Origin of the sequence: Chitinophaga horti (genome assembly GCF_022867795.2) — a bacterium.
Classification (GTDB): domain Bacteria; phylum Bacteroidota; class Bacteroidia; order Chitinophagales; family Chitinophagaceae; genus Chitinophaga; species Chitinophaga horti.
Map to the genome: position 1 here is coordinate 2,652,091 of NZ_CP107006.1, position 115,343 is coordinate 2,767,433.

Genomic DNA, 115,343 nt, shown 5'->3' on the forward strand with positions numbered 1-115,343 from the left:
TAAAGACAGTACCGTACAATCTTTCGTTGAGAAGTTCCGTGAATTGGGCCGTAAAGAAGCCATTAAGAGCATGGAAACGGTGAAAGCCAACCGCGCCTCGCGGCAGCAGCGGGCTTTGCTCAATGATGTGCGGCAGACTGCTCTGGCGGCCAAACTTTATCTACAGAAAGGTATTGACACACCGGCCATCAGCCGGGCGCTGGATCGTATTCATCAGAACATGCTCACAGCGCGTGAAGGCGTGCTGCAAAATCCCGCACCCGTGCAAACGCTGCGCGACCTGAACGTTACGTCGATCGTGCTGCAGGAACTCTTGCAACGCATCAGTCACGAGCGCAGGCAGCTGGACGGCTATACGAACCAGCTGATGAAATACCGGGAACACATTGACTCCGTTACCAGCACCCCGGCACTGCTCGAATTTCCTGCGGATTCCGCCAACATGATGAAATACCTCACGCGCCTGGTCATCACAGCGAAAGATGTGGATCCCGTGGACAGCATGCTGAAGCAATCTATCGTGAGTGTGCAGGACCTGCAAACCCGCATCGACCTGCTGTCGTACGAAGTGAATGCAAACCTGGAGCAGGTGGAGAACATGCGTAAATCCCTTTCTGCCGCAACGTTCCGGCAAGAGCTGCCCATCGTGCAAACCCGCAGTTTTGCCGACATCGCCTTGCTCTCCTGGAAGAAGGACATACTCGCGTTTTCCCATTACCTCGGCTATTACTACTGGCGGCTGTTGTTGCTGGTATTATTAACGATGGCCTCGTGGCGTTTCATCTGGGCGTTGAAATCCCGGTTGCTCGACCGGCAGGCCCATGATGTGTTGCAAAACCTTGTGGTGCAACAACCCCTCTTGTCTGCCATTATTATCGTAGTAAGTCTCGGGCAGTTTCTTTTTCCAAATGCACCTTTCCTGCTCAACCTTGTGTTTTGGGGCGTTCCGGCTGTTGCCTTGATATTTGTTTTCGGCAGACATGTTGCGCCGTTCTGGCTGCGGTTCTGGATCGTGAGTGTAGCGCTGTTTTTCCTCGCCTCGCTCGACAACCTGCTACTGCAACCTTCGACTACTGAACGGTGGTACATGCTTTCGCTGGCTGCGGTGGGGTGGATATGGGGCATGTTACACCTGCTTAGCGCGCGCAAATCGGAGCTGCGGGAAAAACGCATCCTTTACTTCATCGCCTTTATGATATCGATGGAAACCTTATCCATCGCGTTTAACCTGGCTGGTCGTTACAACCTCGCCAAAATCAGCATGACCTGCGGCTACTTCGGCATTGTGATCGCTATACTATTCCTATGGACCGCCACCCTCATCAACCAGGGACTGAAGATTGCTTCAGGCATTTATAAGCAGCCCGACAAACACCTGTTCTTCATCAACTTCGATCGCGTGGGCGGCTCGGCCCCGCTGCTCCTGTATATCATATTGATTGCCGGCTGGTTCGTACTGATCGCACGTAACTTTTATGTGTACAACCGTGTCACCGAGCCGCTGATGGCCTTCATTACAGCGCCGCGCACCCTGGGCGAATACACCTTTTCTATACGTGGTATGCTGATCTTTGTAGCCATATTGCTTAGCGCCATGTTCCTTTCGCGACTCGTGTCGTTCTTTTCCGCGGAAGATCATTCCGCCGCACCTGCTGCAGGCAAAAAGTTATCACTGGGCAGCTGGTTACTGCTGATACGCATCGGCATTATCAGCGGCGGCCTGTTCCTCGCCGTAGCTGCTGCCGGCATACCGCTCGATCGCATTACCATCGTATTGGGCGCATTGAGTGTGGGCATTGGCTTAGGTTTGCAGGGACTTGTCAGCAACCTGGTTAGCGGGCTTATTCTCGCCTTTGAGAAACCCGTGAACGTAGGCGACCAGATCGAAGTGAACGGTACCCTTGGTACGATGAAGTCCATCGGCTTCCGCAGCAGTACCATTGCCCTGGTGAATGGCTCCGTGAGCGTGATCCCTAACAGCGACATCCTGAATCACTCTCTCGTGAACTGGACGCTCGGAAAAAGACAAGTGCGTGGGAATTTCGTGGTGGCGTGGCTTATGGCAGTGACCTCAGCCAGGTACACGCCTTGCTGAGCGGGCTGCTGGCTAAAAACCAATTATTACTGAAGGACCCGCCCCCATTCGTGGTGGCGAAAGCGTTCAGCGAAAGCTCGGTAGATTTTGAACTTTTCTTTTGGGTGCATACCGTAAGAGAGACCTACACAGCTAAGAGTGCCCTTATCATGGAGGTGACGGCAGCATTTAATGAAGCCGGCATCAGGATCCCATTCCCGCAACGGGATGTGCATTTTTTTAATGAAGATACTGAAGGCCGGACAGCGTAGTCCGGCCTTTTTTTTCAGTAGCCCCTCCCATTTATAAGTAACCCATCACGTAGCCCGGAAAAAATAAATTTGCGCAACCGAATGGCTTCTCATATATTTGCAACCAATCAGCTGCACAACAAAAACAATGAGAAGAGACATATTCCAGGCAGTCGCCGACCCAACAAGACGGGCGATCATTTGTTTACTGGCGGTACAGGCGATGACGCCGAACGGTATTGCCGAACACTTTAACACGACGCGGCAGTCGGTATCGAAGCACCTTCGTATTCTCACCGAATGCGAGGTATTGAAGCAGGAACACCAGGGCCGCGAGATTTATTACCATCTTGAACTGGAGAAAATGAAAGAGATCGACCACTGGCTGGAGCAATTCCGCCAACTCTGGCAAACCCGGTTTGACCAACTTGACGATGTATTATCGACCCTCAAAAAGCATAAAAAATGAACAAAGCTATCTTCTACGACTTCAAAGTTGACAAGGAAAAAAACAAGATTTATGTAGACAGGTCATTCAACGCCCCACTCGACCTCGTTTGGGCCGCCTGGACCGAAGCCGAAATTCTCGACCAGTGGTGGGCCCCCAAACCTTACCGCGCCGAAACGAAGTCGATGGACTTCCGCCCCGGTGGCCAATGGCTCTACGCGATGATCAGCCCCGAAGGCGAAAAACACTGGTCGTTCTTCAAGTACGACACCATCAACCCGGAAAAAGATTACGCCGGCAGCGAAGGCTTCTGCGACGAAAACGGCACGCCTACTTCCAGCATGCCTAACAGCCAGTGGAGCAATCGTTTTACCGCACAAGGCGACGATAGCACCCTCGTAAATATCGAGCTGCAATTCAAATCTCTCGCAGACCTGGAGGCGCTTGTGAAGATGGGCTTCAAAGAAGGTTTTGCGATGGGTATGGAGAACCTGGACCAGTATATCGCTGCCCAGTTCTACCTGCGCCGCGACAAGAAGCCCAACAACCAGGCACGCACATCTTTCTATGTAAACTTTCCCGGCAACACCGAAGAAGCTTTCAACTTCTACAAATCTGTATTCAACACGGATTTTGTAAACGGCCTTCAACGTTTCGACCAGGCTCCTTCCGACCCCAACCAGCCGCCAATGTCCGACGCGTTGAAGCGAATGATATTACACGTCGAACTCCACATCACCGGAGGACACTCCCTCATGGGCACCGACGCTCCCAAAGAGATGGGTTTTACCGTAACAACCGGCAACAACATGCACATCAACCTCGAACCCTCCTCGAGGGAAGAAGCCGACCGTTTGTTCGCCGGCCTGTCCGCAGGCGGCACCGTTTCCATGCCGCTCCAGGAAATGTTCTGGGGTGCGTATTTCGGGAGTTTTACGGATAAGTATGGGATTAACTGGATGGTGAATTACCAGCAGAAGTAGGTTTCCGGCGCGGAGACTGCACACGAAGGTTGCTTCGCTTTGCTCTTAATGACGTCGTTTGGGATGCGGAGAGGTGGGACGTTTTTCCCATCTTCGTCATTGCGAGCAAAGCGAAGCAAACCTCCGATTCGGTCTTCGCTAAGGTTACCATGATGCAACCTCATCGTACAAATCCATCCATCCGGGATTACGTTGTTCGATCAGTTTCGTCTTGCTTGCGCGGCTTCCACCTTTGATGCGCTTTTCTTCTGTGATGGCTTCTTCGATGAAAACAAACACCTCGTAATACACAAGGATATTCAAGTGATATCTTGCTGTAAAGCTTTTAGCATGCAAGTGCGATCTGTGCTCATTTACACGCGTCAGCAAATCTGACGTAACGCCGGTGTATAATACAGTACGAGACTTATTCGTCATGATGTAAACAAAACCTCCTTTCTCCATATTTGAATTTACAGAGCGTCAGTTTCGCAATGTTGTTCATTCTATAAAATGGTTGTTCATTTTTACAGAATGAGGAGCCTGAAGCGGAGGCTTGCTTCGCGTTGCCCGCAATGACGAAATGAGGGGCGCCCAATCAATGATTCACCAGCTTCAACGCCCCTTCACTATACCTCGCTCCCGTATCCGGGTAGCGCTTCACCAATGCATTGATCTGTTCCAGGTCAGCAGCAGATAAGTGCACGTCGATCGCGCCGGCATTCTCTTCCAAATACTTACGCTTCTTCGTTCCCGGTATCGGGATAATATCTTCGCCTTGCGCCAGTACCCAGGCGAGCGCCAGTTGGGCCGGGCTGCAGTTTTTAGCAGCGGCAATATCTGCAAAGCCTTTTACAAGTTGATTATTGTTATCCTGGAACTCCTGCTGATAGCGGGGCAAGGTCCGGCGGAAGTCGTTGTCGGCTAAGCTTTCCACATTCAGCGTATTCGTAACCAATCCGCGGGCGAGCGGGGAATACGGCACCAGGCTGATGCCGAGTTCGCGTACGGTTTGCAGGATGTCTTGCTCCACGTCGCGGGTAATCACCGAGTATTCACTTTGTAAAGCAGCAATGGGATGTACGGCATGCGCTTTACGGATAGAGGCAGCAGAGGCCTCACTCAGGCCAAGATAACGCACTTTGCCTTCTTTTACGAGATCGGCCATGGCGCCGACCATATCTTCTACCGGTACGTTCGGATCGATGCGATGTGCGTAATAGAGATCGATCGTATCGATCTTCAGGCGGCGCAAACTTCTTTCCACGGCGGTTTTCATCCAGGCGGGTGAGCCGTCGAAGTAGCTGCCGTTCGCGTTGCTTGGGGCTACGTTTTCTTCTTTATAACGGAAGCCGAATTTTGTTGCGATAAATATCTTATCCCGCTTTGGTACCAGCACTTTAGAGATCAGTTCTTCGTTGGCGCCGTTCGCATACATATCGGCAGTATCCCAGAAGTTGATGCCCAGGTCCAGCGCCTTTTCCAGCGTGGCGATGCTTTCTTTATCGTCGGCAGGGCCATAAGCGAAACTCATACCCATACAGCCTAAGCCGATGGCAGATACCAGTTCGTTCGAATTTCCCAGTTTCCTTTGTTTCATCTTTTAATGATTTTATGGATACAAAAGTAAGACCGGCAGCCGTTGCAGCTTTATAACAATCAAACGGATACTTATACAAATCAAACAGCCATTTCCCGCAGCTGTTGCGGGGCCATCCCGGTATGTTTCTTAAAGAAGATCGAGAAGTAGGAAGGGTATTCGAAACCTAAACTGTAAGCAATGTCGGAGATATTCCAGTCCGTATGCTGCAACAGCGCGCTGGCTTCCGCAGTAATGCGGGCAGCGATGTGTGCACCCGTTGTTTTGCCCGTCACCTCTTTCACCGAACGATTGAGGTGGTTTACATGTACAGACAAGGCACCGGCAAAGTCGGCCGGTGTTTTTAAGGCCAGCACGCGCTCCGGTGCATCGATAGGAAACTGCCTTTCCAGCAATTCGAGGAACAATGCCGATACGCGCTGCGATGCGTTACTGTACGTATGATAGTTATCGGCCGGATTCGCCCTCATGGCTTCATGGATCAGCAGGTGAAGATAACTGCGCAGTACATCATGTTTATGCACGTAACCGGAGCCTATTTCTGTCATCATTTTCCGGAAGATGGCAGATATCTCCTGCAACTGCGTTTCATCGGGAAAGAACACCGGGCTGCCGCCTGTCCGGAACAACGGCGAGTCCTGCAAACTCCCCATCCGCTCGTTATGCTGCACAAACGCCTCCGTAAATAAGCAGTACCAGCCTGACTGCACCTCTGACTCCGCCTCCCAGGCATAAGGCACCACAGGATTGGAGAACAGCATGGCTGGCCGGTCGATGTACACCCACTTATCGGCATAATACAACTTACCCGTACCGATCACCAGCGACACCTTGTAGTAATCACGGCGACTGTACGGCGTTACGCTCGCGCAGGACTCGCGGGTAAATACATTGATGTGGCCCAATGCTTTGTTACGGGCATCCGAGCCCGGGACAATGTGACCCGGGTTGCGGGTATAAAACTGACTGAGGGGTTCTGTGGGTTGCATGGGGCAAAGTTATAGTTTTCAAACAATATTTACATGGCCAAGCACGACACCGCCGAGGAAGCCACGACTGTACGACGATGCCCCTATTTCAAAAACCCGACTCTCAATCCAAGTGTAAAGTTCCCCGACAGGTAATTACTCAACCCTTCTGTTTGCGACGAGTAACTGGCCTGTATACCGATCCGGTTGATTACATTATACCCCGCCCCTACCGTGTAATTCTTCGAAGTATGGTACATGCCGAATACATTGGCCGCGTTGTTCAGGAAAACCAGGTTCGCGCCCATGTCAATCACGTTATCGAAATCACGCACGCCACGGAAACAGACTTTGGGTTCCACCGCGGTGAACTGCGTGCCGATAGCAATGCGATAGCTACCTGCCAGGAAGAAGGTGCTGCTGTTAGCCAGTCCTTTGTTCTCATCCCTGAAATACCCGACCATATTCGGCAAGGCCGCCTGCAGTGTGATGCCATAACCGGTATACGCCACACCGAAGTCGCCGTCGAAGTAGTTATCTCGGCGGTTATAGCGACCAATAGAAGGATCCAACACTTCGCCGTCGAGGTTTTTAACATCCAGGCGCTCGTTGCGTAAGCCGACCGACAACCCGAAATGCAGGTGCTGCGTATTGGCGGCACTCAGCGGGAGGTGATACGCGTACGTGAGCGCCACGCGGGTGTTGGAAAGCAGGCCGGCTTTGTCATTGTACACGTTCAGGCCCACGCCTACTCTTTTCGTGGTGGCATATTCTGCGGTGAAAGCCATGGTAACGGGAACACCTGGTTGGTGTTCCCATTGCCGACGGTAGGCCGCGCTAAGGTGCAGTCCTGAATCGATACCTGCCATGGCCGGATTACCGAGGTACTGATTCTGGAAGTATTGTGTGGCAAGGGGATCTACCTGCGAACTGGTGTTACCCCATTGCTGCGCTTTTGCCTGTTGTATTCCTGCCATCAGCAGGAGTATATAAAATATCTTCTTCATCTGATTATTATTTATCCCTGATGACAGTAATGAAACCTTTTACTTTCGGTAATCCCGGACCGAAGTCGAGGATGTAGTAGTACGTACCTTCCTGCAGCGGATTGCCGTTCACCGTGGCTGCCCACTCGTTGAGGTAACCGCGTTTCTGGTAGATGATACGGCCGCTGCGATCAAATATCTTCAGCTCGTTATTCGGATACGTGTCGATGTTACGGATCACGAAACGGTCGTTGATACCATCGCCATTCGGTGTGAGGATGTTCACCCCGTCTACTTTATAATCGGTGAGTACTTCGATGTTGACTGACTGCGAAGCGATACAACCGTCGGCGTTTGTAGCCGTTACACGGTACGTGGTATTCTCCGTCGGCCTGATCACCAGCACCGCGCTGTTCTGACCACTTACAATACCAGCCGCAGGGTCCCATGCATACGTAACACCACCTGTTGCGGTAAGTTCTACAATATCGCCTTTCGACACCTGCAGGCCCTTGTTGCTCGTAATCACCGGTGCCGCAATACTGCTGGCCGTAATCACGAACTTACGCTGCACCTGGTCTACCCCACCGTTCGCCGTACCACCATTGTCTTTCACCGTGATAGTTACCGTGCTTGGGCCACCCAGTCCGGCATTGATGCGGAAGCGTAACGTGTTGTTCACGATGCCGAAGGAAGCGAACAGTCCCGGGTTATCATTCGTCGCCGTTACCGTCAGCGTCTGACCCGTTTCAGGACCGGCCGTAAGACCTGGCAGGTTGATCGTTGTTTCGTTAGCAGATACACATACCAGCTGATCTGCGATCACACCGAGCGTAGGCGATTCGTTTACATCTCCTACATTGATCACGAACGCTTTCTCGAGGAACTCACCACTTTGCGCCGTGGAGCGGATACGGATGTTGTAAGTCGATTTCGCTTCTGCGTTAAATGTTTCCGCTGCGGAGAGCTGGTTACCGGTAATCCGGAAGCTGGCATTATCTGCGCCGCCGGTACCTGCTACAAGCGTATACGTAAAGTTGTTACCAACCTCTGTGGATATGGACGCCAGTGAACCAATCGGCGCATTCAGCGCGTTGTTTTCGAGTATGGCGTTATTCGTGAGTATGATATCCAGCGGAGGTTCCGGCCTGTCGACGATATTGATCAACACCGTACGTAATTCGCTCAGGTTCGTGCCATCACTTACCTGGATGAACAGGTTGATGCTCGAAGCCGCCTCGAAGTTCAGGTCGCCTGCGTCGTTCACCGTGAGCACACCCGTTGCCGGGTTGATCGTGAAGGCAGGGTTAGTATCGCCATCCGTATTCCCGTTAGTGACGATCGTGAAGTCACGCAAGGTACCCGTGCTACCAGGATCTGTAGCAGCAATGGTAGCCACTACGGTGCCTGCAGCCGTGTTTTCATCTACGTTGTAAATCTGCCCGGCAGTGATGACCGGCACTACTGCATCCACAAATACGGCGGATGTGTTGCCCACTGCATTCAGAGTAAGCACCGCATTGTTACCTGCCGCATCGCGGATGGTGGCGCCGTTGAGAGTTACCGCTGCTGCCGGTGTGATGCCATCTGTATCCAGGTCGCCTGCCACTACCGTGTAGCTGAACACCAGTGTTGGCGTATTGAGTCCGGCAGTGAGGGTGAACGATTTGTTTACGGCACCCATTGCAACATCCAGCGTTGGCATTGCTCCGCCGATGATCACCGGTTCGGAGAACACTACGGAGAAGTTCAGCACCTCGCCTGCTTTCCAGGTTTTGGCGGCTGGTACATCTACACGGGTGATTACCGGGTTGATCGCATCAACTTTTACATTCGTGAGCGGACCTACATTATTCAGCGTTAATACCAGGTTATTGCCCGGTGCATCCTGTACGGTGGCACCATTGAGCTGTAAGCCCGTAACGCCGATACCATCCATATCCTCATCGCCTACCGCCACTGTGTAAGTGAACGTAAGCGTATTGGCAGGACCGCCTGCAACATGTGCCGCCTGTTTCACCGCGCCGCCGATGTTCAGCGACAGCGACGGCGTTCCACCAGCCGTATTGACGATTATATTTTCAGAGATATTCACCGTGAAGGAAAGTACTTGTCCGGCTACATAAGTCGCCGAAGCCGGTACATTTACGCTGGTGATCGTCGGTACTACGCCATCAATCACGAGGGCTTTGTTTGCGCCGAGTGAATGGGTGGCTCCCGGTGCCGGTAAAGTTAGATTCGCATCGAGCCCGGCTGCGTTTTTGATCGTGCCGCCGTTGAAGGTGAGCGCGTTCGCATCTACATAATCCAGGTCGGTGCTAAGATCACCCGCCTGTACCGTGTAGCTGAACATCAGCGTTTGCGTACCGCTACCGGAAGAATATACCGCCATGCGATCCGTGGCACCCGTTTCGACACCCAACATCGGTGTGCCGGTTACCATCACTGGCATGTTGAAGCTGATCGTTACAGGGATCACATCGCCCAGTTTATAACTGCCGTCGGCGGCAGGCGACGTAATGTCGAGAATAAGCGGGTCCGTAGGTCGTACGGTGATCGGGATGATGATCGTATCTGTTAACGCACCGCCTGTACCCGTTGCGCCCTGGTCGCTGACTACGACGCGGATTTGTGCCGGTCCGAAATAGTGCGTACCGGGCGTATACGTAAGGCCGTCCAGTGCATTCGTTACATCCGTCAGCGTACCGGTAAATATCATTTCCGCATCGCCCGTGCCTGAACCCGTGGTGATCGTCAGCCCGGTAGTGGCCGGTAATGCCATCACACCGTTAGTGGCCAGTAATTCAACCCGCAAAGCACTTGTGCCTAGGTCGACATCCGTAATGCCGATCGTGTTACTATTACCGGTAGCGAACGTCAGTACCGTATTCATATCGAACGACTGCGCACCAGGCGTCGCGATGGCCGGCGTATCGTTGACAGCAGTAACGATGATGTCGAAATTAGCGGTGGCGAACAGGTTGCCGCCTGTGCCGCTGTTACCGTTATCATCGATGCGCACCACTGCCCCTATTGGTGTAGTGGTGCTGTTGGCATCCGTCACGAACGTTACACTGCCTGCGGCGATGAACGCGTTGATGTCGGTCTGGCTACCATCCAGCGTAATACCACCCGCAACGCCGGCTACCGTCACACCATTGCCACTGGTAGCAGCATACGTGCCGGAAGCAGCGGTGAGTGTTACTTTCACCGTGGCTGTGCCGGCGTCGGTATCCGCAAATGATAAACCGGTTAAAGGAGTAGTCACATCCTCGCTTACGGCAAAAGTGGCTGGTGCCGTCGGGATCGTTGGCGCGTCATTCACCGCAGTGAACTGCAGCGTTACCGTCACCGGTGTCGCGTTAAGTGTACCGCCGGAGCCAGTTGCGCCATTGTCCGTCGCATTCAGGGTAAGGATGATATCGCCGTTCACATTCAGAGGCGAAGTATAAGTCACATTATTTGCAGTAATGAAAGCATTGATCGCCGTTTGTGTGCCGTTCAATGTAAGCGTGCCTGTGCCGCTGCCCGTCACCGTAACACCCCCGCCGTTGCTGGCATTCAGGGTGCCGGAAGGAACAATCCAGGTCATCGTTACAACACTTGGGTCTGCGTCAACGTCTGCCAGGGAGATGCCTGGTAGGGACAACACCGCGTCTTCCGTTCCCGTGATCGTAGCTGGTGCTGTAATGACCGGTGCATCGTTTACGGCACTGATGTTCAGTACAACCGTGGCCGTCGCTTCTTCGCTGGTAGGCGAAGCACCGCCCGGGTCTGTACCGGTTAAGCCATTATCGTTGATCGTCACCGTCATCGTTACATTACCGTTTGCCTGTGCGGCAGGTGCGTACTGTAAGAAGTTGCCGGTGATCCAACTATTGATGTCGTTGATACTGCCTGTCAGCGTGAGCGTACCTGTACCACTGCCAGCGACTGTTACCCCACCGGCGGAAGTGCCGGTGAACGAGCCGCCTGGCACACTGAACGTTACGGATACGGTGCCTGCAGCTGCATCCCCGTCAGAGAACGAGATACCGGAAATGCCAAGCGGCGTATCTTCTGTAACCAGAATGTTTGCCGGTGCTGCAACAGTAGGTGCATCATTGATCGCCGTAATCGTTACGTCGATGTTCGCGGAGGCAGACAGTGCGCCACCGCTGCCCGTGTTGCCGCCGTCATCCACTGTAACATTGAGCTGCTGACTGCCATTGGCATTTACGGCTGCGTTGTAAGTTATATTGCTGCCCGCAGACAAATAAGCATTCAGTGCGCCCAGTGTGCCGGTGAGCGTAACTGTTCCCGTATTGTTATTGCTGACGGTGACGCCGCCGGAAGTAGCCGCCGTGAAAGTGCCTGCGGAAGCAGTATACGTTACGGTGATCGCTGCCGCAGCAGCATCCTCATCGCCCAGCACCACACCTGTTACAGCCAGCGTACCGTCTTCAGACATCGTCCGTGTATTGACAGTAATATTGATCGTCGGAGCGTCGTTCACGGCGGAAGGTCGCAGGGTAATTGCATCCGTATCCGTTTCTGCAGCACCGCCGGTGTTACCTTCATCACTCGTGAGTACGTTCATCGTTACGTCCGCATCTGTGGTGGCTGTAAAGGTGACATTACCCGCTGCAATGAAAGCATTCAGGTTGGTGCCCGAACCGGTGAGCGTCAGCGCCGTCGCCGTACCGCCAACCGTTACGCCGCTGCCGCTGGTAGCTGCGAGTGTGCCGGAGGTTACAGATAACGTGATCCTGATCGCCGCGTTGCCTGCATCTACGTCTGATACACTGATGCCAGTGAGCTGACTGGCCTGGTCTTCTACCACGTTGATAAGCGCAGGCACAGTGTTTACGGGTGCATCATTTACAGCGGTGATCGTGTAAGCAATAGCGGTTGTGGCGGTTTTCGCACCACCCGTACCGGTATTACCCAGATCGTCGAGCGTGACATTGATCGTTACGGCCTGCACATCATTTGATGCCGGCGTGAAAACCAGTCCACCCGCGTTGATTTTCGTAGTAAGGTCGGCAATCGTACCCGTAGCCACGATCGTGGCGGTACCGTTGCCTGTATAAGTTACGCCGCCACCAGCCGTGCCGGTAATCGTGCCGCCTGTAGCAGCCAGGGTCAGACTTACGGTGCTGCCTCCCGCATCCGGGTCAGACAGTGTTAAGTCGCCTATTGGTGTAGCGGCATCTTCGTTGATCGTTCTTGCCGGCGTGCTGGTTGACAGCTGTGGTGCATCGTTGTTTGGAATGACAGTCAAGCTTACCAGCACTATTGCACTGGATCCCCCATCGCCGTCATTCAGTTGTAAGGAAATAGAACGTGCGGTAGCAGCAGGCGTATCGCCCGTATGACTGAAGCCGATACTGCGTATCAGGGCCGCGACGGTAGCGGGTGTAGCATTGGCGTTCAGGCTCACCACCAGGGCAGCGCCATTGGTGCCACCGGTGAAGGTACCGATAGCAGTGCCGTTAAATCTTACGATATTGCCGGTGACTGTGATCGTTGCTCCCGGCACGATGGACATTACATCGCCCAGCTGTCCGTTTGCAAAAAGATTGAGTGTAAGGTTACCGCCGTTGAAACTTGGAGAGTCTCCATCTGTAACGGTCGCATTATCGCCGTCATCTATCAGCGAGGGTGTAGGCTGATCTTCGCCGTAGCTCACCGCATCGCCGCCCAGGTTGCCTATTACCGGGTTTGCCGGTGGCGCTGTCTGGAAGTTGAAAGTCGTTGCGTTCGTGATCGCAGGAAGTATCTGCAGATCTACGTCATGGAAAATGCCATCATCGTATCGGATGTAATAGTTCGTTCCTTTCGAAAGCGTCACCGATGGATCGATCGTCCAGGTGGTACCGGAGCCGGTTACCTGGGCGCTGTTGACACTGATTGTTTCGATCAGTGTTCCGTCGCCGCGATAGATATAGATGTTGCCGGATTTTTTCGTAACAGTTTCGTTGATGACTAGCTGGATATTGGTGTTCGTGGCAACGTTGGTGGCGTTGTCAGCGGGCGTGGTGCTGGAAAGAACAGGAGGAACGCCGAGTTGGCGTAACACCGCCAATCCACCACTGTTTTCCCGGTCCAGCAGGTCTACATCGAAATCGTTATCATAATCCATTACGAACAAACCAGCCGGCGATACCTGCAGGCCTGTAAGTGTCAAATCCGTGCTATTAAACGGTGTTGCGGGATCATACACATTGGGATAGTCGGTAAAGTTACCGGCTCCATTGTTTTTCAAATAGCCGATATCCTGCCCGGCAACGTTATTAGTTTGATACAAGGCGTCCTGGTCGCCATCGCGGTCGAAATCGCCGAATACCATGCGGCCGGGAAAGGCCATGGTCATTGTAAATGGATTAGTCGCCAGCGCAAAAGTACCACCGTTGTTACGCCAGACGCCGACTGTTCCCCCTTCCCTATCGATAATATCTACATCTCCATCACCATCATAGTCCAATACAAAAATACCATTGGCTGCTACCTGATGGGCACCGGTCGCAAAGTCAACTGAAGCAAAAGGAGTCGCAGGCGCATTAGCATTTGGAATATCGGTGAAAGAACCGCCACCGTTATTAACGACGTACCCAAAACCGGCGCCGCCCGTGTTACCACTCTGGTACAACACGTCCTGGTCACCATCATTGTCGAAGTCGCCAAATATCATGCGCCCGGGAAAAGTCATCGTCATGGTGAAAGGATTCGTTGGCGCGTACACGAAACCGCCCGGATCATTACGCCAGACGCCCAGGTAACCGCCCTCCCGGTCCACAATATCAACATCTCCATCGCCATCGTAATCGACTACAAAAAGTCCGTTCACGGCGAGCTGCTGTGCATTCACTCCGCCGTTGCTAAAATCAAATGAAGTAAACGGCGTACCGACCGAATTGGCGTTGGGAAAGTCAGTGAAGCTACCAGCTCCGTTGTTACGCACGTAACCGAACCCCACGCCAGCCGAATTTCCCGACTGATAGAGAATATCCTGGTCGCCATCCCTGTCAAAATCACCAATCAACATCCTCGAAGGGAATGTCATCGTCATCGTAAGCGGGTTCGTCGCATAATCAAACGTATTCTGCGCTGCCACCGGCTTCACGGCCAGCAGTAACAGTAATACCAGCAGGCCGCCACCGGCGGCCTTTCTGGGTAAACGCGTATGTAAAGCAGTCATGTAAAATTCTTTCATAAACGAGCAATCAGTATTTCATAAAATATCATACACAGAGATAGGGGTTTTGCCAGCCGGACAAAGACTGGGCGGCTCCTGCGGCGAGATCGGCATCCGTCCAGCAAACGCCGTCATCTGCGCCGATCAGCTGGTTGGCAGAGCGAAGCACATATACCGGTGAGGTTGCCTGCAACGGCTGTGTACCTAACCGCACTTCCCCGCGTGGCCCTTGCACGCACACCTGCGACAATTGCTCCGATAATCGGGCAGCCTGCCGGACGGTACCACACTGGTTAATCGCTTCTGCGAGCGCCAGCCCGGTTTCATATCCCAGTACTGCAAATGGCGGTGGCAGTTCTTCGAAACGTGATTTATAAGTAGCCACAAAATCTTTGTTCTCTTCGGTCTCCAGCCCCGGATACCAGGTCGTCGCGTGATACATGCCCGCCGTCAAATAAGGATCGTATTGCAGGTTCAGATACGGATTCACAGACACATCCATCTCCAGATGCATGCCCTGCTGGCGGAAACGACGAAGGAATTGTGCCCCCTCGCGGCCGGTCAGCAGTACATGCACATGTCGCGGACGTTGTGCCTGCAAGTGGTCGATCAACGGGCTCGTATCCGTTTCCTGCTGTTGCAGTTGCAAGATGTTCAGATGTACCGCATCTGCCCCCGCCGCTGCTGCACCGGACTTGTAGGACACATGCATATCGTATCCTCCCTCGTAAACAGAGAGGTTCAATGAGGGCGTACCGCCAAACATGGTTTGCGTCCACTTTCCTATCACCCACTGGCTTTTCCAGAGATGCATACTGTTATAAAACAGGTTGGGATGACTAAACCCTTCATCAGGTATACGTGCACCGAGATTGCAGGCAATCAGCGGCACCTTGTGTTTATCGATCTCCGGTAAACAGGCTTTGATCACGTTGTTGTTGAGGATGCCGGTAATCGCATGTACGCGATCGAACAATGCCAGCTTTTGCATGGCATGTTGCACTTTACTTACATCCCCCATATGGATAAACTCCTGCAACCATTCCACCTCATAGAAACATTCGCCCATGCCGAGTTCTATGCCGTCCATGAAATCTTCGCGCAGATTGGGGAATACGCCGGAATAAGGGATCAGCATCCCTATCTTAAACTTTCGCATGATGAATACATGAAAAGAGGCAGAAGCAGACCTGCGCCTGCTTCCACCGGGTAAGCCGAATTAATCTCTTGAAGGGAAAATGCCTTCCAGTGCGATGATGAAAGTCACACCCAAGTAAGGCTGCATGATCGACAAAGGCTGGCTACCGCCCGCTATTGTCGTATTGCCGGTAGCAGCGCCGCCGGTGTTTAACACGGTGTTTGGTGCCTGGCTGTTATAACCAAACACTTCGTTGCCGCTGCTGTCTGCCAGTCCGGCCAGCGTGTTTGCTGAAGCCGAAGGCGTGCCAGTTGTACCACCTGCGTTTGAGGCAGACACCTGGAACGTGAGGCTCACTGCATGCGTGTGCATCGGCATCTGGGCAGACGTAAGTGTAGTATTTGGCGTACCGCCTACTTCACCCAATGATACATTTGGTAATCCAGGCCCCTGGCCCCAACCAATCGGCGCGCGACCACGCAGATCGGGCAGTGCGAAAGTGGTTTGACCGTTACCACCATACGTGGTACCTAACAGGGAGAACAATGCCGTGTTTTGGGCAATTGATAAGATTTGGCCGTTGCAAAGCGCCCAGCCACGGGGTGCAAAGTTTGATCCGAAAATACAGATCAGCGCAAGAAATGGTTCCATTACTTGTGGATTGGTTGAGGGTTAAGAATAAAAACTACAATGCGAATGTTTGCTGCTTAGACGATATAAATTATAGGGTCCGGTTTAAATAAAAAACTGCTAAATGAAAGAAAAGGCCCCTGGCTGATAATCGTCCCGAAGATAGGGAATAATTTGAATTAACAATCGACGACCGCTTACAAAATGCGTAGATGCGCATCCGTAGCGGAGAAGAATTTTGAAAAGCCAGCTGATGTTATAACATCGAAATAAAGAAGTGAAGGCGGGCAACATGTCCCGCCTCCACTATATGTAAAGCTTACACTAACGCCGTGTGAGTGAACCTCAAGTTTTTAAACCAATATGTCAAAGAGCTTAAGCGGACCGGCTATCCCGGTTTGCTTGTGTACACACAGTCTTTCAAGCATCCTTTCGACGGTATCAGGCTGTGTAATGGTGACGCGATCTTCTGCCTATTGCGCGATACTTTCACGTCTTGCTGTACATCGATCCACCACCTCCCGTAACGCATCTTCCGATGGCAATACCAGGCTGTAGCTGGAGGCGAATAAATGTTTGCTTTCTTCCAGCACACTGTATCGCACAATGGTCTGGTCTTTTTCCTTACAGAGGATGATACCCAGTGTGGGCTGATCATCCGGTTGCCGCTTCAGGCTTTCGAACATACGGACGTACATGTCCATCTGCCCGATATCCTGGTGTGTGAGTTCCGTGATTTTCAAGTCGATGAGCACGAAACATTTGAGGATGTAGTGGTAAAAAACGAGATCGATAAAGAAGTTTTTCGTTTCTGTTTTAACCCGGTACTGGCGGGCGACGAAGGAGAACCCGGCACCCAGCTCCAGCAGGAAGGCCTGTATGTTGCGGATCAGGCCTGTTTCCAATTCTTCTTCCGAACTATTCCAGTACGTAAACAGCAACACCGCATTCATGACCACCGTCACCTTATGTTTCACCGCCATCAACATCTTCCGGACCTCATCTACAAATGTCTTTCTCAGCATACCTTTCCTATTTTGGGATAAACCAGGAAGGCACGCCCTGCTCCTGCATGGTGGGCCAGTTAGACCAATGTGTATTAGGAGGTAATGTAGGTGAGTAGCGTGTTACATCTCCCGAAACGATTACCTCGGCAATCATCGGCCAGGTTTCGTAATTAGCAGGACTGAACAACTCATCCTCCTCTGCATTGACCATCCGGTTCAGTTGCTCACGCAGACCTTCTTTACTGCAGCAGCCCGTCGGCAGGTATTCAGACAAGTCCTGGACCACATCCATCAATTCCGTATCTGACCAACACAGCACATAATCGTTGAGATAGTCGCGATGATGCCATTCATCGAGCACCAGCACCTTCTCCAGGTCGTCGGGCAGATATAAGTATAAGTCGAGGTTCGTGGCCCGGAAATGTTTGCGCCGTGTTGCCACGAGATAGCGGGCCGCTTCCACCGTAGCGATATTATCCGCGCTGGCCAGTTCGATGCCCACTTCCGCATACTTTTCCTTGCGATGCGTAAGATACAATACACGGTCTCTCACCATCCAGGACTGCGCATCCGGGCGAAGCTCGGAGCCTTTTGTCGTTTCGTCCAGTGAATCAGTTACCACCGCAATTCCATAGCCATTGATATCGTCGGGCAGCGGTTTCACACAGTTGCCGTAGTAGTAAAGGTCGAGCCAGATCTGATTCACAACCGGCTCGAAACACAGCTTCTCTAACACGATCGCCCACCGGCCATCGGGACGCCGGAATACATTGAGCCGGCAATCCAGTAGTTCGGCAATATCATCGCCCAGGATAAAGAAACGGGAATTACATCCGAAATTATCGTGCTTCAATTGTTGGAGCACATCGTTAGTACATAACATGGTTTTTAGGATTTAAAGGTTAAAATAAAAGGGCCGGGAAACATAGCCCCGGCCCGGGGGTTTAAGTAAAGGTTACGCCATCACGGTTTCAGATTTGGTTTCGTTACCCGGCAAATCTTTTGCCGTAACAACAATCACCGAACCTTGCAGATCCTCATTCTGCTGCGTGGCTGTATACTGCCACTGACCGGTATCCGGATCGAAAGCAGCCTGCCCTTCTTCCAGCAAATTGCCGCCGGACGTTAAGATCTGCACGGCCACGCTATCGACCTTTACATTGTCGGTAGCCACTACTAACACCTTACTGCCTACCGTGCCGTTATAATCCTCCAGGATCACGGTATCAATTTTAGGCGCGTGGAAGTAGTCGGCCACCGCCGTTGCAAAGACGCCACCTTTACCAACTCTTAAAGTACTGTACAGGTCCTTCAGAGAAAGGTTTTTCATGACCTGTTTTGCATAAGCCGTTGCGGCCTTAAAGCGTTCCGTCACCGACTTCTGTTTGTCTGTTGGTGGTACCTTGCTGGCAGACGGAAACCTGCCGATTACCTGTACGCCGTTGATGATACGCATTACTAATTGGTTTCCAAAAGCGCCACTTACACCTGAGGTAATGGCATTGAATTCTGTTCGTTTCATAAATGTTTGTTTTTAAAAGTGAATAATAAAATAACAGTGCAAAGATGGGGGTGAAAAATGTTTTTCATGATAGTCGCAAGTGAACATTGAGGTAGGGTCAATTTGACAAAATCGATCTTAAATACAATAGAGTGGCCGATTACAGCGCCGCAGACATTTCTTCTGCAAAAACACAAAAACAACGCGCCAAAATCAATAACCAGAAAGAAACACAGGCATTTTTGCTAATAACCTGCTAAATATTTTTTTGCTGATTAAATTCAAAATTCTACATTCGCTCAACATTTTTTTAACCTGATACCGAATAGTGAGGATGCATAACAACCTAATCTAGAACCATGCAATTCGCACCTACTCCCCATGAGCACATGGACACCCAAATTATACCGTGTCCGCACCTGTTTCCCGACATGATTACCAATGCTCCTGTCACCCTTATGACGGGGCCATTTGGCCGGATCTTACAGCAGATAGAGGACGGGCAGGAATATCGTTTAACGAAACATTGTTTCGGACTTACGATACCCAAACTCATGCAAGTATCCGTGTCCGAACCTACCCTGGTATTATCTTATACACTGGAAGGCAGCATGGTTATGAAACACAGCCTGCTCGGCGACCTGCCGCATTATCGGGGCACCAGCTATCTCTACTACCTCCCTCCTGGCCTGCACGAAGTGAACGTTCCTGCAGGGGCCTGCACTACCCTCAAACTTCACGTAAGCCTCTCCCTGTTAGAAACAGCCTGTTACAAGCGCGATGAGCTACAAACATTGTTGAAGCGCGTAAAAGACGGCTGTCCTGAGGGCTGGGTGATGCCCATGGTAAATACCGGCATGAAAGGCAGAACGATGACCCGGCAAGTGACCAGGTTGCAGGACACCGGAGGGCTTCGTAAAATAGCCATAGACAACAAAGTGAGGGAATTTTTGCTCCATTACATGAAGCAAAAACCTATCAGCCCCAAAAAGCAGAAAAGAAGAGAGGCACACGTTTGCGAATCGCATGTGGAGAAATTACGGCACGCCCGGCAAAGAACCCCGGAAATGCAGCAGTTGTTTGGCAGCATGGCCTCCGTGGCACGTGTACTGAACATGACTAAAACACAATTGAAAAACGCCTGTAAAAAAATGGGCATGCGGTTTCCCTCCCTGCAGAAACGCTGGAAAATAGAACATGCCTGCGAGCTGTTGCTCGATGGCCAAATAAAGATCGACGCAGTTGCCACTGAGTCGGGGTACAAGGAACCACCCCAGTTTTACGAAGCTTTCGAGCAAGAAATTGGCTGTACGCCAGACACGTACAGGAAGAACAAACTGAAACCCTAACCGGTGTTAGCCATGTTGCAAATGGATCTTACATTTTGCCTACCGGCGATACGTATGCTCGTGCTACGATGTTCAGGCGTACCAGTTGCTGGTGTTGTTAATTCATACCGGCACTCATTGCCCGGCAGGTCGACTGCCACCACCTCTACACGGCCACCCTGGGCGATTGTAACGGGACGGTATATCCAGCGATCGTCGTCTCCCCGGCCTGCAAGACCGGATTCTAACAACGCACCATTGGCATCGTATACCATAATCTTTACCGCATGCACCTGAAAATTATCCGTAGCATGTACCATGACCGTACCATCGGCTATATGCACATCATGAATTTCGGGAGCGACGAGAAAGTCTGCGATTGCGAGGTTATGAATGTTACGCCCGTCCCGGACGGAGGGCTTATAGTGGGCTGTCAAGTCGTTCGACGCCCGAACTTTGGCCGAAAAATTTATGGCCTTACTAAAATCCGCCCGTGTACGCTCCTGGCCGGGCGTTCCTTTGCCAGGTCGTTTGGGTGGTGCTTTAGCGATAATTTCTTTGCCGTGGCGGAAGTACTTGACTACCTGTTTGCCGAACATCCCCGTGGCACCTGACGAGATGGCGTTATATGAACTTTGTATCATGTTTTTTAACGAAGGTCGGAATTACATTGGCTTTTTAGCTAGGCGCAAGTTGACATTGAAGTAGGGTCAACTTGACATCTTTGGGGGGATCGAGGGTTGGGTGACGGTTGGGTGAGGGTTGGGTAGGCTAGTCATTCAGTTGCCGGGGTTCGTGAAATCCATATATAAGCAGCTAAACCGAACCATGAATAAGATTTCAACCTTACACAATCAACTTCTCCCATAGAGCTTCACATTCGATGCATGAAGTTCTATTGAATCTCCGTTTTCGAACTCCAAATAATAGTAACCCCTACCGTCATCAGTAAACTCCAACAATTCACCGTCTTGCTCAAAACGCCCTCGATAAAAACTATTGAGCGAACTTGAATCGGGGGTCTTTTCCAAAAAAACATTCAACTTATTTACCCGTGCACCCAGAGGTTTTAATAAGTGTTGCTCATCCTGTTTAAACAGGTAATTACGACTGTAAGGAGTTTTCTTATAAGGCTTATCGTTAAGTAAAATGAGTTGTTGGGCGATAGCAGCATTCAATGCTGTTAGACTGGTGAAGTCCTGGTTACGCAGTGGCGCAAAAATGTTGTTGTATACAATATTGACCGCCCGTTCCACCATTGCTTTGTCACGAGGGCTATACGGTCTGGTTGCGCTGAAGGTGGTACAGTAATGCTCGCCGAGCTGAGCGCAAACGTCTGTAAATACGGCTTCATAACGATCAGGACGGATTACAGCTGTCTTCAGGTTGTCGCATAAAATCGTGGCCGGAGCGCCACCGTAGAACTTTAGCATGCCATTGATACAATGAGTAAAGTCGACAGTCCGCTGTGAGTGTACGGCCTGACAAAAGATAACGCCACTGAAGGGAAGAATGGCGACAAAGACCTCACACTCAATACACTCACCAGTGGAGGAGTCTATGTAATGGCTTTTTGCCCGCAAAGTCAATCATGATTGTATCTGCCGGACTGTATTGCAGGTGCATGGATAAGTCCCGGTTTTTAAGATATTGAGCGAAGTGATAGCAATAATGACTATAAACATAGCCGTCCGGGTGCTGATCTATGTATTCCTGCCAAAGTAACGCGCGGGTAACCCCTGTTTTGCTTATTTCATTTTGCGCATACTGAAAATGTGAGGTCAGCTGCGCTAATCGTTGCTCATCATGTGCAAGCAAGTCATTATTATAGGCAGTATCGGCTAATTCCTTGTCGGTTAAGGCATGAACCGATTCCGTCTTTTCTGCTATCAATTCGAGATATTTACGAACCGTATTGCGGCTGATGCCGATACGACGTGCTATCTCACGGATACCGATACCATCTTCCTTTAGTTGGACGATCTGTTTTAATTGTTCCATCGCTATAGGTTTTTGCGCCATGCTCCGTTTTTGGAAGCAAATGACTGCAAAAACTCTTATCACCGGTACCTGCAGGTGGGTCAACATGCCAGAATGCCAGTCGGCTCCAATTCTGAAAGGGTGGGTCAACATCCCAGAATCCCGGTGTCTCAGTTTTGACAACGGGTGGGTCAACATCCCAGAATGCGACAAAAAGATGTTCCAGGTTGGCTCCAAACGGGTGGGTCAACATCCCAGAATGGTGGGGCAACATAAAACAGAATGGTGGGTCAGCATGGAACAGAAATTACAGTAATCGCGTACGCTGTTCAGGCGGTTATTGGTGACAAAGCCATCCTGGCGGTTGTATTTGTACTCCAGGTTATCCATGAGGGAACTGCCGGCACCCCGGCGTAGGTACCTGAGGATATTGCATAGCGAGGCTGCGCGTGGTAAAGCAGGGGGTTACCGGGGGCAATACGGTCAGGTTACTCTTCTCGCCTACTTCTGCTATGCGGCTAAGGGAATCGTATTTCGTATAGCAGAAGCGGTTAGCCGGGCTGCCCTGCATGTACTAGATGCTCGATGCATTTATCGCTAAGGCTAATAACTAAGTGACATATCACAATGACAAAACCCGGCTCAATGTGGCCGGGTTTTGTCATTGAAAGATTGGAATAAGGAAATATAAATCATAATGCCCGTCCTATAATACGTTCTAATTCTTCTTGCACTGCTGGGAGCAATTTGATATCTCCTCGCTCAACCGCCTTGACAAGTGAATCCAAGGTAAGTACTGTCTCAGAATGAGGAACAATATACTCTCTAAACGTTTTTTCAATACCTGCACGGCGGGAGGTATCATCTAACGCTGTTTCCAAATCAAAATATTTGTCATACTCGCTTGGAATGCGCTGGAATATGTCACCTATATCTTTGACTAACTCCTTTGACTTTTTATAGCTATTTCCAAAAGCACCTTGAATATAAACCTTCATCATCACATTGTATTTAATGCTGTAATTTGATCGCTGAGGCTCTAAACGAAAATGCATTCTACACTCTCCTTAAACCACCCATTAAACACATGTTCCAAATCATTGGCCTTTGCAATTTCCTTAAAAAGGACTTTAAACTCTTTACTTTCCATATTTAACTAATAAAGATCCGAAAAACTAAACGGCTTGAGTCCAATACAATATCGAACTCAAGCCGCCTAATCTTCAACCCGTCCAAACTTTTGGGGTCACTTCATGATGGCCAGGCTTCGGTACTCCTGTGACGATTTAAAATTCGGGAACTAATAAAACAGAATTGCAATTTGGACATTTACACATTTCAAAGTCGTTACACTTTACTTGCCAAGCCTCATCGCAATATGAGCACTGTACCCAATTCTCTTGAACCTTAAGCGCAAATGATTCAATACCTGGCAACTTAAATTCCAAAAACATAAGGTATTTATATTTATCAAAAACCTCAACTTCATACAGGCCTCCATCCACTAGCTTCTCATAAAACAACACATCGTCTGCCTTTTCTTTAAATGTGATTAAGGGGTACACATCGCCGTTTCCCGCTATTCCTCTTCCCAATACAAAATACCTGGACAACCGGCTATCTTGCACTTCAAACAAAAAAGAAGGAAAGGACTTGGTATATAAATCATGCGTAGTCAATATTTCGTACCACACTCTTCCTTGAAAAAAAAATACTCCATACACTAAGTAATACTGATTAATATATAACTCATCACTAAGTGGAGTTTTATTGTATTTCTGCCAACCATCTACTAAGACAGAATCATTAGCTATACATTTAACTACCATTTTATTAATTTTTAAACAGAAAATCCTGGCGGGATTTGTCTTGGTGCTAGTTTGCGGGATCGCATTAATCGTGAGAGTTTTGAGACTGGCGGAGAAGCGTAAATAGTGCTTAGTTAAGTCCAAATTTTCCTGCGTCACGCGATCTTTACAATAGCGCTTGTTGAATGTAATCAACGAGAACGTCTTTATCAAATTCAATAATGGCTGATGCCACTTTGTAATCCTCATCCGATAACTTCAATCTGGGAATATCTGATGGCGAGATATGATGTCCTGTAATAGCCGTCGTAAAGCCATAGCTCACGAGAACGTAGCCGCTGGTGAGTCTTTCAACTCTAAAGCAGCCGAGGTACTGATCTGAGAAATCTACCGGGAGATACACCACATCGCCCGTGCCAAGCTCTAAAACGAATTCGTGCCAACGGGCTATCAACTTTTCCAGAACCAACGTTACCTTAAGATCACCTGACATCCCGGGCATAAAAGCGTGGTCAATGGCGAGATAATATGAATCGACTGTCTCGACTAAACGTAGTTCATCAAAAACAATCAGTATATCTCTGTGGCTATCATCAGCCTGGACATTTGTAATTCTAATCATAAATTTATCCTGGAACCCGGCCGACAGTAATATATGCCAGCCTTAACTTCGCGCTCAGAACCATTCAAATATCTGTAAAAATTTTCAGCAATAGCGCTTCCAAAAAGAATAAAGCCGCTAATACTATACTTGCAAGTTTAGACCATTTAACAAATTTCAGCCTTTGAAGAAGTTCCTGGTTGTCAGAGTTTTTAAGAATCAAGTCCTCAATAAAAGACTCCCTAAACGCCCAGTTTAAATCATACTTGCTCCAATAGTCAAATGCTGCTATTTTCTCTGAGACATCAATCCATCTGTAGTAGATAGACTTCTTATTAAAAATAAAAATGCTCAGTGACAAGATTAAAAGAGATCCGGTGATCAGTAGTAGAGCAATCCCAATTGATTCCATTTCACCAGGTTTTAAAACGCCTATCAGGTTGGCTGATTCGCAAAATAGCCCCAAGATTAAGTACATAATGACTGTGCACGAAGTGTTTACAGTAAGTAGTTTATATTTCAATCCTGTTTGCTAGATAATAGCTTCTGGATAAATAGCTGTCTATTACGGTGATGGTGGGCCAGTCAAAACGGAACATGCTGGGCCAATGATTACGGAGTCAATGGGCCACTTTCCTATGCAATTTAGGGTATTGATTTAAGATTATGAACTGAGTTTTTTTTCTTTCTGAGTGACTCCCCTTGTAATGTTAGTCTGTGAGAGGCGTACACTAACCTGTCCAAAATAGCGTCAGCCATCGTACTTTCTCCTATAAGGTTATGCCACTGCTCCACGGGTATCTGCGTGGCAATGATAGTTGCCGCCTTGTCGTAACGTTCCTCGATGATATCCAGGAGTGTGGTACGCGCTGCCTGATCTCTGGCGCGTCTGCCCGGACGGCAAATCCGTAATAAGGCAAACTAATCGAAGGGCCTCATTAATGCCCCTGCGTTTACAGTAATCCATAAGCACGCTATAGAAGACGGACTCAGGCCAGTTCTTCACTCTCCTTGAAACGACTTTAAAGCTCGTTCACAGTACCATATCCGAGTGAAATACGTTTCGGGCACGGTACTGTTACCGACTGTTATTAAAGTACTTGATTTAACTACGCCGTTATCGCTTCTTTTTGCCCAGCCGCACTATAAGCTTGTCGATTTCTTTATTAACATCTGAATTATAGTTATTCCTTTGACCTTCCAAAAACAAAGCATCCTCCTTGCTACCAACTTTCTTATACAATTCAATAACCGCGAAAGGATATTTAGGAAAAATTTTCTCCAGAAAACTCTTAAGTTCCGCAGAATCTTTGAACCCACCCTTTTCAATCAGGCCATAAACTAGACCTTGCCTTTCGAAGGTGGGTGGCTCCTTCAACAATTGATTTTTCAACCATTCACCTATATCATATGTCTTAGCCATAGCTAACACATAAGCAACCCCCCACATAACCGACATATTGTATGTATTTTCTTCAAAAAAGTCGATTATTATAGTCGGATCAAATGGTTCATCGGCAGAGATTAATGACCGTAACAAATGATCTCCACTGCCTAGATGCTCTTGATACACATTTTTGAATGATCGTAAAATGGCTCTAACCACATCGTGCGGAAGGCTTTTCTGCTTATAGATATCATCAATTCCATCGTAGCTGAACCCCATGGTGCTCAACTCACTGATTAACTGTCCTTCACTTTTAGTAATAAACATCATTTCGCATTAGTTTGTCTTTTTTGGAATGGTCTTTATAATTACGTTACCTTTCGTTGCTTCTTCTTTCAAGGTTTTGGATACCTTGTATCCTTCTCGTAACCAAAGAACAAATTCGCGCCCTGTATTTTTTGCATGTTGAATGCCATCTTTTAACTGTCTACTCAAATGTTGGTACAAAACGTCTTTTGTTTCTTGCAGTTGCCTCGAGTTAGATCCGTCCGCTATTCGTGGCTTACCCGTAACTGGTCCGTCGTATCTCTCTTTCGCCGCATTTGCATCCATACTTGTTGCTCTTTCGGCTTCAGCACCTTGTTTTACTGGGGCTGCCCCACCCTTCGATAGTTCCGCAAATGCGACCAGATTAATTCCCAGATCTAATGTGGCGATTGTTGTAACACCGGTACCATGCAAAGAGATTACACCACCCACTGCAGCTGTAGGAGCTCCAGCGACCGCTCCAACGCCGGATAGTGATGCTGCGCCGCCAGCTGCCATCGTTGCCTTACCACCGGTAATTTCAGAAGCTCCCTGCACTATTGCAAGCGCGTCACCTAAAGCTCGGCCAGCCCTATAGATCGTCCTGTCGTAATCATTATCATACCGTCTACCGGCCTATTACTAGCAAACTGATAAGGTGTTAGCTCCGCATAACTCTCAGCCAACGGATCCACACTCAAAAACCTCCCCACCCTCGCATCATACACCCTCATCCCATAATCCTGCTGCCCTCCATCACCTTTCCCAACCTCAAATAATCCTGCATACTCACCACATCTTGCCGCTTATCTGAAAGCGTCGCCAACACATTCCCTAAATGGTTCGATAGCTAATACGCTTATTCCCTAAGAAATCCCGAGCTGCATTGTTCCCCTCGTCCGCACGTTGTGACGCTCCTATGCCTCAAAATCTCACTTTGCGTATTTGTTCATAATTTTTGTAAGCAAGAAGCTGAACAAGGTTGGTGCGAGAATCACTAAGTACATTAGCCAAAGGATGTTTATTAGCGGATCAAGATCAGATATGACCGTTCCAAAGTTTGTGAATATGTATATTCCATAAGTTAATGCCAGTGTTAGCAAAAGGCTGCCTGGTATAGTGACCAACTTGCGGTTTCCCTTAAAAGTGGAAACTTTGTTTACCACGAAAATAATGATGGGTATCCATATGAGTACTGGAAGGAAATACATAAGTTAAAGATTTTAATTTTCACCTTCGCCTTCGCCTGGTTCAAGATCAGGAGCTGGTTGACAAGAGGGTGAGAGTCACTTAATGAGTAGCGCCTCTAGTTCAACTTTTGCTAAGTAGAACATTTTTTCGAGCCAAGCATTGGGCCCCTGCTTAATGGCAGCTTCAAGATAGAGTTGATATTCTTCGGTTGAATTTTGTTCCAATTTCATTAGTGCTAAAGTGAAGTTTGCCTGACAAAGCTGGCGGTTATGCAGTATAGGGATACTTACTATTCTTTCCATTAGTTCGCTTTCGCTTATTGCTGCAGTTGCAAATTGTGCCAAAGGCGCTGGCCAGCCTAAGTTTTTTTCTTTTTTGGAACTAGCTTTTCCAGTTTCCTCCTAATAACTTTTCCTCCTTTTATATCGCCGGTTTTGATCGCCGCAAATAACAGCAATAGTTGTAGTTCAACGCCACCTGCCGCATCTGTATATAGGCTTTGCTCACCTGAAGCCCATGAGGAAATCGCATTTTGATATTCCCCCAAGGCCCAATAAGCAATTCCAAGAAATATAAAGTCACTATCCACCTGCCCATTGTCTCTATCGATAATTATCAGTGATAGCGTTACGCAGTCTTGGTATCTATTTAAATGAAATAAAGCATATAGTTTGTTTCTGAGGTTGAATAGATTTTCCTCGGTCTTAGACTGGTCGTCCACAGCTTTTACAGCTTCTTCAAAATTTCCCTCAGTTATTAAATTCCAAATGTTCATTTTTTATTATTTTATTTATTGTAGAGCTCCGGTAGCAGGATCATAAGTTAGTAGCTGAGTATTAGTTGGAAGCTTACCACTCCTTACATCACTTCTAAATGTCCTCGCACCCGATGGTGTGCCTGGTTTGAAATCTGCATGAAAATTATTAGGTGCCCAATTTGAATTTGGGTACTGCGACGGATGCAAACCTCCTGTTACTCGAACATCTGCCCCCGCAGCACCTCGTGGGGTAAATGAAAACTGCGTATTCGGATATCGTTGTGTAAGCTCCGTTGGCAGTCCTACACCAGTCCCTCCATTTAGTTGATCATAGTGGACGCGATTTCCAAGATTTACTGCATTCCTGACGGCAGGATTGTTGGTGCCCCTTGCAACATTGTTTGCAGCATTCGCGCCAGCGGATACCTGATTGGCCGATGTGGCGGCCTGAGTTGTTGTTGCGACGGTAGCTTCAACAGATTCCGTAGTAGCTACATTTACCGCGGGTTTAGCCGCGCCCACAGACTTCATGCCTTTGCTTACCAGAACCATTGCGAGTACGTCCTCGTAGGTATGCGGATCTGTTGCGATCTTCTTTAAATCACGCCCTTTCTGTTCAAGTGTGGTATTTACTGTCCAATTATACCCTGCGACAGCTGTGCTGCTGATGTCTCCCCAAATTTTCTTATATCCATTTCCACCGTCTGCTAGATTATAAATGGGATTCAAATTAGCAACCATTTCGACGGATCCTACAGCCCCATTCCATATACTTATGGCTGTATTTCCGGTGAATTTTCCCGCACTATGGTACCATGCGTCGCTTGAAGCATACTCCATTTTTTGGACTTTCCCCTTGGAGAAGTCAGCCTCAAGCCCATCTAAGTCACTAGCCTGGATAGGAGTATTCGAAGCAAATTGATAAGGTGTGAGTTCTGGATACTTTTTGATCAAGGGATCCACACTCAAAAACCTCCCCACCCTCGCATCATACACCCTCATCCCATAATCCTGCTGCCCTCCATCACCTTTCCCAACCTCATTATCATTCTCCTTCCCATTAAACCCATAACGATAACCTGCCACATTCAAAGACCTCCCAGGCTGCACCATCCCGAACGGATAGTAGTCCTGCATACTCCGCACATCCGCCGTCAACTCCGCCCCGGGATGCAATTCGTCGCTCACCACCGCCATCACGTTGCCCAGGTGGTTCGACAGTTCGTACAACTTGTTCCCTTCGGTGTTCCACGATTCTGTGGCGGTTTTACCTGCCTCGGGGTACCAGCTGCCCAAGCGCGAAGATCCGTACAAAACCTGTTCTTTCAAACGGGTGGTGCCACCGCTTTTCTCATATATGCTGAGCGGGTTACCCTGCGCATCACGTACGTACCAGGTCTCCGTGATCTGGCCACCATTATTATGCCATTTGTACACCCTGTTGCCTGCCCCGTCGTACTTGTACTCGAGGTAGGGCTGGTTGTTTTTGGCAATTTTGCGGAGCTTTCCATACACGGACCACTCTAACCGGGTGATGTTTTCTTTCACATCTGCCCGCAGGTTGCCGATGTTGTCGTAAAGATAGTTGTTTCCGTTCTGATCTTTCAGGTCAGGTTGGCCGGCGGGGGTGGTCGCGATGTCCTTGATATGATTCAGGCGGTTATCTATCTTCTTTCCATCCGGTGTGCTCACATAATGATAGGTAAGATCGTCGATCAGCACGTCTGGGGTTGCACCATAGCGCTTATAGAACTGGATGTTGCCGTTCGCGTCATAGTTGATGTTCTCGCCATAAGCAGTGGCTTCGGTTCCGGACCAGTTGGTAGCACTGGTTGCCACCTGATCCTGCCTCATCTTCACCAGCCTGTTTAACTGGTCGTAACGATAGGTGTAGCCGGTAGTTTGTCCCTGGAATACGTTCTGCGGCAAGTGGCTGTTTAAGGCTAACGTAGTGCTGGCGATGTTCCCATTATAAAGGTTTACGCCCGCCGATGTACCAGTACCGGGCTGCCAGCCAAAGTCAGCTAGAGGGCGGAAGGGTGCGATTGGCTGGTAGTCGCCTCCGTAATAGTTAATACTGTATCCGAACACGTCTCTTGGCACAGAGATGCGTACGCCCTGACCATCACCGCCTATGTCTGTTTGCGGGTCTAGCTTGCTGCTGTTGATCTTCTTTAACCAGCCTTGCAGGGTGTATACGTAATCCAGTCCCTGCACGGCATTCTTACCGAGGACCATTCGGGCCAGGGGCTGATGCAGATAGTATTCGTACGAGGCATCTGTGGCCCAGTTAATGGCAGAATTAGGGGTAAGACCGGTTTTGGCCGCTACCAGCCTGTTCCTGGCGTCATATTCATAACCATAATAGAACTGGTCACCTTCTCCCCGCTCGTAACCTACCATATTCACTTTTCCACTCGCAAGGTCATAGTCATAGTCGATCTTTTTCTTGTCCGTGAGGCCGGGCAGCTTGTGCCACAGGGCTTTCACGTTGCCTATCTGGTCGTAACTGTAATAGGTATACTGTTCTACGGTGTTTTCTACCTCTTCGAAAGAGGTGGCAGACACGCGTTTGCGGAGGTTTTCCTGCTCATTCAACGCGGCTGCAGTATAAGGTGCATCGTATAAGGTCTTCGTGATCTGTGACCGGGTACCGCCAGCCATTATATTTCCGATGGTCGTGTCCGCGAGGAAATGGGTATTGGTTGTAGGTGATGTCGATACCGTTTTTTCACCAACCTGTACGATCCGGGACTGCCCATCATATACGGTATAACTATACCTGTTTGATGCACCTAAGTTTACAGGGGTCTGCTGCTCCTGGTTCTGGGAAAACACGAGCCTGCCCAGCTTATCGTACCAGAATTTACTGGTGCCGGCGTCGGGCGATCGTTGCGTTGTTACGCCACCCAGTGACTGGAAGGCATAACTGGTGGGTAAAGTGTGCGAAGGGTAAAACGGCTCCGGCTGTACGCCAGGCGTTCCACCACCCGGGCCAGCGGGCTCAATTCCATTCGCAGGGGTATTGAAGCGCCCCCAGAAAACACGGGCTGACTGCAGATCGGCGGCATGACCCGGACTTACCCCAAAGCAATACTGCGTGGCGTTTCCTTCGATCTCTGCGTCTGTCAGCAGCCGGTTGTAGATGCGCAGGTGTTTCAGATGATTCGCACGCTGCGGATAAATAAACTGACCATTTTGCGAGGTGATTGTCCATGAGCAAACGGCTGGCGTAGGCGATGCAATCGGCGGACACAATATTCCGTTTACAGACACTGACAAACCGGGGCGCAACAGGTTGTTTCCCTGTGCAACGACATGTATCCACTTATCGAGCGGCAACAGCTGCTGTATGTTTACGGCAGTCCGATAAGTCAGGGCCGAGCTAGTCTGCTTCGTGACAGGATCGACCTTGAAGATGTCGAGTGAGAGCTGGTTGTTATTGATACAATAGCTCACGATGTACTCGTCGACGCCTGCCGTCATCACCATCTGCGTTCCATTTGCCGAAGTGGCTGCATTATACAACCACATTTCCATGGCAGCGGGTGTTTCGGAGCGTAAAGCATTTCCTAATGCCGTATAAGCGTTTTCCGGAACGGTGTTACTTGCCGGACCGTTTCCATAGTTACATTGTTGTGACTGGGCCAGCCTGGCGGCGGTTACTGCCTGCCGCTGTGCAACGGTCAATATCTCGACGCCTTGGGGAGGCACTGTTCGTACAAGGTTACCTGCCTGGTCGTAATAATAAAGGGTATAATGGTATACCTGCCAGGGCACGTCGGCCAATAGCGTTGGCTTGTTATTACCGCAATAAGCAATATAACTTTTACGGAAGGCGCGTTTATGGCCGTCTATGTACTCCATGTAAGCCTTGCGACCTGCATATGCGGCATCGTCCACCACATTGAGCAAACAAGTAAAGGGGTCTTCACCGGGCACGTCCGCGTATATCGGGCGGTTGCACAACATATTGGTGGTAGAAGGATTTGTGGCCAACTGCTGTATATAAGCCGCATAATCTTCATACCCCATGGTGAATCCCCAGCGCTGATTCAGGAAATTGGTGAGTATTGTCCTGTAATGCTCGTGTGTAGTAGCGGCCGACCAGTCAGGAATACTGGATGACAATGCCGACATCGCCGCTGAAAAATCAGTGGCAGTGACACATCCTTGGGCCGATGGATCTAAAAATACGGGCAATGCAAGGGTTTCATCAAGTATATAACGACAATTGGTACATCCTTTCTGAAGCGCGGCCAATTGGCCAGGCGTAAGTTTCATAGCGGAACCGAACTTCGCCAGGACGTACTGGGCGAATGTTCCTACCGGGTCAGCGTTATATTGCGATTCGAGGGCTGCCAGTTTAGCACATATATCGGCGTTCACAAAGTCTACCTCTAAAACATTGGCCTGGGGCTTAATGTCGTAAGGAAGGGGCGCTTCGATCAGCCAGGGATTACAATCCATATCCAGGGCAGACATATTCAGCACACCCCTGATAACATCTTCAAAAGAACTGTAGCCTTCAGCCGTGGCCCTGCCGGAAGGCAACGTGCTGGCACCGGCCATATGCTCAAGGTCGGCACCTAGCTGGCATACCTCTACAAGTTTTTGCCGGAGCAGGTCGCGGGTGTTTGTATTAATACCGTTTTGCTGCAGGTACTTTTCAAACTGTTTCATCCAGCCGTCGGCCATCCCCTCGCAGGTAGCGCGGGCATTGGTAACAACTTCGTTCAACGCCTGCCCCTGTTGTTGCGTGACGTCATTTGCCGTTGCCGGTACAATAAATTCGTAACCGGGTACGCCGGCACGAGATATTTTATGACCAAATTTGGCAGCGCAACTGGTCACATCAACGCAGGAAATCGAGAAGAAACTCAGTGATATATTGGTGCTATCGCCAACGTAAAAACTGTGCTTGTCGTTGTCATTATCAAAGAAAAACGAGGCATAAGTATCATGGTTAGTGCGCAGTACTATCTTGACTGTTTTGTCACCAATCGGGACCGTATTCTCTTCGCTATATCCAAGCTCGTAATACCAGAAGTCAGTACCCTCGGTCCTTGTACCTTGTAAAACAAACTGGTTCGGGCAATTAGGGTCCACGGGAAGTGAGGAAGACTGGCTCGACTCAACCACGTTACTGTTTACAGGTAATTCCGGTTCGGCAAAAGCTGTTTCCGCGTCCGGCGCCTTCGTGCAGGAGCTCACCCATACGTTGCTGTAATGGATGGCAGGCCTGTTCGCCACCTTCACCGTATAACAGTCATAAAAATCACTTACCTGGAATTTACAGTAATCCTTCGGGCCACCTATCCGTGTGCCACTCACCACCCAGTACTGTTTTATTGAACCGTTCTCCGGATACTCGAAGTAAGAACCGGTTTGCACCGTTGTGGAAGGCATATCGGCACTACCAGCCGTACCCGGACACGGATATGTTGATGGCAATGCCTGGCATTCGATACTGGAAATAACGATTGAAGCCGGATCGATTTCTCTATCCACGTTAAATGCAACCTGATGCTGACCAGCGTCGAGCATGACAGCATCTACCTTAAACAGGGAGCTGTATTGGGCCGGATAGGTAAAGTTGATGACGGTGTTCGTTGATACGGTAGCAGCGTATTTCAATACGAGACGGTGGAACGGATCAGTAGGTAACCCTCCCTCCGATTCTATGCGGAAGTCGGCGGGTGGCAGGCAATATTGTTTAGCGGGGTTGCCTGTTAAAGTACCAACCGGGCACTTGCCGCTGCAGGGGCCTTCGGCCATGGAACGCTGGTAATATTTTTCCTTCAGTTCCATGTACTTCTGGCGGTACATATCCCACTCCTTATTCACCACCCGGCAGCTGGCATCGGGTGTGCATTGGTTCCAGGAATTTCCCTGGGCAGCCAGTGTATTAGTATTGAACGTTTCGTTGGCGCAATACAATGAGTAGTTAACAAATGCCGAAAGCGATTTAAGATAAAGCGATGAGGCATTTACACCCAGCACCCGGGTGGAGTAGCCAATGAGGTCGGCACCAAACTCACTCCGATAAGGATAGCCTGCTGCACCCACCGCAAAAAATGGATCCTTCGCCAACAGCCATTCTACCTGCGTTGCATTGTATCTGACCCCGAGTATATTAAAGAGATCATCATCCGTTAGCGCCATGCTGTTAATACGGCTATCCCAACGGCGGTAGACCTCATTTGTTTGACAGGACTGGAATGCACAATACTCAGGATGATGCACTACAAACTTCTCCGCCCACTCCTCGCGCCAGTAAGTAACCAGGTCTGCCTCCGTAAATGAAGCGTCGTTAGGTGACCATTCTGTCCCGTCATCCAATTTAAACTTATTGTCATTCCATGCGCCGAAGTTGTCGGGCGTCCGGGGAAATACCTGCCTGAAATGAAGGGCGAGTATGTTCGTTGCCGGTTCCAACACATTGCCTTCTGCATCAAACAATGCATACTGGCCACCCGGACTAATATCCAGGATCAATTGGCGCTTTAGCCCATCGCAAGGTGAGGGCTGGCAGTCATTGCTGTTTATAAGCGCGGTACATTTTGCAGAGAGGTTGTCGTATAACGATCCTGCCCAGCTATTGAACAACGCAGTATTCCCTGTCAGGTCTACATTATTCGCCTCCAACTGACTGCTCAACCTCGCTATGAAGTTAGGCTTCGCTCCCAGGACTGCAGCACAGGTCCGGCAGTCATTGATACAATTGGTAAAGTCTGCTGTTTGCAGTTGTTCATAAGCGAACTGGAAAGCGGACTTCAGATTTGTATTCTGAGCAATATACGTTTCTGTGTAATTCCTGATCGCGTCTTCACTAAGCGACAGTTCAAAAGATACGTTATAGGTGCCAAGTCTGCTGATATTGGTTTGCACCGTGTCCGTTCTGATACCATCCGCATCACAGTCAGCCAGTGCCCGACCAACATCCGCCTGTTTACGGCCAACGAGCTTACCACAATCATCCGTTACCCGTATATTCAATTTGTAGTAACAGTTGCTGCAAATCTGCACACCACTTTCATTGTACTGCTTGATGAGCTGATCGACCTGGTAGGTAAATACGGCGTTGCCAGTGTTAGAAGCCAGGTAGCTGCCGGAGCCGGTAAGCATCAGGCGACTTTCGTCGAAAGTGAAGTCGGCAGGTTCCAGCATATTGAAAACCTCCCTTGTTACTCCCACCGCTGTGGAAGACAGTGCATTCAGGTTATCCGGCTTTGCTCCCGCCAATGCAGTGGCAATAACCTTTCCCGATGCATTCAGGTAAGATACACTCACCTGCCCATTGCCATCTACCGTCATATTTTTAAGGTAGTGAGAAGCATAACCGACATCATTACCAAACACCCTGTCTAATTCCCATTGCCCTGGCTTACCATAAAACATCTGTGTGGCCTTGCCTGCGGCACCAGGCTGAAATAACTCTCCTACTCCACCTTGTACGGCTACCCGATTTGTGTTATCGTTAGTGTACCTGGTTACAGAGAAAGGGTAACCACCGGCGTTGGGAACATAATACTTATATGGCCGTTCTGCCTGATCTGCTGCCCGTTCGCCGGCAGCGGTAGGCAGGAAAGCATTATTTGCACTGTAGTAAGAGCCCAGTTTACCCAAGCTGGTATTTACCGGGAGGGGTTTTAAAATACAACTCGCGGAGGAGCCGCCATAGGCATCAGCGAAATTATAGCGGTTGTTGGCTCCGTTATACAAGTCATCCGCCTTAAAGGACAGTTCCTTTCCCTGGACCGGAATTGGCATGGTTTGCAGCAGTGGACGGCCAAACTCGTCGTATACCTGGCTTTGTACAATTACATGGTCATCGGCATTCGCCAGGTTAGTTGGCGCTTCCGCAGCCATCAGTGTTTGCCGGGTGCGTGAGCTTCCATCCAGGAACGTGATCGTTTCCTGGCGCTTGCCATCTTCCGCAAACGTGGCGTTATATTGCCAGTTAAAGTTGGGATGGAACCACTCCTGCGATAAGATAATCACAGCCGAAACAGCCGATCCGCCCTGGTTCATGTCATATACCCAATCGCCTTCGGTTCGCAGACCATTGTCTTCGTCCACGGTCCGGATACGCACAAGTAAATACTTAGTATTGTTTACCAGGCTTATCGTGAAATTTTCTTCGGATACTGTTGCACGCGTAGCATTATTGCGAAACATTTTAGCCAGCGTCGCATGCGGTGTGTTGACGCCGCTTAGTTCCAGTATTTTTCCGTTAGGGGATTCATCATCTATAAAAGTATACTCAATATCATACTGTTCTGCCGCTGCTTCAATCTTATCCCAGGTGAGATGAAGTAAAGTACCGCCAACAGGTGTAGGTGTAATATTTCGCGCCATCGGGTTTCCGCCGCTTTCGTCGTTCTGCGAAATGCTAAAACTTGGCAGCAACTGCCGGTCGGGCACGCCGTGGTATTTGCGCTCCACCACTATTTTATTAGTGATGCGGAAGATGGGCGGCCGCTCATCACCTAGTTCGGGGCAGGAGATACTGTTCACCGTGACCTTCACCATATGGCCGTTCTGGAACCAATAGCTATCTTCGGGTTTGAATGTTGCGCCCTTTACGGGATCGTAATTAATCTCAAGTTTTGCATGTTCGATAACCACAGGCTCTGCCTGGTCGGGATTGCTCCAGTATTCGATTTTGAGATCGACCTCGCAACTGAACTTTTGTTGCGGATAGGCGGTCGTATCGCGGTACAGGCTGAATGTAACGACATTCGTCACTTTTTTATTCTGAACACGACCCCAGTCGTAATCCGGGTTACGGAATTTTTCGTCCCGCACGATCACGCTGTCGCCCTGCTTCAGTTTTCCTCTTATCTGGTTTTGATAAGGCTCTACCGCAGCCAACAGGGACTTTTGCCAACCTGCTATCAACAACAGGCTGTAAAAGATCACCTTAAGTATGCTTCTGGTCATTTTGTATGGATAGAAACGCATGTCTTTTAAAACATTAAGGAGGTTAACACTACTGGGCAAAAATGATTTCATAGTCTTTCAAATGACCGGCAGGAACGAGTGTTCCATTTTCACGGTGCACATATCTGCTGATATCGAACAGACCGGTTTCTGCGTATCCCTTTCGCCATTGCTGCACCTGCACATGCAACAGCTTATCCCTTCCAGTATCCGTCGGATCGCTGAGGTCTGACATGCGCATGAACAGGCTTTTCATCAACCCGGCACTGTCGTATTGCAAGCTATACTCCCGGCAGGAGATGTGATTCTCCCTTGCAAGCTTGATTTCGGTAAGCCCGTTTACCTGGGTTTTAGAAATGTCGTACTCCTCTTTCTCAAGTTGTTTCAGGTCGAGCGTCAATGGCGTTTTAAAGCCCCTGTTCGCCTGCCTGCCGGGAAAGACTAATATTTTCCGAAAATCATGCTGAATAGAAATCTCGCCACCAGGCAGGTGAATCATCTCGTTATCGCCTAGCCTATAGTAAACCGCCGTATCGTTTTTTGCATATTTAAATTCCACGTTCATGGAATTGGAGGGGTCGGCCAAATCTTCTGCCTTATTGAAACCCGTGATAGTAAATACGCGCAAGGAATCGGTAGCCTTCAGCACCCGCATCATATCCTGCAGTATTTCTTTCTGCCCGGGCTTAATCTTATAGGCAGATACTTCCGACGCTTTATTTATCACTGCTGTCTTCTTCTTCCCGATTTCAGGCGTAGCCAGTGCAGCCGCCGCGATAGCCAGAATAGCCATCGGGGCCAATATTTTCATTACACTTATTCCCAGTTTCATCGTGTTACTGATTACTTGTTCAACTATAGTTTTTTCATAGACGACCGTGATTCCTTGATCGTCATAATTCCGCGTTCGGTTTCTTTCTTCAGGCGGATGAGCGATCCTTCATCGTCATATTCGTAGAAGGTGGCATAGTTATTCTCGTCCAACTCTGCCATTACCCGCATGGTGGCGGCATCATAAGCGAACGTTTTCACCTGTCCTTCTACCGGGAATATCCTCAGATCATCCAGGAGTACCTGTGCGCCGGCATTATTGATCTTGAGCGACCAGCTGGCCATGTCGGTATTACCAGTCAGCAGCGGCAGGTCGAGTTCTCCTTCCACCAGCTTCCATCCTTCCACACGGGCCTTTACCTTCAAAGGAATATTCGTATTACCGATCCTGAGCGTCATCGCCGGCTGATTGGCTGCGCCACCTTTTACCCAGGCAGACACAATGTATCTCTTATTCAACATTGGATTAAACCCTCTTAATCCCAGCCACGGTGCGGTATTACGGAAATATTCTCCCCGGGAATTGGTGCTGAGGTATATACCTGGCGCATGTTCATGATCAAAAACATACGCCTGTAACGTGATCTCACTTAGCAATCTGAGGCTATAGTTACCAGTATGCGATTCATCTGCCGATAACCACGTATTGTAGTTAGTGCCAAGGAATTTCTGGATGTTAAAGTTATCCGGCTCGCATGGCGCTACAGCCAGGCAGGTCTGGTTGAACTTGTAGTCCTCAAAGCCATCGTAGAACAGCTCACGATGCCTTGCATTTGTACCTACAATACCGGGCAAACTTTCTTTAAAGTTCATCCTGGCACCACTGTAGCGATTTAACGCGTCTTTATTTTCTATCTCGGCTGAATACTTATCGTACTGCGTAATCGTGTTTGTGGTAACCCAATTCTGATTGGAACTTGTAGACCATAACGTACCCAGGTTAGTCCAGAACGGGCGGAACTCCATATAGTGGCCATTCGCGCGTACGCCAACACCGGGTGCAGAAGTATTAACCAAGTCCTGGCCAGATCGGCTGGTGAGCCAGGCCTTTTGCTGCCAAACGCGCCAGTTGCCTTTATAGCCGTATAAGTAAGGGTTGAGCGCATCGCCTTTAGGCATAGACCCACAATTGAATGGTTCGCTACAGATATCCAAATCACCGTTAGGGCAGGAATATTTTCTGTATATGATTTCATTGGTAGCGTGCGATCTGATGTAGAGATCCACCATCTCATTATTACGAAGCGAAGCCGTTGAGAACAATGTTTGTTGCGTATGATCTTTCAAATCCTGGATATCGCCATCATACACTTCCAGTGCCATAGTACGCTGACCGAGCGTATTGCGGGCTTCCATCGTAATTTTATGCTGACCTTGCGGAAGGTAAACCGGATAAAAGCTCCAGAAGCTAAAGGGGCCGGAGTCTCCAGAGTTTTTCATTAGGTGGCTGATAACCGGTTGAGGCGCCCCGTTGAGGAATACACGATATTCGTTGTCTGCAGCTACCCCTATGTAATAGTATTTACTTTCGGGTATTTGCAGGCATTTATTGAAACCAACCCATATGTTTTCATTTTCATTGTAAGAAGATGCATTTACCCAAACTCCTGCATTATTGAGTCTGCCGCAGAGCTCCACTGTTGCATTCGTAGTCAGGTTCGCGGAAGAGGGCAAGGTATCACCTTGCAGCGCCAACACCGGCGCGGGGGCAGGTATGAGCGTTCTTAATGCGGATGAAGAACCGGAAGAACAAGACCAGCCCCAATAGCTGTCGTTCCTGATCGTGTCTCTGGCAGTAACGAGATCATTGTTTATAATGCGGGCACCCCAGGCACCATAAATAGTAAGCTGACTGCCGGTCACCAATGATATCACCGGTGTTGACTGGGTGGCAGGGCGTATACAGGACAGTCCGTCCGGCCCATCCACATAGCCCGGAGGGCACTGGCCCTGGGCGAGTATACCACAGTTCGGAATACCCGCCGTATATTGGAAGTTGCGCATATCGTTACAGTAATACCGGGTATATAACTTATTCCCGTTAGCATCACAGGTGAACGTCTGCACATATTGGCTGTTAGTGATCAAATCTTTCGTGGAGAAGATCATCTCCTGGTCTATCTGCGATGCGAGTCCCTCCCGAAGTGAGTGATCGCTTGATGCGCCATATATTTCGAAGGCCATCGCATTATCTGTTGTACCGTTATATGCGATCATCTTTATATGGTTATTACCTTGCAGCAATGTTAACTCCTTGATTCTCCAGGCCCGGTAGTTATTTTTATTGGTTGTTTCGGGAAGCTCCCGCCACAGCGCACCATTTATGTATATCCTGCAGGCATCATCGGCTGCATAGCCAAGGAAATATTTCCCCCCAACGACATTTACCGTCGTTTCAAAGCCGCACCATTGCCTCAACGGCACGCCGGTTAGCCATATGCCAGCTGTGTTTAGCCGACCAGTAAAGGTAGTCTTGTCGTACCAATACGGCTTTACGCTCGTCGCATAATGTGCGGTCCCTGTCTCGGGCTCATCGTAAAAGAAAGCCCCGCGTTCGCTGTACTGCCTCACCGAACTACCTTTTACTACGTTTAGAAAGTTGGCGGGACGTACGTTCGCTTCGATGATACATGATCCATTAGGTCCTTCCACATAGCCGGACGGACACGTTTTTATGTTGCAATCGCCGGCCATGCCCCAATCGTCTGCATATAGCAAAGCGCTGGCATCGAGCACATTAAAATTATTGAGCACCGCATCATTCAAAACCGCCAACCGGCCGTTTTCAACAGGGTTTTTCATGGTAGTAATGGACGTAAGTCCGGCACCTAGCTGGTTACGATACCCTGATCGTATCACCTTCACTTGCTGCCTGTTCGAACCCAATGTTCTTCCCGAGCCATCGATCACGCGCTTGGCAGGCATACCCGTACTATTCGAGGTGGAGTTTACTACCCAAAGCCGGCGCCCATCATTCATATCTACCAATTCGTCTCCCGCACCCAACATCGCACCCAGCGTAGGATTTTCAAGCTGGCCATTTCCGCTCACTTTCAATTCTGTGAGTATATTAAGACTTTGGTAGGCTAACCCCATCTCTTTATACCGCCAGTATGCCGGGATCGTGGTTGTATATACTTCATCTTCAAATTCATTTTGGGTGGATGTGACCACCGGGTTACCTGTATACTTATCATATACCAGGTTTTTGGCCTCGATGCGCGAACCGTTGATCGTTTTGATAACCTTATCGACTACGGCACTGTAGCGTATCAGTTTCAACACTACCGCTGACCGGTACAGCCGGTAGTCATTATTATCTCCACCTGGCGCATGACCTATGCCCATTACCATCACCGGGAATGGAACGGGAAACACGTCACCACCAGCGTTCAATGCCTTTCCGTCATTAAGCACCTCCGACTCGCGCATATCCACATACATTTCGATATCACGTCCGATCACGCCGTTACTGATCCTACCGTTTTCATCACTTACCGCTACTTCATTTTTCAGTCTTGTACGGCCGCCATCATCACTGGTATTATATATGTACTCCTCGGAAGAAACAACTTGTCCCTGCTGATTCATCACCTGCGTGGCTTTAGGCTGACCATGCATGTCATTCAGCACGATTGAGTATCCCTGTGAAAGCACTTTTTCATAGGTAGCGGTACCGCCAAAGATGGTGAAGAGCGTAGAACGTTTATGTTCGTATTTTTCGATATTGGTATTACTTACAATAACAGGATATTCCTTTGCCGTATAAAACTGGTGCACCGACCAGCCTGTTTTATTATCGGTATCCCGGCCACCTGTTTCATCGAGGCTGTAGACCCTTACTTCCCGGTATCCAACGGAAGGTGCAGGGAACAAGGTCTCTCCCATGGGCTCTTCCAGGTAAAACATATTCGTAAGCGCCAATGCTCCCTTCTGATCGTACCTGTCCGGCAAACGCATTGGGTTGTCGTCTCCGCCGAGAGACGGCTCGTAGGTAGCGACCCCGCTACTGACATCTCGCCCATTTTCTCTCATGCGGTACTCGTATTCCATTCCATAGGACGCAGCCGTGGCACCTTCCACCATCGTATTCCAGGCATCGTTGATCTTTACCCGCTTCACCCTGGAACCGCCGCCGAATTTGATACCGTCACCTACAGCGACCCGCACGAAACTTTTCGCGAGATTCACCTTGGCGGCAAACCGTTTGTTCTTTGCCCGGGTATTGAAAGGAATAAAGAGCTCCGCCATATTGCCGAAAGAATTAACGATAGCATTCAATGCAGCTGCAATCGGCCTGTTATCGTCGATCCGGTTTTTATAGCCAGGATAAGCATATTTCTGGTATTCGAGGCGCATGCGTTGCAGTGCCGCCACCGTCACGGGGTTCGCAGTTATGCCACCTTCCGGAATTTCTACGAATTGCACATCCACCACATTATCGTGGTAACTAACAGCTGACACCTGGCCGTAGCCTGGCACAAAATCATAGTGAAAATCCTGAGTGGCATCTACCTGGTCGGTAAGATGTACGTTAAACTTCCAATACATGTTGTTTTCGCCATTGAGGTAATCGCGCACAAACCACCTGGTATGATCTTCTCCCGATGCCGGCCTGGAACCTGCATCGACAGCGATACGGATGCCCCGCGCCTCATATAAATCATCGGTGCTGGTGCCATCGGCCTTCAGCAAGCCGAGTACCCGCGTCATTTCCATGGCGCGCCTGTCCTGCACATAGGCGTAATCGTCCGATTCATAATCCACGTCGATACTACCTCCTGTTGGCAGTATGATCTTCGACAACTTCCAGGCTTTTATGTTTTCATTTACAGTAGCCGAATCCTGCGGCGTATAGGGAAATTCCTCATTCTTCAGCGCACCGAAGCCGCCGTGGCTATTTTGCGATGCATGTTTATAACCACCCCACTTATCCGTGCTCTGGCGAGCATATGCCAGGTTAGAAGCATATTCGAAGCGATACGGATGATGTTTTCCTTTCGTAGAACCACCATATTCAAAATGCACGCTGTTCAGCTGCATCTTATATTTTCCTGGTTCCCCATTGGGTGTACCGGGGCATAACTCGTATGCCTGGCTTAACTTCACCGTCTTAATGGTTTTAGTAAGATCAGCCTTTGCAAATAGGCGAATCTCTCTTAGGCATTTTTGCTTAGCGGACGCCTCACCGGAAGGCTGATCGCCGATCATTTTATGCACGCCGAAACCATCCCTTCTATCTTCGGTAATGAAATACGCGATTTTAGTCTTTGTTTCAATAGAATGCAGATACCAGAGTTCCTTTTCGCCATAGATAAAACTTGCCTTATCATCATAGGGATCAGCCAGCAGTCCCTTATTGAGCATAGCCTTTCCTTCTTCAACCGGCGTTCTCCAATAATAGTTCCCGGCTGTCTTCGAATAGTTGAACTTAATAGCGGTGCCCAGGTCATCATCCGTGATGCCATCGCCGGTCAGATCTACATAATCGGGACTGAGAATTGCCGTGAGCATAAACGACGTTGCATATGCCGGCTGCGTTTGTTTAGAAAAGTAATGATCCGTATTATCGTGCCTGTGAGCAATTTCCCCCTGGTATCATAACTGATATCAACCATGTTGTTCTGATCGGGGTTAGCAATTGTCGCGAAGCTGTATTCTACCTGCTTCTGATTATATACTGGCAGACCGTATACGAGGCGTTTACCATCTGCCCCGGTTACCATAAGTTCAGACAGGTGGTGCTTCCTGCGGCCTTCCGCTTCACTAACGCGCGTAATCGTTCTATCGACTGTTTTCGTACAAAGCTGCGGTGTAAACAACGAATCCATGAAACCATAAGACGTTACCGCCTTTTGCAAGGAGGCATCTTCCGCCTGTTCGGCCGTTAGGTACATAACCGGTGATTGCCTTACCTGGCGGCCATTCTTCTTGTACGGAGCGGGTGCCGAGGTATAAGTCGGCCTGTTAGCGACCCTAAGACCGGAAATAGCCGACTTCTTCGAAACAGGAATATTCACGGGCGCTTCATCCTTCACAAGCAAAGCGAAATCCTTATTCTCAAGACTCTTTTCTCCTATCTGTTTGAAGTATACCTGCTCTTCTGTCTGATTCGCAATAGCAGGGAAATCGCCTTCTTTTAGAAAAGCATTATTATTTTTCCATTTTCCGCTGGTGCTGGTAATATCCTGCTTATGCAGCGACGCTCCACCGTGAAAGTACGCACCGAATCCTGCTTCCGCACCGATCGAAGTATTAACATTTTCATCTTTAGTACTATTGTCCGCAAAAACACCTGACGCACTTCTGAAGAGCTGCAGCTGCCCGCCGCCCGCCTGGCTGCTGTAATTAAAAATGTCGGGCGTCACAACCGGCACTGCCAGTTTACGCAATGAGGGAATGACAGGATTATCCTTTTCACGCATGAAATCCATCATTGCATCTGGGCGCTCCTTTGCTTTTTCGGCGTACATAAATCCGTAAGCGTTATTTGTTTGTACCGGGTTCCTGATCTCCCGTTGCGTTTTATATCCCGCAATACCTGCACCGGCATAGAACAAGAATGCCGCTGGTCCTACATCCGCGCTATATGTATTGTTCCTCGACCGGAAAGACATATTTGCCTTTGGGTAAAATGGAGGCGTGTTAAAATTGAATGACGATTCAGTAAAAGGATGCGGGGTACCGACCACCTGGAAAGAGGTGGAAAGCGTGAGGCCCTTCATGCCTTCACGCGTATTGTAACCCAGGTTAGCAGACGAACCAACACCTGTGATCTTACCATCAGCCGCCTTTAAACCCATCGCAAGCGACACACCACCAGAAAGGTCCACACCACTCTGCGTATTTGAATTAACGCCGATATTAGCACCAACACCTAAGCCCGTTTCGCTACCGACTCCTACAGACACCCCACCGTTAAGGGAAGTTTCGGCACCTATTCCTGTATAGTTATCACTAAATACCCCGATTCCGATGGAGCCACTTACCTTGGCCAGTCCTTTTGACAAGCCCGCTAACTCCCCTTTCACAGATACCTTGCCGCCGATTGTCACCTTGGGCTTTACGTAACTTTCTGTCACCACGTCATCCCCATTTGCATCGTCTGGTATACCACGAAGCTGCCTGTCTATAGAACCAGCATTGAGATTCCAGCCGTACCCGACCCAGCTGGCTTCATCTTCCATCCCATTATTGGTTTGGTAATTCAGGTTGATGGGATAGCCGTCGATGTCAAGCAAGGGTATATTGTATTTAAAATCTCCTGTAAACAAGTCTACCATGTCCGTGGCCCCGGCAGGCTGAAACTGTTTTGCTTCCGGCTGCGAAGGACCACTGGTTAACGCAAAGACCTGATGAGGAATGAATATATCTATTGTTAAAAGGCCCAGGAAAAAGTACGAGGTGACCTTTTTTACGATTTTACTTCTGATCATATACGAGTACTTAAGGAGTCTGCCGCTCTTACGGCAGCGGGTTTAACATTAAATTCCACGCGGCTGTTCGAAAAAAGCCAGTCCCTGAAAACGAACCGGCCGGTTGTAGTCGTTGCAAACCGCGCCTTATCGAATACGATGAGGTATTCAGCGCCGGTGTACATTCCATTAGCGATTCGCATCGCATGAATGGGAAGTATGGTGTCCCCTGGCATGATCAACTGAAATAGCGTATCTACGCCATAACTTGCCTGGTTGAAATCCGCATTTATTTTATTGGAAGCGTCGACGGCAGTGACATTCAATTTGAAGCACAGCTCCCCGGGGGCTCCGCCATTTGGGCCCTCGGGCAGATATTGGAGCTGCATATTCAGGCCGTTCATCGTTTTACGTTGCAGTAAAGCATTATCCGCTTCCGCGTAAAGCGCTTTCATTTGATCACGTCGGCCGCAACTTGCCAGGGACAATGCAAAACAGGCCAATAGCCAATGTTTTATCTTCATCATTCGGAAGCGTTTTTATAGATGAACCTTAATTGTTTAGTTTGCCCGCCGGGGATCTTTACCTGCATGATGTAGAAGTAACCGTCTACAAACGATTTATGATCCGACAAGTCAATCGTGATCTGGTTGCTACCGCGATCCAGCTTTACCTTTGGAAGTTTACCGATCTTCATCTCGGGTTTCGTAAGACATTGCACGCTGTATTCAAGAGATGTTTTGTCGTACATATTGTGCATGGCAAACATCACGCGGCCATTTGCGATGTAAAAGTTCCCTTTTGTGAGATCGTTGATATTCCTGAAACCTTCATCGGGTAGTGCAGGCAAGCTATCGGTGCATTTCACCACAAATTCCCATATCTCCGAACTAGCGAGCAGTAATTCATTTCTGTAAGCCATCACCTGCCATGTATAGCGCTTACCTTCTTCTAATTGACGTGCTGTAGGAGGATAGAACAGCATTGGTGTGCTGATACCCGTCTGGTTAAGTAGCGGCAGATTGTAATTGAGCGCCTCCACCTTACCTTGCCCCTGCTTTACCTCTGCCAGTATAAGGCGGTATTGAACACCCGGCACCGCCGGCATGAGTGGCTGCCAGAAGAGCGTTGGACGCCTCTCACAAATATTATCACCATCAAAGGGTTCCATCAGCAGTAACGGACTGAAAGGTTGTAAGGCGTAGTTAAAGCACTGATCTCCGATTACCAATCCATTTTTCTCCACGTCTTTTATTTCAAAACAATAGTCGTAGTCACCTTCCGGGAAGAAGTTGCTTTGTTTTAATACCGTTGCCTGTTTATTATTGGCAAAACTCAGGGCGGCGCCGCCGGCCACGCCGGCAGGCAACTGGTTCATTCCCGGGCGCAATTGAAACGGCTTCGTGCGGATTTCGGTCAGCTTGCCTGTTCTGGCCTCCGTAACGGTGATAGCCATCGTTACCAGGCGGCTGGTGTTTTCCATATTGCCGACTTTAACCAGGAAGAGGCCTTCCAAGGTACGGCCGTGCACTTCCGGCAGGAAGTTGAACGACACCTGGGCTTTCAGAAAAACCGGGCACACCAGGCAACACAAAAGCAGTAATATCCTGTACTTTCTCATACTATATTTAGTTCAGCGAATAATGTAATGTCATTTCTGTTTTGAAGTTCCCGTAAAGGAAGTTGTTACTGCTACGGATCAGATCTTTTCGCGCATCGAGGAAGACATTAAGCGACCATTTTTTCAGCAATCTTGCCCCAAGGCTTTGCCGCAAGCCAATCTGCCTGGCCATATCGTTCGTATCCAGGAAAGTGATTGCACTACCGCAGCTGAATACTTTCCATAAATTGTAATTGTAGCCCGCGTCGCTGGTAAGCATATTACCATAGGCCATATTGCCTGAAAGATCATGGCTCAGGAAAGTATTGAAGGAAATAATGCCACTGCCCAGTGAGAGGCTTTGCATCATGTTCAGATTCAGGAGCGTGCTTTTAACGGGCGACTGAACGGCGAGATATTCCATCTGCTGAAGGCCAGCCATGAACACATTGCTTTGCATCAATTCGCCGAACCGACCGTTGGCCTGCGATGTGACTGTGACTTTACGATTAAGAAACACGTTTGTACGCACCCCTGCTTCCGACTCATTCATGGACGCCTGGTTGAGCCGCAGGTTCATTGTAAGGCGGCGCGAAAAGCGATAACGGCCATCCAGTGTCAACTGCAGATTTTTCCATTTACTGCCGCCACTAAGCGCCGATCGGTCGATATCCCGCACATCGGTACGGAACATTACTGCAGCCTTATTTTTCTGCCAGCTACGGCGCAGATTTAAGCCATATTGCAGGCTCCCCCTGGTTCCACTTGGATTACCAGGATTACTGTGCCCCAGGCCGGCATAATTGAAATAAGCACCTTGCGTCATATTCCATTCCTTCACTTCTCCTGCGTACCTGACGCCGGCTGACAAAGTCGTCCAGACATTATCCAGCAGTCCGGCGATAGCGGCCTTAGGAGCTGCCGACTGCTCTACAGTGCCAGACATCATGTTTGAAAACTGATTATTGGATTTGGATAATTCAGCTTCCAGTGTACCGTACTTACCTAATTCGAGCATTTTAGAGATACTGCCTACAAAGAGGTTTTGTGAAAGCGCCGCCATGTCGAAGCCATTGCGGGAAGTGCTTTTGGTGTTCGCATTCAGCAACGAGACATGGGTATGCTGTTTATCTATATCGCCTATACCCATCCTGGCAGACTGTAAGTTATATGTGGGCGTGGAGATCGAAGACGTAAGGCCTGTATGTCTTACACCTATATCGTTTCGCTGCCCGATCGTAGTCATCGCAAACTTGTTATTGTGTAGCGCACTGCCGGACACACCGGTCATAAACAGATCTGCCACAGATCCCTTGCTTGCGTTTGCCACGATATTCCCAAGGTCGAGGTTTTTTACACGCAGCATCACCTTTTGCATGATACCGAGCGGTAGCAGCTCCTTTGCCAATTGCGGCGTATTGTTCTTATCCCCCATCCATTCCTGCATACGGGACTTTACATCGTGCTGACTATTCAATAGCTTAGATGCATCAAGTCCACCCTTTCCGATATCCTGCTTTATTTTCAGCACCCCTTTATAATAGCTTTCCAGCGCCTCGAAACGCGCCAGTTCATTTCGTAGTTGTGACCTCGCAGAATCGTCATATGCATCATTGCTGATTGAGGCGATCAAATCTTGTTTACGCTTTTGAAAGGCCTCCGCGTCTGTGACGGACAAACCACTCTTTTCCAGCAGCACATTTTTTAACTGGTTGCTGTCCAGGTTCATCAATTGACCCGGATTGACCAATTGCAGCCATTCCCGCTCCCGCCCTTCTAAAAACGATTCAGACTTTGTTCTGATATGATCAAGACGTTGGTCAAGAAAAGACTGCATATTGCTCCTGAAATCAATATCCTCCAAGAAATACTTATTAAGATCGTAATGCTCTTTGATATGTTGATCCAGTTTATCCAGATAAGCTCTCTTATCAAAAGACATTTTGCCCAGATGGCGATCATTTAAATCTGAACTGAAGTTATTGTACCCGGAAACGTTCACATAATCGAAGGCAAATGGAATACTACCCACGGAAATTTCATCAGATATATTCAGCCTGTTCCACCAGCCGGATATGGCATGAGAAGTATCGCCATAACTCACTTCTGCGCCAGCACCTTTAAATTTGTTCTTAATACCTGCCGGCAACGCGAGTGAGTTACCTGGCAGATTTTGCCTGGATAAAGCATAAAAACCCCGGAGTTTGGCAGTAAAGAAATCGTTGAGTACAGCAGTGTCTTTAAGCACTGTCATTCCCTTTGCAAACGCAGCAGCCTTCGAAGCACTATAACTTCGGGCAACATAGCTGAACAACTCTTTTTTTACCGTGTCATTCAAGCCATTCAACGCCGGGATAGCGCCTACCCTATTTAGCGACAGCGTGTTTTTTGCATTTTCAACAGCCGCACGTGGCCGCTTGTTTAGTGAGTCAACCACTACAGCCATGACCTGCTGCCGCTGACTGGCGGGAGTGCCCAGCGCAGGTATAGAGTCGTTACCGGAAAACAAACGAATGGTGCCGGGTGGCCGTGCATGCACTTTGAGTCCTGCGCACGTGGCCAGACAAAGGATCATCAGGGATTTGATCATAACATAATGCTTTAAATAAATTCAAACAGCGAGCAACACCGGTTACATGATGCTGTAATCCAGTCTTCCGGTAAGGGCATAACATTCCTGTTTGCCTTTTCAGGGCAAAAGATAACCACCTACCCTTTCAAAGGGTACAGCGTTTAAAACCGAGCGAGCGTTTAAATATATACTATACTAACGCCAACAAATACACGTTTTTAATAAGAATTGCCTTCGGGTGGTGGAAAAATTCGAAACGAATGTATTCATCGCCATACTGATAAAGTCTTTTCGCGATTTTACCAATTGATGAAAAATGAAAGCAAGGGATGTTCAACCGCACACTTTCGTGTAACGGAAAACGAATAAGGTTTTGTAACATAACCAATCGGGATAGAGGTATTAAAATCAAAGGTTACAGGCAGTCACTCCCTCAGGAGATAGCCATAGAAGTCCTAATTATTTCAAAATATAGAGTTATTTAAAAAAGGTAAACAGAATTGTGTCCATAGTGTCGTTACCAAAAACAGGGATATACAACCATCATGGGAAACACGTCGATTTTACTGGCTGTTAACGTTGGTAAAAGTAGACGTTTAGTTTTGAATAATAAACTTTCCAATGCTAAATTTTTTAGATTTTTTTTTGTTAAGCTGTGGACTTGTTATTAGATACTGAAAGCGTATTAAGCTGGCAAACACACACTGGGGAATTCAATGCACAAGTCGAGGTAAAAAACATTCACATACTTTTTAGGTAATGCTTCTGCCACTCCCTTTACAACCATATCTCATAGGCGAATTTCACATTCATTCAGTTTCACTTGTCGTGTCTTCGTGTACGTTATACAAACGGCGGGCCAACATAAAGTGGGGTGAACCAGGGGTGTATTTAATCAATTACGCAATGTGCGGATGACTCAAAAATGCTAACCTTTTTTGAGTTATCCTCCCAGCTTCTCGGAAGAATGCCCGGTTATGGTACAGTGGGCGTTCTATTCCGGGCAAGGTCACTTCAACACCACCCACGCCGGCGCATGGTCGCTCGCCCCCTCCCAGCCTCTCACATGCACATCGACCCCACCCCGTTTCAACCTGCCGAGCAAATGCCCGTTCAATAGAAAGTGATCCAGCCGCAGACCAGCATTGCGTTCGTAGGCGCGGCGAAGGTAATCCCAGAAGGTGTAGATACGCTTATCGGGGTATAAGTAGCGCAGGGCGTCGGTCCAGCCGGCTTTCAGCAAGCGCGCGTAGGCGGCGCGGGACTCTTTCCGGAACAGGGCGTTGTCTTCGTACTTTTCGGGTTTGTACACATCGAGTTCGGTGGGCATCACGTTGAAGTCGCCGACGAGCATAACGGGCACTTCGTAGGCTTGCAGTTTCTTAGCGTGAGCAGCCAGTCGCCGGAACCATTTCAGTTTATAGTCGAACTTATCACCGGGATAGGGATTGCCGTTGGGCAGATACAGGCAGGCCACGACCATCTGGCCGACAATCGCTTCAATATAACGGCTTTGTGTATCTTTAGGATCACCGGGCAACTGCCGGCGTACTTCCTGGATGGGGAGGCCGCGGGACAGGATGGCGACACCGTTCCAGCTTTTTTGTCCGTGCCAGATGGCGGAGTAACCTGCGGCCTCCAGGGCGGCTGCCGGAAACCGGGAGCCGGGAGATTTGAGCTCCTGCAGGCAAACGATGTCAGGTTTGGCTTCCTTCAACCACCGGAGCAGCAGGGGCAGGCGGCCGTTGACGCCGTTGATATTATAGGTGGCGATTTTAAGCATAACGTCTTTCTTGCTATTGTGCGTCAAACGAGCAAAATCCGATCCATATGAACGGCTTCACCCAAACAGCGCATCAACCGATAATATGGTCAACTTCCTTCCGGCTATCGTATACGCCGGCCCTTGCAGCTGGCTTACCTTTATACCAAAGACCTACACGACCGATGAAATTATTCATCTTTGTCTGCCTGTTCTGTTGCCTGCACGGGTTAGTCAAAGGACAAACGCCCGACACCACCACGATCACGCAGCTTTTAACCCAGGCAGAAAGGTTATTACCTAAACCGGCCGAATCGCGGGCTGCGAGAGCGCTGTTAGAGCAGGCCATGCTCCTGAGCCGCCAGCAACAATACAAACCTGGTATTGAACGGGCATCGGAGTTGCAGGTACAGCTGGCCCTGAAATTATCCGACGATGCTGCGATCATCCGGAACTTACCGGCGCTCCCGTATTCCCGCCGCAATGAGTTGATGAGAATATTGGTTTTCCGCCTGCTCGACCGCAGGCAGGTCGACAGTGCGATGCATTTATCCCGCCGACTGAAAGAAGAAGCCATCGCTCAGCAACAACCCTTCCTGGCAAACGACGCAGAGTACTACATCGCCCGCTGCCACCAGACTAAGGGGGAACTGCGGCTGATGAAGGACTGTTATGTAAAGATGGCCGCTTTTCACCGGAACAACAAAGACGAAGCGTCGGAGCTGATTACGTGGACGGTACTTAATTCCTGGACTTCCGAAAACGATACGTCGCAGCCGCTCAAACTAAACGTGCAGGAAAAGGTGGCCGAGCTGTCGAAACGATTGGGGAAGATGAAAGAATACGCACTTATTCTGTCCGACATCGCACAATCCCACTTACTATTCGGCCGGGTACACGAGGCGGAGAAAAATCTGCTGGAAGCAGCGGCAATGCTCGAAAAAATGGGTGTAAAGGAGCGATACAACATATATGAGTCGCTGGCGCGTTTGTATGTGCGAAAAGCGCATGTGGAGAAGGCGTTGCTGTACGCCCGGTTAGGACAGCACAACCGCCGGCAGGCGGGCAGCGTGGATTCGGTAGCGCTGCATGCACTCACGTCGGAGGTATACACGACATTTGGGATGCCAGACCGTTACTTCGCTGAGCAGGTACAAATGTTAGCTGACCGCGATGCTTACACCGAACGTCATCCGGGTTACATAGAACGGTTCGCGCGGCTCATTGAGTACCAGCAAGGCACCCGTACAGCTTTAACGTACCTGGAGCCGCGCCTCAAAGATGCCACGATCTTCCGAACGAACAGGCAACAGATATTTCCGACAATGATGCTGGGTGATATGCATTTGCGTTTAAAGGACACCCTTGCCGCGATGCAATACTTCCGTAAGGCGGTTACCCTGCTCGACCCTGCTTATTCCGACCGCGACGATATGCCGCAATACGCCTATTTCCGGATGGCTTCCGGCTATTACATCCAGAAAAAATATGACTCTTCGCTTATATACCTGCAAAAGATGCAGGAGCTGAATGATGGGCAGATTCATTTGTATCACAAACCACAAATGTTCGACCTGCTGATGAAGGTAAATTCCGCCATGGGAAGATACCAGGCTGCACTCAGGCACGCAGGCAGGCATCAGCAGCTGCGCGATTCTATTTATAATGTGCAGCGATGGGCGCAACTGGAAGAGATCGAAACGAAATATGAAACGGAAAAGAAAGACCAGCAACTGAAGCAGCAGGCGCGGGAAGTAGCCTGGCTTACCCAGCAAACGGCGCTCCGGGATGCACTTATGAAACAAAAGGAATTTGCAGCACTGCAAAGCGAAATCCTGATTAAAAAGGATATGTTGCAGGCACAGCAGGAGGCCCGTATGCGCGGGGATTCGTTAAAGAATAAGGAAGAACGTATCCGCACAATGAGTAAGGAAGCGATGTTCCACCAAACGCTATTGCGGCAGACACGCGCCACGCGTAACGCGGTAATCACCGGGGCGGCCTTACTCCTGGTATCGTTGCTGTTAGTCTACAACCGCTACCGGCTGAAACAACGCACGAACAGGGAATTGCAACAACAGCGGGATGTGATCAGCGTCAACAACACGGAACTGAGCAAACTCGTAAAGGAGAAAGAATGGTTGTTGAAAGAAGTGCATCACCGCGTGAAAAACAACCTGCAGGTGGTCATGAGCCTGCTGAACATACAATCGCATTACCTGGAAGATGACCGCGCCATTTCCGCCATCCGTGACAGTCAACGCCGGGTGAACGCTATTTCACTCATCCATAAAAAGCTGTACCAATCCGACAACCCGGCCGTGGTGAACATCGGCATCTACATCCAGGAGTTACTCGAACACCTTCGCGAATATACCGACATGCAACAGGGCATCCTGCTGAAGACAGACATCGCGCCGGTGTCGCTGGATATAGCCAGGGCCCTGCCAATTGGGCTGCTATTGAATGAATCGATTACGAATGCGATGAAGTATGCGTTTCCGGACAATACGGCGGGTGAGATACTCATATCACTGCAGAAGAACAAAGAGGCGGGCTCACTCACGTTGCTCGTGGCAGATAACGGGGTCGGTTGTCCGGATGCGCCGGGTGCGGCGGGAAAATCGTTGGGGATGAGCTTGATGGATGCGTTGGCGCAGGACCTGGGTGGCGAACTGGTGGTGGAGAGTGATGGGGGCATGCGGGTAAGTGTGACATTCCCGGTGGAGTAGCCGGCTTTTTTCAACACATTGTTTGAATGTCTGAACATATTCCGTAAGTTGGGGGCATTCAACCACGTCTCATGCAGATCCTCAAACGCAGCTTATTACTCGCCACTATCCTGGCAGCACCGCTCATCACCCACGCCCAGCAAACGATCTGGGAGATCGGAAAAAACGACAACTCCAGTAAAGACATGGCGCTCGCTCCCGGCGGCTATAAAGATTTCCTTCAGAAAGACTTTGGCTGGGAGGACCGGTTTTACCTGGTAGGGCATAGTACACCCGACAAAGACTGGCCCTATGTGCTGCCCGGCCCCAAAGACGCCTGGGGCGGCACAAGTCCTACTGCCGGCATCCGCACGCATCATGCGAACGTACTGTTCGGACTCGAAAACACACCACCTGAAGGCGACTACAAACTGGCGATCGATCTTCTGGGTTACCAGCATCAATCTCCACCCTGGCTGAAGATGACGGTGAACGGGAAAACGTTTGTCGAAAAGCTGCCACAGAAGCCGGGTGATAACACTGTTACGGGCGATATGACCGGTGCAACGGAGTATGTCATCGAGATGCCGATCCCCGCCCGCCTGTTGAAGCAAGGGGGGAACGAAGTCGCATTTACCGTTTTAGAAGGCAGCTGGCTGGTATTTGACCAGGTAAAGCTGAGCGGCCCGGCTGGCGTGAAACTCATCCACCCTAATAAAATTTTTATAAGAAAGATAATGCCCGCGCCATACGAGATCGCACAAACGCAACCCTTACTGGTACAGGTGGAGCACCTGGGTGGCAAACCCACGCTGCTGGTAAAACTCGACGGGAAACAGGTATTCAGTCAGCGCCTCGACACCGCAGGTTATGTATTCGAAGTGCCTATGCCGGCTGTTAAATCTGCGAAACAAAGCCGTTATGGTATTTATGCTGATGGCGTACTGCTGCAAAGCGGAAAGGTGAATCGTGCGCCACAGCGAAAGCAAACGCCGGCCCATTATATAGACACGAAGATGGGCGTGGCGCATTCGCGCTGGATGATCGCTCCCGGCCCCTGGATGCCCTTTGGCATGGTGAAGCTGAGTCCCGACAACCAGGACGCAGGATGGCAGGCGGGCTATGATCCGATCTATGAAAGTGTGGGCACGTTTAGTCACATCCATGAATGGACGATGGCGGGCCTGGGCACGTTGCCGGTGAACGGTCCGCTGAAGATCAAAGTAGGCGGACAACGTAGTGAAGGGGACGGCTATCGCTCGCAGATCGACAAATCAACCGAAAAAGCACCCCTCGGATCCTACGAAGTAGTGCTGCAGGATTACAATATCAAAGCAGAACTAACGGCGACGACGCGCTGTAGCTTTCAACGTTACACGTATCCGAAGGCGACTGATTCCCGGATCATGATCGACTTGCGCATTCCTGCCGAATATCATTATGATTTGAAAGATGTGACACTTCGTAAAGTGAGCGACCGGCGTATCGAAGGCGTGAGCCGCCAGTTCACGGCCAATGCATGGTCTGGCGATGTAAACCAGGATTATAAAGTACACTTCGTGATGGAGTTTGACAGGCCGATCACAAAATTCGGTACCTGGACGAACGGACAGGTGAGCGATAACGACATTGTTTCCTCCGGCCCTGTAAAGGACGCGGGAGCATTCGTGGAATTCGACACCCGCGGGAATAACGTGGTGCAGGTGCGGACAGGCATTTCCCTCGTGAGCCTGGAGAATGCTGCACTGAACCTGGAACAGGAAATCACCCGACCTTTCGCATGGAGCTTCGATCGCGTGCAGGAGGCGCAGATGGATGCGTGGAATGTGTTGCTGGCCCGCCTGAAAATTGAAACGAACGATCAACGCGAGAAGGTGCGTTTTTACAGCAATATGTACCGTGCCCTGGCCAGCCGTAATACCTGGAGCGATGTGGATGGTAAATGGGTAGATGCGTTTCAAAAGGTACAGCAACTCAAAGACCCGCAAGCGCTGGCATTGGGTTGCGACGCCTTCTGGAATACTTTCTGGAACCTGAACCAGTTCTGGAACTTAGTGACGCCGGAGTGGTCATCCCGTTGGGTGAAATCGCAACTCGCCATGTACGAGGCCAATGGCTGGCTGGCAAAAGGTCCGGCCGGGATGAACTACGTGCCGGTGATGGTGGCGGAACATGAGATTCCGCTCATCGTTGGTGCCTACCAGATGGGCATAAGAGACTTCGATGCGCAGAAAGCCTTTGCCGCCATGAAGAAGATGCAAACCACGCCTCCATCCAAGGTGGGCCTGGGTTATGCAGGCAACCGCGACCTGGTGACTTACCTGCAACACCAGTTCGTTCCCTACGATAAAGGACGATTTTCCAACACCCTCGAATACGCCTACGACGACTGGACCGTATCGCAGATGGCGAAAGCACTCGGCAAGCAGGAAGACGAAAAGTTATTCTCTGCACGCGGCAACTACTGGCGCAACGCCATCGACACCACTACCGGTTATGCCAGGCTCCGGAAATCCGACGGCTCCTGGATGCCAGACTTCGACCCGTTCAAGTCCGGCGCCAACGAACATTATGTAGAAGGCAACGCCTGGCAGCTCACCTACTTCGTGCCGCAGGACGTGCCAGCGCTGGCAGGTGTTATTGGCGAAAACCGCTTTATCGACCGGCTCTCCTGGGGTTTTACAGAAAGCGAAAAACTGCGTTACAACGCACCCGGCGATCAGTACTGGGATTACCCCGTTATACAGGGCAACCAGCAATCCATGCACTTTGCGTTCCTGTTCAACTGGGTGAAACGCCCCTGGCTCACGCAGCAATGGAGCCGCTCGATCATCGACCGCTATTACGGCACCGGCGAGGCGAACGCTTACCTGGGAGATGAAGACCAGGGCCAGATGAGTGCCTGGTTCATCATGGCCGCCCTTGGGCTGTTCCAAACAGACGGTGGCTGTAGTGTGAACCCGGTGTATGAAATCGCCAGTCCACTGTATCCCAAAGTAACGATCGATCTCGGCGGGCAATACGGTCGTGGTAAACAGTTTATCATCGAGGCACGCCATGTGTCGAAACATAATAAGTACGTACAACGCGCTGTGCTGAATGGCAGGCCGCTACAGTCGTTCCGTTTCCCTGCAAGTGAGTTATTGAAGGGCGGGAAGTTGACGCTGGAGATGGGGGCTGTGCCGAACAGGCAGTGGGGTATTGAATAACAAATAACGGGCTGACCATTATTGCTGGTCAGCCCGTTACTTTCGTTAGCCCGTGATTTTGAGGGAGCTGATGAACCCGTCTTCCAGTTCGAAATGATATTGCAATACGATCGGGCTCCCCGGAAAAGTTCCTGAGATTTCCGCCGAGAGAATTTCGTTCTGATAATTGATCGGTTTCATCACCGCTTTATATTCCTCGTTAGCTGCCGCGATCCACTGCTGTATCTCTCTCCTGCCCTTGTGCGTTTTGCCTTCATCGTATACAACAGCAGTTTCTGAGAAATTGGCTGCATACGCTGCTGCATCGAAATCTGCCTGTGCCTGTACTAAGTCTGCTATTACTTTTGGTAAGTTCATATCTGTCTATTTTAGATTGTTGGAATAGTTCCTCCGTCGATGACATACTCTGTCCCCGTTAAATACCCCGCCCTCGGCGACACCAAGAAGCCGACCAGTTCAGCCACCTCCTCCGGCTGTGCCGCCCTGCCGAACGGAATGCCACCCAGTGCATCCATCACACTTTGCCCCGCCTGTTCGACCGTTGTATTCGAGCTTGCTGCGATCCGTTCCATCATTCGCACCGAAGCCGTAGTCATGATCCAGCCCGGCGAAACCGTCAGCACACGCACCCCTTCAGGCGCTACTTCGTTCGACAGACTTTTGCTGTAATTAACCAATCCCGCTTTGGCCGCCGCATACGGCAAAGTGGAATCGTAAAGCGGCAACCTCGCTTGTATGGAGGCGATGTGGACGATCACCCCTGTTTTACGCGCAATCATCTGCGGCAGCAATGCCCTGTCCAGCCGAACAGGCGCCAGCAAATTCGTGCGGATCGTATTTTCCCAATCCTCGTCGCTCAACACTGCAAAACCACCGCCTGGCGTTTCTGAGCTGCCGAGGTTGTTGACCAGGATATCCAGCTGTCCGTACGTGGCCAGGATCTCCGTTACCACCTTCTGTGTGCCTTCCGGCGTGCTGAGATCAGCTGCTATGAAATGCGCAGCTGTTTCTTCCGGCTTGTTTCTCGCCGTAGTGATCACCGTAGCACCAGCGGCGGCTAACCTGTCTGCAATCGCCTTCCCTGTGCCCTTCGTACCGCCTGTTACAAGCGCAATCTTTCCTTCCAGTTCGTTTGTTGTCATATCGTTTCTTTTATGCAAAATTGCGCCGTACGTTAGTTTCAGACAAGTACGGAGAACCGATTCCCATAGGGATAAAATTATCCCTATTGCCCTATTCCGAGCAATGCGGTATTTTTGGTATATGCGTGAACGAAAGATACCCTTGAACCTGAACTGCGGCCTGGACCTGATTGGCGAAGTATTATACGGCAAGTGGAAAATGCGCCTGTTATGGTTTATCAGCCAGGGCCATAAGCGGCCAAGCGAATTGCAACGGAAGATCCCCGATGCATCGCGCCGGGTGTTAAATGTGCAACTGAAAGAACTGGAAGAGCATGAGTTGATCTGTAAGACTATTTACCCCGTGGTACCGCCGAAGGTGGAGTATGAACTGACGGATTTTGGCCGGACGTTGGTGCCGGTGATCGGGGCGTTAGGGATGTGGGGGGATGAGCATGAGGGGAGGTTGAGGAGGGTGATTGGGGGGACGGGAAGAGCAATATAGACTTAGTTTAGAGCCCGAAACTTGCACAAAAGTTTTATTATTTTTTCAGAGGCCCAAAACCACTAGCGGTAGTGACAGATCTGTATCGACCAGTGCAGGAAAACCTCCGGCACTTTTCATTTTCGGCCCGGCACGTCTTACTACATGGTTTGCTTGTTAACGCCGGGCGACACCCGGTACAAAGGTATTGTAAAGGAAAAAATGGAACCCTCGCCTACTTTACTTTGTACCGAAAAGCTGCCACCATGTTTTTGAATGATCTGCGCACTTATATACAGGCCCAGCCCCAAACCGGTATGCGCATCCATATTGTTGGCGGTAACCCGGTAAAATCGTTCAAATATCCGTGTAACATCAGCTTCAGGTATACCAGGTCCCTCATCTTTTATGCTCACTTTGATGGCCTGGTCTTCCACACGGCTTGTTACCGTTATGATGGTTTCTTTTGGCGAGTACTTTATAGCGTTGGCTAACAAATTAGTAATGACTTGCCCGATACGCTCGCGGTCGGCGTATACGTTTTTCCCATCCCCTGTTTGTAATTTAAACGTGTGACTGGTTGTTCTTTGAATTTCTTCGACCCGCTCTTTTATTAGTTCATTCAGGTCTACCTCTTCAGGTTCAAACCGTAATTGTCCTTCAGAAATCTTAGTCGTATCCAATAAGGTGTTAATTAGTTTCGTGAGCTTATCTATTTGCTTATTGAGTTTCGAAAGCATGTCGCTGTCATACCGGTTTCCTAACTCCTCCAGTCTCTCCTGGATCAGTTCAGCATATGCTTTCATGCTGGTAACCGGCGTTTTCAGCTCATGGCTGGCAACACCAATAAACTCGTCTTTTTGGTGCTCAAGGCGCTTCCGTTCTGTGATATCATACATCACCCCCACCATCCTTTTGGCACGGCCATTTTCGTCTTGTACTACCGCCCGGCCATAACCACTCATCCACCGAACCTGGTGGTTGTCGGCCCGTACGATGCGGAACTCCGCCTGGTAAACGCCTGTATGCCCTGCAGCGTTCACTAACGCTGCCGTTACCTGTTCAGTATCTCCGGGATGCACGAAGCTTAGAAAAAATGCTGCCTTCCTGGGTTTATCATCCGGTGCGATACCAAGAATGAGAAAATGTTGATCATTCCATACCACTTCATCGGCGAGCACATCCCAATCCCAGGCGGCCATATCCGCACTCTGAAGCGCTGCACGGTAACGCTCTTCACTAATCCGCATGGCCTCTGCTGCCTCCTGCCTGTCCGTAAGATCGCGGGCTACTTTTAAAAATCCCTGCAGCTTCATCCCATCGTAAACCGGGCGCATTACGCCACTCATATAAAAGCGGCTGCCATCTTTACGGATATGCCATCGTTCATCGAGTGCAGCGCCTTCCGACATGGCGGTAGTGCGTTCGCCGTCAGGCGCTCCGGCGGCCCTGTCTTCCGGTGTAAAAATCACGTCTGCGGTTTCATGCAGCATTTCTGATTCGGTGCGCTGGAAAATATGCTCCGCTCCCTTACTCCAACTTAGCACTAAACCACTGGTATCTGTATTAATGATCGCGTAGTCTAATGCAGTGTCCATGGTCGCCCGCAGCCGACCTTCGCTGGCGCGCAGGGCTTCGGTGGCGGTACGCATGTCCTGGATATCGGTGGCTGAACCAAACCAGCCAACCACTTTTCCGGATTCATCGTGCAGCGGCACGTTGCGGCCAATGAACCAGCGGTACTCGCCATCGAAACGCCGCAGCCTGTATTCCGTATCAAAAACTTCTCCCGTTAGTAAAGCCTCACGCCATTGGGATTTAGACAGAGGGGCATCATCCGGATGCACAATAGCTTCCCAACCATGGCCCATGGAGGCGGCCTCACTGAGGCCACTATATCGATACCAGCGCTCGTTGAAGTAATTGGCAAAACCATCCGCCGAATTACTCCAAACAATATGCGGGACGGCATCGGCCAGTATGCGAAGGCGTGCTTCCGATTCGCGCAGCGCTTCCAGCCTGAGCCGCGATTCATGAATATCGGTTGCTGAACCGTACATTTTCACCACCTCCCCCTTTCGTTCTTCTGCGGAAACACATGAACGACAAACCACCGGTATACCCCATCATATCTGCGGATACGATGCTCCTGACGAAGCGTTTCCCCCTTCTTTACCGCTTCATGATAACGCTTTGCAGACGCTTCCCGGTCGTCGGCATGAATGGCATTGATCCACCGCCAGCCCGGCGCTTCTTCAGGAGACTGCCCTGTATATTCCATCCAACGATGATTATACCAGTTCGTTGAACCATCTGGCTCACTATCCCAGAGCAGGTCGGGTACAAGATCGGTAATCAGCTGCAACCGGAGCTGCGACTGGCGCAGGGCTTCTTCGGCTTGTGCACGTTCTACTGCAGCCCAGGTACGTTCGGCCGTTTCTTTTATAAGAGCGATGTCTTCAGCACTCCATTTTCGTGCGGCGTCATTCGTTAAACCAAGCAGGGCGACGAAACGGCTGTCTTTGAATAGAGGCACCCCTATAGAGGCACGGGCATTAAATGTGCGATACAAGGCCCTCTCTGCTTCTGTGAACGCAGGATCGGTATCTATATCTTCATAAAAAAATGTTCTTCCTTCATTATAAGCAGCAAAAACGGATCCGCCGAAATCAGATACCTTCAGTCCCGGCGGTAATTGCAGCGCGTCATGCTTTGAAGAACCTTCCAAAGCAGTAACAGTATCGCTATCGTCGCCGATCTGTAAATAGTAACAGGCAGTTACATCAAAATAATCGACCATAGCTTTTGTAACCACCTGCTGTATCCGCCGCGTATCACGTAACAAACGAATACTGTCGCTAAGTGTGAGCAAAAACATTTTTTGCTTTTCCCAATACTGCAGTTCCTGCAGTTTACGCGCTGAAATATCGCGGGCTATGGTAGACACTCCCCTTACGCGGCCCGATGCATCCCGCACCGGGGACAAAAAAATCTCCATTTCAACCTCCCGCCCGCTTTTATGCAGTCTTACCGTTTCATAAACAGGAACGGTTATTTCATCAATAATATCGTCGACTTTATCAATCAGGTCCGCTACATCTTTCGGAAGCATCACCATTGCTAAGGGGCGCCCAATAACCTCGTCCGCCGTATAGCCATACAGGTTCTCGGCTCCTTTATTCCAACTTGTAACGACCCGGTCGAGATCGATCGTCACGATGGAATCCTGCGAAGATTCAACAATTGAAGCGAGCAGGTACTGTTCTTGGCTATTAATCATGTAAGGTGTGGTATTAGTGGGGTTTTGACGAAGGAAGCGGTTTTTCTTATGATATTGCGTCCATTAAGGTACCAAAAATAAATGTATTGGCACCGTTCCCTCGATATAAAACAGCCGGTATGCAATCAACCGCTGCTATTACCAGCTACACTTTGAGCGGGAATCTTCAGAGAAAAAGGTTACACTAACTTATATTTTTATGTGTAACTTCTTCTGCGACCGTTCAGATTGAAATGATACGGTTTACCTTTTCAGGCTAAAAAGACAAAAGCCGTATAAATCCTACGATCTATACGGCTTTAAATGCATTTGAATTTGTTTCTGTGATCACGCTGGGACGCTAACCCACCCCAAATTTCAAGCACACAGCCCCGCCTTACCATCAAGTTACCCCATTCTGAATCATTTGTTTCAAAACCCCTATCTTCGCATAAAAAACACCATGCCGCGCAACGTCGCTTTTAACGAAGACCAGGCTATACAGTACGCTATGGAAGTATTCTGGGAAAAAGGATACAACGGCACGTCGTTGCGCGACCTCACGGATGCGATGAAGATCAACAGCAGCAGCCTGTACAACACAATCGGTGATAAACAGGAACTGTTTGTCAGGTGCATCCGGCACTATACGGCAATCCGTAACGCGGACTTGCGCCGGCGGGCGAACAGCTCGGCTTCTCCCCTGCAAACGTTGAAACAGTATATTGACGATGCGGTGACCAGCATTACGAATGAACCCAATGGTTGCATGGCGGTGAAAACGGCGTTCGAGGTGGCGAATAAGGACGAGCGGATTAAGGCGATACTCAAGCAGGACGGGGAAAATACTTACCAGTTCCTGTATACGCTGCTGAACAAGTCGATCAAACAACGTGAAATACCGGATACGGAGGAGCCGGCAATGCTGGCGGATTACCTCATGAGTATGTTGACGGGCTGGTACGAGTCGTACATTGTACATAGAGATGCGGATAAAATCAGGAAGATGGCAGGATATTTCCTGCATCAACTATCAAAATAGTATTTTTTGCCTTGTTTTGAAATGATTGTTTCAAAACATTATTGATCACAACAAAAGATATCGATTATGCTAAAATGGACGGATGTGGTAGGGTTTGCCAGTAAAGGAAACCCACAACCTGGCAAAAAGGTGATAAAAACGAACGAGGAATGGCAGCAGGTGCTAACGCCGGATCAGTTTAAGATCACGCGTTTACACGGCACGGAAAGGGCGCATAGCTCTGACATGTGTTCGCGGTTCGAACCGGGTAAGTATGCCTGCGTATGCTGTGGGGAGTTACTGTTCGACGGAAGCGAGAAGTTTGAAAGTGGCACAGGTTGGCCATCGTTTACACAACCGATCGCGGAGAATGCGATCGCGTATATCAAAGATGAAAGCTACGGCATGGTGCGGATCGAAACGATCTGTAACACTTGCGATGCACACCTGGGACATGTGTTCCCGGACGGACCTGCACCCAGCGGGTTACGGTATTGCATGAACGCTTTGGCATTGAAAAAAGAAGAGAAATAGACATGGAGCAATCAAAGAAACAGGTGGCGTGGTCTCTCCTGGAACTGGCCACGATATCACAAGGGGTGAGTATTGAAAAGACGTTGCAACAGAGTGTGGCGCTGGCGCAAAAGGCGGAGCAGTGGGGTTATAAAAGGTTCTGGCTGGCAGAACACCACAACTTCCTGAACATCGCAAGTGTAGCTACTTCGGTGCTGATCGGGCACATCGCGGGTAATACTAAAAGTATACGGGTGGGCTCTGGAGGCATTATGCTGCCTAACCACTCGCCGCTGATCGTGGCGGAGCAATTCGGTACGCTGGCGCAGCTGTATCCAAACCGGATCGACTTAGGCTTGGGCAGAGCGCCGGGTACGGACCAAACGACGGCGCATGCGATCCGCAGCGACAGGATGAGGGCGGTACATAATTTCCCGGGGGAGATTGAACAGATACAACAATACTTTTCGAAGGATAACACAGCATCGTCTGTACGGGCGGTGGTGGCAGAAGGTGTAGGCGTGCCGCTGTACATCCTGGGCTCGAGCCTGGATAGCGCACATCTGGCGGCGAAACTTGGACTTCCGTACGCGTTTGCCAGTCACTTTGCGACGGGCATGTTCCTCCAGGCGATCGCGACGTACCGGAAGGAGTTTCAGCCATCGGCAGTATTGGATAAACCGTACATTATTGCGGGTGTGAATGTGATTGCGGCAGATAAGGAAGAGGATGCGCAACATAATTTCACATCACTGGTGCGTATGTTCCTGGGAGTATTCACGGGGAAATCTGAACTATTACAGCCACCGGCACCGTTAACGCCGGATTTAGAGCGCATCTTGCAGGAGCAGATGTTCCAGGATCTTCTAAGATATTGTTTTGTGGGAGATACAGCACAGGTAGCGCAGAAACTGGATAAGTTCCTGGCAGAAACGGGTGTGGATGAACTGATGGTGGTGTCTAACGCACATGATCATCAATTCAGGTTAAGATCTTTTGAGTTACTGGCGGAAATTATGAAGGCCAGGTAACCATCTATAGATAGGGGGATGTGGCCAGCAGTAGGCGACATCCCCTTTAAAGTATTTAGTTGGAAACGGCTGTCGTTCTCCACCGGTCAGTCTCATCTTCGGCAACAAGTCGTTGAACGCGTCGAGACTTGCGCTAAGTTGCCAGTCCTCCCCGGACATGAATACGCGGTTAAGCTCCTCGTAGAACGAAGCGATATCGTGTATGCTGCTGCCTTCGATTACAAACTGTTGTTCCATTATTTTAGCTCTTTAAACTCCGAAGGCGTCATTCCCGTATGCGCTTTGAAGAACTTGGAAAAATTCGCATGATCATAAAAACCCAGTTCAAATACGATCTCTTTCACGGTCATACCAGAAGCTTTTAGCAACCGCTTGGCCTCCAACACTACACGCTCCTGCAGCAGCGAGGAGGCGGATACGCGCAGGTGTTTATTGCACAGCATATTGAGATAGTTCGGCGTTATATTGATCTCGCCGGCATAAAATGCCACGGAGCGTTGTGCTTTGAAATGCTGGTCGATGAGACTGATGAAACGCGATAACACGGGATGCGTTACGGCATCAGACTTGAAGAGGTACTCCGCTGCCTGACTGATGAGCAGGCCGATCGTGGCACAGCGGGCGTTTACAAGCGGCCAGAAAACTTCTTTTGCTTCCAGCAGCAGCTGTACTTGCTGAAACTCCAGCAGCAAGGTTTGAAAAGTTGGCCTATCCAGTGAAATCACGGGATGACGCTGGTAACTGGCGGCGGAAAACCGTAGCGATGGCAGGAAGTATTCGAACGGTGCGCGACCGATCATCAGTTGGTGACAGGCGGTTTGTTTCTTCATATCCCACTCGTGCACTTGTTCCGGGAACAAGAGATGGAGCTGACGGGCGGCCAGTGAATGTTCGACGAAATCGATGGTGTGGGAGCCCCTGCCCTGTTCGAACAACATGGCAATGAAGAAATCATGTTTATGCGGCGTTTCAATCAATCGTTCGCCGTGCAATTCATGAAACAGGATGCCCCGGTCAGGCGGTTTGCCCTGGCTGAACGCCTGCATGCTTAATACCGGGAAATGATCTTTTTGATGGCCCATGTGTGTGGGCTAAAATTAACGAAAAATAAAACTACATTTAGGTACGACCGTAAGTGGCTTTACGCAGGATAATTACACGGGTAAATGGAAAATGAAACGTGTTCACTTCTGAAAAGGGCTCGGCCCATCACTCCCATTGGAGGAAAGCATGAAAGGTAAGCTGAGCCAGGTTGGCAAAACGATTTGGTCAACAAGGAGCATAGATCACACTTCATTAATACACGACGTTACCTTTATACACCAGCGACTTCACCGGTGACATGCGGGATACTGCTTCGGCGGAGCAGCTGGCATCTATCAGTACAGCACTAGCCTCCAGTCCGGCAGCCGGCCATTGACGAACGCCTTTGTCGTCGAGCGGCAATACGTTATAGGTAGCGAGTTTGAGCGCACGGTTCAATAAAAATTCGGTGGAATAGCCGTATAGTTGCACCATAAGGTTCGCCTTCTGCAGCACGCTGCCCGTACCGAAAGTATTCCAATGGTCGATAATACTGTCGTTGCCCGTAGCCACATTTACGCCGTACTTGTAAAGCGTGGGAATGGGCATGGTGAGTCCGCCGAAAGGAATGGTGGACACGATGCCGATGCCCGCCTGGGCAAGTTTATCGGCAATAGCCTCCTGTTGCGGTTTATCGAGTTTCCCGAGTACGAAACAATGACTTAAGAACGTTTTGCCCTTCAACACCGGGTTTTCGTTCACACGATCGATCAGGTATTCGACGGTCTTAAGCCCGGATTCGCCGGATTCGTGGAGGTGGATGTCGATGCCTTTATTGTGATCGAGGGCAAGTTGCACGATGAAGTCCATGGGCTTCGAGATATCGCCGTCTAACGAATAAGGATCAACGCCGCCGATGAAGTCGATATCCGTTTGGGCGGCTTCTTTCATCCATGACGTGGACGCTGTGTAATACAGGCCGTGTTGCGGGAAGGCAACCAGCTCTGCCCCGAAACCGGCTTTCTTATTATCTAATGCTTTTTGTAAGTTTTTGAGTGAATCCAGTTTGGAGGTGGGTTCGATGTTGACGTGACTCCTTGCGAAGCCGGAGCCGTGCGACTGCAGTAGTTCGATCAGCTTTTCTGCCCGCGCTGTGGAGGTTTTCAGCATGTCGGGCAGTATTTGCTGCTCGATAGCGATCATACCTTTTACACCGCCCTGCCTGCGCTTCACCGATTTCCAGGGCCCGCCGTAAAAGGTTTTATCCAGGTGAATGTGCATGTCTTTGAATACGGGCAGCATCAGCCAGCCTTTAGCATCAATGGCATTTGCTTTCGGATCATTAGGGGTGATGGCGGTGAATTTGCCGTTGGTCACTTCTACACAGTACAGTTCCGTTTTGGTGGCTACGACCTCTCCTTCCTCGTATTCGAAGCCGGTTTCCAGGCGAACGTTTTTCCATTTGCGGCTATTGCCGGCGTTGCAGTTATCGTTCGCAGCGGTTACAGGTAAGGCGGGCGCAAGCCCCATGCCGAGCGTAGCGATGGCGGAGTTCCTGATAAAGTCTTTCCTCGAAATGGAGACAGCGCACATAGTCGAAATCTTTTGTCAAAGATAATGACTGGTAAGCTGGCCGGACGGTAGGTTTTATAACAACACCGGTACAATTTATAATCAGGGCCCGGTAAGCTTCGCGACGGATTCCATAAAGTCCTTTTTGTAAGCGCGCCCGATGGGAATCACCTGGTTGGCCATGAACACCTTGTTATGCGAGATCTTTTTCAGATGCCCGGAGTTGATCACATACGACTTATGCACCTGTTTGAAATCCTCACCCAGCTTCGTCATCCAATCCCTCAGCGAGCCCGAAGTAAGATGTTTGTTAGCGGCAGTGAACACTTCGGTGTAGCTGTTATCTGATTTGATATAAATAATATCGTCGCGATTGATCTTTACCAGCCCGTGCCCCGATTTGATATACACATCCTTCTCCCCTGTTTCCGTTGGCGTGCCGGGAAGCGCCATGGCCGCTACTTTATCGATCGCCTGCGTGAAACGTTCGAACGAAAAAGGTTTCAGGAGATAATCCACCACTTTAAACTGGTAACTCTCCAGCGCAAACTCGGCATGAGCGGTGGTTAGGATTACATACGGACAATCCTGTACCGTGCGCAGGAAGTCCATCCCCGACAATCGCGGCAGATGGATATCTAAAAAGATGAGATCCACCGGATGGTCGGCCAGGTACGCTTTCGCTTCTATCGCATCGCAAAACGTTTTTTCCAGTTTGAGGAGTGCCGTATTGCTGATAAACCGTTGCAATATCTGCTGCGCCGGCGCCTGGTCTTCAATGATAATACTTCTCATGCCTCTCCCAATTTTTTTAAACGCATTGTAAGTTCGATGGCGAATAGCTGGCCATTGTCCTGTATATCGAGTGTATGTTCACTACGGAATTGCAGGTCCAGCCGCTTCTTCACATTTTCTAGACCGATTCCCTTTGCCAGACCGCTGGACGGATAGTGTTGCGAATAATTATTCCTGCAGGAAAAAGTGAGCAGCCCTTGTTCCGACACGCGCACTTGCACGTCGATGTCGATGTTCCCGGCCTGGCTTCCCGCGCTATGCTTAAAAGCGTTTTCTACGAAAACGATCAGCACCATGGGCGGAATGGTAAATGTCAGGTGTTCGATCTCTTTCGAAAAACGGATCTTTCCGCGTTCGCCGATCTGCAGCTGATTTAGGGCCACGTAGTTTTCGAGGTGTTGTATTTCCGTGGTGAGCGCTACGAAATCCGTTTTGCACTCGTACAACATATATCGCAGTACGGCAGACAGTTCCAATATGATCGAGGGTGTTTTCGGTGACCGGTCGATGGCGTAGGCGTAAAGCGTGTTCAGGTTATTGAATAAGAAGTGGGGATTGATCTGTGACTTCAGAAACTCGATCTCACTTTCCTTCATCAGGCTTTTCAGCCGCTCCAGCTCCCGTTGTTTGTGGTTGGAATCCCAGGCCAGTTTGAAAGCCACCATAATAATAATGATCGGCAGCGTTTCTACCAATGTAAAGGCCAGTCCGGGAAAATAAGTGCCGCGCGTGTCGGGGAAAAAGATTTGCTCCAACACATATTCATCCACCATGATCACCAGCGTGATCAGTACTGCCAGTGCCGCCACGAAAAGCAGCATTCGTTTCCGGTAGTAGAACATAGGTAGCAGTACATAATTAATGATCATCGCCGCGGCGAGGTAGTTGGCGAAGAAAGCAAGTTTAGAGGGCTTGAACAGCGATTGCAAAGATTGGTGTTGCGATCCGTCGAGCGAAAAGGAGAAAAATATCATCAGCACAAAAACAATCACCGTCTGGTAAATCGCCTCCTTAACATGTGGCGACAAGCGTTGCAGCGACCAGCCGGCCCTGTGTGCAGCAAGAGAAGTGTCGTTCAGGGGATAAATCGTGTCGTTCACAAATTCGCGTCATTTTTTATATCCGCAATATTATAGTTTTGCATTTACACTTAGTATAAATAGCGATTAAAATTTACGTAGTTGTTTTACAATACATTGAATTTTAGATTATTATCTCTTCTCTTCGCTCTTGTATTTTTCTCTTCTTTTACAAGTTTCGCCCAGTCACCACAATCATTAATCGTAAGCGGAAAAGTATTTACGCAATCGGGAAATTTTGTTTCTCATGTTACTGTGCGATTAAAAGGAACCGGGTTTGGAGGCACCACCGATGCGAAGGGACAATTTGAATTTAAAGCACCCGCGGGCAATTACACGCTCGTAGTAGCACACATCGGATTTGCGACTTACGAAGCGCCGCTCCAGGTCAACAAAGAAGGGATTACACCACTGAAGATCGTATTGCAGGAAAGAAAATCCAACCTGGGCGAAGTGGCCGTAATAGGTAAAACGAAAGCCCAGGAACTAGAGGAAACGGGCTACAGCGTTGAATCGGTGGAGATGCGTGAATTGCAAACACAAAGCATCCAGATTAACCGGTTGCTCGACTGGACACCCGGCGTACGCGTGCGGCAGGAAGCAGGCATGGGGTCGAAATATAACTACTCGCTGAACGGCATGTCTGGTAATGCCATCACGTTTTTTATAGACGGCGTACCGATGTCGTACTTTGGTTCATCTTACACGATCAACAACCTCCCAGTATCGCTGATCAAACGTATTGATGTATACAAAGGCGTAGTGCCGGCAGACCTCGGATCGGATGCGCTTGGTGGCGCCATCAACGTGGTAACGGAAAACAAGAACAAAAAGTACCTGGAGGCGAGTTACAGTTATGGGTCTTTCAATACGCACCAGGCGGTATTGCATGGCCAGTACACACATCCGACCAACCACTTCACCACGCGCTTTTCCGGCTTCTACACTTATTCCGATAACGATTATAAAGTATGGGGTAAAGGAGTGAATTATGCGGATGCATCTACTGGTTACAACTCGGTGGATTTCACAAAAGAAAATCCGGCCGTACGCTTTAACGATCATTTCGAAACATATAATGGCAAGCTCGATGTAGGTTTCGTAAATAATAAATGGGCTGACCAGTTCTTTATCAGCCTGCTGGCCTCGAAGCAGGAAAAAGGTATTCAGACTGGCCAGACGATGGCCACGGTCTATGGCAACCTGCATTACAAGGAAGTATTCCTGATGCCGCATCTCTCCTACCAAAAACAAAACCTGTTTACGAAAGGATTGTACCTGAGCCTTTTTTCGGGCTACTCCGACCGTGAGGGCACTACGGTAGATACGGCGATGGCATTTTATAACTGGAAAGGACATACGACACCGCACCAGCAAGGTGGTGGCGAAATTGCGCGTAATGGCCGATCGCTTTTTACGATGTACGAAAATTCCTGGATTAACCGCGTAAACGTTACTTATCAACTGCCCGCCGAGTTGAAGCTGGGCTTCAACTATCTGAATTCGAGAACGAGCCGGCGCGGTAAAGATCCGTATGTGTCACCCATGCGCGTACCATTAATCGCGCCGCAACATATCAACACCCAGTTTGCCGGCTTATCGCTCGAAACAAGAAAGTTCGACGAACGATTGTATGTAAGCGCGTTTGCTAAATGGTATGATTTCTACACCACCTCCAACGACCTCGAGTACCGGATGATAAACGGTGAGTCGAAGGCGGTGGCCGTTCCCATACAGAATAAAAAGTCAAACTTCGGTGGAGGTATGGCTGCATCTTATAGAATACTATCGGAACTACTCGTAAAATTCTCTATAGAACAGGCCACGCGTCTCCCCTCACCTACCGAAGCATTAGGTAACGGCATCCTGGTGGTGAACAATCCCAACATCAACCCGGAGCAAAGCCTTAATGTAAACCTGGGCGCAACCTGGGGCAGATTGTCACTTGGCGGGCAGCATGGATTGACCGTTACCACGAGCGCGTTTTACAGGAATACGAAAGACCAGATCCTGTATAATATTTCCGGCAGGGACGAAGGCATGTACATTAACGTGGGCAGCACGCTTGGCAAAGGCGTGGAGATGGAAGTTGTCTACGACCTGGGGCACTGGCTGAAAGTAAATGCGAACGCAACCTACCTCGATATCCGCAACAATCAGCGGCTTGACAATGGCGTTCCGAACCTCATTTACCGCGACCGCCTCCGCAATACGCCTTACCTGTTGGGTAACGGGGGTGCGAGTGCCACTATTCCCAACGTGTTCAGGAAGGGAGCAAGATTGTTCGTGTATGTACATGGCAATTACCTGCACAACTTTTACCTGAACTGGCCAAGCCTCGGCAGCCAGAACAAAAAAGAGATCCCTAGCCAGCTGGTATTCGATGCTGGTGTGGGATACACCTTTGCCAAACTGCCACTGAGCCTCTCGTTCGACCTGAACAATTTTACGAATACGCAGGCGTACGACAACTTCCTGCTGCAAAAGCCGGGGCGGGCGGGCTTCCTGAAAGCAACATACAGACTAACCAATAACTAAATATAAATACTATTAAAAATGAAAACTACAGTACGGTTTTATACAGGCGCGATTTGCCTGTCTGTGGCGACGCTTTTCTCCGCATGCGACAAAAATGATGGCGGTGACAAAGGTCCCGATCTGATCAAATATTTTGTGGGTGTGGAAGTAGACGGCAGCGATTATATGGTACCTACAGCCGATATTATGTCGGGCACCATTTCTGCCGTTGGTAAAGGAGTGGAAGGCGTTGCCTATCACGCCGTGGTAAAAGACGGTTTTCTGTATGCTATCAACGGTGATGAAGCTACCCTGGAAAAATACGAGATTACCGAAACGGGGATCACTAAAGTGGGTGCCATTTCTACCGCAGCTGTGATGTCGGGCTCTTTCGCGAGGTACACCGACCTTACCGAAACGAACGACCTGTTGCTGATGAACTTCCCGAACGATGCAGGCAGTGCTCCCTACGCGATCATCGACATCGCGACCTTCAAGGTGGAGAGCTACGGCACGTTTAAAATGCCAGACGTGGATGGATACAAACCTACCTGGTGCCGCGCAACGGTTTCGGGCAATAAAGCATACGTAGGTGCCGAATACACTAATCCTGACCTGTTTGGCGATATCCCCGATTCGCTGATCACCATCGTGTACGATTATCCTTCCTTCACCAATCCTAAAACGATCGTAAGCAAAGCCTCTGCAGGCAGCGTTGCGGGTTACAGGACAAAGGGTTCTTTCAAAGATGAAAAAGGAGATATCTACCAATGGAACCTGCGTAGCAACCAGTGGACATCCAACGTGGAAGACGTTCCGAACACGCCTTGTGTATTCGTAAAGATCAAAAATGGCGACTATGATAATTCTTATGCGTTCAACGTATCTGAGAAATTCACCACACCTGTCAGCATCTGGAATGCCTGGTATGCCGGTAACGGTATCGTGTACGCCAACGTGATCGCGGAAAGCGACCTCGGTGACTGGGCTCAGCTGAAAGAAAACGTAGGTCAGTTACACAAGATCGACATCTATAACAAAACTGTTACAAAACTGAACATTCCTAAAGCGAGGTTTGTAGACATTTTCAGCCTGAGCGCAGCTGACAACGGCAAATTTTACATTCCTGTTAGTGTGAAGGGCGGTGCCGCGAACATTTACGAAATCACGAACAACGGCGGCGCCGATGCGGTGAAAGCCGGTGCTAAACTGGATGGTGCTAATGCAGTTGCTCCGTCGCTGAACATTCTTAAATAAATTCAACACTTGTCACAGCTGTCCTCCTGCAGGGCAGCTGTGATTCTATCGTTGCCTCATGATCGTTTTTTTAGGATTTCTCACTCAGCTGGGCGGATCTTATCTCCTGTACAGCGCCTCTGCCAGGGCTGTTTTCGCCAGAGGCCGCCACCACCGCTATTTGCAGCAGCACCGGCAATTCGCCAGGCTAACCGGTGGCTTCCTGCAAGCGCTATCATTATTCCTGTTTATGCAAAACATGGGCATTAGTGTAGGATTACTATTTGCCTTAGCCAGTTTTATGTGCGTAAGCGGATACATGATCATCCTGTTCCCGCTTTTCAGAAAGTAGAAATTTTATGCCTGCCAATCCAAAATACTTAACGCCAGCCGGCTGGCAACGATTTGCCAAAGTATCAGCCGCCACCCTCGGCGGCTTACTCGTATCCTGCTCATTTCACCTGATGTGGGCTACCTGGTCGCATCACCGCAAGTCGGTTTTACTGACTTACTCCTATACCCTGTTTTTGATGTGGTGCACCCTCATGCTGGTAGCATTCCTTTTTCATAGTGGCTGGAAATGCTGGGCGTGGTATGGTGGCGCCGCTCTTTTGTTTGCCGGCTGCGCCGGATGGGGATTATATTATTGACATAGCGAATCGGGTATTACATGAGTAAACGTACCTACAACATTTTTTATAACCTGCACACGGTGAGTGGCATCGTGATCAGCGTTGGACTGTTTGTCATCTTCTTTGCGGGTGCCTTTACCCTGTTTTATAAAGAAACCGAAGAGTGGGAACGCAGCCAGGCACCCACGGCGGCCGTGGCACCAGCTAAATTACTCCATCTCGACACACTCGTAAGCACGTTAACAAAAGCGGGAAACGATCTGTATGCCCGCGACATCTACATTGACCTGCAGGCAAAAAGCCTGCTGCAACCCGTCTTCCTGGGACGATCGGAAGATTCGCTGGCCACGGGTGCGGCTACGAAATTCAAAAGCCTGTATGTAGACCGTGACTCTTACGCGATCACAGAACAATCCGCAAAATCCTCCGCCACACTAGGAGCACTGTTATATGAACTTCACTTCCTGGAGCAGTTGGGCGACCCGGGATATTACCTGGCCGGACTGATCTCGCTTTTCTTGCTGTTTGCGGTGGTGACAGGCATTATTATCCATTGGAAAAAAATCATTTCGAACTTCTACCTGTTTCGCCCCTACGAAAAACTGAAAACCGTGTGGACCGATGCGCATACTGCACTCGGCATGATCGGCATCCCTTTCCAGTTCATGTACGCACTTACCGGGGCCTGGTTCGGACTGAGCATCCTGGTGGCCAGCTCCGGCTCGCTCTTGTACAATGGCAACCAATCTAAATACTACGAAGAAATTTTTGGCCACCACGAGGCCTATCCAGGTCCACGCATCGACCTGGGCACCCATTCGCTGCAGGCATTCGTTGACAGTGCCAGCTCGCGGTGGGATGGCTTCAGGCTTACGTATATTGCGTTTCATGGTACGGGCAGTGCCAACATGAAAGTGAACATTTACGGTGAGGTAGATTCCAGGTCGGGCTTTTTCAACTTTGGGGAACTGGAGTTTGATGTGGCTACCGGCACTGTTACTCACCTGGAAGATCCCTTCCACAAAAGTTATGACGACCTGGTATCGGCTGCGGTTCACCGGTTGCATTTCGGCTATTTCGGACTGGATGGCTGGCGGCATATGGCCGTGAAAGTGTTGTACTTCCTGTTAGCAATGGCCACCTGTTTTGTGATCATTACCGGCGTGCTCATATGGCTGGAGGCGCGCAAAAAGAAGCCATTCAGCCAGGCTGTAGGACATATATACCTGCCGGTATGCCTCTCCATGCTGCCCATCACTGCGCTGTCCTACCTCGTTTCAAGGCTCACACCTGCTTCCCTTGGCGATTACCGCGCCATGGTCCTGAATTGCGTATTCTTCGGTGGCTGGCTGCTGATGGCCGTTTTCTTCTGGTACAGGAAAAACAACTACCTCACTAATAAATACACATTACTGCTGGCGGGTATATTAGGTGCCTGCGTGCCGGTAGCGGGTTACGCGATGGCCGGCCAATTCGTTTTTGTCGATGGTTTATGGACAGGGCTATCCGTCACGGCGCTGCTAGCCGTTTGGATGGCAGGCAGGCGATCCGCTGCAACGGCTGGATGACGTTACTTACGACTTAGTTCTAACGCCTTGTTAAGTATTTCATCTTCCCCGTTGAGTGTACCACGTACAGTTGGCAACACCAATACATCGGGCGGAATGCCTTTCATATAATGCTGACTACCATCGTGGCGGGTAACTTTTAAACCGGAGAACCGTACCTGGTAACCGCCGAGTAGTGCGATCGTGTTGACGTCGCCGTTAGCACCGGAGGTGGATTCACCTACGATGGTGGCCAGTTTCATATCTTTCATATAACCGGCTATGCTTTCGGCCCAGCTGATGGCAGATGAATTAGTCAGGAAGTAAACTTTGCCTTTTATATGCGGCGTTGCGGGGCGCACATTCCAACCGAGGTGCTGCCATGCTGTTTCTTCGTGGTCGGGGAGCCATGAGCAAGGTATGTGCATCCAACGGCTCGAATCATTTGTAGTGGCCAGCCGGCTGATCAGCTGATTAGCGGCTTCGTCGCGGGGGTAACCGCGGAGGTCGAGCACCAATACCGGTGCGTTAGCAACGGTGTCCAGCTTCTTCTGCAACTCAGGCCAGGTGATGCGGTTAAGCGCGATATACAATGTCTTTTGATCGATGAAGCGGAACGCGGGTGCAGGGGCAGGCTGTGGCATCGACATGTATTTGCGGTTAAAACCGATCCTGATCTGCGCATCTTTTGTTCCGGCAGACCTGATACCCAGCGTTAATGCTGAATCGGAATTGCCATATTGCATCAGCATTACAGCGGTTTGACGAATGGCGAGTTCCGTACCGCCGGAAATACCGGCTTCCATATCACTTATAAACTTTTCAGTTGGCACACCATTGATCGCTATAATTTGCGCGCCACGTTGTATCGACAGCGAACTATCATATACCCTTGTGATCAGCAGCCTATCTTCCACCCATTTCAGTTGCAGCGGCATTGCCCCATTCACCGGGTTTTGAAGCGGAGAGATGACATATATGTGCCCATCGCGCAGACGCGCTGTGAGGCGTTGCATGCTGCGCAAATGACCTGCTTGTCCGGCCTGTGTATAGCTGGCGGTAAGAGCGATTCGCAGATCATTATTCCAGTCAGTGGCCCACTCCTGATAATACGGATGGAAATGCTGGAGCACGTTCCAGGTGATGATCACATTGGCGAGGCGCACATGCAGGCTGTCAGCGCTATATCTAGGATTGATGCGTGTTTCGTAGGCTCTAATAGCAGACTGGTAATCTGCACGCGGATAAGTACCCGTGGAATCACCCCACAATGCAACCGGCATATTGATTTCCAGTCCGGCCCCAATCTCTTTGATTACCCGGTCCCCAGGCTTCACTGCCAGGTCGAATATACTTTTTGTTGACGGAAAGGTCGGACCAGGCGATTTTCTTTCAAAAGAGACCGCCTGTTTGCCTGATGGTGTGGCTACTTCGCGCACACGGGCTATTACTTCCGGGCTGGCAGCACCATCCCAGTTGGCGGGCCGCTCTCCGGTCTTATCTTCTTCAAAGTTTGCGTTTTTCAGCGGAATAGATTGCCATCCTTCGGGCGTTTCCATCTCCAGTTTAAAATCATCCACCAGGATGCTTCCATTCCTGTCAATAAACACACCTGCGCTCAGCGCCTTCATATTATCCGGCACTTTACCATATATCGTATCCCGCTTCCAGTCGCGCGCAGGGCCTGCAAGCTGCCGGTTACCCATATTTGCGACGAATACCCAGGAATCATTGTCCAGCTGACCGCGCATGAACAACTGCGCACTGCCATATTCCAGCGAAGCGATTTTTATCGCCGCCGACCAGCGTATTCTTTTCCCCCTGGCGGCACCCGTTTCCAGTTGCGTCGCGATGGCGTTGACCGTGTTGTTGTTGGCGGGCGGCATCTTCTTCACAAAACCGTTCGCGCGAACCGAATTATAAGTACGCGTATTAAGTCCTTCTCCATAACCATAGTGCTGCCAGGCCACCGTGCACATCCCTGTCGTATCGGGCGGTGTAATACCCGGCAGGGCTATTGGTGCTCCTTTCGGGTAGATGGTAAGTCCGGGTGCGAGCGGGCCAAATAACGTTGTGAGCGTACTTTGCAGCTCTTTTGTATCACGGGCCTTCTCTACCGCCGCCGCGCCGGTTACCGCGAACTGATCCCAATCCGTTACCGTAGCCATATCAGAGGGGTGAAAGTAACGTACGTATCCATACAACTTGGTGAAGGCCTGCAAATGATCGATCTGCCGGGAAGTTTGTGCTTGCGTGGAAAGGGCCGTAAAGGTAAAGAGGGCGGCCAGTTGGCGTTTAAACATGGGTTACTTGTTGGGATGTGTTTAGGTAATAGCTATCAAGATAGCAGATTTTTGGAGGGAAACAAATAATACATTTGTTATCGTAGCGGGGCAAAAAAAAGAGGCTGACCCAAAAGTAATGGTCTACCCCTTTTTTATTTGGATACCTGATGGAGACCTTTCGTAGTAAAAGCGATTCTCAAAGCCTTCATATCACTTTTTTTCGTCAGCCCCCTATCTAACTATTTACGTTTCCATTTTTCCCATAGCGCCGTGGCCTTCATGCCCTGCGGTCCTCGGTAGGCGGCTCGCTCCTGCTTATACTTATCGAGGGTTACCATCGCGGCCTTGTACATGGCAGAATCGGCAGCAGATGGCTGGTGGCCTTTCGGCATGGCCCAGGTGAAGTAACCGGTTTTTGCTGCAAATACGGGAATTGCAAAGAAGTCGCGCGGCACACGGCGAATGCTGGTGTCAGCTTCTACCTTGCGGTTCGCATCCACGAAGAAATCGACTGCGTAATCGGGATATCCGAAAAAGTAGCCGTACGCGCGGTTACGGTCATGCGGCGTTTCATACTCTATCACCGCCAGAATGGTAGCAGGATCTGTTGCCGGTGTAAAACCCCATTGACTAAAAAACTCGGGATGACTGGCGATGGCGGCCGCGAACTTGCTCCTGCGCACCACGCACACCTCCATCGTTCGATCTTGCCCGCTTGTCGCTTTGAAAGGCATCATAACAAACAAGTGGTCGCCGGTGCTCAGCTGCCTGCAGATGCGGGCGTATTGAGCAGCAGTGGCAGGCAAACTATCAGGATGCGTAGCTACACGGTCGCCGTCCTTTACACCAGGGCGTTTCGCCACAGGATACTGAAAGTACTTCACGCTGCTGATCGGCTTGATCGTATCTAATAAGGTGTAAATAGCCTCGTGGTCTAATGCCCAGGCCAGCATACTGTCGGCCAGTGGCTGATCTTCCTTCGCCAATACGTTTACAGCCAGCTTGCGGCTGGAGTTACAGGCGATCGCGCCTATGCAGATAAATAAAAGGAATGCCTTTCTCATGGTATATACTTATGCAACAAAGCTGCAAATGTAGAGTATTTATGTTACCTTAAAGGGAATATCTGAACATTCCGGACAGGCAGCTGTTATACCTCACGAATTGACGAAGTTGGCAGTCATAGATTTTAACTATCTTATCATAGAAATAAATTGACCAGACTTATAACTCAATCACCTACTTTTGACCAACCTGCACAACATTGTGCAAACTCAATTGTTATTCCACACCACAAACTTAAATAATGGGAAAAGAATCAAACGACATCAGCAAATGCCCGTTTCACAATGGCAGCATGAAAAACAACGTAGGCGGCGGTGGCACCAGGAATCGCGACTGGTGGCCGAACCAGTTAAAATTGAACATTCTTCGTCAGCACTCTTCTTTATCAGATCCGCTGGAGAAAGATTTTAATTACGCAGACGCTTTTAACAGCCTGGACCTCGAAGCGGTGAAGAAAGATCTTCATGCGCTGATGACCGACTCGCAAGATTGGTGGCCGGCGGACTTTGGGCATTACGGCCCGCTGTTCGTACGTATGGCGTGGCATAGTGCAGGTACTTATCGCGTAACGGACGGTCGCGGTGGGGCCGGTGCGGGACAACAACGTTTTGCGCCGCTTAACAGCTGGCCCGACAACGTAAGCCTCGACAAAGCGCGCAGGTTATTGTGGCCTATCAAACAAAAGTATGGTCAAAAGATTTCCTGGGCAGACTTACTGATATTAACCGGCAACGTTGCACTGGAATCCATGGGCTTTAAAACCTTTGGCTTTGCAGGCGGCAGACCGGATGTGTGGGAGCCGGATGAGGATGTATACTGGGGATCTGAACGTACCTGGCTCGGTGGCGATATCCGCTACGCACACGGCTCAGAAGGCGTTCCCAAAGAACATGGTGTCGTATCTTCTGATGACGATGCCGATGGCGACACGCACTCCCGCAACCTGGAAAAACCACTGGCGGCAGTGCAAATGGGATTGATCTACGTAAACCCGGAAGGTCCGGATGGTAATCCTGACCCGATCAAAGCAGCAAAAGATATTCGCGATACGTTCGGCCGCATGGCCATGAATGATGAGGAAACAGTGGCACTCATCGCGGGTGGGCACACATTCGGCAAAACGCACGGTGCTGCTCCATCTTCTCATGTTGGAAAAGAGCCTGAAGCGGCCGGACTGGAAGCACAGGGCCTTGGCTGGCACAACAGCTTTGGCTCCGGTAAAGGTAAAGACACCATTACCAGCGGCCTGGAGGTGACCTGGACGCAAACGCCTACGCAGTGGAGCAATCACTTTTTCGAAAACTTGTTCAAGTTTGAATGGGAACTGACGAAAAGCCCTGCAGGCGCGCACCAATGGGTAGCAAAAACCACCGAGTTATCTATCCCCGACGCATACGACAGCAGCAAAAAACACCTGCCCACGATGCTCACTACGGATCTTTCTTTACGGTTTGATCCTGCTTACGAAAAGATATCGCGCCACTTCCTGGAAAACCCGGAAGCCTTTGCAGATGCCTTCGCCCGCGCCTGGTTCAAACTCACGCACCGCGATATGGGACCGCGTGAACGTTATCTCGGCCCGGAAGTACCATCAGAAGCACTTATCTGGCAAGATCCGATTCCGGCGGTAGATTATACTTTGGTAGATGATAATGATGTAGCTGGTCTGAAAGAGAAAGTGCTGGCCTCCGGTCTTAGTGTATCCGAACTCGTTGGTACAGCCTGGGCTTCTGCTTCGACCTTCCGTGGTTCCGATAAACGTGGTGGTGCTAATGGCGCGCGCATCGCACTGGCACCGCAAAAACATTGGAGGGTGAACAATCCTCCACAACTGCAAAAGGTGTTGGGCGTACTGGAAGGCATCAGGAATGAATTTAACGGTACCGGTAAAAAGATATCGCTTGCCGACCTGATCGTGCTCGCCGGTGCTGCCGGTGTAGAAAAGGCCGCAAAGGATGCCGGCCACGACATCAAGGTGCCATTCACACCTGGCCGTAACGACGCCACCCAGGATCAGACCGACGTTGAATCCATCAGCTACCTGGAACCACTGGCAGATGGCTTCCGCAACTACCGCAATCCGAAGGTGCAGGTTTCTACAGAGGAACTGCTGATCGATAAAGCACAACTGCTCACGCTTTCTGCCCCTGAACTAACCGTATTAGTCGGCGGCCTGCGTGCGATCAACATTAACTACGACGGCTCCCGTCACGGTGTGTTCACGACTCGCGCAGGACAATTAACGAACGACTTCTTCGTGAACCTGCTCAACATGAACACCGCATGGAAAGCAGCCTCAGAAGACCGCGAACTGTACGAAGGCACCGACCGTGCTACCGGCGCCCCTAACTGGACCGCCACCCGCGCCGACCTGGTATTCGGCTCAAACGCAGAATTGCGGGCCATTGCCGAAGTATACGGCAGCTCCGATGCACAGGGCAAGTTCGTGAAAGACTTTGTGGCTGCGTGGACAAAAGTGATGAACCTGGACAGGTTTGATATTTAGAACGCTGCTTTGTTTATGATAGAAAAGGGGCTGTCTCAAAAGTAATTTCTACCCGTTTTTATACGGGTACCTGATGGAGAAATTTTTCGTTTACGCGATTCTCATGACCATCAAACTACTTTTGAGACAGCCTCTTTTTGCTTAGTACATTATGCTTGGACTACACTACTTCTTAATCCACTCTAACAGATCTTTGTTGATCGTTTCGTGCTCTGTAGTTGGCATACCGTGCGGGAAGCCGGGGTAAGTGATCAGCGTGCCGTTCTTAACGAGTTTCGCTGCTTTTACTGCGGAGTTAGCGTAAGGAACGATCTGATCATCGTCACCGTGCATGATGAGCACAGGAATATCTACATTCTTCAAGTCTTCGGTGAAGTCAGTTTCAGAGAAAACCTTGATACAATCGTAATGTGCTTTGATGGAACCCATCATACCCTGGCGCCACCAGTTGTGCTGAATACCGCTGGACACTTTCGCCCCTTCACGGTTGTAGCCGTAGAAAGGGACCGTAAGATCGAAATAGAACTGGGAACGGTGGTTCGCAGTATTATTACGGATATCATCGAATACGGAAATATCAACGCCATCAGGATTAGCCTCAGACTTCACCATTACCGGCGGAACAGCGCTGATCAGCACAGCTTTGGAGATAAGACCTTTACCGAATTTATTGGCGTACCGGATCACTTCGCCACCGCCGGTAGAGTGACCTACGTGGATCGCATCTTTCAGGTCGAGCGCTTTTACAAGTTCATATACGTCGGACGCATAAGTATCCATATCATGACCGTATGGCGTTTGGGTAGAACGACCGTGACCGCGCCTATCGTGGGCAATTACACGGTAACCGCGCTCCAGGAAGAAGAACAGTTGTGCATCCCAGTCTTCGGATGACAACGGCCAGCCGTGGTGAAACACGATCGGCTGTCCGGTTCCCCAGTCTTTATAAAATATTTCAACGCCGTCTTTTAATTTAATTGTGCTCATTGGAATGAATTTAAGAAATATTGAAAGGTGATTGATTCGTACCGGGAGCTAAATTATTTCTAAACGCTTAAACGTGCGTGATTTATCTATTGTCCTTTTCCCCGCAATACTTGGATATTTACACAGGGACCCAGCGGAGACGGGCATTTGCGGGAACGCGGACGATCATTTGAGCCGCAGCTTCTCTTCTTCCAGGTCAATGAGGTGGAGAAATTTACGCACGACTTCTTCGTCGAGCCGTTGTTCGCGTTTATTCTTTTCTAACAACAGTTGCCGCTGGCGCTCCAGCACCCGGAGGTAAATGACGCGCATGTTGCCGGCAGCGATTACTCCATCTTTACCAGCCAGCTGCAATTCCCAATGGGCAGCCAGCTTTTGCAGGGAAACGTTTCGCGTTAATTCCTCCCGATGATGCTCGTCAAGGTAAGCCAATGTGTGCTGCGCAAGTTCCTCACGAATCTGGCGTTCAGCTTCTTCTTCCGGCAGATGATCATTAAAAGCCGGCGGTTGCACTTTTTTGATCAACAGTGGCAATGTGAGCCCCTGCAAGACCAGCGTAACGAGTATCACTATAAAGGTGATGAATAACACCAGGTTACGCTGCGGAAAAGCCACCGGGATGGAAAGCGCTGCTGCCAGCGACACCACGCCCCGCATGCCGGTCCACCCCATAATCAGAGGTCCCCTGAAACCCGGGTTGCGATCGGCGACCGTAATAAAGTAACTCGCGATCCTCGTAACGATAACAGCTCCGAAAGCGGCCAACATACGACCTATGATCAATACGAAGGAGATGAGCAACGCATATCCTGTAGCTGCAGTGATACTTACACCCTCTTCTCTTAAGCCAGATACAATTTCCGGGAGATCCAATCCAATGAGCAGGAACACCAATCCGTTTAACAGAAAAACCAGGCTTTGCCAGACGTTTTCGCCACGCAGTCGGGAAGCGCCGTTCAGGAAAGTATGCCGGTGGTAAGAAAGAAACAGTCCGCCGCTTACGACAGCCAGTACGCCGGAGCTATGCACCGCTTCTGCGGCCATATACATGGCGTAGGGCGTAACTAGTGTAAGCACGGTATCTGTATTAACATCCGTAGGAAGCTTTTTATGTGCTTTTAGAAAAATGAAGCCTACCAGTAAGCCAACCGCTACACCGCCCAAGACCATCCATCCGAAGGTAAAAGCCGCTTTATACCAAACGAACTGCCCGGTCGCAACGGCGATCATGGCAAAACGAAAAATGATCAGGGAAGATGCATCGTTCAACAGGCTCTCCCCTTCTAAAATAGAAGACATCCGTTTCGGCACCTTCACAAACTTGAGAATAGCCGAGGCACTCACGGCATCCGGAGGCGATACGATGCCACCCAGTACAAAGCCTAACGCCAGTGAGAAGCCGGGAATAAAGGCATTTGCGACCAGGGCGACGGAAATGGCGGTAAGAAAAACCACGATAAACGCAAAACTGCCGATAATACGGCGCCAGTGCCACAGCTCTTTCCAGGAGTTTGCCCAGGCTGCTTCATACAACAGCGGCGGCAAAAAGATGATAAAGATGAGTTCAGGATCGATCTTCAATATCGGAATACCGGGTATGAAGGAAACGAGCAATCCCGCCAGTACCAGCAACACAGGGTACGCTACCTTAATTTTGTTACCGAGCATGATCAACAGTACGATAAGTACGATCAGGGCCAGGTAAAAAGGAAAATGATCGAGCATAGAAAAAGGCGTAATAAATAAACGATCCTAAATTAGGCATAACGGCCGAAGTACACAAGACCCCGCTGCCCCACGCATGTTTCCTATTTTGCCCATCGCTCCCCATATTCCCCGGCAAGCCCATCCGCTACAGCGTTTCAGCACAAATGGGAATATATTTTGCGCTCATACCTATTGACAAACTCAATCGCATCCTCTTAAAGCTTCCATTTATGTTTTACCATGTAAAAGAATTACAGTTCAATGCGCGGGTGAGTAAACCCGATCCGAAGTTCGCGACCCTATTGCTGGAACAATTTGGCGGCGCCAATGGCGAGTTAGCTGCGGCGCTTCGCTATTTCGGCCAGGCTTTTGGCGCACGTAATCCGTTTCCCGACAAGTACGATATGCTGATGGACATTGCCACAGAGGAATTCAGCCACCTCGAGATCGTAGGCGCCACCATCCAGATGTTGTTGCAGGGCATTAACGGCGACCTGAAAAAGGCGGCGGAAGAATCAGAGATCATGTCTTTGCTGAATGGCAAGCAGGCTCGCGAAGACTATATCCATTCGGTAGCCGTGGCACCACAACTGTTCGTCGCTACCGGCGGCGGACCCGCCTACACCAACAGTCAGGGCGTTCCCTGGTCGGCGGCCTACATTAATGGTGATTGTAACGGCGACCTTACGGTTGACCTGCGTTCTAACATTGCAGCAGAATCCAGGGCGAAGATCACTTACGAATACCTGTTACAGTTTACAGACGACCCGTATGTGAAGGAAACGCTCAACTTCCTGATGACGCGGGAAGTAGCGCACTTCCAGATGTTTGAGGCCGCGCTGGAAACCATTCAGCCAAACTTCCCTCCTGGCGTACTGCAAAGCGATCCGCGCTACAGCAACCTGTACTTCAATATGTCGAATGGTGCGGCGGTACGCGGCCCGTGGAACCAGGGCGAAAGCTCCCAGTTTGGTGAAACCTGGCAGTACATTGACGATCCGGTGGCTTACGTGCTGGAAACTAACGGCCTGCTTGACGTAGAACCACAGGGCACCGCACGTACACCAGAAGGCGTACAGGCCATCGACGAAGGTATGAGTAAAGAGCGCGGAATGGAAATAGATGCAGCAGTGCCGATTGGTGAACAATGCTGGAGCCAGAGCGAAAAAGACAAACAAATTGAGAATGGAACTAAAGGAAAAAAGAAGAAAAGTAAATAGTAATCCCCTTCCAGGCAATGGGGCGGACCGGCTGGCACTTGTGCTGTATACCGATCCGCTCTGCTGCTGGAGCTGGGCGTTCACGCAGATATTGGACAAATGGCGCGCATCATGTGGTCATGAAGTAACCGTGCGCTACGTAATGGGCGGCATGCTGGCCGATTGGAAAAGCTACCAGGACGAAGTGCGGGCAGTCACTAAGCCGATCCAAATGGGACCGGTGTGGCTGGAAGCGCGGCAGATGGCGGGCATCCAGCTGGACGACCGCATCTGGTTTAATGATCCGCCAGCATCCTCCTACCCTGCCTGTGTGGCCGTAAAAGCTGCCGGACTGCAATCTGGAGATGCAGGTGAGCGCTACCTTCGGGCAGTGCAACAGGCAGTGATGACGGGCGGAAAAAACATCGCGAAGAAAGAAGTATTGTTATCCATTGCGGCGCAGCTACCCGACTTCGACACAACACGATTCGCAAACGATTTACAAGGACCTGAGGCACTGGCGGCCTTTAAAGCCGATCTCGCAGAAGTAGCATCATCAAGCATTACAAGATTTCCATCCCTGGTAATCGGCGGCGCAACAACTGCCCGCAAACTGATGCTCACAGGATACCGGCCAATGGAAGCACTGGAAGCAAGTATAAAGCAACTGACTACTAATTGACACATTGAACATGCAACGGCACGAGATTTTTTTCGACGACATACAGCGCTGGCTGTTTGGCCTCAGTTCCCCCGAGTTCCTGATAGAGATATTCTTTAGAACGATACTGATTTACTTATTATTACTGTTGACCGTACGTTTGTTGGGTAGCCGCATGGCGGCCCAGTCAACTGTTACAGAGATGGCGGTGATGATTACCCTGGGTGCCATCGTATCACCCGTTATGCAAATTTCCCAACGCGGGCTGGTGTTCGGCATCGTAGCCCTGGTATGTGCATTACTGTTTCAACGTGGCCTGAACTTCTGGGCATACAAAAACAGTAAGATTGAAACACTCACGCAGGGTCGTACACACATGCTGGTACTAAACGGCAGGATCAACCTGCCGGAGTTGCAACGCAGCCGGGTAACGCGGCAACAGCTGTTTGCATTGTTACGCGGCGAAGAGGTGTATACACTGGGCGATGTGGAGCGGGCTTATATGGAGGCATGCGGCATACTTACCATCTTTAAGATGAAAAAACCCCAGGCCGGGTTAGCAGTGATGCCACCGGCAGACAAGTCCATGCTCGGGGAACTGTTTCGCGAAAACGAGCAATCAGCCTGCGGCAACTGCGGGCATACGCAACCGGTTTCTCAGCCGCAGGAACACTGCCCCGTTTGTACCCTGGCCAGTTGGGAGCCGACATTTATTTCAAAACAATAACCCGTGGAAGAGCAAGTAGTAAATATTACCGACTGGAAACGCATTATCGCCGGCGAGGCGCCCGCCATTTTTTACCTGGAGATCATGATCCGCGCAGCAATTGTCTACGCTGTATTGATGACGAGCATGCGGCTCATAGGGCCGCGCATGTCATCGCAGATCAGCCGGCTGGAGCTGGCGACCATGGTGGCCCTGGCTTCTGCCATTGGTGTGCCCTTGCTGGACCCGGCTGCCCCTATCACCCCGGTAATTATCATCGCCATCCCGGTGGTGCTGATAAGTCGCTGGATGGCCCACCGCAGCTTTATCAACGAGCGTTTCGAGCATGCTGTTCATGGGTCCACCGCCATGCTGGTAGAAGATGGACGGCTACAGCTGAAGGCGATGCAAAAAACACTCACCACCCGGGAGCGGCTACGGGCGCACCTGCGTTCTAAAGGATATGTACAACTCGGCGCGGTGAAACGGGTATATCTCGAACCCAACGGGCAGTTTACCATTATCCCAAAAGAAAAGGCGTCGCCGGGCTTATGCCTGCTACCCGCCTGGGATGAGGAGATGATCAATTCCCGCGTAACGCAAACAAAAGAACACATCTGCCACCACTGCGGCACCAGCGGCAATCCGGGACAGGTTTGCACCGTATGCGGCCGCGACGAATGGACCACTGCCGTAGTCGAAAAATAATTCATCTCTAAAACAGAAATAACATGGAAACACTAACAGGAAACGTCGTAGACAACCGGCTTGAGCTCTTCTTCTCTACCATGCTGAAGGAGGTGTACTGGGCCGAACAAAACCTTGTGAACGTATTAACCACCATGCAGAATGCCGCTACTAATCCGGAGCTGGCACAGGCATTTGGCACCCACCGCGCACAAACAGAGAAGCATGTAAAAGTCGTAGAAGAGGTATTCGAAGCAATGGGATTGCCGGCCGAAGCGGAACGCTGCGCAGGCCTGCAGGGCTTGTTCGACGAAGGCTGGAAGGTGATCGACGAAACCGAAGATGGTACCGCGCAACGGGACGTAGCGCTTATCATCGCCGCTCAGAAAGTGGAACATTATGAGATTGCCTGTTATGGCAGCCTGTGCACGCTGGCCATAACTATTGGCCAAACGGAGATCGCCAAAAAACTGCGTAAAGTATTAAATGAAGAAAAAGAAACCGACGCCCTGCTCACCATCATTGCCGAAAGCAAGATCAATGCGCAGGCGAGCGAAGAAACAATTTAAAATTGATTTCGTAATAGCCATAGGAAAACGGGGATGGATATCGAACCTTACCCGCGTATTCATTTAACCTCAGCATTTGCTTATGATAACGCTGCTAACCGGCTATCCGCCACATGTAGCCGCCTACGCGGCTTCCGGGGCTGTGAGTAAGGAAGAATATGAACAACTGGTGATGCGCCGTGTGAACGAAGTGGCGGATCAATATGGCAAGATCAACTTTCTTGTACTGTTAGATACCAGCTTTTCGAACTACAGCATGGGGGCATTCCTGGAATATTTGCAGATCAGTTTCCGCCATTTCTTTAAATGGGAACGGATGGCGATTGTGTCGGAGGAGGCCTGGGTACGGCGGGCATACGAGCTGTTAAGCCCACTCGTACACGGAGAAATCAGAAGTTACACGCATGAAGAACTGACCGTTGCCCGCGACTGGGTGTCAGGGCCGTTATCGTCCTGACGCCCGCTACGGCGGGACTTAAGAATAGGAATTTCCTATAACCACTCACGGAAGCGAGGCTTTTTTAGCCTCGCTTTTCTTTTTCGTCTGTATGCTCGAATAACAATGGCAGGCAAAACACCATATGTGCGGGCAACAATTGCGTTAAGAAGCCCACCAGATCGGCCGGCGGTGGCGACGGGTGTTTGCGGAACATCTGCCTCCATGCAGCAATACCGGCTATGCCACCTACAATGCCGAACACAAGCGGTTTGGCTAATCCTCCGCGTTTTGCCACCGCACGAAACCCGGCCATCATCCCCAGGCCGATCGCGTAATGCAACGCCCATCCGGCTTTACGCGCATGTTCTTTACGCAATCCGGGCACGCCGCGCCGCACTAATTCCCCAAGTAATTCCGGCTCACTGTAGTTTTCCTGCATCTTGCGGGACAGCATATGACTGAACATCGTCATGGCTGTTGTTCCCGCTGCTCCTTCTAATAGTGTTCGTGTTACTTTCATAGTCAAACGGTTTATACTATTGGTTTTGCAAAAGACATTCCAGCTGCTTACAGCGCCTGATGACCATCCGGATAGTACACACCGTTGCAAAACCTTCCCCACACTACGTCCGGAACGAAATTTGTTAGTATACCTTACTTAATCGTTTAGTAACATGATAGCGACAACATACACCAGCGACAACCATTATGCGGAATTGCCCTGCTCCTGTAACGACATTTCTGCTTACCATTGGGCCGGCACCGACTTATTTGTATTGTGCCTGAACAACCGCGAGATCGTTCGCTTTTACCCCAGCGATACCAGCGGATTTCTTACATGGCTTCGTACAAAAAACATACGGCAGGTAGCATAAGCTCCTGCCGTATCTTAGCCGTCATACTCCTGTAAAAACGTCAACCAACAGGAGGATGATCGCGAAAGTATTTTTCTAAGGCTTCCCTGTCATTCCCCACTTTACTTATCGCCTCCAGTACATCATTGCGGGAAACACCCAGTTTGTGTTGAAAATATTCAATCTCGTATGCTTGTCCGGCCGCTACCTGCTCACGGTCACGGCCCCCCTTCAAATCTTTATCGTCACTCATAACTGCTCCTTTTTTAAGTCTTATATATTCACAATTTGTGCCAATGGTTCCAGCAAAACCAAAACTGCACGCTTTTTGGAACTACAGAACAGTATACATCTAAACAATCAACGAAATGAAGGTAGCAAAAGGAATAAGGCCCCAAGCCAAAGACTTCTACGTAGCAGTATTGCAGGAACTCCACGAAGGAAAACTGAACTTCATGTTAGGCGGCGGCTTTGCGCTGTACCACTATACAGGCATTGAACGCGACACCAAAGACCTGGATATATTTTGTAAACCCTCTGAGTACCCAAAGATCCTGAAACACCTGCACGACAAAGGATTTCAGACCGAGCAAACGGACGTTCGCTGGCTCGCGAAGATTTACCAGGACGATCATTACATCGATGTGATCTTTGATACCGTCAACAACATTTGTACGGTTGACGATAGCTGGTATGATCATGCATCTGAAGGCACTTACGAAGGCATCCCCATCAAGTACCTACCGGCAGAAGAGCTGATGTGGTGTAAGATATACGTGCAGAACCGCGAACGCTATGACGGCGCGGATGTAAATCACCTGTTGTTGAAATATGGCCACAAACTGGACTGGAAGCGGCTGCTGTTCCGCATGGACCCGCACTGGCACCTGTTGCTGGCGCAGTTACTCAGCTTCCAGTTCGTGTATCCGGCCGACTACCACGATATTATTCCAAGATGGCTGTTTGATGAACTGATCGAGCGTGCGAAGTCACAATACGACCTGCCGCCAGCTGTTGAGAAAGTTTGCCGTGGCCCGGTGATAGATCAGACCCAGTATGAAACTGACATTAAGCTTTGGAATTATAAAGTAAGCACCATAAAAACAACCTAGCATGGAAGGAACACAAAAGGTAAGAATAGCCGCGATGGCCGACATACACGTGAGAGAAACAGACAAGGGCGTCTGGTCACCTTGCTTCAAAGAAGTATCCTCCAAAGCAGACGTGCTGCTGATTGCCGGCGACCTTACAGACACGGGTGATGAAACCGAAGCCCATTTGCTCGCAGAAGAATTGAGGAGCTGCGCTGTACCAGTAGTCGCCGTATTGGGTAACCACGACTACGAAAAGGGCCGCCACAAGCTGATACGCGCCGCGCTGCTGAGCGACAACGTACATATCCTCGATGGAGAAAGCGTTGTGATCAAAGGCGTTGGATTCGCCGGTATAAAGGGTTTCGGCGGGGGATTTGACCGGCACATGCTCTCTATGTTCGGAGAAGACGCGATGAAAGCATTTGTGCAAGAGGCCGTGGACGAGGCACTACGTTTAGACAGAGCCCTGGCGCGCCTGGAACAGGAGCACGAAAACCTGAAGAAGATCGCCGTAATGCATTACGCCCCCATCGCCGCCACCGTGGTAGGTGAGCCGGAAGTGATCTTCCCGTTCCTGGGCTCGTCGCGGCTGGCAGAACCTTTATCACGGAGAAATGTAACGGCCGCCTTCCACGGCCATGCCCATGCCGGTACTCTCGAAGGGGAAGCACCTGGTGGCGTAAAAGTCTTCAATGTTGCGCGGCCCATCCTGCAGCAGCATGGCTACAATTGCGGCTATTATATTTTTGAGGTATAGGGAAAGGCAGCTGATTATTTATTCAGCTGCCTTGACAATAAAAATCCTATGCCTCCCAACAATACGATGCCTGCAAGCGCCGCCCACTTACCGACACCATTGGTACGTGACGGTACATAAGCTACGCCCGCCGTGTCTGTACGTGCGGGTTCTTTCGTATAACGTCCGTGTTTGGGCACGGCCACTTCTTCAAAGTTTTCGGCCAGCTGGTTCAGATCACGTAACATATATCCCCGTAGCGGCTTGCCATGCCCCGTGGCAGCTACCTTCGGCTGAAGCGCTGCCAGTTTACGTACAGACGCCGCCGCGGCCACCCAGTCGCAGGTGAAATACCTTGGCGGGCCGCTTACCTCCTTACGTTGCTGCATCACCGCGATCAGCGACTCCTGCTTGGTCGCCACAAACGCATCGCCCGCAATGAGTACACCATCGCGCTCGCGATACAGGCTCATATGTCCCGGCGCATGGCCTGGCGTGTGCAGGCAGCGCCATTCCGGGAAGCCGGGTATCGGGTCGTTGTCGTTGAGCGTCATGAGGTGACCACTGATGTCGATAGGTTTGTTGGGATACAGGCAGCTCATCAGCGTCATGAGTCCGCCGCCGGCGGTAGGATCAGCAGGTGGGTAAGCCGATTTGCCGGTAAGATAAGGTGCCTCCATTTCGTGGGCGAACACCGGTACATTCCAGGCGCCGAGCAGTTGTGGCAGCGCGCCCACATGATCAAAGTGCCCGTGTGTAAGCACGATAGCCTCTGGCGCGGCCTGGGGCCAGAAGAGCAGTTCTGCCGCCTTGCGGATTTTACCCACGCTTGTTTTGAGGCCTGCATCTACGAGCAGCCACTTTTTCGTTTCCGGATTGTGAATGAAGTACACATTCACGAATTTGTCGCGCAGTCCCCATACGCCGGGTGCAATACTTTTCCAGTTTGCATAAGTGCGCATATCGATAAGCTGAGCCTTTTGACGATGCATCTTTTAACCGGTTTTAGTCCGGAGAAATAGCATGCATTACCGTGCCAAAAGTTCTCCCGTCTCCCTCACCAGCTCCTCCATCAACGCCTCTACCTTCCGATGCTTCACTTCTGTGGCGATTTGTCCGGCCCAGAACAGGATCATATCCGCCCTGCCCTGCTCCATCGCCGCCGCCCGTAACGGCGCAATAAACCGTCCCTGCAAGGGAAAAGGCGCAACATCTTCCGGCAAGCCGTGAAACTCATCGGACAGGCGGTTGGTCATACCACGGCCGAGGCGGCCGGTGAAGGCATTCGTGAGTGTCGTATATTTTGCAGCAGGCGAAAAGATGCGATCGCGGTGAAGCTGGCTGGCCGACGACTCATCACAGGCCATGAACGCAGTGCCGATTTGTGCGGCATCTGCACCCAGCATCAGGGAGGCGGCCACTCCCCTGCCATTGGCGATACCGCCTGCGGCGATAATAGGCGTTCTCACCGCACGGCGCAACTGTTGTACGAGTGTAAACGTACCCGTTAGCGAGTCCTTCGCGGGGCGCAGAAAGGACGGGCGGTGCCCACCCGCCTCGAAGCCCGCAGCAACGATCGCTTCCACACCAGCATCTTCCAGCATCCGCGCTTCGTCGATCGTAGTGGCGGCGCCTACCGTTTTAATGTTGAGGCGGCGGCATTCTTTTAAGATCGTGTCGTCTGGTATGCCAAACACAAAACTGAATACGGCCGGGCGGATCTCCAGCATGGCCTCCACCTGCCGTTCGAACTTACTGGCGATATAGATATCAGGCTCCGGTAAGGCAATGCCTAACTCATCAAAATAAGGCTTAAAGTAAGCCCTGGCTTTTTGGAACTGTTCCGGTGTATAGCCTTTCAACGAGTCGTCTACATCGGACACCCACAAGTTCAGGTTGTAAGGTTTATCGGTCAGCTGCCTGATCTCCGCGGCCAGCGCTCTGATCTCATCCGGCTGCATAGTGTAAGCGCCGTAACCGCCTAGTCCACCGGCGTTTGAAACAGCAGCCAGTAGTTTTGAACTGGAAAAACCTCCGCCCATCGGGCCTTGGAGAATCGGGTATTGAATGCCTAGCAGCGAAGTTATGGGGGTATTGTACCACATCGATCTGAAAGTTTGACTAAACTAAGATAACATGAATTTACGGAAGCAAGGGGTTACCGGTATAAGTAATCCGGGTAGCGTACCAAACAGGCAGAAGGGGCGCCCGCGCTGAACGAACCTGGACAGCACATCCCTCCTGACCGCACACGCCATCAATCCATCAAATACCCTTACTTTTGCTCCGTAGTCAGTAACTCAATCTAAAAATTAGTACAATATGTTAGCAACAAAAGGTTACGCAGCTTTAAGCGCAGGAGAAAAATTGACACCATGGGATTTTGAGCGCCGGGATGTAGGCGAGCATGACGTACAGTTCGACATTCAGTATTGCGGGGTGTGCCACTCCGATTTACACCAGGTAAGAAACGATTGGTTTGAAGGCATCTTCCCGATGGTGCCTGGTCACGAGATCGTAGGACGTGTGGCACGTGTGGGCAGCAAGGTAACCAAATACAAAGTAGGCGACCTCGTAGGCACTGGTTGTATGGTAGATTCCTGCGGCAAATGTGAAAGCTGTAAACATGACGAGGAGCAGTATTGCGAGAATGGAAACATCCAGACGTACAACGGCAAAAATCATTATACCGATAACATGCCTACCTATGGCGGCTACTCCAACACGATCGTGGTAAAAGAGGAGTTTGTATTACGTGTGCCGGAAAACCTGTCGCTGCCAGGCGTAGCGCCGTTGCTGTGTGCGGGTATCACTACTTACTCTCCCCTCAAACATTGGAAAGTAGGCAAAGGTCATAAACTGGCGGTATTAGGCTTAGGCGGCCTGGGCCACATGGCGGTAAAGTTCGGTGTAGCTTTCGGTGCAGAAGTAACCGTCTTAAGCACTTCCGAAAATAAAAGAGAAGACGCGAAGAAACTGGGCGCACATAATTTCATCGTTACCAAAGACCAGGAACAGTTTAAGTCAGCGGTGAACTCCTTCGACTTTATTATCGATACCGTGAGCGCACCGCACGATATTCCCGCTTATATGTCGCTGCTGAAAACGAACGGCACGCACATTTGTGTGGGCGTACCTTCCGAGCCTTCTAAAATACCAGCTTTTGCATTGATCGGTGGCAGGAAGAGCCTGGCCGGTTCTATGATCGGTGGCATTGCGGAAACGCAGGAGATGCTGGACTTCTGTGCGGAACACAACATTACTTCTGATGTAGAAGTGATTGACATGGCGTACATCGAAGAAGCATATGAACGTATGGAAAAGAACGATGTAAAATACCGTTTCGTGATCGATATGGCGACTTTATAATCGTTTTACATCTTTACAGAAAGCCCAGCAGCAATTGTTGCCGGGCTTTTTTATGCAGATAAAAGCCCCGCCTGGGAACAGGCAGGGCGTCATCTATCAAATGTAAATTGTTGAATGAAATTATCGCAAAAAGACTTTCCTGATGGCGCTGTTACCCTGGTCCAGGATGTAAATGCTACCGTCGGCACCCAATTTCATATCTATCGTACCAAACGAGAATTTCGCCTGGTCAAAGCTGCCATCCGCATAACCTAAACCGGCAAACCTTGCTAGTGTACTCATTTCGTTGGTAGCAAAATCGAACTTACGGATTGCGTAGTTGTTTTTATCAAGCACGAGCAGGGAGCCATTGTTATCGATCACCAGTGCCGTAAAGCCGTAGCCCAGCCTGGCTGTTGCACGTGGACCGTCCACGAAGCCGAATGCGTCCTGGGCACCCAGCCAATACAAGGTGGATGTTTTAGCGGTGGCATCATAACGGGATATGATACCCTGGTAGTCATCCTGCCCGGCATAAACATTACCTTTAGCATCTACCGCTGGCGTACAGTTATCGGATACACTACTGCGAAGTGTGGGTTCTGTTTGTCCGGTAGGATATATCTTCAATACACCCGACCAGGTTTGGGTAATGTACATATTACCACTTTTATCGAGCGCAAGCCGGCCCACGGCACCGTTAATACCCGTTTTTACAGTCGTTACCACACCGGCGGGAGTGATCTTACGAATATTGCGGAAGTTGCCCGTTTCTGACACATACAGGTTATCCTGCGCATCAAATGCCAATCCGTAGATAGCGCCGAATTGCGCTTCTGCCAGGGAACCATCTTTATACCCCATACCTGCGCTACCCGCCCATACCGTAGCATTACCGTCCGGCGTAACTTTCACAATATGAGCATTGTTACGGTCGCTCACATAGGCGTTACCTTTAGAGTCGATCGCCATGGCAGATGCGCTGAATGAAATAAGGGCGCCTTTGTAAAGCGTCATCGTACCTGCACGACGGAATTCCGAAGGTGCATTCGCATTTAAGGCAGCACGTGTTACTTTCAATTCGCCGGTCGTTAATGCAGCAGGTGCAGTTACTACCAGCGAGGTTTCGGTAGCGCTTTCCACTACAGCAGCTACACTATTGAAGGTAACGATGTTCTCTGCAGGCACCGTACTAAAGCCTACACCGGTAATGGTCACTTTCGTACCCGCCAGGCCGGAAGCTGGTGATACGGATACAACGCCCAGGTTCTGATCGCGGAAGTCCGGGCCGGTAACCGGCTGATCGTTCACCACAACTTCCACTTTGCCATTGCCGGTACCGCCTGGCAGCGTGAGCGTCAATTTAGTACCGCTGGCTGTTTTAACGGGTACGGGTACACCGTTGATCTTTACAATGTTTTCATCTGTAAAAGAAGAAAAGTTCATACCGTTGATCGTCATTTCCTGTCCGGCAGGGCCGCTGAGTGGACTCACTACGCTGATCTGCGGTGCAGGTACCGGCGTAAATGCCGGGCCTGCCACCAGCTGGCCAGATATACGCACAGTTACAGGGCCGGTAGCCACGCCTTCAGGCGCAATTACCACCAGTTTATCTTCTGAAGCTTCAGCTACTACGGCAGATTTACCGTTAAATTCGACGATGTTGCCCGCGGCCACAGCATCAAAACCTGACCCGTTGATCGTTACTTTCGTACCCACGTTACCGGTCATTGGCTTAATGCTGCTAATGGCCTGGAAGCGGAAACTAGCACCAGTAGAGGTTTGCCCATTTACTTTCACCGTAATCGGACCAGCACCCGCATCCACCGGGATCTCAGCCACGATGAGGGTGTCGTTGGCACTTACTACCAGCGCGCTCACACCGTTGACCAATACTTCAGCTGGCGTGTTCAAGCTGCTGAAACCAGCACCACTAATACGCACGTGCATACCGGCAGGGCCGTTGGTCGGGAAAAAGCTTTGCACCGACAGCGCCTGATAAGTATAGGTACCTACATCCAATGTTTTATCACCAGATTTGTAGCTGATCTTACCAGTTTGTCCGTCCTTCGGTGCACGTACCACCATGGATGTATCGTTCACGTTGAGTACATCCGCAGCGACGGTACCAAAGGACACCGTAGCGTTGTCGTCAAAACCAGTACCCAGGATGGTTACCAGCGTACCTCCGTTACCACTGTTCGGGTAAAAGCTTTTCACGGCAAGTTCCTGCCTCGGCTTGTTGTCCTCTTTGCGGCAGGATTGTACCAGTACTACACTGAACACCAGTACGGCCGCTGCAAGATAAATGGCTATCTTTTTCATCTTTAAGATGTTTTAAGCTGATTGAATTAAAATGTATACCGTGCGCCTAACTGCACCTGGTAGCGTGATCCCATATAGTCGATGGAATACGCTTTGCCCGGGTTCGTAAAGCTGTACACAGGATATCCTTTACCACTCTGCGCCGGCGGGAACAACACCGGGGTAAGGCCCACGGATGCCGTGCTGTTAAAAGTGTTTGGCGAAAAGTACTGGCGTCCCCACTCGCTGCTCAGCATATTCGTGAGGTTCACGATGTCGGCAGTAAGGGTGATAAAGTGTGTTTTCAGCTTCGGAAAATGGAACTCCTGTGCAAAGTGGAAATCTGCCTGGATGTTCCAGGGCGTGCGGCCCATGTTCCTTTCGGTAAACTTCCCTCTTCTCTCGCTCAGGTATTCGTTACCATCGATGTAAGCATTAAACGCGGCTGCTTGTTGTGCAGCAGTGGCGCCATTGCCATCCTGGAAGAAATCGATCGCTTCTTCTGCACGCGGAATGTACGCCAGGCTTACCTGTTGAGGCAGGCCCTGGATGCTGTTGTTCATGATGCCATAGGTAAAGGGACTGCCCGACTGCGCCGAGCCAAACAGGCTAAAGGTGCTGATCAATACATTATTCCAGGCCTTGCGATAGTTCAGGTTCAGCATAATACGGTGACGGATATCGAAGTTGGAATAAGCCAACCCGGGATTATTCGGGTTCAACGACTGGTTCAGCTGCCAGTTACTTTCCATGGAGTTACGGATGCCATTGAACACGTCTTTACTCTCGCCGAAAGTATATGCGCCGGATACGAAAAAACCGGTGTTAAAGGTTTTGCTGATCGTACCCGTAATGTTATATCGGAAGCCCTGGTTCGTATTGCTCAACAGGTACGCATTAGAGAAGGCTGGATTCACCGTACCGGAATAAATCGGTTGCTGGTGGTTTATGTCGTAGCCGTAATAACGGGCGTTGTCGGAAATATTTACCTGCTGGAAGTATACGTCTTTCAGGCTTTTGGTCACGATACCTTCGATGCCGAATTTCCATTGGGTGGGTGTAGTGTAGTCCACGGCCAGGCTACCTCGCAGCACCTGAGGCATAGAGAAGTCGTTATCTACCAGGTCTACCTGTGTTTTACCGGCGTTCGGGTTATTGGTTACTTCACCATTCTGTGAGATGAAATCAGCAATACCGTTCGGGTTTGGCCTGATGGCGTCGGAGCCGTCTGCGAAAGGCTTCTGGTCGGCGCGCTGGTCGAATGAACCGTAGTTGATACCGTTGTTGTAATATGCGTAAGCCAGCCATGCAAAAGGAATACGACCGGTAAACATACCTGCACCACCGCGCAGCACCAGGCTTTGATCGCCCTTCCAGTCGTAACGGAAACCGATCCGTGGTGATATTTTCACCTGGGAGAAGAAGTCATTGCGAATGCGGCTCAGCGGCGTGTTATGGTATGTGAAACCAAAGTTAGGATCGGCCGCTGCGTTGCGCACTTTATCGCTCAGCTTCGGCTTCTCCGGCAGATGGGTATAGTCTGCACGCAGGCCTGGCATCAGTTTCAACTTATCATTCACTTGTATTTCATCTTGTAAATAAACAGAGAACAGGTTGAGGTTAAACACAGCACCCGGGTTAGCCATCAGGTACGGACGCGTATTGTTATTATAGTTATAGCTGCCACGTACGCGATACGGGTTATTCGCCAGGTAGTCGTCGATGCTGAGGTAGTCTACCCTGCCATTCCAGGCGTTTACGAAACCGTAATCGATATGATACATCTCATTGTGTGTACCCAATAGGAAGCTGTGTTTACCTTTCGTCCAGGTGAGGTTATTGGTGATCTCGATGGTGCGTTGCTTCATGTTGAAAATAGATGCCTCACGATCGGTACCCAGGTAAATAGTAGTACCCGGCGTGCGGCCCTGGATCTGCACCTGCGGCAGGCTTGGATCGCTGAGCGGATCGCGGTAATCTTCCACCGTGCTGAAACCTGCGACGAAGCTGTTGCTAAGCGCGTTGTTGAAACGGGCTTTCCATTCGGCTACCGTGCTGCTCTGGTTGTTCGTCTGTTCAAACGCCATGCTGCTGAAACGGAAGTCTTGCTGGTCGCGATCGAGATGTACCGCGCTGGAACGGATGGTATTGTTACGCACCGACAATTGGTGGCGGTCGTTAATGTTCCAGTCAATACGGTTAAAGAATTTTACGGAACGCGAAGAGGCGTTGTAAACACCCGCCGTACCGGCATCGAAGATCGAACCATAACGGCTCAGTGTTTCATTACGAATCGCTTCTGCATCGGCCTCGCTCAGGATACCTGCTGTTTCTGCCTTACCGGCGATCAGCTGCGTAGGATCGGTACGACGCGTAATTTCTTCATTCGTGAAGAAGAACAGTTTGTTCTTGATGATAGGAAAGCCCAAACGCACACCTGCCTGGTAATCCTCGAAGTCGCTGTTCATTTTGCCCAGCGTACCGGCTTTATCTTTACCGGTGAGCGCCGCATTACGACCAAAGCCATACACGGAACCGCTGAACTTGTTGGTACCAGAGCGGGTTACCGCGTTGATGGAGCCGCCCGTAAAGTTACCAATCTTCACATCATACGGCGCCAGGTACACCTGCATGTCCTCAATCGCATCCAGCGAAACAGGATTGGTGCGGGTGCTGCTGCCTGGCTGGCCGCTGGTGCCGCTCTGGCCACCCATTGACGGACTGAAGCCGATCGCGTCGTTGTTGATCGCGCCATCGATCGTTACGTTGTTGTACCGGAAACTGGAGCCGCCGAAGCTGTTGTCTTTCGACCCTTGCGGCACTAGGCGGGTGATGTCCTGGATGCTGCGGCTAACGGTGGGCATGTTGTTTAGTTGTGTTCTGTTGATGTTCTGCCCTGCACCATAGTTGTTCGCTCTTGGTCCAGCCTTCTGGCCTTTCACGACCACCTCGCCCAGCTTCGTGCTTTCATCTGCAAGCGTGATGTTGAGCAATTGCGGCTCTCCCAGCTTCACGGTAATGCCTTCGAAAGTTTTTGTTTGCATACCCATCATCGTGGCCGTAACGGTGTACGGTCCGCCGATGCGCATGCCATTAATGCGGTAACGACCGCCTGCATCTGTAATAATCGGATAACGTGTGCCCGACGGCGTGTGTACGGCAATCACCGTTACGCCTGGCAGGGCTTCGTTTTTGGCAGACTGCACCTTACCGGTGAGGCCACCGCCTGTTTCCTGCGCCAGCGCTGCAAAAGGCAGCAATAGCAGCAGTAGCACGAAGCGTATGTGATAAAAAGTATAAACCTGCATGATAATAGTACTTAAGAAAAAACGATGATGATTATTGCGTAATGCGCAGTACCTGGTCAGTTATATGCAACACGCCGTTGCCTGTGATAATATCCTGGTGAACGAGGTTGGTCTCACTCGTATTACCGATCCCTTTGAGCCTGATGCCGGAAAAGGAACCAGGCCGCTGGGGATCAGCAATCAGCGTTACGGTTACCGAGTTGTTGTTAAGCATGCCCTGCTTGCCTTCATTGGTAGGTCCGGTGCTGAGGATATAGTCGTTTACGAAACGGCGGTCTTCTACTACCTGGTAGCGGATCATATCGGCCAATACCGCTGGATCGGCGGCTTCGATGGTTTCGAGTGTTCCGTAACCAATAGCGGCCATGGCGCTGTTGTTGGGCGCATATACCGTATGCGGCACTTTACCGCTCAGCAGGCCGATCATACCTGCACGCTGCAACGCCTGGTTAAACAGGGTGAGGCTGGCATTAGAGGCGATAGCATCCGTGAGGGTTGCGTGTACATAGGGCTCGAGCATACGATCGATTACCTGCACTTTACCATTGGATGCGTTTACCGCGGTGGATAACAGGCGGCTGCCGTTAATGGTAAGCACGGTATCGCCGTTTTTGATCCAGCGGGTCACGTACAACTTGCCACCGAGGGAATTGATTTCCTGGTTAAAAAGGAAAGGCATTTTCTCGATTTCGTAGTTACCTTCCACCGTATGGTAGTTTGCGAGACGCACTACCCTGTCATAGGCAGCCGTAAGTATGGCTGTATTGTTGGCATAACCGGCTTTCGCGAACGCTTCGTCCGAAGGTGCAAACACCGTGACGGTTTTAGGCCCGTCAGTCAGAGGGCGAACGCCCCCGCGGGTGATCACAGTATTCATCACCGTAAGGTTAAAGTTATCGGCCAGCACTTGCGCAATGCGGTTATTATCCCGTTTGCTGCCGCCGTCTTCCTTATCACATCCCATTGCCAGGATCGCAATAGCGCCACAGGCAGTAAGGGTCTTTATATTGAAATGAATCTTTCTCATTAGAATTGAACTTTATCGGAAAGAATTAAATGATCGACCACGTGTATCGGCCCCTGGTAGGTGTAGATATCCGATTCGATGATTTTGGCGGCGGGCTTGTTGGCTCCTTTAACTTTCACGGTCACCTGTCCGCCTTCCATACCAAATTCGAGCGGCATTTTGAGCGAAAGACCCAAACCCATGGCCATGGCGTTCACTTCATAATCGCCCACCAGGTCATTTTTCAGGTCGTGCAGGAAGAAGCTCGCAGACTGTGCTCTTCCGGGGCCCCAGCTGCCCTTTGGTGCATACATGCGGCCATATACGTGATAGGCCAGCAGGGAATCGGTTACAAACTCATTGTACATTTCGAACCAGTCCCAGTCGAAGTAAGGATAACTGCGATTATTCAGCTCCCAGAGGTCGTCTATCGTGTTGAAGCCTGATTTGGCAAAGGCATCGTTAGTGGGTGCGAAAAAGGCATCCCTGCTAACCTCTACCCCATTGCCCGGTACCAGGATGTCGTAGTAGTTGCGACTATACATGCCCAGCGTTATTTCCTCCCATCTCAACTTTGCATCGGCCATCAGGCTGGAGATCATCGAGAACCTGGGATCACTTGCCAGGAAGTCGGCCATATGCTGCGTAGGGCGGTTCGCCACGATGTTGATTGGCCACAGCGTACCATTGGTCGCTTTTACAGGCTTTGCATTACCGGCGTCTTTACCATTCAGGAACAGGCTACCGTTGCTCATTAATGCATACTGCCTGTAACGGTAAGTAACCCAGTAAGGCACGCTGCTACCCACCGGCGCCGCATATTCTTTCAGTGTCTGATGCGTCAGCATCGTCTGCAATGCATTGCTGATCCTCATAGGTGCGAGCGAAGACGAATCAATTTTAGCCCCCAGCATATGGAACAACACCAGCGAATCCATATCGCCCGCGTTTGCGCCTGCAATTGCGGCTTCGTCGTAACCGGCGGCGCGCATGGCGGCATCATCCGGTGCAAACACGGTGTATTGCGCTTCTGCGCCTTTCGACTTTAGTACAGAATCGGCATGGCTACGTTCCCAGGCTGCCAGGAACAGCTTGTGCGTGTTGGACATACTCACCAGTGTTTTCAGGTCGTGTGTCGCGGTATCGGTGAATGGCACCTTGTCGCCAAACGGCACCTGCTGAAACTCTTCCTTTTTACAGGCCACGGCCAGCAGCATTACGGCGAGGGCACCGAGGATTAATCTTTTCATACAAACTATTTTTTCTCAGCTTCGTTAGGTAATACCAGTACATCCGGGATATAATGCACCACCCCGTTGTCTGTCAGGTTATCGATACGGCCAGGGATGTTACTTGTCACATCGCGAACGGGTTGGTCCCAGGGACGTTCTTCCGTGGCGGGATCGGTAAAGGTGATCGCAATTGAGGTGGGCTGCTGGCGGTAAGTATCCTTCTCGCCTCTCACCGTAAATTTATAGGTGTCACCAGGAATCAGGGCACCAAAGCCCCCATTTCCGAAGATGATGCCTGCAGCAATGAAATCACCGGTGAAGAAGCGTCTTCCGGGCAGGATGTAGATACCGAACAGGCGTGCCCCCACATATTCATTTACGTTTGCCTGTTGTATCCATTCAGCGGTAATACCTGCCTGTTCAAATGCATCATTATCCGGCGCATACACGGTGCGGGTGCCCTCTTCTGCCAGTTGTTCCCAATAACCGAACTTCTTCAACCCTTCCACGAATACGCTGTATTCTGCACGCTTTCCCAGCCATTCCTGTACAGTACCGGGTGTGTACTTCATCACTTTATCTACCACATGCAGCACACCATTGGACAATGCCACATCGTTTTTTACCACGAAAGCCCCATTCACGAACACGAAATTGGACGAGTAAGCCGGGCCGCTGGAGCCATAAGTAGCGAAGGTGAAGTAAGGTTCGCGGCCTTCGTAAAGGCTGGCATACCGCGTATCGAGACTGTTGGTGGGCAGGTCGGCACGAAGCAGGCGGCGGTCCAGCATATGGTAATGCAGCAGGTTACGCAGGCTGTCTTTATTCATGTTCGCGAAGTCCGACGGGCGGTTAATGCCCAGCTGCGCAAAGGCCGTATTGTTGGGCGCGAAAATCGTGTAAGGACCAACGGTGTTCAACTCTTCCTGCATGCCTGCGTGCTCAATGGCGGCCGCAAACATGGAAAGGTCGTAGTTGTTCCGGATAAAATCACCCGCCAGGCGGAAGGTTTTATTTTCGTCCGGCACGTCCAGGTCTTCGTGCTTACAGGCGGCGAACGTCGTGGCGATCAGCGCTGCCGTTAAGCAGGTACGTATGTTTATAAACATCTTGTTTAAGTTAATGTGATTAGTAGATCGGTGCCGCATATCTCCGCTGCACAGTAGTCAGGTAGGCACGGCCGTTGATAATCTCGATCGTATTGATCGTTGCGAACGTGCGTGGGTTATAGGTGCCGGAGTGAATATTGATATTCAGTCCGGGCATTTTCAACACACCGCGCAGGTCCAGGTTGCCCGTAAACTGACCGTTACCATAGCAACCAAGGAAACCATAAGTACCTGCCACGTCGCTTTCATAGTTGCCGTAAGGCATCTGCTCGGGACTGACACCCGGCTGCAGCAGGGAGAACAGCGTCATGAAATCAGTAGAGATTCTATCAGACGTGGTATCTGCAAACAGCGGGAAGCTGTGGTACGGCGCTACGGCGCTCGAATAACTACGCTTCACGTTGGCGAAATAGTTGAAGTGGTATCCTGGCAGTGTGGTGTATGTGTAAGGCTTGCTGAGCGACATCCAGATATTCATATCATCGCGTACGCCATACCGCATTACGCCCTGTTCGTGTGAACCAGCGCCTTCTTTCAGCGATTTATCCGCTTGCCAATATCCTTCCGCGCTGTAGTTATAAAAGTTGACGTAAACCAGGGAGTCCGACAAAGGCAGCTTGTGGAAATTTTCTTCCCTCAGGAGCACGGTATTTTCCTTGGTGACAAAGTTCTTCTGGAATACGTGCATGGTATATACTTCCCTTTCGTTCAGGGTAAGTACGGTATCAATCATGATAGTCTTCCGCAGCTTATCTTCCAGTTGAAAGAAAGGAATGCTGTTGGTAGGACGGATACAGAACATGATGCGGTGCTCGCCGGAAGGTATCTGCGCCCAGCTGGACAGGTCGAAACCGTTGAGTACGGGGCCTACGAGTACGCTTTCTTTACCCGGGTATTCCGGGTTGTTCACCGTTACGCTTTCCCCTACGTGGGAAGGGTACGGCGGCGCATATGTATCGCGCTGGGTAAGAAAGTCGCCGGTAATGGCAGCACCTGTTACCAGTCCGTCTTTATCCACCACGGGATCGATCAGCATGGTGAGGAAAGGAATTTGTTCATCCTTATTCGCCAGGTAGATCTTAAAGTTCATGTCGTTAAACACGCGGAGATAAGCGGGACGCTCGATCTCTGTGTAGTCCACCTTACTGCAGGCGCTCACGCCCATCAGGAAAGCGGCAGACAGCAGCAATTGTAATTTCTTCATAGCTATTACTTCGTGTGTTTTACAATAATCATTTTAGCCTGCTGAGCGCCTGTACCGGCCAGTTCTCCAATCAGAGCCACGGTATACACACCAGGTTCCTGTTTGGGCTTTACCGGGCGGATATAGTGCTCCGGCTTTGCAATAAAGTCGGTGTTCTTCAGCACCGGGATCTGCGTAATCCAGTTACCCGGGAATACACCGGGTGAAGAGCGGTATACCATGATCTGGTAGTCGTCTGCACCCTGGGCACTCCGGTGATAAGGCAGGTGCAGCGCGATTTCACCAGGCGCCAGGTTGCTGGCCGATGCGCCCATCGACGCACCATTAGCAAGTGTAAAGCTGGCGTAAGGCAGATCGGCACACAGGTTCAGAAAACGTTTAGCGAAAGGATAATGCTGTTTTACCTGCAGGTATTGTCCGTCCTGCCCATCGGTGCCCGTACCTACGAAGTACATACCGCCGCTCAGGTTATTGTTCACCAGTGCGATGGCGGCTTTGCCGTCCGGCTGTTTGTATAACCAGGCAGTATAGTTGAGGTTAGCCGCTGCATCTACCGAAACAGAAGCCAGCACGCTACCCTGTGCGTTTAGCGCGTCGATAGTGGTACTGCCTTGTACAAAAATGCTGTAGTCGGTATGTGCACTGTAAGCGAGGTCGCCAAGTTTATTGCCGTTAACGCGGAAGGTGACCGCGCCTTCGCCCGGTAACGCATGAACGCCCTGCACACGAAAGTAGTTCGCGTTTTCCGGCTCGCTGATGTCCGCAATTACCCGGAACACGTTCTGGAAACCAGGAACGTTTTCTCCCGCAAAGTCGGCCGGGTAATAAGGCACTCTCACCGTATGTGTGGCCACTACGATGGTGTACACACCACCCGGTTTAAATGACCGCACGGGCGCATAAGTAAGCCCGGTGGATACCGTATGCGGAATACCTGTTGTAGCCGTCACCAATGTTGAAGTGCTCTGGTCCTGTACATTCGTTGATTCAAAGGTAGTACCACCCTGCGCGGCCACTTCCGTACCTTCCGGTGTTAATACTTTAAACTGGTAGGTGCCATAAGGCACTTCTACATATTCGGAATACTGGCGTACACCCACACTGGTGGTTTGCGTACTCACCGGCGTACCATCTGCATAAGCGAGAGTGAGCGGTTTAGACAAGTCTTCAAATACCGGATCGCCCTGTGGCTTCAGCCTGTCGGCGATGTTCAGCAGGCGGATTTTGAAGTAACCGGGGCGTGAAGGGGCGGTTGTCTGACGCGGTACTTCCATGATGCGCGGTTGCAATGTAGCAGTGGCTATATCGCCTTTCAGCATGTAGTAGTCCATCGGCATGTTCGCCTTTTCCTCTACATTAAACCCGATAGAATCCGGCGCCAGCTGGTAGCCAAAAATATTAGTGTATATGAAGGCTTTACCGTTTTGCAGTAGTTGGCGCGGTATGCTGTACGTAGTGCCCAGGGAACCTGTTTCAGGAAACCATTTTGTACCGTCAACGGCAGGGGTATTACCACCCACTACCGGCATATTAAATTTCCAGGTGGTAAGCGTATCGCCGTTCACGACCAGCTGGCCGCTGCCATTGATGTTCACCAGGCGCACCAGGGAGCTATTAGTCACTTCGGTACTCGGGCGATTATCGTTAAAAAAGTCTGCCTTGTTTTTTTTGCACGACAGGAACGTTCCTGAGCATAACAGCAGGCCTGCGGCAAAATGTTTATAATGCATATCTTCTCTTTTTAAAGTTGGAGATTATAACAGCTTGTAAGTAAAGCCCATCATGATTTCCGCACCACGTTTAAAGCTGCGATTCACGTAACGTTCGCCATACCAAAGGCCGCCTGTACCAGGATTCGCATATACCGTCTCGATTGCCGGGTTCAGGATATTTTTCGCGTAACCTTTGAACAACACGCGTTTGCCGAGTTGTTGGGAGAACACGAAGTCGAGCATCGGTACCGGGCGGGTATACAAGTCAGGCTCACCAGTGAGGTTGATCTGCACCAGGCGCTCACCCACCATGTTGAAAGTGGTCGTAAGGTCCGTTCCCCATTTAGTGTTCTTGTAGTTCAGCCAGCCGTTCACGGAGTAAGGCGCCTGTTCGAACAGCGGACTGTTTTTCGGCGTGTGACGATCGAGTGATTTGTTAGCGTTGTAACGGGCGGCAGACTTTTTAATATTACTCTGCGCCAGCATCAGGTTGGTACCGATGAAGAAGTTCTTCAGCACCGGCGTTAAACGTCCGAGATCTTTTACCACTTCCAGCTCAGCGCCCCATACCGTACCGGTGTTAGGATCGTTCTGGAACTGGATGGTGGGATACTCGGGGTACCTGGCAGCCAGGCCTTCCGTCTTCAAACTAAATACTTTTACCAGCTGATTGTTGATGCGTTTACCGAAGGCAGAAGCTGAAATTACTTCTCCTGGGTTCGGGAACCATTCCCAGCGAAAGTCAGCATTTTCTGTGTGCTGGTTTACCAGGTTCGGATTACCTACGACAAGCCCCATCTGGAAGGCGTCGAACTCAAACACGTTGGTCAGCTCACGCAACTCCGGACGCGCCAGGGTGGTGTTGTAGGCCAGGCGGAAGTTCATATCCTTGCGGTAAGTGTAGGTAAAGTTCAACGCATAATAAGGCTTGTAACCTGTTTTATACACCGTATTAGGGCTGATGAGTACCACCGGGATGGTGTTGCCATTCTCGTCTTTCGCCGTCAGCGCCGGATCGAGGAAGATGTTGGAAGTATCTACCGCAGACTGGATATTTGTTTTCTCGAAGCGTACACCGCCGGCTAAACGTACATTCTCCAGTATGTGTAAATCCAACATACCGTAGAAGGCGTTGGTTTCGAAGAAGCCGTTATAGTTGTTCGGTGACTTCTGGCTGTTGTACAGGAAACCACCTACCGCATCGGCGCCTTCGCCGGTGCTGCCATTCGGCATACGGATGCCGATAATCTCCGGGCTCACCAGCCTGTCTACGTTACCATGTACCTCGTACAACGTCAGCGATTTATTGGTCGCGTAGTTAGAACCTGGCAGGAATACGAAGTTCTCGCGGAAGGTACGGTCGCGGTTCAGGTAGTTCACGCCTGTTTTAAACTCCTGCTTCTGCCCTAACAGGCGGAAGGGGAAGGTAAGGTCGGCTTTATAGTTGTAGTTGGTTTCGTTCAGCTGGCGCCAGCGGCGGCCGTTCGGCTCTGCCTGTATGATGCCGTAAGTACCGTACCCGTTTACGTAACCGGAGTTCAGCGCATACAGGTGTTCTGTATATACAGAGTCACCCTGCCCTCCGGCAGCACCGATCGACGGACGGAAGTAATGTGAGCCGCCGCGCGGACGGTAATCCGTCATCGTAATAAAGCGAAAGTCCGGATCGTTTTGCTTTGACGTGGAGCTGGCCACGTTGTAGCTCAGTCGTGGTGAATACTCGCCGGCAGTGAACTTATGCTCGCCCTGGAGGTTAAAAGTATTCAGGTTACGACGGGTTTGTTTTAATGAATAGATCGTGTTATACACCGGGCCAGACAGGCCAGTGTACTCGTACTGTCCGTACATGTTCACGGCCTGTGCTTCACTGCCCCAGCTGCCCAGGTACTGCACGCTGATCTCGTGGCGTGGGTTAAAGCGGAACGTAAGGCCGGCAAGCGTACCATAGTTAAGCGTTTGCGTACCTGTATTCTCTTTATAGGTCTGATGTTTACCCATATAGAGGTTGTTCGGCGTAATATAGTTAGGGATAAAACGCGGACTATACACCTGTGGGTTACCGGTAATAACACCCTGGTAAACGCTGTATTGCGTAAGGTCGCCGCCCGTCACATCCGTGGTACGGTTGTAATAGTTAGCACCCAACACCACACCCAGTACCTTATCGCGGAAAACTTTATAGCTATTGCCAAAAGTAAGTGAGTACAACTGGTTCAGCGGTGCCTGTTTGTAGCGGGTGCTCATCACCGGGTCGAACGAATGCATGATGTTGTTGATGCGCGCAGCTTCCTGGCGCATAGCGGGATCGCCATTACTATTGTTGATCAGCTGCTGGATCTGCGTAAGACCGCCTGGGTATTGCTTTGACAAGTTCAGGAAGTCGCTGGTGAGGTTCTTGTCTTTCACCTTGCCACCAAAGAAACCGAGGTCACTATTATAAAAGCTGTTCACCTTGCCTCCCGCGCCGATGTTCGAGTTGAAACCTGTTTGCGCGATAATTTCGAGCGTAGCTTTATCTGGTACTGATTTCGTTTTCAGTTCCACGATACCGGCTGCTGCATCGGCAGGTTTATCGGGCGTTACGGTTTTAAAGATGGTGATGTTATCCAGCAGCGAAGCAGGCACCAGGTCCAAAGGAATAGCGCTGCGATCGGGGTCGGAAGAAGCGAGCCGCACGCCATTGAGCTGACCGATCACACTACGGTCGCCCAGACCGCGGATCGCTACGTATTTATCATCTGTTACCGTTACCCCGCTTACGCGTTGCAGCGCCTGCGTGGTGGTAATAGAAGCTGTTCTTTCAATTTGTTGGGCAGATATGGCATCCTGCACGATGGCAGCCGCTTTGCGTTCCTGGAGCACCGTTATTTCCGTATTCGTTTTACGACGTGCCTGTACTGTTACCTCTCCTAACTGGCGGCTGCTGGCCGATAGCTGGATGGTAATACCGGAGGAAGCTTTAGTCACTTTCACCTCGCGATGTTCGTAACCCATCAGCGAGAAAATCAGTATCGCACCTTCCTCCGGGATCTCGATGGTAAAATTACCATTCATATCTGTCGCCGCGCCACCTTTACCGCCTTTGATGCGGATAGATACGCCGGGCAACGGCTCTTTCGTTTTGCCGTCGATCAGCCGGCCGCTGATTTTGATGGGTACGGCCCTGCGATTCACGACCACATATCCGTTTAACAATTGGTAATCGAGACTGGTACCGTTGAAAATTCCGGTCAGCGCGTCTTTCACCATGATGTTATCCGCATGAACAGTCACCTTTTTACCTTCCGTGGCGAGCAGTGCCTCGGGCAGTAAAAAGCGCACGCCACTCTGCTTTTCGATATGCAGCAGGCTTTCGCGCACATTGGCATTATCCAGGTGCAGGGGAATGCGGAGGGATAAGTCCTGGCTCTTAACATGGTCGGCAAACAGCATCGTTACGAACGTAAGCTGGGCCACCAGGAAAATGAACGAGCATTTCATCAGGAAACAAATTTTGTGTAAAGGCTTTCTGGCAGTGGGTGGATTTCCTGCCGCGCCAGGCTTTAACACAAGCGAAAAGCGTTCGGGCACAGGTTCCACGATAAATCCGAAAGGATCATTTTTTAATCCTTTTTGCATACTTTTGATTGTTGAAGGTTAAACCCGGTACAACCGGGCAATCTGTTAACTGTTCGGCTGCTGTCGATCCTGAGAAAATTCTCAGCGGCCTGAATAAATCTTTCGAACGTTCCTGCTTACCGGCAGGGACGTTTTTTGTTGTTGGCTGTAACGTTAGTTCATTGGTATATTTTATAGGTTACTGAATCAGCACATCCCGGCCATTGATCTTATAACTGAAACCGCTTCCCGCGGCAAGTGTCTGCAAGGTTTTATCTAAAGGCGCGCTGCCGAAGAGCGTGACCGTAATTTTCGCTGTTGCTTTTTCTGAAGACACAAAGCTGATCTTCACATTATACCAGCGTTCGAGATCCGCCGCCACTTCTTGTAAAGACTGACTATTAAACATCAGTCTCCCCTTCTGCCAACCTTCTATATCCGCTACGGCTACATCCGCCAGTTGGGCGTTACCGCTGTTCCAGGTCATTTGTTTACCGGGTGTCAGCACCGCCAGTTCCCTTTCTTCATAGTCCACACGCACCTTCCCGGTAGCTACCGCTACGGATAATGGTTTACCGCCAAAAGCACTGATCTTAAAAGAGGTACCCAGTACCGTCGTAGCTACGCTCCCCGTGCGTACAACGAAAGGGTGCGCAGGATCTTCCGCCACTTCAAAGTAAGCCTCTCCCGTGAGCGATATTTCGCGTTTTTCGCCGGTGAAGGCTTCGGGATAATCCAGGCGACTGCCAGCCCCCAGGTGGATCACCGAGCCGTCGGCCAGGTGAATGATCGCCCGCTGGCCCTGTGGATTGTTTTTATATAGCAGTGCTACGGATTGTGTAGCCGGTTTATGCATACGTAACAACGTAAATCCACCCACGCCGGCGAGTACCGCAGCACCGATGGCCGCGTATCTCCAGATGCCCATCGGGCGTATTTTAGCGCCGCGGCCCATACGGCTACGCATACGTGCCGACCAGGCCGCTTTTTGCACCTCATCTTCTGGTGCCTGCATGCTTAGTTCCATGTCGGCCTCCAACCGACTGGCCAGCACGGCATTCAGCGCAGCGTCGCTGCCAGGTTGTTGCAGGTATATTTCCACCAGTACTACCTCTTCGGGTGTGCAGCGGTTATCCAGGTATTTTTCCAGTAATGCTTTGGTAACAGTATTTGCCATGTTATACAGGTAGTATTGCCTACCTACTATATAAAGGCCATAAATAAGTGCGAGGGGCTAATCTTCCGCAAAATATTTTTTCAAAGAAAGAAGATCAGCAGTGCAAGGGTTGTAATATCTGTATAGTCCTTCAGTTCATCTCGCAAGTAAGCAAGGGACGCTTTGATATGGTTCTTCACCGTAAACACCGATAAATCCAGTTCCCTGGCTATTTCCGCGTGCGACAAATCATTGTGACGGCTCATCCTGAACACCTTTTGGCGTTGCGAACTGAGCGTGTTCAGCTTTTCGTGGTAAGCCTCCTGTAATTCATTGTGACGGATGCGGTTATCAGCATCTTCCGTATAAGGATCACTGGCAAAATCGAGTGGTACCGTATTCGTTTGATGACGGGTTAACGCTTTGATAATGGCGTGCTTCATCGCGCGGAACAAGTACGGTGCGAGCTGCACATCAACAGGCAACTGTTCGCGTTTGTCCCACAGCCAGAACATGAGGTCCATCATGGCTTCCTCGGCCAGCGCCTCGTTCTTCATGTACTTTAATCCATAATGATACAACTTACCGGAATAGCGATCGAACAACACATCAAAGGCCCTGGTATTGCCTTTTCTGCATTCATTCAACAACGATACATCTGATTGTTCCGGTAAACTTGATCGCATGATTCTTTGAACACTTTGTTCCCCGTACAAACTTAAGATCAAAAAAGAGTAGTGCGTATTAACGCTGTATTAACTTTTGCGCGTTGTTCGCCGGAAGACTACCCAAAACGATATTCTCCCGGCGGTCGCACGGACAGAAAGGAATGATCACTCGTTAACCCTCATCATTGCGAGCAAAGGGAAACGGACTTCCACATCAGTCACGAAGTAGTCTCCACAAAAAATATTTGCGTAGTCAAATAACTACACATATATTTGTAGTCAAATAGCTACACAATGAACCTGAGAAGAGATGTATTCCAAGCGATTGCAGATCCCACGCGCCGGGCAATTCTATTGCTCGTCGCCTCACAGTCAATGACGGCGGGCGCGATTGCGGCTAATTTTGATACGGCGCGGCCTACTGTATCCAAGCATTTACAGATACTGACGGAGTGCGAGTTATTGACGCAGGAGCAGAACGGGCGGGAAGTTCATTACCAGTTAAATCCACACAAAATGAAAGAGATCGCCGATTTCCTCGAGCCCTTCCGCCAGTTGTGGGACGATCGCTTTAACAAGCTGGAGAGCATTATGAAAAACTACAAACCTAAAAAATAACAGCATCATGGAACGCAAAACAAAACTGGACGCACAGGAAGGCAAACATGACCTGGTGATCACCCGCGAATTTGAACTGCCGGTGGAACTACTTTTCAAAGCCTATGTGGAACCAGAGATCGTAGAACAGTGGATGGGCACCAAAGTGCTGAAGCTCGAAAACAAACGCCACGGCGGCTGGGAGTTCGAAACCAGCGATCCACAGGGCAAGGTGATGGTGAGCATGCATGGCGTGATACATGACTTTGTACCGGAACAACTGATCGTTCGCACTTTCGAAATGAACAATACGCCTTTTCCACCCCAGCTGGAGTTCTTAACCTTCGAAGCGCTCTCCGAAGACAGGAGCAAACTCACGATGCAAATCGTATACAAGTCCGGCGCCGACCGCGACACGATGCTCAAAATGCCATTCGCCTACGGCATTAATATGGCGCACGATAAACTGCAGGAAATTGTTGCTAAACTTAAATAATACGTTATGACAAAAACGCAAAAGATCATCTACTGGGTAGCGACGCTTTGGCTGGCATTAGGTATGGTAAGCACGGCAGTCGTGCAGTTACTTCAAATGGAAGAAGAAACGGCCTACATGTTAAAACTCGGCTATCCCGCTTACGTGCTCACCCTCGTCGGCATCTGGAAAATACTGGGTGTCATCACTATTCTTGCCCCGCGTTTACCGCTATTGAAGGAATGGGCGTATGCCGGTTTCTTTTTCCTCACCACGGGCGCAATCTTCTCACATATAGCCGCCGGTGATGCTTTCACTACCATCTTACCTTTGTTGCTGCTGCTCGCGTTAACCGTGTTATCGTGGTACTTCCGTCCGCTGCAAAGAAAACTCGTTCCTGTTCACGCATAAATCCATCGGTATGAATCCAAAGGTTGATTTCTTTTTCGCCAAAGCCAAAAAATGGCAGGAGGAATATGAACAATTAAGAATGATCATCCTCGCGACTGGTCTTACGGAAGAACTGAAGTGGGGCGTGCCCTGCTACACTTACGAAGGCACCAACGTGGTATTGATCCATGGGTTCAAAGATTACTGCGCCATCCTGTTTCACAAAGGCGCTTTGATCAACGATGTGAACGGCGTACTGATACAGCAGACGGAGAATGTACAGGCAGCGCGACAAATGCGTTTCAAAAGTCCTCAGGAAGTAAAGAAACTCACCCCTGTTATTAAATCATACATCGCGCAGGCCATCGATATAGAACGCGCGGGATTGAAGCCTGTCCTGAAAAAGACGGCCGGGTTTACCATGCCTGAAGAGTTTCAGCAACGGCTGGATAAGGATGCTGTGTTGAAGCAAGCCTTCGAAGCATTGACCCCAGGCAGGCAGCGCGGCTACCTGTTGTATTTCGCCTCCGCAAAGCAGGCTAAAACGCGGCAGTCGAGGATTGAGAAGTACGTGCCGCAGATCCTGGCGGGAAAGGGATTGGAAGATTGATGCGGCGACTATCTCCCGTTCGCATTATTACTAATAAAGATCTCGTTCGCCTCTTCCGAAATGATCTCCAAAAACCGCTCGTAGTGCTTCAGCACATCGCTGATTAACTCGTTCTTCTTAAAGTACTGCACATCATACCCTTCCCGCGCATCACCGAAGTAAGTCTTCGGATAATAGGTCATATTGTCCGGCAGTTCGGGCAGGTTCTCTTCCGTCATCACAAACTCTGAAACGACTTTAGTCTGCGTTTTGATGTCGTAGACGAAGTTATTGACCACATCGTGCGGGATCTCTATCTCCATACGACCAGGTTCGCTATTGATGTTGACAGTGATACCATTAGCTGCAAACTCCTGCTTCAGCTCAAAGAAGGCCTCGCGGACACACCGAAAACAGTCATCCAGATGAAATTGAATAACGTTGGGAGGATCAGTACCGCGCCGATAAACTCACGAATGGTACGACCCTTCGAAATCCTCGCGATAAACAGGCCCACAAAAGGCGCCCAGGAAATCCACCACGCCCAGTACAGGATACTCCAGTTATAAAACCAGGGCAGCGTTTCCTCGTCATAAACATGCGTATCGAAGGTGATGTTAAAGAAGTTATTGATGTAGTTGCCAATTCCCTCCGTGAAACTCCCGATCAGGTAAACCGTGGGGCCGGCAGCAAAAACGAACAACAGCAGGGCGATGGCCACGGCGATGTTGGTGTTACTGAGTATCTTAATGCCTTTATCTACGCCTGAAACTGAGGAATAAACGGATACGCTCACCAGTAACACCACGATAATAACCTGGTACAGGAAGGATGTTCCCGGCACAAAATTCATGATCGACAACCCGGCATTGATCTGCACCACGCCAAATCCTAATGTAGTCGTAATCCCGAAGAATGTACTGCACAAAGCAAATACATCGATCGCGCTACCCCATCTCCCGTTCACCTTATTTTTCAATAATGGATACAGGCAACTGCGCAACGATAAGGGCAAACGGTAACGGTAAGCGAAATAAGCAAGGCTCAATCCCACCAGGCCGTAAATCGACCAGGCATGAATCCCCCAGTGAAAGAACGTATACAACTGCGCGTTCTTCGCCCGGTTGATGTAGTGATTCCCCGCAAAAGCTTCCGTCGTGTAGTGCGACATGGGCTCTGCCACGGCGAAGTACATCAACCCAATGCCCATACCGGCAGCGAACAGCATGGATATCCAGGAGAAAAAGGAATGTTCGGGCTTACTGTCGTTGGCGCCCAGCCTGATCTTGCCATAGCGGCTGAACATCAGGTACAACATGAAGATCACGAACAGCGTAACCGACCACACATACACCCAGTTCAGTTTAACAAAGATGAACTGTTTTACTTTGTCAAGTGCGCCTTCTGTTGCTGCAGGGAAAAGCATGGAGCAAAGGCAGACCCCTATGATAAAGGTTAAACCAGGAATAGTAACCCCTTTATCAAAGGTGGATTTAGTGTAGCGTGCCATCTCGATTGTTTTGGTGATCGGTTCTATGGCACGAAAGTACGGATTATTGGCTAGACCCTCAGCGAACCGCGGAATCCGCGTACCCCATAGTAGGAAGATGCACCATTATGATACACGAATACATGATCGTACCGGCGGTCGCAGAACAACGCGCCACCTAACTTGCGGATGGCCGGAGGCGTTAGTATCCAGCTGGAAGTTTTAAGATCGAACTCGCCAAGCTCCTGCAGTTCGCGGTACTGTTCTTCCGTGAGCATGTCGACGCCCATTGCGTTTGCCATATCCATGGCACTATCCGCCGGTTTATGTTCCTTGCGGGAGTCGAGGGCGGCGCGGTCGTAACAAGTGTTGCGGCGGGCTTTAGGGCTTTCGGCGGCGCAATCGAAAAAGATATATTCACCGGTTTTCTTGTCAAATCCTACCACATCCGGCTCTCCGTCGGTAATATCCATTTCCTGCAGCGACCATAATTTAGCGGGATGCGCTTCCAGGCGGGCCTGCACATCTGCCCATTTAATACCCTTGTGGCGTTGCATATTTTTCTCAAAACGGGTTTGTAAGATGTTGAGCAGTCCTTTACGCTCGTCGGCAGATAACTTTTTCATGGATAAATCAGCAGTTTACAACGCTATAATACAACAATTGCGCTAAAATATGTTAACACTAC

91 protein-coding genes (1 of these 91 running past the window's edge) are annotated in these 115,343 nt (G+C 50.1%); 31 read left to right on the forward strand and 60 right to left on the reverse strand.

The window, feature by feature from the left end; genetic code table 11:
- From MKQ68_RS10690 to MKQ68_RS10705, 4 genes are all read left to right on the forward strand, one after another.
- Positions 1 to 2,095, forward strand: partial view of a mechanosensitive ion channel domain-containing protein gene (locus MKQ68_RS10690; RefSeq protein WP_264283289.1) — the 3' portion only. 74 nt of this gene lie to the left of the window's left edge; 2,095 of the gene's 2,169 nt are visible here — the last part of the coding sequence; the start codon falls outside the window, past its left edge; it ends in the stop codon at positions 2,093 to 2,095.
- Entirely contained in the window at positions 2,053 to 2,346 is a 294-nt protein-coding gene (locus MKQ68_RS10695) for a mechanosensitive ion channel domain-containing protein (protein ID WP_264283290.1), read from the forward strand. Before MKQ68_RS10690 ends, MKQ68_RS10695 begins: the two co-directional genes overlap by 43 nt.
- Before the next feature lie 127 nt (positions 2,347 to 2,473).
- A complete protein-coding gene (locus MKQ68_RS10700) occupies positions 2,474 to 2,794 on the forward strand; it encodes an ArsR/SmtB family transcription factor (RefSeq protein ID WP_264283291.1) in 321 nt (106 codons plus the stop codon).
- Positions 2,791 to 3,756: an SRPBCC domain-containing protein gene (locus MKQ68_RS10705; protein WP_264283292.1), complete on the forward strand. Its 966-nt coding sequence runs from the start codon at positions 2,791 to 2,793 to the stop codon at positions 3,754 to 3,756. The genes MKQ68_RS10700 and MKQ68_RS10705 overlap by 4 nt, the downstream gene beginning before the upstream one ends.
- Positions 3,757 to 3,900: 144 nt before the next feature.
- Here the strand turns inward: MKQ68_RS10705 and MKQ68_RS10710 are convergent, their stop codons facing one another.
- The 10 genes from MKQ68_RS10710 to MKQ68_RS10755 form a co-directional block, all read right to left on the reverse strand.
- Complete coding sequence (locus tag MKQ68_RS10710) at positions 3,901 to 4,200, reverse strand: GIY-YIG nuclease family protein (protein WP_255860109.1); 300 nt, start codon at positions 4,198 to 4,200, stop codon at positions 3,901 to 3,903.
- A 133-nt stretch (positions 4,201 to 4,333) separates the two neighbouring features.
- Positions 4,334 to 5,335: an aldo/keto reductase gene (locus MKQ68_RS10715; protein WP_264283293.1), complete on the reverse strand. Its 1,002-nt coding sequence runs from the start codon at positions 5,333 to 5,335 to the stop codon at positions 4,334 to 4,336.
- An 80-nt stretch (positions 5,336 to 5,415) separates the two neighbouring features.
- Entirely contained in the window at positions 5,416 to 6,324 is a 909-nt protein-coding gene (locus MKQ68_RS10720; protein ID WP_244838765.1) for a helix-turn-helix domain-containing protein, read from the reverse strand.
- Between the two features lie 83 nt (positions 6,325 to 6,407).
- Positions 6,408 to 7,310, reverse strand: a complete 903-nt coding sequence (locus tag MKQ68_RS10725; protein WP_264283294.1) for a PorP/SprF family type IX secretion system membrane protein — start codon at positions 7,308 to 7,310, stop codon at positions 6,408 to 6,410.
- Between the two features lie 7 nt (positions 7,311 to 7,317).
- The gene (locus MKQ68_RS10730) at positions 7,318 to 14,484 is read right to left on the reverse strand and encodes a T9SS type B sorting domain-containing protein (protein WP_264283295.1); all 7,167 of its coding nucleotides are present in this window, start codon (positions 14,482 to 14,484) and stop codon (positions 7,318 to 7,320) included.
- A gap of 28 nt (positions 14,485 to 14,512) precedes the next feature.
- The gene (locus MKQ68_RS10735) at positions 14,513 to 15,625 is read right to left on the reverse strand and encodes an ABC transporter substrate-binding protein (protein WP_264283296.1); all 1,113 of its coding nucleotides are present in this window, start codon (positions 15,623 to 15,625) and stop codon (positions 14,513 to 14,515) included.
- 60 nt (positions 15,626 to 15,685) lie between these two features.
- Positions 15,686 to 16,255: a phage tail protein gene (locus MKQ68_RS10740; RefSeq protein WP_264283297.1), complete on the reverse strand. Its 570-nt coding sequence runs from the start codon at positions 16,253 to 16,255 to the stop codon at positions 15,686 to 15,688.
- A gap of 452 nt (positions 16,256 to 16,707) precedes the next feature.
- Positions 16,708 to 17,259 carry a DUF1016 domain-containing protein gene (locus MKQ68_RS10745; RefSeq protein ID WP_264283298.1) on the reverse strand — a complete coding sequence of 184 codons (552 nt, stop codon included), beginning with the start codon at positions 17,257 to 17,259 and terminating at the stop codon, positions 16,708 to 16,710.
- Positions 17,260 to 17,266: 7 nt separating this feature from the next.
- A complete protein-coding gene (locus MKQ68_RS10750; protein WP_264283299.1) occupies positions 17,267 to 18,124 on the reverse strand; it encodes a DUF7003 family protein in 858 nt (285 codons plus the stop codon).
- A 72-nt stretch (positions 18,125 to 18,196) separates the two neighbouring features.
- Positions 18,197 to 18,763 (reverse strand): hypothetical protein, encoded by a 567-nt coding sequence (locus tag MKQ68_RS10755; protein WP_264283300.1) that lies wholly within the window; start codon positions 18,761 to 18,763, stop codon positions 18,197 to 18,199.
- A gap of 368 nt (positions 18,764 to 19,131) precedes the next feature.
- Between MKQ68_RS10755 and MKQ68_RS10760 the strand changes: the two genes are divergently transcribed.
- Positions 19,132 to 20,091 carry a helix-turn-helix domain-containing protein gene (locus tag MKQ68_RS10760; protein ID WP_264283301.1) on the forward strand — a complete coding sequence of 320 codons (960 nt, stop codon included), beginning with the start codon at positions 19,132 to 19,134 and terminating at the stop codon, positions 20,089 to 20,091.
- Here MKQ68_RS10760 and MKQ68_RS10765 read toward each other — a convergent pair.
- From MKQ68_RS10765 to xth, 21 genes are all read right to left on the reverse strand, one after another.
- Entirely contained in the window at positions 20,088 to 20,714 is a 627-nt protein-coding gene (locus tag MKQ68_RS10765) for a hypothetical protein (RefSeq protein ID WP_244838747.1), read from the reverse strand. The two genes, MKQ68_RS10760 and MKQ68_RS10765, sit on opposite strands and share 4 nt — an antisense overlap.
- Positions 20,715 to 20,924: 210 nt before the next feature.
- On the reverse strand, positions 20,925 to 21,503 hold the full coding sequence (locus MKQ68_RS10770; protein ID WP_264283302.1) for a hypothetical protein: 579 nt from the start codon (positions 21,501 to 21,503) through the stop codon (positions 20,925 to 20,927).
- Between the two features lie 109 nt (positions 21,504 to 21,612).
- The gene (locus MKQ68_RS25820) at positions 21,613 to 22,071 is read right to left on the reverse strand and encodes a helix-turn-helix domain-containing protein (RefSeq protein WP_349773811.1); all 459 of its coding nucleotides are present in this window, start codon (positions 22,069 to 22,071) and stop codon (positions 21,613 to 21,615) included.
- A gap of 671 nt (positions 22,072 to 22,742) precedes the next feature.
- On the reverse strand, positions 22,743 to 23,051 hold the full coding sequence (locus MKQ68_RS10780) for a hypothetical protein (RefSeq protein WP_264283303.1): 309 nt from the start codon (positions 23,049 to 23,051) through the stop codon (positions 22,743 to 22,745).
- 285 nt (positions 23,052 to 23,336) lie between these two features.
- Positions 23,337 to 24,053 (reverse strand): hypothetical protein, encoded by a 717-nt coding sequence (locus MKQ68_RS10785; protein WP_264283304.1) that lies wholly within the window; start codon positions 24,051 to 24,053, stop codon positions 23,337 to 23,339.
- Positions 24,025 to 24,480 carry a hypothetical protein gene (locus MKQ68_RS10790; protein WP_264283305.1) on the reverse strand — a complete coding sequence of 152 codons (456 nt, stop codon included), beginning with the start codon at positions 24,478 to 24,480 and terminating at the stop codon, positions 24,025 to 24,027. The genes MKQ68_RS10785 and MKQ68_RS10790 overlap by 29 nt, the downstream gene beginning before the upstream one ends.
- Positions 24,481 to 24,544: 64 nt before the next feature.
- Entirely contained in the window at positions 24,545 to 24,871 is a 327-nt protein-coding gene (locus tag MKQ68_RS10795) for a hypothetical protein (protein ID WP_264283306.1), read from the reverse strand.
- Between the two features lie 233 nt (positions 24,872 to 25,104).
- Complete coding sequence (locus MKQ68_RS25895) at positions 25,105 to 25,365, reverse strand: ATP-binding protein (protein WP_432803742.1); 261 nt, start codon at positions 25,363 to 25,365, stop codon at positions 25,105 to 25,107.
- Between the two features lie 211 nt (positions 25,366 to 25,576).
- Positions 25,577 to 26,176 (reverse strand): hypothetical protein, encoded by a 600-nt coding sequence (locus MKQ68_RS10800; RefSeq protein ID WP_264283307.1) that lies wholly within the window; start codon positions 26,174 to 26,176, stop codon positions 25,577 to 25,579.
- A 6-nt stretch (positions 26,177 to 26,182) separates the two neighbouring features.
- A complete protein-coding gene (locus MKQ68_RS10805) occupies positions 26,183 to 26,710 on the reverse strand; it encodes a putative toxin (protein WP_264283308.1) in 528 nt (175 codons plus the stop codon).
- 17 nt (positions 26,711 to 26,727) lie between these two features.
- The gene (locus tag MKQ68_RS25900; RefSeq protein WP_432803737.1) at positions 26,728 to 26,886 is read right to left on the reverse strand and encodes an RHS repeat-associated core domain-containing protein; all 159 of its coding nucleotides are present in this window, start codon (positions 26,884 to 26,886) and stop codon (positions 26,728 to 26,730) included.
- Positions 26,887 to 27,438: 552 nt separating this feature from the next.
- Positions 27,439 to 27,645, reverse strand: coding sequence for a hypothetical protein (locus tag MKQ68_RS10810; RefSeq protein ID WP_264283309.1), 207 nt, complete (start codon positions 27,643 to 27,645; stop codon positions 27,439 to 27,441).
- Positions 27,646 to 27,701: 56 nt separating this feature from the next.
- Positions 27,702 to 28,118, reverse strand: coding sequence for a coatomer subunit epsilon (locus MKQ68_RS10815; protein WP_264283310.1), 417 nt, complete (start codon positions 28,116 to 28,118; stop codon positions 27,702 to 27,704).
- 15 nt (positions 28,119 to 28,133) lie between these two features.
- Entirely contained in the window at positions 28,134 to 37,046 is an 8,913-nt protein-coding gene (locus tag MKQ68_RS10820) for an RHS repeat-associated core domain-containing protein (RefSeq protein WP_264283311.1), read from the reverse strand.
- A 49-nt stretch (positions 37,047 to 37,095) separates the two neighbouring features.
- Positions 37,096 to 37,878, reverse strand: a complete 783-nt coding sequence (locus tag MKQ68_RS10825; protein WP_264283312.1) for a hypothetical protein — start codon at positions 37,876 to 37,878, stop codon at positions 37,096 to 37,098.
- 23 nt (positions 37,879 to 37,901) lie between these two features.
- The gene (locus MKQ68_RS10830) at positions 37,902 to 43,391 is read right to left on the reverse strand and encodes a hypothetical protein (RefSeq protein ID WP_264283313.1); all 5,490 of its coding nucleotides are present in this window, start codon (positions 43,389 to 43,391) and stop codon (positions 37,902 to 37,904) included.
- Entirely contained in the window at positions 43,358 to 45,313 is a 1,956-nt protein-coding gene (locus MKQ68_RS10835) for a hypothetical protein (protein WP_264283314.1), read from the reverse strand. The genes MKQ68_RS10830 and MKQ68_RS10835 overlap by 34 nt, the downstream gene beginning before the upstream one ends.
- Positions 45,310 to 45,819 (reverse strand): hypothetical protein, encoded by a 510-nt coding sequence (locus MKQ68_RS10840; RefSeq protein ID WP_264283315.1) that lies wholly within the window; start codon positions 45,817 to 45,819, stop codon positions 45,310 to 45,312. Before MKQ68_RS10840 ends, MKQ68_RS10835 begins: the two co-directional genes overlap by 4 nt.
- Positions 45,816 to 46,913, reverse strand: coding sequence for a DUF928 domain-containing protein (locus tag MKQ68_RS10845; RefSeq protein WP_264283316.1), 1,098 nt, complete (start codon positions 46,911 to 46,913; stop codon positions 45,816 to 45,818). Before MKQ68_RS10845 ends, MKQ68_RS10840 begins: the two co-directional genes overlap by 4 nt.
- A 7-nt stretch (positions 46,914 to 46,920) precedes the next feature.
- On the reverse strand, positions 46,921 to 49,482 hold the full coding sequence (locus MKQ68_RS10850) for a hypothetical protein (protein ID WP_264283317.1): 2,562 nt from the start codon (positions 49,480 to 49,482) through the stop codon (positions 46,921 to 46,923).
- A 991-nt stretch (positions 49,483 to 50,473) separates the two neighbouring features.
- Entirely contained in the window at positions 50,474 to 51,247 is a 774-nt protein-coding gene (gene xth / locus MKQ68_RS10855; protein ID WP_264283318.1) for an exodeoxyribonuclease III, read from the reverse strand.
- Positions 51,248 to 51,411: 164 nt separating this feature from the next.
- Here xth and MKQ68_RS10860 point away from each other — a divergent pair, with 164 nt between their 5' ends.
- Entirely contained in the window at positions 51,412 to 53,958 is a 2,547-nt protein-coding gene (locus MKQ68_RS10860; protein ID WP_264283319.1) for a sensor histidine kinase, read from the forward strand.
- Positions 53,959 to 54,029: 71 nt separating this feature from the next.
- Positions 54,030 to 57,146 carry a GH92 family glycosyl hydrolase gene (locus MKQ68_RS10865; protein ID WP_264283320.1) on the forward strand — a complete coding sequence of 1,039 codons (3,117 nt, stop codon included), beginning with the start codon at positions 54,030 to 54,032 and terminating at the stop codon, positions 57,144 to 57,146.
- A gap of 45 nt (positions 57,147 to 57,191) precedes the next feature.
- Here MKQ68_RS10865 and MKQ68_RS10870 read toward each other — a convergent pair whose 3' ends face one another.
- Together MKQ68_RS10870 and MKQ68_RS10875 are read right to left on the reverse strand one after the other, a co-directional pair.
- Positions 57,192 to 57,503 (reverse strand): nuclear transport factor 2 family protein, encoded by a 312-nt coding sequence (locus tag MKQ68_RS10870; RefSeq protein WP_244838673.1) that lies wholly within the window; start codon positions 57,501 to 57,503, stop codon positions 57,192 to 57,194.
- A gap of 11 nt (positions 57,504 to 57,514) precedes the next feature.
- Entirely contained in the window at positions 57,515 to 58,288 is a 774-nt protein-coding gene (locus tag MKQ68_RS10875; protein WP_264283321.1) for an SDR family oxidoreductase, read from the reverse strand.
- A 121-nt stretch (positions 58,289 to 58,409) separates the two neighbouring features.
- On the opposite strand from MKQ68_RS10875, the gene MKQ68_RS10880 reads away from it, so the two are divergent.
- The gene (locus MKQ68_RS10880; RefSeq protein ID WP_244838664.1) at positions 58,410 to 58,772 is read left to right on the forward strand and encodes a winged helix-turn-helix transcriptional regulator; all 363 of its coding nucleotides are present in this window, start codon (positions 58,410 to 58,412) and stop codon (positions 58,770 to 58,772) included.
- Positions 58,773 to 58,912: 140 nt separating this feature from the next.
- On the opposite strand, the gene MKQ68_RS10885 is transcribed toward MKQ68_RS10880, so the two are convergent.
- Both MKQ68_RS10885 and MKQ68_RS10890 read right to left on the reverse strand, forming a co-directional pair.
- Positions 58,913 to 60,811: a PAS domain-containing sensor histidine kinase gene (locus tag MKQ68_RS10885; protein WP_264283322.1), complete on the reverse strand. Its 1,899-nt coding sequence runs from the start codon at positions 60,809 to 60,811 to the stop codon at positions 58,913 to 58,915.
- A gap of 2 nt (positions 60,812 to 60,813) precedes the next feature.
- Positions 60,814 to 62,031: a PAS domain S-box protein gene (locus tag MKQ68_RS10890; RefSeq protein ID WP_264283323.1), complete on the reverse strand. Its 1,218-nt coding sequence runs from the start codon at positions 62,029 to 62,031 to the stop codon at positions 60,814 to 60,816.
- Between the two features lie 442 nt (positions 62,032 to 62,473).
- On the opposite strand from MKQ68_RS10890, the gene MKQ68_RS10895 reads away from it, so the two are divergent.
- From MKQ68_RS10895 to MKQ68_RS10905, 3 genes are all read left to right on the forward strand, one after another.
- Positions 62,474 to 63,052 carry a TetR/AcrR family transcriptional regulator gene (locus MKQ68_RS10895; protein WP_264283324.1) on the forward strand — a complete coding sequence of 193 codons (579 nt, stop codon included), beginning with the start codon at positions 62,474 to 62,476 and terminating at the stop codon, positions 63,050 to 63,052.
- Between the two features lie 66 nt (positions 63,053 to 63,118).
- Positions 63,119 to 63,565: a peptide-methionine (R)-S-oxide reductase MsrB gene (gene msrB, locus MKQ68_RS10900; RefSeq protein ID WP_244838650.1), complete on the forward strand. Its 447-nt coding sequence runs from the start codon at positions 63,119 to 63,121 to the stop codon at positions 63,563 to 63,565.
- A 2-nt stretch (positions 63,566 to 63,567) separates the two neighbouring features.
- The gene (locus MKQ68_RS10905) at positions 63,568 to 64,575 is read left to right on the forward strand and encodes an LLM class flavin-dependent oxidoreductase (protein ID WP_264283325.1); all 1,008 of its coding nucleotides are present in this window, start codon (positions 63,568 to 63,570) and stop codon (positions 64,573 to 64,575) included.
- 236 nt (positions 64,576 to 64,811) lie between these two features.
- Here the strand turns inward: MKQ68_RS10905 and MKQ68_RS10910 are convergent, their stop codons facing one another.
- The 4 genes from MKQ68_RS10910 to MKQ68_RS10925 all read right to left on the reverse strand — a co-directional run bounded on the left by MKQ68_RS10910 (position 64,812) and on the right by MKQ68_RS10925 (position 69,065).
- Positions 64,812 to 65,657, reverse strand: a complete 846-nt coding sequence (locus tag MKQ68_RS10910) for a helix-turn-helix domain-containing protein (protein WP_264283326.1) — start codon at positions 65,655 to 65,657, stop codon at positions 64,812 to 64,814.
- Between the two features lie 214 nt (positions 65,658 to 65,871).
- Entirely contained in the window at positions 65,872 to 67,191 is a 1,320-nt protein-coding gene (locus tag MKQ68_RS10915; protein ID WP_264283327.1) for an amidohydrolase, read from the reverse strand.
- A gap of 81 nt (positions 67,192 to 67,272) precedes the next feature.
- Complete coding sequence (locus MKQ68_RS10920; protein ID WP_244838635.1) at positions 67,273 to 67,965, reverse strand: LytR/AlgR family response regulator transcription factor; 693 nt, start codon at positions 67,963 to 67,965, stop codon at positions 67,273 to 67,275.
- Positions 67,962 to 69,065 (reverse strand): sensor histidine kinase, encoded by a 1,104-nt coding sequence (locus MKQ68_RS10925; RefSeq protein WP_264283328.1) that lies wholly within the window; start codon positions 69,063 to 69,065, stop codon positions 67,962 to 67,964. The genes MKQ68_RS10920 and MKQ68_RS10925 overlap by 4 nt, the downstream gene beginning before the upstream one ends.
- 234 nt (positions 69,066 to 69,299) lie before the next feature.
- Between MKQ68_RS10925 and MKQ68_RS10930 the strand changes: the two genes are divergently transcribed.
- The 5 genes from MKQ68_RS10930 to MKQ68_RS10950 are packed head-to-tail and all read left to right on the forward strand — an operon-like array spanning position 69,300 to position 74,997.
- The gene (locus tag MKQ68_RS10930) at positions 69,300 to 71,582 is read left to right on the forward strand and encodes a TonB-dependent receptor (RefSeq protein ID WP_264283329.1); all 2,283 of its coding nucleotides are present in this window, start codon (positions 69,300 to 69,302) and stop codon (positions 71,580 to 71,582) included.
- 18 nt (positions 71,583 to 71,600) lie between these two features.
- On the forward strand, positions 71,601 to 72,818 hold the full coding sequence (locus tag MKQ68_RS10935; protein ID WP_264283330.1) for a DUF4374 domain-containing protein: 1,218 nt from the start codon (positions 71,601 to 71,603) through the stop codon (positions 72,816 to 72,818).
- A 58-nt stretch (positions 72,819 to 72,876) separates the two neighbouring features.
- Entirely contained in the window at positions 72,877 to 73,149 is a 273-nt protein-coding gene (locus MKQ68_RS10940) for a hypothetical protein (RefSeq protein WP_264283331.1), read from the forward strand.
- A 7-nt stretch (positions 73,150 to 73,156) separates the two neighbouring features.
- On the forward strand, positions 73,157 to 73,447 hold the full coding sequence (locus MKQ68_RS10945; protein ID WP_264283332.1) for a hypothetical protein: 291 nt from the start codon (positions 73,157 to 73,159) through the stop codon (positions 73,445 to 73,447).
- Between the two features lie 20 nt (positions 73,448 to 73,467).
- Positions 73,468 to 74,997, forward strand: a complete 1,530-nt coding sequence (locus MKQ68_RS10950) for a PepSY-associated TM helix domain-containing protein (protein WP_264283333.1) — start codon at positions 73,468 to 73,470, stop codon at positions 74,995 to 74,997.
- A 2-nt stretch (positions 74,998 to 74,999) separates the two neighbouring features.
- On the opposite strand, the gene MKQ68_RS10955 is transcribed toward MKQ68_RS10950, so the two are convergent.
- Positions 75,000 to 77,279 (reverse strand): S41 family peptidase, encoded by a 2,280-nt coding sequence (locus MKQ68_RS10955; protein WP_264283334.1) that lies wholly within the window; start codon positions 77,277 to 77,279, stop codon positions 75,000 to 75,002.
- A gap of 221 nt (positions 77,280 to 77,500) precedes the next feature.
- Entirely contained in the window at positions 77,501 to 78,325 is an 825-nt protein-coding gene (locus MKQ68_RS10960) for a hypothetical protein (protein ID WP_244843087.1), read from the reverse strand.
- Between the two features lie 242 nt (positions 78,326 to 78,567).
- Here MKQ68_RS10960 and katG point away from each other — a divergent pair, with 242 nt between their 5' ends.
- A complete protein-coding gene (katG, locus tag MKQ68_RS10965) occupies positions 78,568 to 80,832 on the forward strand; it encodes a catalase/peroxidase HPI (protein WP_264283335.1) in 2,265 nt (754 codons plus the stop codon).
- A gap of 165 nt (positions 80,833 to 80,997) precedes the next feature.
- Here the strand turns inward: katG and MKQ68_RS10970 are convergent, their stop codons facing one another.
- Positions 80,998 to 81,819: an alpha/beta fold hydrolase gene (locus MKQ68_RS10970; RefSeq protein WP_244843088.1), complete on the reverse strand. Its 822-nt coding sequence runs from the start codon at positions 81,817 to 81,819 to the stop codon at positions 80,998 to 81,000.
- A gap of 165 nt (positions 81,820 to 81,984) precedes the next feature.
- Positions 81,985 to 83,544, reverse strand: a complete 1,560-nt coding sequence (locus MKQ68_RS10975) for a Na+/H+ antiporter (protein ID WP_264283336.1) — start codon at positions 83,542 to 83,544, stop codon at positions 81,985 to 81,987.
- A 212-nt stretch (positions 83,545 to 83,756) separates the two neighbouring features.
- Between MKQ68_RS10975 and MKQ68_RS10980 the strand changes: the two genes are divergently transcribed.
- The 6 genes from MKQ68_RS10980 (at position 83,757) to MKQ68_RS11005 (ending at position 87,805) form a co-directional block, all read left to right on the forward strand.
- Positions 83,757 to 84,746, forward strand: coding sequence for a manganese catalase family protein (locus MKQ68_RS10980; RefSeq protein ID WP_264283337.1), 990 nt, complete (start codon positions 83,757 to 83,759; stop codon positions 84,744 to 84,746).
- Positions 84,712 to 85,407: a DsbA family protein gene (locus tag MKQ68_RS10985; protein WP_264283338.1), complete on the forward strand. Its 696-nt coding sequence runs from the start codon at positions 84,712 to 84,714 to the stop codon at positions 85,405 to 85,407. The genes MKQ68_RS10980 and MKQ68_RS10985 overlap by 35 nt, the downstream gene beginning before the upstream one ends.
- A gap of 10 nt (positions 85,408 to 85,417) precedes the next feature.
- Entirely contained in the window at positions 85,418 to 86,113 is a 696-nt protein-coding gene (locus MKQ68_RS10990) for a DUF421 domain-containing protein (protein WP_264283339.1), read from the forward strand.
- A 3-nt stretch (positions 86,114 to 86,116) separates the two neighbouring features.
- Positions 86,117 to 86,800, forward strand: a complete 684-nt coding sequence (locus MKQ68_RS10995; RefSeq protein WP_264283340.1) for a DUF421 domain-containing protein — start codon at positions 86,117 to 86,119, stop codon at positions 86,798 to 86,800.
- A 23-nt stretch (positions 86,801 to 86,823) separates the two neighbouring features.
- Positions 86,824 to 87,348, forward strand: coding sequence for a YciE/YciF ferroxidase family protein (locus MKQ68_RS11000; RefSeq protein ID WP_264283341.1), 525 nt, complete (start codon positions 86,824 to 86,826; stop codon positions 87,346 to 87,348).
- An 82-nt stretch (positions 87,349 to 87,430) separates the two neighbouring features.
- Positions 87,431 to 87,805, forward strand: a complete 375-nt coding sequence (locus MKQ68_RS11005; RefSeq protein WP_264283342.1) for a SpoIIAA family protein — start codon at positions 87,431 to 87,433, stop codon at positions 87,803 to 87,805.
- A 64-nt stretch (positions 87,806 to 87,869) separates the two neighbouring features.
- Here the strand turns inward: MKQ68_RS11005 and MKQ68_RS11010 are convergent, their stop codons facing one another.
- A complete protein-coding gene (locus MKQ68_RS11010; protein ID WP_264283343.1) occupies positions 87,870 to 88,307 on the reverse strand; it encodes a hypothetical protein in 438 nt (145 codons plus the stop codon).
- Between the two features lie 154 nt (positions 88,308 to 88,461).
- Between MKQ68_RS11010 and MKQ68_RS11015 the strand changes: the two genes are divergently transcribed.
- Complete coding sequence (locus MKQ68_RS11015) at positions 88,462 to 88,662, forward strand: hypothetical protein (protein ID WP_264283344.1); 201 nt, start codon at positions 88,462 to 88,464, stop codon at positions 88,660 to 88,662.
- Between the two features lie 40 nt (positions 88,663 to 88,702).
- On the opposite strand, the gene MKQ68_RS11020 is transcribed toward MKQ68_RS11015, so the two are convergent.
- Complete coding sequence (locus tag MKQ68_RS11020) at positions 88,703 to 88,894, reverse strand: DUF3606 domain-containing protein (RefSeq protein ID WP_264283345.1); 192 nt, start codon at positions 88,892 to 88,894, stop codon at positions 88,703 to 88,705.
- 115 nt (positions 88,895 to 89,009) lie between these two features.
- On the opposite strand from MKQ68_RS11020, the gene MKQ68_RS11025 reads away from it, so the two are divergent.
- Together MKQ68_RS11025 and MKQ68_RS11030 are read left to right on the forward strand one after the other, a co-directional pair.
- Positions 89,010 to 89,753, forward strand: a complete 744-nt coding sequence (locus MKQ68_RS11025; RefSeq protein ID WP_264283346.1) for a nucleotidyltransferase — start codon at positions 89,010 to 89,012, stop codon at positions 89,751 to 89,753.
- Position 89,754: 1 nt separating this feature from the next.
- On the forward strand, positions 89,755 to 90,492 hold the full coding sequence (locus MKQ68_RS11030; protein ID WP_264283347.1) for a metallophosphoesterase family protein: 738 nt from the start codon (positions 89,755 to 89,757) through the stop codon (positions 90,490 to 90,492).
- Between the two features lie 14 nt (positions 90,493 to 90,506).
- Here the strand turns inward: MKQ68_RS11030 and MKQ68_RS11035 are convergent, their stop codons facing one another.
- The gene (locus MKQ68_RS11035) at positions 90,507 to 91,463 is read right to left on the reverse strand and encodes an MBL fold metallo-hydrolase (RefSeq protein ID WP_264283348.1); all 957 of its coding nucleotides are present in this window, start codon (positions 91,461 to 91,463) and stop codon (positions 90,507 to 90,509) included.
- Between the two features lie 36 nt (positions 91,464 to 91,499).
- On the reverse strand, positions 91,500 to 92,576 hold the full coding sequence (locus MKQ68_RS11040) for an NAD(P)H-dependent flavin oxidoreductase (protein WP_264283349.1): 1,077 nt from the start codon (positions 92,574 to 92,576) through the stop codon (positions 91,500 to 91,502).
- Positions 92,577 to 92,793: 217 nt separating this feature from the next.
- Here MKQ68_RS11040 and MKQ68_RS11045 point away from each other — a divergent pair, with 217 nt between their 5' ends.
- Positions 92,794 to 93,840: an NAD(P)-dependent alcohol dehydrogenase gene (locus MKQ68_RS11045; RefSeq protein WP_264283350.1), complete on the forward strand. Its 1,047-nt coding sequence runs from the start codon at positions 92,794 to 92,796 to the stop codon at positions 93,838 to 93,840.
- A 120-nt stretch (positions 93,841 to 93,960) separates the two neighbouring features.
- On the opposite strand, the gene MKQ68_RS11050 is transcribed toward MKQ68_RS11045, so the two are convergent.
- The 10 genes from MKQ68_RS11050 to MKQ68_RS11095 form a co-directional block, all read right to left on the reverse strand.
- On the reverse strand, positions 93,961 to 96,144 hold the full coding sequence (locus MKQ68_RS11050) for an IPT/TIG domain-containing protein (RefSeq protein WP_264283351.1): 2,184 nt from the start codon (positions 96,142 to 96,144) through the stop codon (positions 93,961 to 93,963).
- Between the two features lie 26 nt (positions 96,145 to 96,170).
- Positions 96,171 to 99,431 carry a TonB-dependent receptor gene (locus MKQ68_RS11055; protein WP_264283352.1) on the reverse strand — a complete coding sequence of 1,087 codons (3,261 nt, stop codon included), beginning with the start codon at positions 99,429 to 99,431 and terminating at the stop codon, positions 96,171 to 96,173.
- A gap of 31 nt (positions 99,432 to 99,462) precedes the next feature.
- Positions 99,463 to 100,458 carry a fasciclin domain-containing protein gene (locus MKQ68_RS11060; protein ID WP_264283353.1) on the reverse strand — a complete coding sequence of 332 codons (996 nt, stop codon included), beginning with the start codon at positions 100,456 to 100,458 and terminating at the stop codon, positions 99,463 to 99,465.
- Entirely contained in the window at positions 100,458 to 101,687 is a 1,230-nt protein-coding gene (locus MKQ68_RS11065; RefSeq protein ID WP_264283354.1) for a fasciclin domain-containing protein, read from the reverse strand. Before MKQ68_RS11065 ends, MKQ68_RS11060 begins: the two co-directional genes overlap by 1 nt.
- A 5-nt stretch (positions 101,688 to 101,692) precedes the next feature.
- A complete protein-coding gene (locus MKQ68_RS11070; RefSeq protein WP_244843115.1) occupies positions 101,693 to 102,778 on the reverse strand; it encodes a fasciclin domain-containing protein in 1,086 nt (361 codons plus the stop codon).
- Between the two features lie 19 nt (positions 102,779 to 102,797).
- Positions 102,798 to 103,982 carry a hypothetical protein gene (locus MKQ68_RS11075; RefSeq protein ID WP_264283355.1) on the reverse strand — a complete coding sequence of 395 codons (1,185 nt, stop codon included), beginning with the start codon at positions 103,980 to 103,982 and terminating at the stop codon, positions 102,798 to 102,800.
- A gap of 5 nt (positions 103,983 to 103,987) precedes the next feature.
- A complete protein-coding gene (locus MKQ68_RS11080) occupies positions 103,988 to 105,712 on the reverse strand; it encodes a DUF4397 domain-containing protein (RefSeq protein ID WP_264283356.1) in 1,725 nt (574 codons plus the stop codon).
- Positions 105,713 to 105,736: 24 nt separating this feature from the next.
- A complete protein-coding gene (locus tag MKQ68_RS11085; protein WP_264283357.1) occupies positions 105,737 to 109,312 on the reverse strand; it encodes a TonB-dependent receptor in 3,576 nt (1,191 codons plus the stop codon).
- Between the two features lie 178 nt (positions 109,313 to 109,490).
- The gene (locus MKQ68_RS11090; RefSeq protein WP_264283358.1) at positions 109,491 to 110,468 is read right to left on the reverse strand and encodes a FecR family protein; all 978 of its coding nucleotides are present in this window, start codon (positions 110,466 to 110,468) and stop codon (positions 109,491 to 109,493) included.
- Between the two features lie 80 nt (positions 110,469 to 110,548).
- Positions 110,549 to 111,133 (reverse strand): RNA polymerase sigma-70 factor, encoded by a 585-nt coding sequence (locus tag MKQ68_RS11095; protein ID WP_244843126.1) that lies wholly within the window; start codon positions 111,131 to 111,133, stop codon positions 110,549 to 110,551.
- 276 nt (positions 111,134 to 111,409) lie between these two features.
- Here MKQ68_RS11095 and MKQ68_RS11100 point away from each other — a divergent pair, with 276 nt between their 5' ends.
- Genes MKQ68_RS11100 through MKQ68_RS11115 form a run of 4 tightly spaced genes read left to right on the forward strand, consistent with a single transcriptional unit; the run spans position 111,410 to position 113,187 of the window.
- Positions 111,410 to 111,733, forward strand: coding sequence for an ArsR/SmtB family transcription factor (locus tag MKQ68_RS11100; RefSeq protein WP_244843127.1), 324 nt, complete (start codon positions 111,410 to 111,412; stop codon positions 111,731 to 111,733).
- Positions 111,734 to 111,740: 7 nt separating this feature from the next.
- Positions 111,741 to 112,208: an SRPBCC domain-containing protein gene (locus tag MKQ68_RS11105; protein WP_244843128.1), complete on the forward strand. Its 468-nt coding sequence runs from the start codon at positions 111,741 to 111,743 to the stop codon at positions 112,206 to 112,208.
- A 6-nt stretch (positions 112,209 to 112,214) separates the two neighbouring features.
- Complete coding sequence (locus MKQ68_RS11110) at positions 112,215 to 112,598, forward strand: DoxX family protein (protein WP_244843129.1); 384 nt, start codon at positions 112,215 to 112,217, stop codon at positions 112,596 to 112,598.
- A gap of 10 nt (positions 112,599 to 112,608) precedes the next feature.
- The gene (locus MKQ68_RS11115) at positions 112,609 to 113,187 is read left to right on the forward strand and encodes a YdeI/OmpD-associated family protein (protein WP_244843130.1); all 579 of its coding nucleotides are present in this window, start codon (positions 112,609 to 112,611) and stop codon (positions 113,185 to 113,187) included.
- Between the two features lie 8 nt (positions 113,188 to 113,195).
- Here the strand turns inward: MKQ68_RS11115 and MKQ68_RS11120 are convergent, their stop codons facing one another.
- The 3 genes from MKQ68_RS11120 to MKQ68_RS11130 are packed head-to-tail and all read right to left on the reverse strand — an operon-like array spanning position 113,196 to position 115,281.
- The gene (locus MKQ68_RS11120; RefSeq protein ID WP_244843131.1) at positions 113,196 to 113,489 is read right to left on the reverse strand and encodes a hypothetical protein; all 294 of its coding nucleotides are present in this window, start codon (positions 113,487 to 113,489) and stop codon (positions 113,196 to 113,198) included.
- 56 nt (positions 113,490 to 113,545) lie between these two features.
- A complete protein-coding gene (locus MKQ68_RS11125; RefSeq protein ID WP_264283359.1) occupies positions 113,546 to 114,676 on the reverse strand; it encodes a BCCT family transporter in 1,131 nt (376 codons plus the stop codon).
- A gap of 50 nt (positions 114,677 to 114,726) precedes the next feature.
- Positions 114,727 to 115,281, reverse strand: coding sequence for a DUF4256 domain-containing protein (locus tag MKQ68_RS11130; protein ID WP_264283360.1), 555 nt, complete (start codon positions 115,279 to 115,281; stop codon positions 114,727 to 114,729).
- Positions 115,282 to 115,343 lie beyond the last annotated feature (62 nt).

Coding starts and splice junctions, on each gene's coding strand:
- MKQ68_RS10700 (WP_264283291.1), top strand. CDS start 2,474: ATGAGAAGAGACATATTCCAGGCAGTCGCCGACCCAACAAGACGGGCG.
- MKQ68_RS10705 (WP_264283292.1), top strand. CDS start 2,791: ATGAACAAAGCTATCTTCTACGACTTCAAAGTTGACAAGGAAAAAAAC.
- MKQ68_RS10710 (WP_255860109.1), bottom strand. CDS start 4,200: ATGGAGAAAGGAGGTTTTGTTTACATCATGACGAATAAGTCTCGTACT.
- MKQ68_RS10715 (WP_264283293.1), bottom strand. CDS start 5,335: ATGAAACAAAGGAAACTGGGAAATTCGAACGAACTGGTATCTGCCATC.
- MKQ68_RS10720 (WP_244838765.1), bottom strand. CDS start 6,324: ATGCAACCCACAGAACCCCTCAGTCAGTTTTATACCCGCAACCCGGGT.
- MKQ68_RS10725 (WP_264283294.1), bottom strand. CDS start 7,310: ATGAAGAAGATATTTTATATACTCCTGCTGATGGCAGGAATACAACAG.
- MKQ68_RS10730 (WP_264283295.1), bottom strand. CDS start 14,484: ATGAAAGAATTTTACATGACTGCTTTACATACGCGTTTACCCAGAAAG.
- MKQ68_RS10735 (WP_264283296.1), bottom strand. CDS start 15,625: ATGCGAAAGTTTAAGATAGGGATGCTGATCCCTTATTCCGGCGTATTC.
- MKQ68_RS10740 (WP_264283297.1), bottom strand. CDS start 16,255: ATGGAACCATTTCTTGCGCTGATCTGTATTTTCGGATCAAACTTTGCA.
- MKQ68_RS10745 (WP_264283298.1), bottom strand. CDS start 17,259: ATGCTGAGAAAGACATTTGTAGATGAGGTCCGGAAGATGTTGATGGCG.
- MKQ68_RS10750 (WP_264283299.1), bottom strand. CDS start 18,124: ATGTTATGTACTAACGATGTGCTCCAACAATTGAAGCACGATAATTTC.
- MKQ68_RS10755 (WP_264283300.1), bottom strand. CDS start 18,763: ATGAAACGAACAGAATTCAATGCCATTACCTCAGGTGTAAGTGGCGCT.
- MKQ68_RS10760 (WP_264283301.1), top strand. CDS start 19,132: ATGGACACCCAAATTATACCGTGTCCGCACCTGTTTCCCGACATGATT.
- MKQ68_RS10765 (WP_244838747.1), bottom strand. CDS start 20,714: ATGATACAAAGTTCATATAACGCCATCTCGTCAGGTGCCACGGGGATG.
- MKQ68_RS10770 (WP_264283302.1), bottom strand. CDS start 21,503: ATGCTAAAGTTCTACGGTGGCGCTCCGGCCACGATTTTATGCGACAAC.
- MKQ68_RS25820 (WP_349773811.1), bottom strand. CDS start 22,071: ATGGAACAATTAAAACAGATCGTCCAACTAAAGGAAGATGGTATCGGT.
- MKQ68_RS10780 (WP_264283303.1), bottom strand. CDS start 23,051: ATGATGAAGGTTTATATTCAAGGTGCTTTTGGAAATAGCTATAAAAAG.
- MKQ68_RS10790 (WP_264283305.1), bottom strand. CDS start 24,480: ATGATTAGAATTACAAATGTCCAGGCTGATGATAGCCACAGAGATATA.
- MKQ68_RS10795 (WP_264283306.1), bottom strand. CDS start 24,871: ATGGAATCAATTGGGATTGCTCTACTACTGATCACCGGATCTCTTTTA.
- MKQ68_RS10800 (WP_264283307.1), bottom strand. CDS start 26,176: ATGATGTTTATTACTAAAAGTGAAGGACAGTTAATCAGTGAGTTGAGC.
- MKQ68_RS25900 (WP_432803737.1), bottom strand. CDS start 26,886: ATGAGGGTGTATGATGCGAGGGTGGGGAGGTTTTTGAGTGTGGATCCG.
- MKQ68_RS10810 (WP_264283309.1), bottom strand. CDS start 27,645: ATGGAAAGAATAGTAAGTATCCCTATACTGCATAACCGCCAGCTTTGT.
- MKQ68_RS10815 (WP_264283310.1), bottom strand. CDS start 28,118: ATGAACATTTGGAATTTAATAACTGAGGGAAATTTTGAAGAAGCTGTA.
- MKQ68_RS10820 (WP_264283311.1), bottom strand. CDS start 37,046: ATGACCAGAAGCATACTTAAGGTGATCTTTTACAGCCTGTTGTTGATA.
- MKQ68_RS10825 (WP_264283312.1), bottom strand. CDS start 37,878: ATGAAACTGGGAATAAGTGTAATGAAAATATTGGCCCCGATGGCTATT.
- MKQ68_RS10830 (WP_264283313.1), bottom strand. CDS start 43,391: ATGCTCACGGCAATTCTCAGTCCCGATTATGTAGATCTGACCGGCGAT.
- MKQ68_RS10835 (WP_264283314.1), bottom strand. CDS start 45,313: ATGATCAGAAGTAAAATCGTAAAAAAGGTCACCTCGTACTTTTTCCTG.
- MKQ68_RS10840 (WP_264283315.1), bottom strand. CDS start 45,819: ATGATGAAGATAAAACATTGGCTATTGGCCTGTTTTGCATTGTCCCTG.
- MKQ68_RS10845 (WP_264283316.1), bottom strand. CDS start 46,913: ATGAGAAAGTACAGGATATTACTGCTTTTGTGTTGCCTGGTGTGCCCG.
- MKQ68_RS10850 (WP_264283317.1), bottom strand. CDS start 49,482: ATGATCAAATCCCTGATGATCCTTTGTCTGGCCACGTGCGCAGGACTC.
- xth (WP_264283318.1), bottom strand. CDS start 51,247: ATGCTTAAAATCGCCACCTATAATATCAACGGCGTCAACGGCCGCCTG.
- MKQ68_RS10860 (WP_264283319.1), top strand. CDS start 51,412: ATGAAATTATTCATCTTTGTCTGCCTGTTCTGTTGCCTGCACGGGTTA.
- MKQ68_RS10865 (WP_264283320.1), top strand. CDS start 54,030: ATGCAGATCCTCAAACGCAGCTTATTACTCGCCACTATCCTGGCAGCA.
- MKQ68_RS10870 (WP_244838673.1), bottom strand. CDS start 57,503: ATGAACTTACCAAAAGTAATAGCAGACTTAGTACAGGCACAGGCAGAT.
- MKQ68_RS10875 (WP_264283321.1), bottom strand. CDS start 58,288: ATGACAACAAACGAACTGGAAGGAAAGATTGCGCTTGTAACAGGCGGT.
- MKQ68_RS10880 (WP_244838664.1), top strand. CDS start 58,410: ATGCGTGAACGAAAGATACCCTTGAACCTGAACTGCGGCCTGGACCTG.
- MKQ68_RS10885 (WP_264283322.1), bottom strand. CDS start 60,811: ATGTACGGTTCAGCAACCGATATTCATGAATCGCGGCTCAGGCTGGAA.
- MKQ68_RS10890 (WP_264283323.1), bottom strand. CDS start 62,031: ATGATTAATAGCCAAGAACAGTACCTGCTCGCTTCAATTGTTGAATCT.
- MKQ68_RS10895 (WP_264283324.1), top strand. CDS start 62,474: ATGCCGCGCAACGTCGCTTTTAACGAAGACCAGGCTATACAGTACGCT.
- msrB (WP_244838650.1), top strand. CDS start 63,119: ATGCTAAAATGGACGGATGTGGTAGGGTTTGCCAGTAAAGGAAACCCA.
- MKQ68_RS10905 (WP_264283325.1), top strand. CDS start 63,568: ATGGAGCAATCAAAGAAACAGGTGGCGTGGTCTCTCCTGGAACTGGCC.
- MKQ68_RS10910 (WP_264283326.1), bottom strand. CDS start 65,657: ATGGGCCATCAAAAAGATCATTTCCCGGTATTAAGCATGCAGGCGTTC.
- MKQ68_RS10915 (WP_264283327.1), bottom strand. CDS start 67,191: ATGTGCGCTGTCTCCATTTCGAGGAAAGACTTTATCAGGAACTCCGCC.
- MKQ68_RS10920 (WP_244838635.1), bottom strand. CDS start 67,965: ATGAGAAGTATTATCATTGAAGACCAGGCGCCGGCGCAGCAGATATTG.
- MKQ68_RS10935 (WP_264283330.1), top strand. CDS start 71,601: ATGAAAACTACAGTACGGTTTTATACAGGCGCGATTTGCCTGTCTGTG.
- MKQ68_RS10940 (WP_264283331.1), top strand. CDS start 72,877: ATGATCGTTTTTTTAGGATTTCTCACTCAGCTGGGCGGATCTTATCTC.
- MKQ68_RS10945 (WP_264283332.1), top strand. CDS start 73,157: ATGCCTGCCAATCCAAAATACTTAACGCCAGCCGGCTGGCAACGATTT.
- MKQ68_RS10950 (WP_264283333.1), top strand. CDS start 73,468: ATGAGTAAACGTACCTACAACATTTTTTATAACCTGCACACGGTGAGT.
- MKQ68_RS10955 (WP_264283334.1), bottom strand. CDS start 77,279: ATGTTTAAACGCCAACTGGCCGCCCTCTTTACCTTTACGGCCCTTTCC.
- MKQ68_RS10960 (WP_244843087.1), bottom strand. CDS start 78,325: ATGAGAAAGGCATTCCTTTTATTTATCTGCATAGGCGCGATCGCCTGT.
- katG (WP_264283335.1), top strand. CDS start 78,568: ATGGGAAAAGAATCAAACGACATCAGCAAATGCCCGTTTCACAATGGC.
- MKQ68_RS10970 (WP_244843088.1), bottom strand. CDS start 81,819: ATGAGCACAATTAAATTAAAAGACGGCGTTGAAATATTTTATAAAGAC.
- MKQ68_RS10975 (WP_264283336.1), bottom strand. CDS start 83,544: ATGCTCGATCATTTTCCTTTTTACCTGGCCCTGATCGTACTTATCGTA.
- MKQ68_RS10980 (WP_264283337.1), top strand. CDS start 83,757: ATGTTTTACCATGTAAAAGAATTACAGTTCAATGCGCGGGTGAGTAAA.
- MKQ68_RS10985 (WP_264283338.1), top strand. CDS start 84,712: ATGGAACTAAAGGAAAAAAGAAGAAAAGTAAATAGTAATCCCCTTCCA.
- MKQ68_RS10990 (WP_264283339.1), top strand. CDS start 85,418: ATGCAACGGCACGAGATTTTTTTCGACGACATACAGCGCTGGCTGTTT.
- MKQ68_RS11000 (WP_264283341.1), top strand. CDS start 86,824: ATGGAAACACTAACAGGAAACGTCGTAGACAACCGGCTTGAGCTCTTC.
- MKQ68_RS11005 (WP_264283342.1), top strand. CDS start 87,431: ATGATAACGCTGCTAACCGGCTATCCGCCACATGTAGCCGCCTACGCG.
- MKQ68_RS11010 (WP_264283343.1), bottom strand. CDS start 88,307: ATGAAAGTAACACGAACACTATTAGAAGGAGCAGCGGGAACAACAGCC.
- MKQ68_RS11015 (WP_264283344.1), top strand. CDS start 88,462: ATGATAGCGACAACATACACCAGCGACAACCATTATGCGGAATTGCCC.
- MKQ68_RS11020 (WP_264283345.1), bottom strand. CDS start 88,894: ATGAGTGACGATAAAGATTTGAAGGGGGGCCGTGACCGTGAGCAGGTA.
- MKQ68_RS11025 (WP_264283346.1), top strand. CDS start 89,010: ATGAAGGTAGCAAAAGGAATAAGGCCCCAAGCCAAAGACTTCTACGTA.
- MKQ68_RS11030 (WP_264283347.1), top strand. CDS start 89,755: ATGGAAGGAACACAAAAGGTAAGAATAGCCGCGATGGCCGACATACAC.
- MKQ68_RS11035 (WP_264283348.1), bottom strand. CDS start 91,463: ATGCATCGTCAAAAGGCTCAGCTTATCGATATGCGCACTTATGCAAAC.
- MKQ68_RS11040 (WP_264283349.1), bottom strand. CDS start 92,576: ATGTGGTACAATACCCCCATAACTTCGCTGCTAGGCATTCAATACCCG.
- MKQ68_RS11045 (WP_264283350.1), top strand. CDS start 92,794: ATGTTAGCAACAAAAGGTTACGCAGCTTTAAGCGCAGGAGAAAAATTG.
- MKQ68_RS11050 (WP_264283351.1), bottom strand. CDS start 96,144: ATGAAAAAGATAGCCATTTATCTTGCAGCGGCCGTACTGGTGTTCAGT.
- MKQ68_RS11055 (WP_264283352.1), bottom strand. CDS start 99,431: ATGCAGGTTTATACTTTTTATCACATACGCTTCGTGCTACTGCTGCTA.
- MKQ68_RS11060 (WP_264283353.1), bottom strand. CDS start 100,458: ATGAGAAAGATTCATTTCAATATAAAGACCCTTACTGCCTGTGGCGCT.
- MKQ68_RS11065 (WP_264283354.1), bottom strand. CDS start 101,687: ATGAAAAGATTAATCCTCGGTGCCCTCGCCGTAATGCTGCTGGCCGTG.
- MKQ68_RS11070 (WP_244843115.1), bottom strand. CDS start 102,778: ATGTTTATAAACATACGTACCTGCTTAACGGCAGCGCTGATCGCCACG.
- MKQ68_RS11075 (WP_264283355.1), bottom strand. CDS start 103,982: ATGAAGAAATTACAATTGCTGCTGTCTGCCGCTTTCCTGATGGGCGTG.
- MKQ68_RS11080 (WP_264283356.1), bottom strand. CDS start 105,712: ATGCATTATAAACATTTTGCCGCAGGCCTGCTGTTATGCTCAGGAACG.
- MKQ68_RS11085 (WP_264283357.1), bottom strand. CDS start 109,312: ATGCAAAAAGGATTAAAAAATGATCCTTTCGGATTTATCGTGGAACCT.
- MKQ68_RS11090 (WP_264283358.1), bottom strand. CDS start 110,468: ATGGCAAATACTGTTACCAAAGCATTACTGGAAAAATACCTGGATAAC.
- MKQ68_RS11095 (WP_244843126.1), bottom strand. CDS start 111,133: ATGCGATCAAGTTTACCGGAACAATCAGATGTATCGTTGTTGAATGAA.
- MKQ68_RS11100 (WP_244843127.1), top strand. CDS start 111,410: ATGAACCTGAGAAGAGATGTATTCCAAGCGATTGCAGATCCCACGCGC.
- MKQ68_RS11105 (WP_244843128.1), top strand. CDS start 111,741: ATGGAACGCAAAACAAAACTGGACGCACAGGAAGGCAAACATGACCTG.
- MKQ68_RS11110 (WP_244843129.1), top strand. CDS start 112,215: ATGACAAAAACGCAAAAGATCATCTACTGGGTAGCGACGCTTTGGCTG.
- MKQ68_RS11115 (WP_244843130.1), top strand. CDS start 112,609: ATGAATCCAAAGGTTGATTTCTTTTTCGCCAAAGCCAAAAAATGGCAG.
- MKQ68_RS11120 (WP_244843131.1), bottom strand. CDS start 113,489: ATGGAGATAGAGATCCCGCACGATGTGGTCAATAACTTCGTCTACGAC.
- MKQ68_RS11125 (WP_264283359.1), bottom strand. CDS start 114,676: ATGGCACGCTACACTAAATCCACCTTTGATAAAGGGGTTACTATTCCT.
- MKQ68_RS11130 (WP_264283360.1), bottom strand. CDS start 115,281: ATGAAAAAGTTATCTGCCGACGAGCGTAAAGGACTGCTCAACATCTTA.